The sequence below is a fragment of the Cupriavidus sp. CPT47-8839-RL05A genome, from assembly GCF_058792255.1.
On the sequence record NZ_JBYTEG010000019.1, the window covers coordinates 1 to 109,264 of the forward strand.

General features: G+C 65.4%; 119 protein-coding genes and 1 tRNA gene (1 of these 120 cut by a window edge). 27 read left to right on the plus strand and 93 right to left on the minus strand.

The genetic code is table 11. From position 1 onward, the window contains the following. Positions 1–165: 165 nt before the first annotated feature. A complete protein-coding gene (ettA, locus tag AC3WVS_RS22105; RefSeq protein ID WP_492320378.1) occupies positions 166–1,833 on the minus strand; it encodes an energy-dependent translational throttle protein EttA in 1,668 nt (555 codons plus the stop codon). 138 nt (positions 1,834–1,971) lie between these two features. On the opposite strand from ettA, the gene AC3WVS_RS22110 reads away from it, so the two are divergent. Both AC3WVS_RS22110 and AC3WVS_RS22115 read left to right on the plus strand, forming a co-directional pair. Next, positions 1,972–2,196 carry a hypothetical protein gene (locus tag AC3WVS_RS22110; protein WP_010812270.1) on the plus strand — a complete coding sequence of 75 codons (225 nt, stop codon included), beginning with the start codon at positions 1,972–1,974 and terminating at the stop codon, positions 2,194–2,196. Between the two features lie 49 nt (positions 2,197–2,245). Continuing rightward, positions 2,246–2,770: a YgjP-like metallopeptidase domain-containing protein gene (locus AC3WVS_RS22115; RefSeq protein ID WP_492320447.1), complete on the plus strand. Its 525-nt coding sequence runs from the start codon at positions 2,246–2,248 to the stop codon at positions 2,768–2,770. On the opposite strand, the gene AC3WVS_RS22120 is transcribed toward AC3WVS_RS22115, so the two are convergent. Beyond that, positions 2,752–3,651, minus strand: a complete 900-nt coding sequence (locus AC3WVS_RS22120) for an endo alpha-1,4 polygalactosaminidase (protein WP_492320379.1) — start codon at positions 3,649–3,651, stop codon at positions 2,752–2,754. The genes AC3WVS_RS22115 and AC3WVS_RS22120 overlap by 19 nt on opposite strands. Before the next feature lie 416 nt (positions 3,652–4,067). On the opposite strand from AC3WVS_RS22120, the gene AC3WVS_RS22125 reads away from it, so the two are divergent. From AC3WVS_RS22125 to AC3WVS_RS22140, 4 genes are all read left to right on the plus strand, one after another. Next, positions 4,068–4,970 (plus strand): amidohydrolase family protein, encoded by a 903-nt coding sequence (locus AC3WVS_RS22125; protein ID WP_492320380.1) that lies wholly within the window; start codon positions 4,068–4,070, stop codon positions 4,968–4,970. 47 nt (positions 4,971–5,017) lie between these two features. Beyond that, positions 5,018–5,932 (plus strand): amidohydrolase family protein, encoded by a 915-nt coding sequence (locus AC3WVS_RS22130; protein WP_153955447.1) that lies wholly within the window; start codon positions 5,018–5,020, stop codon positions 5,930–5,932. A gap of 116 nt (positions 5,933–6,048) precedes the next feature. Beyond that, a complete protein-coding gene (locus AC3WVS_RS22135; RefSeq protein WP_492320381.1) occupies positions 6,049–7,491 on the plus strand; it encodes a UbiD family decarboxylase in 1,443 nt (480 codons plus the stop codon). A 227-nt stretch (positions 7,492–7,718) separates the two neighbouring features. Continuing rightward, the gene (locus AC3WVS_RS22140) at positions 7,719–9,110 is read left to right on the plus strand and encodes a nucleobase:cation symporter-2 family protein (protein WP_492320382.1); all 1,392 of its coding nucleotides are present in this window, start codon (positions 7,719–7,721) and stop codon (positions 9,108–9,110) included. Between the two features lie 5 nt (positions 9,111–9,115). Here the strand turns inward: AC3WVS_RS22140 and AC3WVS_RS22145 are convergent, their stop codons facing one another. Beyond that, positions 9,116–10,039 carry a LysR family transcriptional regulator gene (locus AC3WVS_RS22145; protein ID WP_492320383.1) on the minus strand — a complete coding sequence of 308 codons (924 nt, stop codon included), beginning with the start codon at positions 10,037–10,039 and terminating at the stop codon, positions 9,116–9,118. Between the two features lie 192 nt (positions 10,040–10,231). Here AC3WVS_RS22145 and AC3WVS_RS22150 point away from each other — a divergent pair, with 192 nt between their 5' ends. The 5 genes from AC3WVS_RS22150 (at position 10,232) to AC3WVS_RS22170 (ending at position 15,640) form a co-directional block, all read left to right on the plus strand. Then, a complete protein-coding gene (locus AC3WVS_RS22150) occupies positions 10,232–11,104 on the plus strand; it encodes an FAD binding domain-containing protein (RefSeq protein WP_492320384.1) in 873 nt (290 codons plus the stop codon). Continuing rightward, on the plus strand, positions 11,092–11,598 hold the full coding sequence (locus tag AC3WVS_RS22155) for a (2Fe-2S)-binding protein (RefSeq protein WP_492320385.1): 507 nt from the start codon (positions 11,092–11,094) through the stop codon (positions 11,596–11,598). The genes AC3WVS_RS22150 and AC3WVS_RS22155 overlap by 13 nt, the downstream gene beginning before the upstream one ends. Further along, on the plus strand, positions 11,598–13,886 hold the full coding sequence (locus AC3WVS_RS22160; RefSeq protein ID WP_492320448.1) for a xanthine dehydrogenase family protein molybdopterin-binding subunit: 2,289 nt from the start codon (positions 11,598–11,600) through the stop codon (positions 13,884–13,886). The genes AC3WVS_RS22155 and AC3WVS_RS22160 overlap by 1 nt, the downstream gene beginning before the upstream one ends. Next, positions 13,883–14,479 (plus strand): UbiX family flavin prenyltransferase, encoded by a 597-nt coding sequence (locus AC3WVS_RS22165; protein WP_492320386.1) that lies wholly within the window; start codon positions 13,883–13,885, stop codon positions 14,477–14,479. Before AC3WVS_RS22160 ends, AC3WVS_RS22165 begins: the two co-directional genes overlap by 4 nt. A 72-nt stretch (positions 14,480–14,551) precedes the next feature. Next, on the plus strand, positions 14,552–15,640 hold the full coding sequence (locus tag AC3WVS_RS22170) for a CobW family GTP-binding protein (protein ID WP_492320387.1): 1,089 nt from the start codon (positions 14,552–14,554) through the stop codon (positions 15,638–15,640). Positions 15,641–15,673: 33 nt separating this feature from the next. Here AC3WVS_RS22170 and AC3WVS_RS22175 read toward each other — a convergent pair whose 3' ends face one another. Both AC3WVS_RS22175 and AC3WVS_RS22180 read right to left on the minus strand, forming a co-directional pair. Beyond that, a complete protein-coding gene (locus AC3WVS_RS22175; RefSeq protein ID WP_492320388.1) occupies positions 15,674–16,150 on the minus strand; it encodes a MaoC family dehydratase in 477 nt (158 codons plus the stop codon). Between the two features lie 54 nt (positions 16,151–16,204). After that, positions 16,205–17,188: a tripartite tricarboxylate transporter substrate binding protein gene (locus tag AC3WVS_RS22180; RefSeq protein ID WP_492320389.1), complete on the minus strand. Its 984-nt coding sequence runs from the start codon at positions 17,186–17,188 to the stop codon at positions 16,205–16,207. 157 nt (positions 17,189–17,345) lie between these two features. Here AC3WVS_RS22180 and AC3WVS_RS22185 point away from each other — a divergent pair, with 157 nt between their 5' ends. Beyond that, complete coding sequence (locus AC3WVS_RS22185) at positions 17,346–18,248, plus strand: LysR family transcriptional regulator (RefSeq protein WP_492320390.1); 903 nt, start codon at positions 17,346–17,348, stop codon at positions 18,246–18,248. A 129-nt stretch (positions 18,249–18,377) separates the two neighbouring features. Beyond that, positions 18,378–19,568, plus strand: a complete 1,191-nt coding sequence (locus AC3WVS_RS22190) for a CaiB/BaiF CoA transferase family protein (RefSeq protein ID WP_492320391.1) — start codon at positions 18,378–18,380, stop codon at positions 19,566–19,568. Between the two features lie 38 nt (positions 19,569–19,606). Here the strand turns inward: AC3WVS_RS22190 and AC3WVS_RS22195 are convergent, their stop codons facing one another. Beyond that, entirely contained in the window at positions 19,607–20,614 is a 1,008-nt protein-coding gene (locus AC3WVS_RS22195) for an AraC family transcriptional regulator (RefSeq protein WP_492320392.1), read from the minus strand. 384 nt (positions 20,615–20,998) lie between these two features. Here AC3WVS_RS22195 and AC3WVS_RS22200 point away from each other — a divergent pair, with 384 nt between their 5' ends. The 3 genes from AC3WVS_RS22200 (at position 20,999) to AC3WVS_RS22210 (ending at position 24,301) form a co-directional block, all read left to right on the plus strand. Next, positions 20,999–22,348, plus strand: coding sequence for a nucleobase:cation symporter-2 family protein (locus tag AC3WVS_RS22200; RefSeq protein WP_492320393.1), 1,350 nt, complete (start codon positions 20,999–21,001; stop codon positions 22,346–22,348). A gap of 3 nt (positions 22,349–22,351) precedes the next feature. After that, positions 22,352–23,758, plus strand: a complete 1,407-nt coding sequence (locus tag AC3WVS_RS22205; protein ID WP_492320394.1) for an amidohydrolase family protein — start codon at positions 22,352–22,354, stop codon at positions 23,756–23,758. A gap of 354 nt (positions 23,759–24,112) precedes the next feature. Continuing rightward, the gene (locus AC3WVS_RS22210) at positions 24,113–24,301 is read left to right on the plus strand and encodes a DUF1484 family protein (protein WP_316151686.1); all 189 of its coding nucleotides are present in this window, start codon (positions 24,113–24,115) and stop codon (positions 24,299–24,301) included. A gap of 391 nt (positions 24,302–24,692) precedes the next feature. On the opposite strand, the gene AC3WVS_RS22215 is transcribed toward AC3WVS_RS22210, so the two are convergent. From AC3WVS_RS22215 to AC3WVS_RS22245, 7 genes are all read right to left on the minus strand, one after another. Continuing rightward, entirely contained in the window at positions 24,693–25,115 is a 423-nt protein-coding gene (locus AC3WVS_RS22215) for a type II toxin-antitoxin system VapC family toxin (RefSeq protein WP_492320395.1), read from the minus strand. Further along, on the minus strand, positions 25,112–25,366 hold the full coding sequence (locus tag AC3WVS_RS22220; RefSeq protein ID WP_078198072.1) for a type II toxin-antitoxin system Phd/YefM family antitoxin: 255 nt from the start codon (positions 25,364–25,366) through the stop codon (positions 25,112–25,114). The genes AC3WVS_RS22215 and AC3WVS_RS22220 overlap by 4 nt, the downstream gene beginning before the upstream one ends. A 209-nt stretch (positions 25,367–25,575) precedes the next feature. Beyond that, entirely contained in the window at positions 25,576–26,034 is a 459-nt protein-coding gene (locus AC3WVS_RS22225) for a DUF2846 domain-containing protein (protein WP_010812293.1), read from the minus strand. Continuing rightward, complete coding sequence (locus AC3WVS_RS22230; RefSeq protein ID WP_492320396.1) at positions 26,031–26,438, minus strand: hypothetical protein; 408 nt, start codon at positions 26,436–26,438, stop codon at positions 26,031–26,033. Before AC3WVS_RS22230 ends, AC3WVS_RS22225 begins: the two co-directional genes overlap by 4 nt. A gap of 263 nt (positions 26,439–26,701) precedes the next feature. Continuing rightward, positions 26,702–27,706 carry a Bug family tripartite tricarboxylate transporter substrate binding protein gene (locus AC3WVS_RS22235; RefSeq protein WP_492320397.1) on the minus strand — a complete coding sequence of 335 codons (1,005 nt, stop codon included), beginning with the start codon at positions 27,704–27,706 and terminating at the stop codon, positions 26,702–26,704. A gap of 15 nt (positions 27,707–27,721) precedes the next feature. Then, on the minus strand, positions 27,722–29,143 hold the full coding sequence (locus AC3WVS_RS22240; protein WP_492320398.1) for an amidase family protein: 1,422 nt from the start codon (positions 29,141–29,143) through the stop codon (positions 27,722–27,724). Between the two features lie 105 nt (positions 29,144–29,248). Continuing rightward, on the minus strand, positions 29,249–29,983 hold the full coding sequence (locus AC3WVS_RS22245) for a FadR/GntR family transcriptional regulator (protein ID WP_316151692.1): 735 nt from the start codon (positions 29,981–29,983) through the stop codon (positions 29,249–29,251). A gap of 296 nt (positions 29,984–30,279) precedes the next feature. Here AC3WVS_RS22245 and AC3WVS_RS22250 point away from each other — a divergent pair, with 296 nt between their 5' ends. Beyond that, positions 30,280–30,603, plus strand: a complete 324-nt coding sequence (locus AC3WVS_RS22250) for a 2TM domain-containing protein (RefSeq protein WP_010812298.1) — start codon at positions 30,280–30,282, stop codon at positions 30,601–30,603. A 38-nt stretch (positions 30,604–30,641) separates the two neighbouring features. Here AC3WVS_RS22250 and AC3WVS_RS22255 read toward each other — a convergent pair whose 3' ends face one another. Together AC3WVS_RS22255 and AC3WVS_RS22260 are read right to left on the minus strand one after the other, a co-directional pair. Beyond that, positions 30,642–31,403 carry a LytR/AlgR family response regulator transcription factor gene (locus AC3WVS_RS22255; RefSeq protein WP_492320399.1) on the minus strand — a complete coding sequence of 254 codons (762 nt, stop codon included), beginning with the start codon at positions 31,401–31,403 and terminating at the stop codon, positions 30,642–30,644. Between the two features lie 13 nt (positions 31,404–31,416). Continuing rightward, complete coding sequence (locus AC3WVS_RS22260; protein WP_492320400.1) at positions 31,417–32,331, minus strand: sensor histidine kinase; 915 nt, start codon at positions 32,329–32,331, stop codon at positions 31,417–31,419. 316 nt (positions 32,332–32,647) lie between these two features. Here AC3WVS_RS22260 and AC3WVS_RS22265 point away from each other — a divergent pair, with 316 nt between their 5' ends. After that, positions 32,648–34,480 carry a DEAD/DEAH box helicase gene (locus tag AC3WVS_RS22265; protein ID WP_492320401.1) on the plus strand — a complete coding sequence of 611 codons (1,833 nt, stop codon included), beginning with the start codon at positions 32,648–32,650 and terminating at the stop codon, positions 34,478–34,480. Between the two features lie 20 nt (positions 34,481–34,500). Here the strand turns inward: AC3WVS_RS22265 and AC3WVS_RS22270 are convergent, their stop codons facing one another. The 7 genes from AC3WVS_RS22270 to petA form a co-directional block, all read right to left on the minus strand. Beyond that, a complete protein-coding gene (locus tag AC3WVS_RS22270) occupies positions 34,501–34,734 on the minus strand; it encodes a type II toxin-antitoxin system Phd/YefM family antitoxin (protein WP_492320402.1) in 234 nt (77 codons plus the stop codon). A 150-nt stretch (positions 34,735–34,884) separates the two neighbouring features. Beyond that, positions 34,885–34,960 (minus strand) — tRNA-Thr (locus AC3WVS_RS22275). Positions 34,961–35,012: 52 nt separating this feature from the next. Beyond that, positions 35,013–35,501, minus strand: a complete 489-nt coding sequence (locus AC3WVS_RS22280; RefSeq protein WP_492320403.1) for a ClpXP protease specificity-enhancing factor — start codon at positions 35,499–35,501, stop codon at positions 35,013–35,015. 57 nt (positions 35,502–35,558) lie between these two features. Beyond that, positions 35,559–36,170, minus strand: coding sequence for a glutathione S-transferase N-terminal domain-containing protein (locus AC3WVS_RS22285; protein WP_010812311.1), 612 nt, complete (start codon positions 36,168–36,170; stop codon positions 35,559–35,561). A gap of 220 nt (positions 36,171–36,390) precedes the next feature. Next, a complete protein-coding gene (locus tag AC3WVS_RS22290; protein WP_035826002.1) occupies positions 36,391–37,134 on the minus strand; it encodes a cytochrome c1 in 744 nt (247 codons plus the stop codon). Positions 37,135–37,170: 36 nt separating this feature from the next. Beyond that, positions 37,171–38,574 carry a cytochrome b gene (locus AC3WVS_RS22295; RefSeq protein WP_035826003.1) on the minus strand — a complete coding sequence of 468 codons (1,404 nt, stop codon included), beginning with the start codon at positions 38,572–38,574 and terminating at the stop codon, positions 37,171–37,173. A 2-nt stretch (positions 38,575–38,576) separates the two neighbouring features. Beyond that, on the minus strand, positions 38,577–39,194 hold the full coding sequence (gene petA, locus AC3WVS_RS22300) for a ubiquinol-cytochrome c reductase iron-sulfur subunit (protein WP_492320404.1): 618 nt from the start codon (positions 39,192–39,194) through the stop codon (positions 38,577–38,579). A gap of 214 nt (positions 39,195–39,408) precedes the next feature. Here petA and mscL point away from each other — a divergent pair, with 214 nt between their 5' ends. Further along, a complete protein-coding gene (mscL, locus tag AC3WVS_RS22305) occupies positions 39,409–39,834 on the plus strand; it encodes a large conductance mechanosensitive channel protein MscL (RefSeq protein WP_010812315.1) in 426 nt (141 codons plus the stop codon). Between the two features lie 72 nt (positions 39,835–39,906). Here mscL and AC3WVS_RS22310 read toward each other — a convergent pair whose 3' ends face one another. Next, positions 39,907–40,653, minus strand: coding sequence for a Nif3-like dinuclear metal center hexameric protein (locus AC3WVS_RS22310; RefSeq protein ID WP_013958190.1), 747 nt, complete (start codon positions 40,651–40,653; stop codon positions 39,907–39,909). Between the two features lie 20 nt (positions 40,654–40,673). On the opposite strand from AC3WVS_RS22310, the gene AC3WVS_RS22315 reads away from it, so the two are divergent. Continuing rightward, positions 40,674–41,867, plus strand: a complete 1,194-nt coding sequence (locus AC3WVS_RS22315) for a Do family serine endopeptidase (protein ID WP_492320405.1) — start codon at positions 40,674–40,676, stop codon at positions 41,865–41,867. Positions 41,868–42,320: 453 nt separating this feature from the next. Here the strand turns inward: AC3WVS_RS22315 and AC3WVS_RS22320 are convergent, their stop codons facing one another. The 27 genes from AC3WVS_RS22320 to AC3WVS_RS22450 form a co-directional block, all read right to left on the minus strand. Beyond that, entirely contained in the window at positions 42,321–43,421 is a 1,101-nt protein-coding gene (locus AC3WVS_RS22320; RefSeq protein WP_492320406.1) for a porin, read from the minus strand. A 242-nt stretch (positions 43,422–43,663) separates the two neighbouring features. Beyond that, positions 43,664–44,461, minus strand: coding sequence for a twin-arginine translocase subunit TatC (tatC, locus tag AC3WVS_RS22325; protein ID WP_035826013.1), 798 nt, complete (start codon positions 44,459–44,461; stop codon positions 43,664–43,666). A 140-nt stretch (positions 44,462–44,601) separates the two neighbouring features. Then, positions 44,602–45,114: a Sec-independent protein translocase protein TatB gene (gene tatB, locus AC3WVS_RS22330; RefSeq protein WP_492320407.1), complete on the minus strand. Its 513-nt coding sequence runs from the start codon at positions 45,112–45,114 to the stop codon at positions 44,602–44,604. 95 nt (positions 45,115–45,209) lie between these two features. Beyond that, positions 45,210–45,443 carry a Sec-independent protein translocase subunit TatA gene (tatA, locus tag AC3WVS_RS22335; RefSeq protein WP_010812321.1) on the minus strand — a complete coding sequence of 78 codons (234 nt, stop codon included), beginning with the start codon at positions 45,441–45,443 and terminating at the stop codon, positions 45,210–45,212. A 149-nt stretch (positions 45,444–45,592) separates the two neighbouring features. Then, entirely contained in the window at positions 45,593–45,949 is a 357-nt protein-coding gene (locus AC3WVS_RS22340; RefSeq protein WP_492320408.1) for a histidine triad nucleotide-binding protein, read from the minus strand. A 64-nt stretch (positions 45,950–46,013) separates the two neighbouring features. Further along, a complete protein-coding gene (locus AC3WVS_RS22345; protein ID WP_492320409.1) occupies positions 46,014–46,403 on the minus strand; it encodes a DUF4870 family protein in 390 nt (129 codons plus the stop codon). 60 nt (positions 46,404–46,463) lie between these two features. Continuing rightward, positions 46,464–46,835, minus strand: coding sequence for a phosphoribosyl-ATP diphosphatase (locus AC3WVS_RS22350; protein WP_018313910.1), 372 nt, complete (start codon positions 46,833–46,835; stop codon positions 46,464–46,466). Next, the gene (gene hisI / locus AC3WVS_RS22355) at positions 46,832–47,236 is read right to left on the minus strand and encodes a phosphoribosyl-AMP cyclohydrolase (protein WP_010812325.1); all 405 of its coding nucleotides are present in this window, start codon (positions 47,234–47,236) and stop codon (positions 46,832–46,834) included. Before hisI ends, AC3WVS_RS22350 begins: the two co-directional genes overlap by 4 nt. A gap of 2 nt (positions 47,237–47,238) precedes the next feature. Beyond that, positions 47,239–48,009, minus strand: a complete 771-nt coding sequence (gene hisF, locus AC3WVS_RS22360; RefSeq protein ID WP_492320410.1) for an imidazole glycerol phosphate synthase subunit HisF — start codon at positions 48,007–48,009, stop codon at positions 47,239–47,241. A gap of 60 nt (positions 48,010–48,069) precedes the next feature. Further along, on the minus strand, positions 48,070–48,816 hold the full coding sequence (gene hisA, locus AC3WVS_RS22365; RefSeq protein ID WP_427311601.1) for a 1-(5-phosphoribosyl)-5-[(5-phosphoribosylamino)methylideneamino]imidazole-4-carboxamide isomerase: 747 nt from the start codon (positions 48,814–48,816) through the stop codon (positions 48,070–48,072). 138 nt (positions 48,817–48,954) lie between these two features. Further along, on the minus strand, positions 48,955–49,608 hold the full coding sequence (gene hisH / locus AC3WVS_RS22370) for an imidazole glycerol phosphate synthase subunit HisH (protein WP_035813874.1): 654 nt from the start codon (positions 49,606–49,608) through the stop codon (positions 48,955–48,957). Continuing rightward, positions 49,605–50,228: a YchE family NAAT transporter gene (locus AC3WVS_RS22375; RefSeq protein ID WP_010812329.1), complete on the minus strand. Its 624-nt coding sequence runs from the start codon at positions 50,226–50,228 to the stop codon at positions 49,605–49,607. Before AC3WVS_RS22375 ends, hisH begins: the two co-directional genes overlap by 4 nt. Positions 50,229–50,320: 92 nt before the next feature. Then, the gene (gene hisB, locus AC3WVS_RS22380; RefSeq protein WP_013958203.1) at positions 50,321–50,908 is read right to left on the minus strand and encodes an imidazoleglycerol-phosphate dehydratase HisB; all 588 of its coding nucleotides are present in this window, start codon (positions 50,906–50,908) and stop codon (positions 50,321–50,323) included. Between the two features lie 4 nt (positions 50,909–50,912). After that, positions 50,913–52,013, minus strand: coding sequence for a histidinol-phosphate transaminase (hisC, locus tag AC3WVS_RS22385; RefSeq protein WP_492320411.1), 1,101 nt, complete (start codon positions 52,011–52,013; stop codon positions 50,913–50,915). Positions 52,014–52,060: 47 nt separating this feature from the next. Beyond that, the gene (hisD, locus tag AC3WVS_RS22390) at positions 52,061–53,401 is read right to left on the minus strand and encodes a histidinol dehydrogenase (RefSeq protein ID WP_035826019.1); all 1,341 of its coding nucleotides are present in this window, start codon (positions 53,399–53,401) and stop codon (positions 52,061–52,063) included. Positions 53,402–53,440: 39 nt separating this feature from the next. Then, positions 53,441–54,115, minus strand: a complete 675-nt coding sequence (gene hisG, locus AC3WVS_RS22395; protein ID WP_010812333.1) for an ATP phosphoribosyltransferase — start codon at positions 54,113–54,115, stop codon at positions 53,441–53,443. 9 nt (positions 54,116–54,124) lie between these two features. Continuing rightward, the gene (murA, locus tag AC3WVS_RS22400; RefSeq protein ID WP_011616142.1) at positions 54,125–55,375 is read right to left on the minus strand and encodes a UDP-N-acetylglucosamine 1-carboxyvinyltransferase; all 1,251 of its coding nucleotides are present in this window, start codon (positions 55,373–55,375) and stop codon (positions 54,125–54,127) included. 81 nt (positions 55,376–55,456) lie between these two features. Beyond that, positions 55,457–55,705, minus strand: coding sequence for a BolA family protein (locus AC3WVS_RS22405; protein WP_010812335.1), 249 nt, complete (start codon positions 55,703–55,705; stop codon positions 55,457–55,459). A gap of 40 nt (positions 55,706–55,745) precedes the next feature. After that, complete coding sequence (locus AC3WVS_RS22410; RefSeq protein ID WP_010812336.1) at positions 55,746–56,567, minus strand: ABC transporter permease; 822 nt, start codon at positions 56,565–56,567, stop codon at positions 55,746–55,748. Continuing rightward, entirely contained in the window at positions 56,564–57,514 is a 951-nt protein-coding gene (locus AC3WVS_RS22415; protein WP_010812337.1) for an ABC transporter ATP-binding protein, read from the minus strand. The genes AC3WVS_RS22410 and AC3WVS_RS22415 overlap by 4 nt, the downstream gene beginning before the upstream one ends. 251 nt (positions 57,515–57,765) lie before the next feature. Continuing rightward, on the minus strand, positions 57,766–58,098 hold the full coding sequence (locus tag AC3WVS_RS22420) for an STAS domain-containing protein (protein ID WP_492293462.1): 333 nt from the start codon (positions 58,096–58,098) through the stop codon (positions 57,766–57,768). A 114-nt stretch (positions 58,099–58,212) separates the two neighbouring features. Next, entirely contained in the window at positions 58,213–58,842 is a 630-nt protein-coding gene (locus AC3WVS_RS22425; RefSeq protein WP_492320412.1) for an MlaC/ttg2D family ABC transporter substrate-binding protein, read from the minus strand. A 212-nt stretch (positions 58,843–59,054) separates the two neighbouring features. Beyond that, positions 59,055–60,038: an MlaA family lipoprotein gene (locus tag AC3WVS_RS22430; protein WP_492320413.1), complete on the minus strand. Its 984-nt coding sequence runs from the start codon at positions 60,036–60,038 to the stop codon at positions 59,055–59,057. Next, complete coding sequence (mlaD, locus tag AC3WVS_RS22435; protein ID WP_492320414.1) at positions 60,035–60,547, minus strand: outer membrane lipid asymmetry maintenance protein MlaD; 513 nt, start codon at positions 60,545–60,547, stop codon at positions 60,035–60,037. Before mlaD ends, AC3WVS_RS22430 begins: the two co-directional genes overlap by 4 nt. A gap of 63 nt (positions 60,548–60,610) precedes the next feature. Beyond that, a complete protein-coding gene (gene mlaE / locus AC3WVS_RS22440; protein WP_492320415.1) occupies positions 60,611–61,390 on the minus strand; it encodes a lipid asymmetry maintenance ABC transporter permease subunit MlaE in 780 nt (259 codons plus the stop codon). Further along, a complete protein-coding gene (locus tag AC3WVS_RS22445; RefSeq protein ID WP_492320416.1) occupies positions 61,387–62,205 on the minus strand; it encodes an ABC transporter ATP-binding protein in 819 nt (272 codons plus the stop codon). Before AC3WVS_RS22445 ends, mlaE begins: the two co-directional genes overlap by 4 nt. Positions 62,206–62,348: 143 nt before the next feature. Continuing rightward, on the minus strand, positions 62,349–63,437 hold the full coding sequence (locus AC3WVS_RS22450) for a Bug family tripartite tricarboxylate transporter substrate binding protein (RefSeq protein WP_492320417.1): 1,089 nt from the start codon (positions 63,435–63,437) through the stop codon (positions 62,349–62,351). Positions 63,438–63,662: 225 nt separating this feature from the next. On the opposite strand from AC3WVS_RS22450, the gene AC3WVS_RS22455 reads away from it, so the two are divergent. Further along, the gene (locus tag AC3WVS_RS22455) at positions 63,663–64,202 is read left to right on the plus strand and encodes a GNAT family N-acetyltransferase (RefSeq protein ID WP_492320418.1); all 540 of its coding nucleotides are present in this window, start codon (positions 63,663–63,665) and stop codon (positions 64,200–64,202) included. 74 nt (positions 64,203–64,276) lie between these two features. Here the strand turns inward: AC3WVS_RS22455 and AC3WVS_RS22460 are convergent, their stop codons facing one another. From AC3WVS_RS22460 to pilM, 11 genes are all read right to left on the minus strand, one after another. Beyond that, positions 64,277–65,740: a glutamate synthase subunit beta gene (locus tag AC3WVS_RS22460; protein ID WP_492320419.1), complete on the minus strand. Its 1,464-nt coding sequence runs from the start codon at positions 65,738–65,740 to the stop codon at positions 64,277–64,279. 120 nt (positions 65,741–65,860) lie between these two features. Further along, on the minus strand, positions 65,861–70,666 hold the full coding sequence (locus AC3WVS_RS22465; protein ID WP_492320420.1) for a glutamate synthase-related protein: 4,806 nt from the start codon (positions 70,664–70,666) through the stop codon (positions 65,861–65,863). Between the two features lie 287 nt (positions 70,667–70,953). After that, entirely contained in the window at positions 70,954–71,679 is a 726-nt protein-coding gene (locus AC3WVS_RS22470; RefSeq protein WP_492320421.1) for a transposase, read from the minus strand. Positions 71,680–71,779: 100 nt separating this feature from the next. Then, entirely contained in the window at positions 71,780–72,916 is a 1,137-nt protein-coding gene (locus tag AC3WVS_RS22475) for a deoxyguanosinetriphosphate triphosphohydrolase (protein ID WP_010812349.1), read from the minus strand. 48 nt (positions 72,917–72,964) lie between these two features. Beyond that, on the minus strand, positions 72,965–74,071 hold the full coding sequence (gene aroB, locus AC3WVS_RS22480) for a 3-dehydroquinate synthase (protein ID WP_010812350.1): 1,107 nt from the start codon (positions 74,069–74,071) through the stop codon (positions 72,965–72,967). After that, a complete protein-coding gene (locus AC3WVS_RS22485) occupies positions 74,068–74,628 on the minus strand; it encodes a shikimate kinase (RefSeq protein ID WP_211982343.1) in 561 nt (186 codons plus the stop codon). Before AC3WVS_RS22485 ends, aroB begins: the two co-directional genes overlap by 4 nt. A gap of 345 nt (positions 74,629–74,973) precedes the next feature. After that, positions 74,974–77,100, minus strand: coding sequence for a type IV pilus secretin PilQ (locus tag AC3WVS_RS22490; RefSeq protein ID WP_492320422.1), 2,127 nt, complete (start codon positions 77,098–77,100; stop codon positions 74,974–74,976). Continuing rightward, positions 77,097–77,648, minus strand: a complete 552-nt coding sequence (locus AC3WVS_RS22495) for a pilus assembly protein PilP (protein ID WP_492320423.1) — start codon at positions 77,646–77,648, stop codon at positions 77,097–77,099. The genes AC3WVS_RS22490 and AC3WVS_RS22495 overlap by 4 nt, the downstream gene beginning before the upstream one ends. Next, positions 77,645–78,316 carry a type IV pilus inner membrane component PilO gene (locus AC3WVS_RS22500; protein WP_456806731.1) on the minus strand — a complete coding sequence of 224 codons (672 nt, stop codon included), beginning with the start codon at positions 78,314–78,316 and terminating at the stop codon, positions 77,645–77,647. The genes AC3WVS_RS22495 and AC3WVS_RS22500 overlap by 4 nt, the downstream gene beginning before the upstream one ends. 2 nt (positions 78,317–78,318) lie before the next feature. Further along, positions 78,319–78,978 (minus strand): PilN domain-containing protein, encoded by a 660-nt coding sequence (locus AC3WVS_RS22505; RefSeq protein WP_492320424.1) that lies wholly within the window; start codon positions 78,976–78,978, stop codon positions 78,319–78,321. 17 nt (positions 78,979–78,995) lie between these two features. After that, positions 78,996–80,066: a type IV pilus assembly protein PilM gene (gene pilM / locus AC3WVS_RS22510; protein ID WP_035820419.1), complete on the minus strand. Its 1,071-nt coding sequence runs from the start codon at positions 80,064–80,066 to the stop codon at positions 78,996–78,998. A 402-nt stretch (positions 80,067–80,468) separates the two neighbouring features. Here pilM and AC3WVS_RS22515 point away from each other — a divergent pair, with 402 nt between their 5' ends. After that, complete coding sequence (locus AC3WVS_RS22515) at positions 80,469–82,844, plus strand: penicillin-binding protein 1A (protein ID WP_492320425.1); 2,376 nt, start codon at positions 80,469–80,471, stop codon at positions 82,842–82,844. A 71-nt stretch (positions 82,845–82,915) separates the two neighbouring features. Here AC3WVS_RS22515 and cyaY read toward each other — a convergent pair whose 3' ends face one another. Beyond that, positions 82,916–83,251: an iron donor protein CyaY gene (cyaY, locus tag AC3WVS_RS22520; RefSeq protein ID WP_010812358.1), complete on the minus strand. Its 336-nt coding sequence runs from the start codon at positions 83,249–83,251 to the stop codon at positions 82,916–82,918. 144 nt (positions 83,252–83,395) lie between these two features. Here cyaY and AC3WVS_RS22525 point away from each other — a divergent pair, with 144 nt between their 5' ends. After that, the gene (locus AC3WVS_RS22525; protein WP_492320426.1) at positions 83,396–83,629 is read left to right on the plus strand and encodes a hypothetical protein; all 234 of its coding nucleotides are present in this window, start codon (positions 83,396–83,398) and stop codon (positions 83,627–83,629) included. A gap of 2 nt (positions 83,630–83,631) precedes the next feature. Further along, positions 83,632–84,891, plus strand: a complete 1,260-nt coding sequence (gene lysA, locus AC3WVS_RS22530) for a diaminopimelate decarboxylase (RefSeq protein ID WP_492320427.1) — start codon at positions 83,632–83,634, stop codon at positions 84,889–84,891. A 19-nt stretch (positions 84,892–84,910) separates the two neighbouring features. On the opposite strand, the gene msrQ is transcribed toward lysA, so the two are convergent. The 8 genes from msrQ to AC3WVS_RS22570 form a co-directional block, all read right to left on the minus strand. Continuing rightward, positions 84,911–85,612, minus strand: a complete 702-nt coding sequence (msrQ, locus tag AC3WVS_RS22535; RefSeq protein ID WP_492320428.1) for a protein-methionine-sulfoxide reductase heme-binding subunit MsrQ — start codon at positions 85,610–85,612, stop codon at positions 84,911–84,913. Next, positions 85,612–86,613, minus strand: a complete 1,002-nt coding sequence (gene msrP, locus AC3WVS_RS22540; protein ID WP_492320429.1) for a protein-methionine-sulfoxide reductase catalytic subunit MsrP — start codon at positions 86,611–86,613, stop codon at positions 85,612–85,614. The genes msrQ and msrP overlap by 1 nt, the downstream gene beginning before the upstream one ends. Positions 86,614–86,792: 179 nt before the next feature. Continuing rightward, complete coding sequence (locus tag AC3WVS_RS22545; protein WP_492320430.1) at positions 86,793–87,632, minus strand: anti-sigma factor family protein; 840 nt, start codon at positions 87,630–87,632, stop codon at positions 86,793–86,795. Beyond that, positions 87,629–88,165, minus strand: coding sequence for an RNA polymerase sigma factor (locus AC3WVS_RS22550; protein WP_492320431.1), 537 nt, complete (start codon positions 88,163–88,165; stop codon positions 87,629–87,631). Before AC3WVS_RS22550 ends, AC3WVS_RS22545 begins: the two co-directional genes overlap by 4 nt. A 27-nt stretch (positions 88,166–88,192) precedes the next feature. Continuing rightward, positions 88,193–88,633, minus strand: a complete 441-nt coding sequence (locus tag AC3WVS_RS22555) for a COG4315 family predicted lipoprotein (protein WP_011616154.1) — start codon at positions 88,631–88,633, stop codon at positions 88,193–88,195. Positions 88,634–88,791: 158 nt separating this feature from the next. After that, positions 88,792–89,958: a c-type cytochrome biogenesis protein CcsB gene (ccsB, locus tag AC3WVS_RS22560; protein WP_492320449.1), complete on the minus strand. Its 1,167-nt coding sequence runs from the start codon at positions 89,956–89,958 to the stop codon at positions 88,792–88,794. 49 nt (positions 89,959–90,007) lie between these two features. Next, positions 90,008–92,194 carry a cytochrome c biogenesis protein ResB gene (locus AC3WVS_RS22565; protein ID WP_492320432.1) on the minus strand — a complete coding sequence of 729 codons (2,187 nt, stop codon included), beginning with the start codon at positions 92,192–92,194 and terminating at the stop codon, positions 90,008–90,010. 186 nt (positions 92,195–92,380) lie between these two features. Then, positions 92,381–93,040: a c-type cytochrome gene (locus AC3WVS_RS22570; RefSeq protein ID WP_010812367.1), complete on the minus strand. Its 660-nt coding sequence runs from the start codon at positions 93,038–93,040 to the stop codon at positions 92,381–92,383. 497 nt (positions 93,041–93,537) lie between these two features. On the opposite strand from AC3WVS_RS22570, the gene yihA reads away from it, so the two are divergent. The 3 genes from yihA to AC3WVS_RS22585 all read left to right on the plus strand — a co-directional run bounded on the left by yihA (position 93,538) and on the right by AC3WVS_RS22585 (position 96,733). Beyond that, positions 93,538–94,239, plus strand: a complete 702-nt coding sequence (gene yihA / locus AC3WVS_RS22575) for a ribosome biogenesis GTP-binding protein YihA/YsxC (RefSeq protein WP_492294440.1) — start codon at positions 93,538–93,540, stop codon at positions 94,237–94,239. Between the two features lie 264 nt (positions 94,240–94,503). Next, positions 94,504–95,496 (plus strand): porphobilinogen synthase, encoded by a 993-nt coding sequence (gene hemB, locus AC3WVS_RS22580; RefSeq protein WP_492320433.1) that lies wholly within the window; start codon positions 94,504–94,506, stop codon positions 95,494–95,496. Between the two features lie 22 nt (positions 95,497–95,518). Beyond that, positions 95,519–96,733, plus strand: coding sequence for a magnesium transporter CorA family protein (locus AC3WVS_RS22585; RefSeq protein WP_492320434.1), 1,215 nt, complete (start codon positions 95,519–95,521; stop codon positions 96,731–96,733). 25 nt (positions 96,734–96,758) lie between these two features. Here AC3WVS_RS22585 and dsbD read toward each other — a convergent pair whose 3' ends face one another. From dsbD to rplP, 23 genes are all read right to left on the minus strand, one after another. After that, the gene (dsbD, locus tag AC3WVS_RS22590; RefSeq protein ID WP_492320435.1) at positions 96,759–98,657 is read right to left on the minus strand and encodes a protein-disulfide reductase DsbD; all 1,899 of its coding nucleotides are present in this window, start codon (positions 98,655–98,657) and stop codon (positions 96,759–96,761) included. A 71-nt stretch (positions 98,658–98,728) separates the two neighbouring features. Next, complete coding sequence (gene cutA / locus AC3WVS_RS22595; RefSeq protein ID WP_492320436.1) at positions 98,729–99,085, minus strand: divalent-cation tolerance protein CutA; 357 nt, start codon at positions 99,083–99,085, stop codon at positions 98,729–98,731. Between the two features lie 109 nt (positions 99,086–99,194). Further along, the gene (rplQ, locus tag AC3WVS_RS22600) at positions 99,195–99,590 is read right to left on the minus strand and encodes a 50S ribosomal protein L17 (protein ID WP_010812373.1); all 396 of its coding nucleotides are present in this window, start codon (positions 99,588–99,590) and stop codon (positions 99,195–99,197) included. A gap of 136 nt (positions 99,591–99,726) precedes the next feature. Beyond that, entirely contained in the window at positions 99,727–100,707 is a 981-nt protein-coding gene (locus AC3WVS_RS22605; RefSeq protein WP_010812374.1) for a DNA-directed RNA polymerase subunit alpha, read from the minus strand. Between the two features lie 167 nt (positions 100,708–100,874). After that, on the minus strand, positions 100,875–101,498 hold the full coding sequence (gene rpsD, locus AC3WVS_RS22610) for a 30S ribosomal protein S4 (RefSeq protein ID WP_013958240.1): 624 nt from the start codon (positions 101,496–101,498) through the stop codon (positions 100,875–100,877). A gap of 301 nt (positions 101,499–101,799) precedes the next feature. Next, positions 101,800–102,198 (minus strand): 30S ribosomal protein S11, encoded by a 399-nt coding sequence (gene rpsK / locus AC3WVS_RS22615; protein ID WP_010812376.1) that lies wholly within the window; start codon positions 102,196–102,198, stop codon positions 101,800–101,802. Between the two features lie 24 nt (positions 102,199–102,222). After that, the gene (gene rpsM / locus AC3WVS_RS22620; protein ID WP_010812377.1) at positions 102,223–102,588 is read right to left on the minus strand and encodes a 30S ribosomal protein S13; all 366 of its coding nucleotides are present in this window, start codon (positions 102,586–102,588) and stop codon (positions 102,223–102,225) included. A 19-nt stretch (positions 102,589–102,607) separates the two neighbouring features. Then, entirely contained in the window at positions 102,608–102,724 is a 117-nt protein-coding gene (gene rpmJ, locus AC3WVS_RS22625; protein WP_008642959.1) for a 50S ribosomal protein L36, read from the minus strand. A 30-nt stretch (positions 102,725–102,754) separates the two neighbouring features. Next, a complete protein-coding gene (gene infA, locus AC3WVS_RS22630) occupies positions 102,755–102,973 on the minus strand; it encodes a translation initiation factor IF-1 (RefSeq protein WP_010812378.1) in 219 nt (72 codons plus the stop codon). A gap of 23 nt (positions 102,974–102,996) precedes the next feature. Beyond that, positions 102,997–104,340 (minus strand): preprotein translocase subunit SecY, encoded by a 1,344-nt coding sequence (secY, locus tag AC3WVS_RS22635; protein ID WP_010812379.1) that lies wholly within the window; start codon positions 104,338–104,340, stop codon positions 102,997–102,999. Positions 104,341–104,383: 43 nt separating this feature from the next. Further along, positions 104,384–104,818, minus strand: coding sequence for a 50S ribosomal protein L15 (gene rplO / locus AC3WVS_RS22640; protein WP_010812380.1), 435 nt, complete (start codon positions 104,816–104,818; stop codon positions 104,384–104,386). 22 nt (positions 104,819–104,840) lie between these two features. Next, complete coding sequence (gene rpmD / locus AC3WVS_RS22645) at positions 104,841–105,023, minus strand: 50S ribosomal protein L30 (protein ID WP_010812381.1); 183 nt, start codon at positions 105,021–105,023, stop codon at positions 104,841–104,843. Positions 105,024–105,033: 10 nt separating this feature from the next. Next, a complete protein-coding gene (rpsE, locus tag AC3WVS_RS22650) occupies positions 105,034–105,552 on the minus strand; it encodes a 30S ribosomal protein S5 (RefSeq protein ID WP_006160449.1) in 519 nt (172 codons plus the stop codon). A gap of 21 nt (positions 105,553–105,573) precedes the next feature. Beyond that, the gene (gene rplR / locus AC3WVS_RS22655; RefSeq protein WP_010812382.1) at positions 105,574–105,930 is read right to left on the minus strand and encodes a 50S ribosomal protein L18; all 357 of its coding nucleotides are present in this window, start codon (positions 105,928–105,930) and stop codon (positions 105,574–105,576) included. Between the two features lie 11 nt (positions 105,931–105,941). Continuing rightward, positions 105,942–106,475: a 50S ribosomal protein L6 gene (gene rplF / locus AC3WVS_RS22660; protein ID WP_010812383.1), complete on the minus strand. Its 534-nt coding sequence runs from the start codon at positions 106,473–106,475 to the stop codon at positions 105,942–105,944. Between the two features lie 10 nt (positions 106,476–106,485). Continuing rightward, positions 106,486–106,881 (minus strand): 30S ribosomal protein S8, encoded by a 396-nt coding sequence (rpsH, locus tag AC3WVS_RS22665; protein ID WP_010812384.1) that lies wholly within the window; start codon positions 106,879–106,881, stop codon positions 106,486–106,488. Positions 106,882–106,908: 27 nt separating this feature from the next. Beyond that, positions 106,909–107,214, minus strand: coding sequence for a 30S ribosomal protein S14 (gene rpsN / locus AC3WVS_RS22670; RefSeq protein WP_010812385.1), 306 nt, complete (start codon positions 107,212–107,214; stop codon positions 106,909–106,911). Positions 107,215–107,223: 9 nt separating this feature from the next. Continuing rightward, positions 107,224–107,766, minus strand: a complete 543-nt coding sequence (gene rplE, locus AC3WVS_RS22675) for a 50S ribosomal protein L5 (RefSeq protein WP_010812386.1) — start codon at positions 107,764–107,766, stop codon at positions 107,224–107,226. Positions 107,767–107,791: 25 nt separating this feature from the next. Continuing rightward, complete coding sequence (gene rplX / locus AC3WVS_RS22680) at positions 107,792–108,100, minus strand: 50S ribosomal protein L24 (protein ID WP_010812387.1); 309 nt, start codon at positions 108,098–108,100, stop codon at positions 107,792–107,794. A gap of 9 nt (positions 108,101–108,109) precedes the next feature. Continuing rightward, positions 108,110–108,478, minus strand: a complete 369-nt coding sequence (rplN, locus tag AC3WVS_RS22685) for a 50S ribosomal protein L14 (RefSeq protein WP_010812388.1) — start codon at positions 108,476–108,478, stop codon at positions 108,110–108,112. A gap of 279 nt (positions 108,479–108,757) precedes the next feature. Next, the gene (gene rpsQ, locus AC3WVS_RS22690; protein WP_492320437.1) at positions 108,758–109,036 is read right to left on the minus strand and encodes a 30S ribosomal protein S17; all 279 of its coding nucleotides are present in this window, start codon (positions 109,034–109,036) and stop codon (positions 108,758–108,760) included. Continuing rightward, positions 109,033–109,227 (minus strand): 50S ribosomal protein L29, encoded by a 195-nt coding sequence (rpmC, locus tag AC3WVS_RS22695; RefSeq protein ID WP_010812390.1) that lies wholly within the window; start codon positions 109,225–109,227, stop codon positions 109,033–109,035. The genes rpsQ and rpmC overlap by 4 nt, the downstream gene beginning before the upstream one ends. 11 nt (positions 109,228–109,238) lie before the next feature. Then, positions 109,239–109,264 carry the end of a 50S ribosomal protein L16 gene (gene rplP, locus AC3WVS_RS22700; RefSeq protein ID WP_010812391.1) on the minus strand. Its footprint extends 391 nt past the window's final position, so only the last 26 of its 417 coding nucleotides appear in the window; its start codon lies off the right edge, out of view; its stop codon occupies positions 109,239–109,241.

Below are 109,264 nucleotides of genomic sequence, written 5' to 3' on the forward strand. Positions count from 1 at the left end.
GCAGCTTGAACTGCTCGGTGTACTTTGCCATGTAAAAACCCCAAAAAGTTGTCTCCAACTTCTGGGGGTCAGTTCAAAGCGGGAGAGGGAGCCAACCCGCTGCGTGTGAAGGTTGTCAGCAACGTGCAGGCGCGCAGGCCGGCACTCTATCGCAAACAGAGCCCATCACCGCACAATCGGCTTGTATCGAATCCGCTTGGGCTTGGCCCCTTCCTCACCCAGCCGCCGCTTCTTGTCCGCCTCGTACTCCTGGTAGTTCCCCGGGAAGAACTCCACATGCGAGTCGCCCTCGAACGCCAGGATGTGGGTAGCAATCCGGTCCAGGAACCAGCGATCGTGCGAGATCACCATCACGCAGCCCGCGAATTCCAGCAGCGCATCTTCCAGCGCCCGCAGCGTTTCCACGTCGAGGTCGTTGGACGGTTCGTCCAGCAGCAGCACGTTGCCGCCAGCGATCAGCGTCTTGGCCATGTGCAGGCGGCCGCGTTCGCCGCCCGACAGCGTGCCGACCTGCTTCTGCTGGTCGCCGCCCTTGAAGTTGAAGCGGCCGATATAGGCGCGCGACGGCGTTTCGTACCTGCCCACCGTCAGGATGTCGGAGCCGCCCGAGATCTCTTCGAACACGGTCTTGGTGCCATCGAGCGCATCGCGGCTCTGGTCGACGAACGCCATCTTCACGGTCGGCCCGATCCTGATCTCGCCGCTGTCGGGCTGTTCCTTGCCGGTCAGCATGCGGAAGAAGGTCGACTTGCCGGCGCCGTTCGGGCCGATGATGCCGACGATGGCGCCCGGCGGCACCTTGAAGCTGAGGTTGTCGATCAGCAGGCGGTCGCCGTAGCCCTTGCTCACGCCGTCGAACTCGATCACCTCGTTGCCCAGGCGCTCACCCACCGGGATGAAGATTTCCTGGGTTTCGTTGCGCTTCTGGTAGTCCTGGCTGTTCAGTTCGTCAAAGCGGGCCAGACGCGCCTTGGACTTGGCCTGGCGGCCCTTCGGGTTCTGGCGCACCCACTCCAGTTCCTTGTGCAGGGCCTTCTGGCGTGCCGATTCGCTGGCCTCTTCCTGCTTCAGGCGCGCTTCCTTCTGGTCCAGCCACGAGCTGTAGTTACCCTTCCAGGGGATGCCCTGGCCGCGGTCCAGTTCCAGGATCCACTCGGCGGCGTTGTCGAGGAAGTAGCGGTCGTGGGTCACGGCCACCACGGTGCCCGGGAAGCGCGTCAGGAACTGTTCCAGCCATTCCACCGATTCCGCATCCAGGTGGTTGGTCGGCTCGTCCAGCAGCAGCATGTCGGGGCGCGACAGCAGCAGGCGGCACAGCGCCACTCGGCGCTTTTCACCGCCGGACAGGTTGCCGATCGTTGCCTCCCACGGCGGCAGGCGCAGCGCGTCGGCGGCGATTTCCAGCTGCAGTTCGACATTGTTGCCGTCGCTGGCGGCCAGGATGGCTTCGTACTTGGCCTGGTCGGCGGCCAGCGCGTCAAAGTCGGCGTCCGGCTCGGCATAGGCCGCGTAGATCTCGTCGAGCTTCTTGCGCGCCTCGAACACGCCGCCCAGGGCCTCTTCCACCGACTCGCGCACGGTCTGCTCGGGATTGAGCTGCGGTTCCTGCGGCAGGTAGCCGATGTTCAGGTTGGGCATCGGCGTGGCTTCGCCCTCGATTTCCTTGTCGAGGCCGGCCATGATCTTGAGCAGCGTGGACTTGCCCGAGCCGTTCAGGCCCAGCACGCCGATCTTGGCGCCGGGAAAGAACGACAGCGAGATGTCCTTCAGGATGTGACGCTTGGGCGGGACGATCTTGCCCACGCGGTTCATGGTGAAAACGTACTGTGCCATGGGTGCGTGTTGGAGGGTTGTTCGGGAATGGCGGGAGTGTATCAGGCAGGCGCGGCGCGCTGAGGCGGTCCTGCTTGATTCCGCCCTGGCCGGTACAATGACAGGTTCGATTTTTCGCCGACTTCCCAAGCCATCGCCATGAGCAAACCCGCCCTGACCCTGAAGTTCAAGTGCAAGAAGTGCACCAAACCCGTCACGCTGTACCTGCAAAAGACGTCGGCCTGCTCGCACATCACCCCATACCAGGGCTTCTGCAAGTGCGGCGAGATGATGCGCCACGCCACCGGCGACAAGGATGCGGTCGAGTCCTTCGTCAACTCGCTGGACAACAGCTGGATGCACCACCATCACCACCACCACTGAGCAGGCCACTGCCGTGACTGAAACCTGGCGCCCCGCCGGCAAGGACCCGATGCGCTTTCTGGGCGGCTACCCGCCCGGCGTGCTGGACCAGGTGCGCGAGCTGATCGCCGCCGGCCGGCTCGGGGACCATATCGCCCGGCGCTACCCCGGGCGCCACACCGTGCAGACCGACCGCGCGCTGTACGAATACACCACGGACATCAAGCAGGAATACCTGCGCAGCGCGCCGCCGCTGCACAAGGTCGGCTTCGATGCGCGCCTCGATTCGGCCCAGCGTGCGCTGGGCCTGCACACTGCGATCTCGCGCGTGCAGGGCGGCAAGCTCAAGGCCAAGAAGGAAATCCGCGTGGCGTCGCTGTTCAAGGAAGCGCCGCCGGAATTCCTGCGCATGATCGTCGTGCACGAACTCGCCCACCTGAAAGAGAGCGATCACGACAAGGCCTTCTACCGGCTCTGTGAACACATGGAGCCGCGCTACCACCAGCTGGAATTCGATACCCGGCTCTACCTGGCCTGGCGGGAGCTGGAACGCGCTGCCCCCGCCGGCGCAGGCACTCAGGCGTCGCAGGCGTAGCGGAACGAGCCGTTCAGCGTCTTGGGCAGCACCAGCGTGCGCAGGTTGGCGGCCTGCGCCTTGGCGCACAGCCCGGCGCGCGTGGCCGCGTCCCTGTACTTGGTGGCGTACTCGATCTGGAACACCGGCTTGCCCTGCCCAGTGAACGCCGTATAGGCGCCGCACTCCCGGTACTGGAAGCACTGCTCGTTGATGGCGAAATCGAAGCTCGCCGCCAGGTCGGCCACCTGCTCCACATCGTTCTTCAGCCCCACCGCCAGCCCGCGCGCATGCGCCTCGGCCGCCAGGAAGCGGTTGTAGTCGAGCTGGGTCTCGGCCGTCAGCGGCAGGCCGGTGCTGTTGGTATAGCCATCGACATTGTCCGGATCGACCGCGTCGCAGCCCTTGCTGACCGCCAGGTCCATGCGCGCCTGCATGATGCGGCGCACGTTGGCCGAGCGCGTGTCCAGCCAGCGCTCGCCCGCCCAGCCTGACAGCGGCGCGCCCATGTCGGCGGCGGCAAACTGGTTGTAGTCGGGGCGCCAGTCCTCGGAGCTGCCCGCGGAGAAATAGCAGATCACGCGCCGGCCCTGGGCCTTGAGCGCGGCGATGGTGGCCTGCGGCGTATCGAACAGGTCGAAGTCGTAGGCGGTCACCGCATAGCTGGTGTTGAGCTTGCCGGTCAGCTGGATCTGCCAGGTGTCGGTGAGCGCCGGTGCCCAGCGCGTGGTGGCGCTGGTGGTGGTTGCCGTTACCCCGTATTTCGTTGTCGTGGCCGCCGTGGTCGTCGCAGTCGGCGACACCATTTCCGTCTGGCCCCCATCCCCGCCGCAGCCGCCCAGCGCCATTGACAGCGCAACAGACAGCATGGCCCCCGCCATCACCGCAAAGTTGCCGTGCATGTTTTCACCCCTTCCCCGTGATAAACCCCGTTCAAAGCAATCGGCCCGAGTTCTCCCTGCCCCGCGCCGGCGGGCCTGCCACCACGGTTCTTGCAATGTAGCGGATTCGTACCATGGTTGGAATGCACGTGCACCCGCTGTTCGTGCGGCGCAACACATGATGCGCTTGACGCAACGCTCGGGCGCTATGTATAAAGAGCGCGTGGGTAGAAGCGGTCGATTGGACAGCAGCGGTGCAATGCCGCGAGGTTCAACTGGAGATTGCTCACTGACGGAGTGTTTCGTCGGTGGCGCAGTGGTCCAACAGCTCCCCTGACAAAGACTCCCGATAGCAGCATGCAAGGCCGGCCCCGCGGCGTTGTTCGCGCACGCCCGCCGCATGCGTGTCCAACCTAGTCATTGTTAGGGGATCTCCCATGATCATCGACACCAGCTGTTATCCGACCAACCTGGTGGACCTGGCCTGGCGCCACGACGGCGACCCGTTCACCGGCGAGCGCCTGATCCAGATGATGGACGGCCCGTTCACCATCAACGGCAAGCCGCGCCGCATCGATAAAGCCTTTATCCAGCCCCCGCAGGGCAACACCATCTACACCTACACCGACGGCGTGAAGTCAGGCAGCGAGTCTATCGACGCGTACATGGCCTACACCGCGGAGATGGTGAATAAGTACCCGGAACGCTTTATCGGCTGCTTCGTCTACAACCCGCGCTGCGGCGTCGAGAACGGCGTCAATGCCATGGAGCACTACGTCAGGAAGCTGGGCTTCAAGATGGTCCAGTTCCAGGCCAACATGCATGCCTACCGCCCGGACCGTGCCCTCGACTGGCTGCGCCCGGCGCTGCAGAAGTGCGCCGAGCTGGGCGTGCTGGTCAAGCTGCATACCGGCGACGGCCCCTACAGCATCCCGACCGAATGGGTGCCGATGATGAAGGAGTTCCCGACGGTGAACTTCATCATGGCCCACTTCGGCGTGCAGACCGGCGGCGTGTATTGCTTCGAGCCGTTCCAGATGGCCATGGACATGCCCAACGTGTACTGCGAATCGGGCTGGTGCCTGCAGTCGCGCATCGTCGAGTTCGCCAAGGTGCTGCCCAAGCACAAGATCCTGTTCGGGTCCGACACCCCGCCCAACGAGCCCGGCATGTGGCTGCGCCTGCTGGAAGTGCTGTGCTTCGAGCCGCCCCAGGGCCTGAACCTGGATGAAGACACGCTGGAGGACTACCTCGGCAACAACGTCGCCCGGATGATCGGCCTGGAACCGACGCCGGTCCCGCGCACGCTCGAAGAAGCGAAAGCACGCCTGGCCGCGTAAGCGCACACAAGCCCGCGCCACCGACAACGGACTCCGGAGCACACAACATGATTATCGATACCCATCTGCACCCGACCAATCTCGTCGACGAGGCCTGGCGCCACACCGGCGAGCCCTTCAACGGCGAGCGCATGCTCAAGATGATGGACGGCCCCTACATGATCAACGGCAAGCCGCGCCGCATCGACATGGGCTTTATCCAGCCGCCGCCGGGCAACACCGGCTACCGCGACGGCAATCGCCGCGGGCGCGAAGGCATCCGCGACTACATGGCCTATATCGCGGAGCTCTGCCAGAAGTACCCCGACCGCTTTATCGGCAACTTCACCTTCAACCCGCGCTGGGGCCCGGAAGAAGGCGCGCAGGAGCTGGAATTCCACGTCAAGGAATACGGCTTCAAGATGCTCAAGCTGCATGCCAACATGCATGGCTACCGCCCCGATCGCGCGCTGGACTGGCTGCGCCCGGCGATGAAGGTCTGCGCCAAGTACAACGTGGTGGTGCTGATCCACACCGGCGACGGGCCGTACACGATCCCGACGATGTTCTACCCGATCATCCGCGAGTTCCCGATGGTCAATTTCATCATCGGCCACTTCGGCATCCAGACCGGCGGCAACTACTCGTTCGAGGCCTTCTGGATGGCGATGGACACGCCCAACGTGTATTGCGAATCGGGCTGGTGCTTCCAGTCGCGCATCGTCGAGTTCGCGCGCCAGCTGCCGCGCGACAAGATCGTGTTCGGCACCGACACCCCGCCCAACGAGCCCGGCATGTGGCTGCGCGAGCTGGAGATGCTGTGCGGCCCCGCGCCGCAGGGCATGGACCTGGACGAGGACGGGCTGGAGGACTACATGGGCAACAACATCGCCCGGCTGGTCGGCATCGAGACCACGGCGCCGCCCAAGACGCAGCAAGAGGCATTGGCGCGGCTGAAGGATACGTACGCCAGCACGCGCTGACACGTAGTCGCTAGCCGATAGCTGTTCGGCAGGCAGGCACGGCACGGCGGCCGGGACCATTCCCGGCCGCCGGGGCAGCCTTCGCCCTGGCCAACCCTGACCACAGGAGCCGATCCATGAACTCACCCTCAGCGCCCTTCGCCTCAGCGGCATCGGCGCGCAAGCCGTTTCACGACACCTCGCAGGACTTCCACCAGTTCCTGGCCGCCTACCGCGAGGCCTTTCCCGAAGACGTGCTGCATATCCGCGAGCCGGTCGGCGCCGACCAGGACCCGACCGCACTGGTGTGGGCGCTGGCCGCGCAGGGCCGCCATCCGGCCTTGCTGTTCGACCACGTCGAAGGGCTGGGCACGTCGCTGGCGACCAACCTCTTTGCCTCGCGCGAGCGCGTGGGGCGCATGCTGGGCGGCGTGGCGCCCGCCGGCATCCATGCCGAATACCAGGCCCGCAGCCGCCGCATGGTGGCGCCGCGCGTGCTGGACAGCGGCGCCGTCACCGGCCATGTCGAGACTGAACACATCGACCTGCGCACGATCCCGGCGATCAAGCACTTCGCCAGCGACCGCGGCCCCTACATCACCAACGCGATCCTGATCGCGGAAGATCCCGACACCGGTATCGGCAACGCCAGCTACCACCGCTCGATGCTGCACTCGCCCACCGAGATCGCCACCAGCCTCCATTCGCGCGGGCACCTGTGGCGCATGCAGCAGCGCGCCACCGAACTGGGCCGGCCCCTGCCGGTGGCCATGGTGATCGGCGCGCATCCGCTGTTCATGCTGGCCGGCGCCACGCGGCTGCCCTACGGCGTGGACGAGCGCCACGTTGCCGGCGGCCTGTTCGGCGCGCCGCTGGAAGCGGTACGCACACCGCGCCACGGCATCCTGGTGCCAGCGCATGCGGAGATCGTGCTTGAAGGCGTGATCGATCCCGAAGCGCGCGTCGACGAAGGCCCCTTCGGTGAATTCACCGGCTATTCGTCGGACCGTTCAACCAACAACCTGTTGCGCGTGGAAAGCGTGATGCGCCGCACCGATGCATGGCTGGTCGACGTGGTCGGCGGCAACTCGGCCGAACACCTGAACCTGGGCCGCATCCCGCGTGAATCGGAGATGGTCGAAAAGCTCAGGGAGCGCTTTCCCGGCGTCACCGCCGTGCACTACCCCAGCTCCGGTACGCACTTCCACGCCTACGTGGCGTTGCGCCAGAGCCGCCCAGGCGAGGCGCGCCAGGTGATGCTGGGCCTGCTCGGCTGGGATCCGTACCTGAAGACGGTGGTCGCGGTGGATGAGGACGTCGACATCACCCGCGATGAAGAAGTGCTGTGGGCGATGGCCACACACCTGCAACCGCACCTGGACGTGGTGGTGGTCGACGGCCTGCCTGGCAGCGCACTCGACCCCTCGGCCTCGGGTGTGGGCACCACGTCACGCATGGGGCTGGACGCCACGCGCGGACCTGCCTTCGACGGTATCCGCGCGCGCATCGACCCTGCCGCGATGGCGCGCGCGGCAGCACTGCTGAAGCGGCTGGAACGCGCGGGCTCCCACATGCCGTAAGGGATAACCCGCTGAAACTGGCGGATTCATCGTTTCACCCGATCGATAAATCCGCCCCAAACGTTGTACCTTCCCGCCGCCGCTGTCATGCTGACTTATAAGACAGGACAGGCGCGGGCTTCGCACGAGAGGATGGCAACTGACCATCCCGAAGAGGAAACGCCGGCGACCTTGGCGACACGTTAGCGCAATGCGCAACCGGCGTGATACCGACCAAAGGAGACAGCATGAACCCCACCCTGCCTACGCAAGGGAATGCCCCCGTGCATCCCGTCGACGAGGTCCTGCCCCCGCCCCGCCTGCTGGCCCTTGGCCTGCAGCACGTGCTGGTGATGTATGCCGGCGCCATTGCCGTGCCGATGATCATCGGCGGCGCCCTCAAGCTGCCCAAGGACCAGGTGGCCTTCCTGATCGCCGCGGACCTGTTCTGCTGCGGCCTGGTGACGATGATCCAGAGCATCGGCATCTGGAAGGTCGGCATCCGCCTGCCGGTGATGATGGGCGTCACCTTCACCGCCATCGCGCCGATCATCGCCACCGGCTCCAATCCGTCGCTGGGCCTGCCGGCCGTGTTCGGCGCGGTGATGGTGGCGGGCATCTTCACCTACATTGCCGCGCCCTATGTCGGCAAGATGGTGCGCTGGTTCCCGCCGGTAGTGACCGGCACGGTGGTGCTGGTGATCGGCGTCTCGCTGATGCGCGTCGGCATCAACTGGGCGGCGGGCGGCAACCCGACCATCAACACGGCGGCCGGCCCCGTGCCCAATCCCAACTTCGGCCTGCCGGTGAACATCGCCATCGCCACCGCGGTGCTGTGCACGGTGCTGGCGCTGGTGGCCTTTGCCAGGGGTTTCCTGTGCAACGTGGCGGTGCTGATCGGCATCGCGGTGGGCTTCGTGATCGCGCTGTCGCTGGGCAAGGTCAACTTCGACGGCCTGCACAACGCGCACTGGGTGGAGTTCATCACGCCCTTCCACTTCGGCTGGCCCACCTTCGATGCCATGACCGCGGTCACGCTGTGCGTGGTGATGATCGTGATCATGATCGAGGGCGTGGGCCAGTTCCTGGCGCTGGGCGAAATCGTGGGCCGCCCGGTGGGCAGCGACGACCTCGCGCGCGGCCTGCGTGCCGACGGCGTGGGCGCGCTGGTGGGAGCGGTGTTCAACACCTTCACCTACACCTCGTACGCGCAGAACGTGGGGCTGGTGCAGGTCACCGGCGTGCGCAGCCGCTGGGTCTGCGCCACCGCCGGCGGCATTCTGATCGTGCTGGGCTGCCTGCCCAAGCTCGCCTTCTTTGCCGCCTCGATCCCGCAATATGTGCTGGGCGGCGCGGCGCTGGTGATGTTCGGCATGGTGGCTGCCACGGGCGTGCGCATCCTCGGCCATGTGGACTTTGTCGAGAACAAGAAGAACGCCTATATCGTCGCCGTCAGCGTGGCGCTGGGCATGATCCCGCTGGTGTCGGACAAGTTCTTCGCGCAGATGCCGGAGCTGCTGGCCAAGTTCTGCCAGAACGGCATCCTGCTCGGCACGCTGACCGCGGTGCTGCTGAACCTGCTGTTCAACGCCCGCTCGCCGGTCCCCCAGGCCCACGGGCTGGCGAAGGAACCGGCATGAAGTAGTCAGCCTGCGTCGGCCAGCTTGGCGCGATAGCGCATCAGCAGATCGCGGAAAGCCTGGGCCGGCGGTGACAGCGACCGGTCCGCGTGCACCAGCAGCGAGATCTCGCGGTGGATCACCGGATCGGTCGGCATCACCGTGGCCAGCCCCAGCGCGGAAGTCAGCCGCGTGACCGCCGCGCTCATCACCGCGATGCCCAGCCCGGCATCCACCATGCCCACCATGGTCAGCGGCAGGAACACCTCGTGCACCCGCTGCAGCGAAATGCCGCGCGCGGCCAGCGCGGTATCCAGGCAGTCGCGGATCGGGTTGCCCTTGTGCGGCCCGATCACGGGCAGGCCCGCCACGTCTTCCCAGCGCAGCGTCTTGCGCCGGCGCAACGGATGATGCGCCGGCATCACGATCACGAAGGGATCGGACATCAGCCGCTGCGCGCTCAGGTCGGGCTGGCCCTCTGGGATGGTGCCGATGCCGAAATCCACCTCGCCCGAGCTGACCATCTTGGTCACCTCATGCTCGGACACGTCGTGCAGTTCCACCTTCACGCCGGGATGGCTCACGCAGAACTCGCGGATCACGCGCGGCAGCATCAGCGCCGCCTGGATCGACGACGCCGAGATCGACACGCGCCCGCGACCCAGCGTGCGCAGCTCGCTGGAGTTCTCGATCACGCTGTCGATATCGGCCACCGCCTTCTTCACCAGCGGCAACAGCTCCGCGCCCGCCTGTGTGATGTGCAGCTGGCGCGTGTGGCGGTCAAACAGCTTCAGGCCGAGGTTGCCTTCCAGCTCGTGGATCAGCGTGCTGACCGACGACTGCGACAGGTCCAGCTTCTCGGCCGCGCGGGTGAAGTGGCGCTCCTGCGCCACGGCGATGAACGCGCGCAGCTGGCGCAGCGACACGTTCATGTTGCTGATGTTGGGCACGTTGTCTACCTCCGGGATGTCGGGGTGCGCGCTTGTTTTGCCAGGTTGGCCGGCGCGTCTGATTCAGAGGGTAACACGATCAATTAATCCGTTTCCGGGCCTTTACCGATGAAGCCCATCCGCCCATGATGACTTCAACGGTGCGCGCCCCACACGACAGGCAGACGCCGATGGCACAGACCAGGAGGAGCAATGAGAGCGTTTGAATATTTCGAACCGGCAACGCTGGCGGAAGCCTCGGCCATGCTGCACCGGTGCGGCGGCAAGGCCAGCGTGCTGGCCGGCGGCACGGACCTGCTGGTCCAGATCAAGGAGTCCGTGCGCAAGCCCGAGCAGGTGATCAACATCAAGAAGATCCCGGGCATGGACGTGCTGACGTTCGACCCCGTCAACGGCCTGCGCATCGGCGCGCTGGTGACCACGCGCGCGGTGGAGACCTCGGGCTTCGTGCAGCGCCACTACGCCAGCCTGGCGAAAGCCGTGACGGACTTCGCCTCGATCCAGGTGCGCCATCGCGCCACCGTGGTGGGCAACGTCTGCCGCGCGTCACCGTCGGCCGATTCGATCGCGCCGCTGGTGGCGGACGGTGCTTCGGTGCACCTGTATGGCCTGTCCGGCTCGCGCGAGCTGCGCGTCGAGGACTTCGTCACCGGCGTCGGCAAGACCGCCATCGCGCCGGACGAGATCGTCACCCGCATCACCGTGCCGGCGCCGCGCGCCCACACCGGCAAGGTCTACCTCAAGCATGGCCGCCGCGTGCAGATGGAACTGGCCACCGTCGGCGTGGCGGTATCGCTGACAGTCGAGAACGGCCACTGCGCCGAGGTCGGCATTGTGCTGGCAGCGGTCGGCCCGACCCCGGTACGCGCCGTGCGTGCCGAGCAGGTGCTGCGCGGCCAGCGCGTGACGGACGCCCTGATCCTGCAGGCCGCGCACGCCGCCATGGGCGAAGCCCGCCCCATCAGCGACGTGCGCGCCAGCGAAGCCTACCGGCGGCAGATGGTCGGCGTGCTGACCCGCCGCGCCCTGGAACAAGCCCTGGAGGCCGCAACATGCGAAAAATGATCGAACTCGTCATCAACGGCGAGCCGCGCGAACTGGCGGTGGAGCCGCACGGCACGCTGCTCGACGCCCTGCGCAACGACGCCTGCCTGACCGGCACCAAGAAGGGCTGCGACGTGGGCGAATGCGGTTCATGCACCGTCATCATCGACGGCCAGCCGATGAATTCCTGCCTGGTGCTGGCGCCCGAAGCGCACGGCTGCCACATCACCACCATCGAAGGCGTGCAGCCCGCGCCCGACACCGTGCACCCGATCCAGGAGCAGTTCATGCAGTGCGGCGCCGCGCAGTGCGGCTTCTGCACGCCGGGCTTCGTGGTGATGGCCAAGGCGCTGCTGGACGAGAACCCGCGTCCCACGCGCGACGAAATCCGCTTTGCCATTGCTGGCAATATCTGCCGCTGCACCGGCTACACCAAGATCATCGAGGCCATCGAGAGGACCGCCGAGGCCATGGAATTCGCGGGCTGCAAGGCCCGCGCCAGCGAGGAGGCATGATGACCCACGCCGTGATCGGACACAGCGTCAAGCGCACCGACCTGCTCGACAAGGTCACCGGCAACGCCAGATACGTTGCCGACATGCCCTTCCCCGGCCTGCTGTTCGGCAAGATGAAGCGCTGCAACCTCGCGCACGCGAAAATCCGCCGCATCGACACCTCGCGTGCGCTGGCATTGCCAGGCGTCAAGGCCGTGCTGACCCATGAGAACGTGCCGCGCGTGCTGCACGCCGGCTCGCCCCACCCGCGCTCCGCCTCGGTGACCTGCGATCAGTACATCCTGGACGACAAGGTGCGCTACTGGGGCGAAGGCGTGGCCGCGGTGGCCGCCATCAGCGAAGAGATCGCGGAGCGCGCGGTCGAGCTGATCGAAGTCGAATACGAAACGCTGCCCGCCGTCTTCACCACCGAGGACGCCGAGCGCTCCGACGCCCCGCGCATCCACGACCGCGAACCCGGCGGCAACCTGGTGCTGCCGCCGGTGATCATCAAACGCGGCGACGTGGAAGCGGGCTTTGCCGAGGCGGACTTCATCCTCGAAGGCATCTACGAAGGCGGCCGTCCCACCCCCGCCTACATGGAGCCCAACGTCTGCACCACCAGCTGGGACGGCAACGGCAACCTGACGGTGTGGATCTCCACCCAGACCGCCTTCATGGTGCGCGGCATCATGGCCGAGGTGCTGGGCCTGCCGCTGCACAAGGTGCGCGTGCTGGTCGACCACATGGGCGGCGGCTTCGGCGCCAAGCAGGACCTGTTCCAGCAGGAGTTCCTGTGCGCGCTGCTGGCGCGCGAGACGCGCCGCCCGGTGCGCATGGAATACACGCGCGAGGAAACCTTCCTCGGCGGCCGCACGCGCCATCCGGCGAAGATCTGGCTCAAGCAAGGCTTCCGCAACGACGGCACCATCACCGCGCGCCAGGCCAAGGTGGTGTTCAACTCCGGCGCCTATGGCTCGCACGGCCCGGGCGTGACCAATGTCGGCACTGCCGCCATGGTCTCGCTGTACCGCTGCGACAACGTGCTGCTCGAAGGCCGCTGCGTCTACACCAACAGCCCCATCGCCGGCGCCTTCCGCGGCTATGGCGTGGTGCAGACCTATTACGCGCTCGACGTGCAGATGGACGAGGCCGCCGAGCACCTGGGCCTGGACCCCGCCGGGCTGAAGCTGAAGAACGCCGTGCGCGAAGGCGACATTGCGCCGTCCAACCATCCGCTGATCGGGCACGGCCTGGAGGCCTGCATCGAGAAGGGCATGGAACTGGTCGACTGGCCCGCGCTGCGCCGCCGCCCGCGCGACACCAGCGGCCCGATCCGCACCGGCTGGGGCCTGGGCTGCGAGATGCACGGCAGCAGCGCCTATCCCGGCATCAAGGAACAGGGCAACGCCATCATCAAGATGAATGAGGATGGCACCGTGGTGCTGCTGACCGGCGCGGCCGGGCTGGGTACCGGTGCGCATACCGCCCTCGCCCAGATCGTGGCAGAAGAACTGACCCTGCCGTTCGAAGCGGTGGCGGTCGTGCACGGCGATACCGACGTGGTGCCCTGGGACATCGGCGCCTTTGCCAGCCACACCACCTATATGGTCGGCAAGGCCGCGCAGATGGCGGCGGGCGAGATCAAGCGCCAGCTGTTCGATCGCGCGGCCAAGCTGATCGAATGCGAGCCCGAGGCCCTGACACTGACCGCCGGCGTGATCGCCGTGCGCGACCGCGACGGCCCGACCCTGACCGTGCGCGAGGCCGTGATGCCGCGCAAGGGCATCCCCGCCGCGCAGCTGGTGGGCACCGCCACCTATCACCCGACCAAGTCGTATTCATTCGCCGCGCATTTCGTCGAGGTGGCGGTCGATACCGAAACCGGCTTCATCACCGTGCAGCAGGTGGTGCCGGTTCATGACGTCGGCAAGGTGATCCACCCGGTGGCGGCCGCGGGGCAGATCGAAGGCGGCATCCAGCAAGGCATCGGCCATACGCTGTATGAGGACTACCAGATCGACATGCGCACCGGGCGCTCGCTCAACGCCAACTTCGTCGACTACAAGATGCCGCTGGCGATGGACATGCCGCCCATCCACACGGTGATCCTGGAGGCGGCGCCCGACCCCGGCGGCCCGTTCGGAGCCAAGGGCGTGGGCGAGGACCCGATCGTCGCGATCGGACCGGCGATTGCCAATGCAGTGTTCGATGCCATCGGCGTGCGCTTCCGGCACTACCCGATCAAGCCGGAGCAAGTGCTGCAGGCACTGGCGGAGAAGGCAGCGAAGGAAGGCGCCACCCCATGACCCGCAAGCAACGCCTGGTGGTGGCCATCACCGGCGCCAGCGGCGCGGTGTACGGCGTGCGCGTGCTGCAGGCACTGTCGGCGCTGGACGGCTGGGAGACCCACCTGGTCTGCTCGCCGTCCGGCCTGCTGACCGCGCACCATGAGCTGGGCCTGCAGCGCCCCCAGATCGAAGCCATGGCCGACGTGGTGCACAACGTGCGCGATATCGGCGCCACCATCGCCAGCGGCTCGTTCCGCTGCGACGGCATGGTGGTGGCGCCGTGCTCCATGCGCACGCTGGCCGCCATCGCCACCGGGCTTGCCGACAACCTCGTCACCCGCGCCGCCGACGTGATGCTCAAGGAGCGCCGCCGGCTGGTGCTGCTGGCGCGCGAGACGCCCTTCCACCTGGCGCACCTGCGCAACATGACCACGGTGACCGAGATGGGCGCCATCGTGCTGCCGCCGGTGCCGGCCTTCTACACACATCCGCAGTCAGTGGACGACATCGTCAACCACACCGTGGGGCGCGTGCTGGACCTGTTCGACGTGCCGCACGACGGGCTGGTGGAACGCTGGCAAGGCTTGCGCCCCAACGTGGCCACCGCCTGAAGAGAACACGAGAACTTTCGCCCCGCGATTGCGGGGAACGCAGTACCCAACTGGTACAAATCAGGAGACAACATGAACGCACCTGCCGTCGCACAACAGCCGCCCGTCCCGGTCACCATCCTTACCGGCTTCCTCGGCTCGGGCAAGACGACGCTGCTCAACCATATCCTGACGCAGAAGCACGGCCACCGCATCGCCGTGATCGAAAACGAGTTCGGCGAGGTCGATGTCGATTCCGACCTGGTGATGACCTCCGACGAGGAGATCTACCAGATGACCAACGGCTGCATCTGCTGCGTGGTCGATGTGCGCACCGACCTCGTGCGCATCCTGCAGAAGCTGCTGGAGCAGCCCGAGCGCTTCGACCATATTCTGGTCGAGACCAGCGGCCTGGCCGATCCCACGCCGGTGGCGGCCACCTTCTTCATGGACAATGAAGTCGCCAGGCAGGTCACGCTCGACGGCATCCTGACGCTGGTGGACGCGGTGCATATCGAAAGCCACCTCGATGACCCTCAGCTGACCGGCTTCGACAACCAGGCCGTCGACCAGATCGTGGCGGCCGACCGCGTGATCCTCAACAAGACCGACCTGGTGAACGCCGCGCAGCTCGACAGGCTGGAGGCACGCATCCACCGGCTGAACGAGGGCGCGCAGATCCTGCGCTCAAACTTTGCCCAGGTGGACCTGGGCAAGATCCTCGGCATCGGCGGCTTTACCACGGGCACGATCCAGGCGGACGCGCACGATGACCACCACGAACATGCGCACGACCACGACCATCACGACCACGTGTGCGACGAGCATTGCGACCACGTGCACGATGACGACGCGCATGGCCACCGCCACGATCCGTCGGTCACGTCCGTATCGCTGGTGTTCGACCAGCCGTTCGACCGCCAGCGCCTGGAGCACGGCCTGAAGGCACTGCTCGCGGCCCAAGGGGACGATGTGTTCCGGATGAAGGGGATCGTGGCCGTGGAGGGCGATGACCGCCGCTACGTGCTGCAAGCCGTGCACCGGCTGATGGATTTTCATCCCGCCGACGCCTGGGGGCCGGAAGCCGCGCAAAGCAAGTTCGTATTTATCGGCCGGCACCTCGACAAGCTGCGCTTGCAGACGCTGCTGAAGGTCTGCCTGCCCGTGGCTCAGGCAGCCTGACGGTCCTGACCGGCAGCGGAGGCTGACCTCCCGTCAGTCCCCGTTGCTGCCCGGCACGCGCTTGCGCAGCAAGTACCTTTGCGTCCCCTCCATGACGCAAACGTCGTTCTGGTTGCGCACCTCCGACCGCATCGCCAGCACGCCGGTCGTACGGCCGGGAACCAGCTCGGTGACGGTGAGGCGGCAGTACAACGTATCGCCGACGTAGACAGGCGCGAGGAAGCGGCTGCTCTGCTCGATGAAGCCCTTCAGGGACTCCTCGACCATATGGGGAAACAGGCCCGCCCCCGCGGCAGTCTGGATCACGACCTGGAATCCGTGCGCCAGCATGTGCGGCATGCCGTGAGCACGGCAGTACTCGACGTCGTAGTGAACCGGATGGTTGTCCCCGCTTGCCAGCTGGAACGCCGCGAACAGCGCGTCGGTCATGGTGCGGGACGGCAGGTTGAAGTGCTCTCCGAGTTCGAAATCCTCAAAGTAGCGCTGCGGACAAAGTTGATAGGCGTTCATGGCTTCTCCGTATGCCTGATGGTTGGTTCCGGCGCTGGCCTGCGCGGGTTTCGCTCAGTCGGCTTTCATATTCGTGGCGACGGCCACCCGCTTCCACTTCTCCAGTTCCGCGCGCAGGAATTTGTCGAGCCCCGCTGGTGTAGGCTGGGTCTCCAGCTGCAACCCGAGCTCGAAGGCCTTGCTTTGCAGGGCGGGATCGCTGAGTGCATCGCCAAGTGTCGAGACCAGCTTCTGGACAACTGTCGAAGGTGTTCGGGCTGGCACGAATACCGCATTCCAGGTGTATGCTTCATAGCCGGATACGGCTTCCGCAATCGCCGGCGTCTCCCTGGTCTGCGGCAGGCGTTTTTCCATCGACGTTCCCAGCAAGCGCACCGTTCCTGCCCGCACCTGCGCCAGCCCTGTCGGTGCGCTGTCGATCATGAATTCGACATGGCCACCGATAAGATCGGCCATGGCAGGCGCGCTCCCCCGATACGGGACATGGACCGCTTTCGTTCCTGCCGTGTAGTTCAGCAGTTCCCCGGCGAGATGCGGGGCACTGCCAACTCCCGCTGAGCCATAGTTGACCTGGCCGGGACGCGACTTCAGATAAGCGATGAATTCCGGCAGTGTTTTCGCCGGAACGCTCTTGTTCACGACCAGCACCAGCGGCGCACGAGCCGCCAGCCCGACTGGCGCAAAGTCCTCGATCGTGCGATACGGCAGGCCGGCGTGAATGCTTGGGTTCACGGCATGCGCTACAGTGGTCAGCAGCAACGTATAGCCGTCCGGTGCGGCTTTCGCCGCGAGCTCGGTGCCGACTATCGTGCCGGCCCCCGACTTGTTCTCGACAACCACCGAGGTGTTCAGCTTGCGGCTCCAGCTTGCAGCCAGCGATCGGGCGAAGGTGTCCGTCGGCCCGCCAGCGGCATACGGAACGATGAGTCGGACAGGCCGCACCGGGTAGTCGGTCTGCGCCACTGAAGGGGACGCACAGGCCAGGAGTGTCGCGGCGCTGCCCAACGCACTGGCGATCCTGCGGAAGAGTATGGTCATGTTGGTCTCCGATTCTTTTTCGCGCAGCACAGCGATAGCTGCGGTGACGAGCCGAAATATAGAATCGGACCCTACAAGGACACCAGTCGAAAGCTCCTGGGGTGTCGTTAGAATTTTTCTAAACACCCCCGGGAACTGTCGGGCAACGGAGACAAGCGTGCGTTTCGAACTCACCGATCTGCGAGTATTCCTCGCCATTGCGCAGGCCAAGAGTGTGACGGCAGGAGCGTCAGATATGCATTTGACGGCGCCTTCGGCCAGCTACCGCCTCAAGAACCTCGAACAGGCAATGGGCGTTCCGTTGTTCAACAGGACACAGAAGGGCATGGCCCTGACGCCGGCGGGCGATACGGTACTGCGCTACGCCGAGGCGATCATGGAGAACGTCGAACGCCTGCAGTCGGAGATGCGGCGCCATACCGACGGTATTGAAGGGCATATCCGCGTCTACGCGAACAGCAGCACCATGGCCAGCCTGCCCGCCGCGCTTAGCCGGTTCCTGGCGGCGTACCCGAATGTCAATGTCGACCTGGAGGAGCACCTCAGCGAGGACAGCGTGCGGGCAGTGATCGAAGACCGTGCGGACGTCGGACTGGTGGCCGGCGCGATCGACATGCGGGGCCTGGAATTCATTCGATATGGCGTCGATGAGCTGATGTTCGTGGTTCCGGCACGCCACCCGTCCGGGTTGCTCGACAAGATGTCCCTTGCACAGGCGTTGGTGTACGACCTGGTATCCGTCGGCAGCAAGAGCAGCAATTTCCTCTTCCTCAATGACATGGCAGCGCGTGCCGGCATCAAGCCACGCGTTCGCGTGCATGCACCCGACTTTGCCGCGGCCATGCGTTGCGTACAGGAAGGCGCCGGCATTTCGCTCGTGCCACGTTCGGTAGCGGGTCCCCTGATCGAGCAAGGGGTGGTGGAAGGGGTGGCCCTGGACGAGCCGTGGGCCCGGCGCGAGCAGCGGATCGTCGTGCGGAGCCAGAAGGCGCTCCCGGCCTATACGCGCGACTTTATCCGCTATGTCGCTGAATGGGGCGCACCGGACGCTGCACCGTAAGGCTAAGCATGCGGCCGGTTTCGAAGACTTCGAAGCCGCCTTAGGAATTCTCGACTGTTCGGGGGAAGAGGACCGTTCCTATACTTTGTCGTCCGGCCCATGTGCCGCCAGGTCTCTTCACTCCCCTCCATGAAACCCAGCCTACGCCCCCTTGATGGCATCACCGTTCTGGCGCTCGAGCACGCTGTAGCGGCGCCCTTTGCCAGCCGCCAGCTCGCCGATCTCGGCGCCCGCGTCATCAAGGTGGAACGCCCGGTCGTTGGCGATTTCGCCCGCGACTATGATCATTCCGTGCACGGCCAGTCGTCGTTCTTTGTCTGGGCAAATCGCGGCAAGGAAAGCCTTACACTGGATCTCAAGAAGCCCGAGGCCAAGACGATCGTGCACAAGCTGCTCGCCGAAACGGACGTATTCATCCAGAACCTGGCGCCAGGCGCCGCCCAACGCATGGGGCTGGACTTCGAGTCATTGCATGCCGACTATCCTGAGCTGATCGTTTGCGATATCTCGGGGTATGGCGACAGCGGGCCATACCGCAACAAGAAGGCCTATGACCTCTTGATCCAGGCCGCTGCAGGGCTGATTTCGGTAACCGGTACGGACCCTGCGCCGTCGCGCACCGGCATTTCCATCGCGGATATTGCCGCTGGCATGTACGCCTATACCGGCATCCTGTCCGCCTTGCTGCAGCGCGCACGGACTGGCGCCGGCCTCAGGGTTGAAGTCACCATGCTCGAGGCGTTGAGCGAATGGATGTCATATCCGCTGAACTTCGCTCACTATGGCGGCACGCCGCCCGCACGCAACGGTGTTGCGCATCCGGGTATCGCCCCCTATGGCCAGTACCAGACCGGCGATGGGGCCAGCGTCATCTTCGGGCTGCAGAATGAACGGGAATGGCAGCGCTTCTGCACCGAGGTGCTGGAGGACCCGGCCCTGGCGGCGGATGCCCGCTTCAACTCCAATCTCCAACGCGTCGCCAATCGCGCGGCGCTGGACCAGGAGATCGCCAGTCATCTCCGCTCCATGACCCGGGAGCAGCTGGTCAAGCGTCTCGATCGCGGGGGTATTGCCAACTCGCCCCTGAACGACATGCATGATGTGTGGCAGCACGCGCAATTTGCCGCACGCAATCGCTGGCGGGAAGTCCAGACGCCGGGTGGCGCCATCCAGGCACTCCTGCCGCCGGCAACGCTGTCGGGCGTACCGGCTGCCATGGGGAATGTGCCGGCAGTCGGCGAGCACTCTGCTTCTGTCCTGAAGTCGCTCGGCATGAACGAGGCAGAGATCGAAGCCCTGGCGGCCGCGGGCACGATCTGAGTGCTGAAGGTCCTGAGCAACAGGGGCCTGGCTCGCCGTCAGCCCCCCTGCTGCGCTGCCGCCCGCAAGGTCTGTGACGGCAGCTCGCCAAACTGGCGCCGGTACTCGCGCGAGAACAGGCTCAGGTGGGTAAAGCCGTGCCGCAGCGCAATCGCGCTGACCATCCCCTTCTCTTGCCGTGCCCGTTGCAGATCGGCGCGCGCCCCATGCAGGCGCAGCAGACGCAGGTACTCCATCGGCGTGGTGTTCTTGCTCTTGCGAAAACCCAGCTGCAAGGTGCGTGCCGATACGCCGCAATGCGCGGCGATCTGCTCCAGCGTCAGCGGCTGGTCAAGATTGGCGCGCAGGTGGGCGATGGCATTGCGCACATAGTCAGGCAGCACAGCCTCGAACCGGCGCGGCAGCATATTGCCATCCGCGGCAAAGCGGTCCAGCAGCAGTGTCGACAGCACGATGCGCTCAATGCTGCCATCCACCGCCGGCACGCCGCTGCCTTCGCGCCGCACCCGCGTTTCCGCGCGCAGGTAGCTCACCAGCGCCTGCCAGCGCGCGGCACGGCCATCGTCCGCCACCGGCTGCATGTCGAATTCAATCGGCACCGGCGGCTCGAAGCTGAACTGCTGGCGGAACGCCTCGTCGATCAGCTGCCGGCGGATCACCACGCTGAAGCGCTCGCAGCCCGGATCCAGCGACAACGTGGCCGGCACGGTGGGCGAAAACACAAAGGTCGCCCCCGGCGGCATCAGCATCGCACCGCGCGGGGTCTCCACGCGGCACGTACCCGCCAGCACGGTCTGGATCACGAACTCATCCTTGTTGGGCTGCGGCTCGATCTGCACTGCCTGGTTATAGGCAATGGTGACCAGCGTCAGCCGGCCGATGGTGCTGGTGTCGATACGGGCATCGAGCGCCGCATCGGCCTCGGTCGCGCGCAGCCGCGTAGGGCCGAACACGCGGCCGGACAGCGACTGGATGCGGTCGAGGTCACCGCCGCGGCTGACTGGCGAGCGGGAGGCTGCAGCTAACCATCCTGCGGTGGGTGACATGGCGTTGGAGAAAGAAGTGAACGGATCAACCGCGACCGACGCATCAACATCCGGCGGCGTTCTCCCCTCTCCCGCGCGCGGGAGAGGGGAGCAAACCAGCGGCCGTGGCAAGCGCATCCATCCTATGGCCACCCCCGCCCTCACGCAACCCAAGGGAAACCCCTGATGCCCCGGGCGCGCATTTTGCAAGCGCGATTGCGGCCCGGTGCCAGTGTCTTCGCAATAACGCTATGACGGCCTGCCACGCATCACTACTGTGCAAGGCATGCGTCGGCCATGCGCCGCGCATGGCACCGTGACGGACCGAGCCCGGCAACCAACAGACCGGGCCAGCCGCCGCCGGCATGGCGCACTTTCCCCCAGCACGCGGCAGGAGACAACATCATGCAAGCAGCGGTTCACCCCGTCGACCAGGTCCTGCCGGCACGCGCCATGACGACGCTCGGCTTCCAGCACATGCTGGTCAGTTATCTCGGTGCCATCGCGGTGCCGATGATCGTGGCCGGCGCGCTCAAGATGACGCCGGCGCAGACCACCATGCTGATCAGCACCGCGCTGTTCACCTCCGGCATCGCCACCCTGCTGCAGACCGTCGGCTTCTGGAAGTTCGGCGTGCGCCTGCCGCTGATGCAGGGCGTGGCGTTCAGCTCCGTGGGCCCCGTCATCGCCATCGGCACCGATCCGTCGCTGGGCTTCAACGGCGTCTGCGGCGCCATCATCGCCGCGGGCGTGATCGCGATGTTCCTTGCGCCGATCATTGGCAAGCTCAAGCGCTTCTTCCCGCCGGTTGTCAGCGGTTGCACCATCACCGCGGTGGGCCTGTCGCTGTTCCCGGTTTCGTTTCACTGGTTTGGAGGCGGAAGGGGCGCGTCGGATTTCGGCGCTCCCATCTTTTTCATCGTTGCCTTCGGCGTAGTGGCACTGATCCTGTTTATCAACCGGCACGGCGGCGAGCTGATCCGAAACCTGTCCGTGGTGATCGGCCTGCTGGTCGGCGGTGCGGCGGCGTGGATGCTGGGCATGGGCAGCTTCGATGAAGTCGCGCGCGCGCCGTGGTTCACCATGGTGACGCCGTTCGCCTTCGGCATGCCCACCTTCAACGTGGGCGCCATCACCACCATGGTGATCGTGATGGTGGTGCAGATGGTGGAATCGATGGGCCTGTTCATCGCCGTCGGCGATATCGTCAAGCGCCCCCTGACCGAGCGCGATGCCACCCGCGGCCTGCGTGCCAACGGCCTGGCCAGCGCCATCGGCGGCATGTTCGCGGCGTTCCCGTATATCGCCTTCATGGAGAACGTGGGCCTGGTCATCGTCACCGGCGTGCGCAGCCGCTGGGTAGTGGCCACCTGCGGCGCGATGCTGTGCGCCGTGGCGCTGGTGCCCAAGATCGGCGCGCTGTTTGCCTCGATCCCGGCCGCGGCGCTGGGCGGTGCAACCATGGTCATGTTCGGCGTAGTCGTGGCCGCCGGCATCAAGACGCTGGGAGAGGTCGAATACGACCGCAATCCCAACAACCTCTCCATCGTCTCCATCACGCTCGGCTGCGCGATGATGCCCGTGATGCTGCCCGGCATGCTGGAGAAGCTGCCCGGCTTCCTGCAGCCCTTTGTCCACAGCAGCGTGATCATCGCCTGCGTGGTCTCCGTGCTGCTCAACCTGATTCTCAACGGCGTGCCCGCCCGTGAAGCCGACGAGCTGCCCGCCAGTGCCGACAACGTCCAAGGGGTCTGAAACATGGTGCAGAACACCAACACCACCAGCGCCGCGCCCGCCGGCGACCTGCTGATCCGCAACGCCACCGCCGTGATGACCGGCCGCGCCGGCAATGCCGCGCGAGCGGGCGCCGCCGACATCCGCATCCGCGACGGCCGCATCGCCGAGATCGGTGCAGCCCTGCCGCGCCACGACGGCGAGGCTGTGCTGGACGCCACCGGTTGCGTGGTCTACCCGGGCTGGGTCAACACCCACCACCACCTGTTCCAGAACCTGCTCAAGGCCGTGCCCAGCGGCATGAACGTGGGGCTGGAACAATGGCTGGCCTCCGTCGCCTACCCGCGCCTGGCGCGCTTCACGCCGGAGATCTTCCGCACCGCCGTGCGGTTGGGCATGGCCGAACTGCTGCTGTCCGGCACCACCACCTGCGCCGATCACCACTACCTGTATCACCACGGCCATGGGGCGGAGACCGGCGACGTGCTGTTCGAGGTAGCGGAGGAGCTTGGCATGCGCCTGGTGCTGTGCCGCGGCGGCGCCATCCAGTCAGCCTCAGATCACCCCGGCATGCGCGCGACGGCACTGGTGCCGGAGACGCTGGACGAGATGCTTGCCGATATCGAACGGCTCAAGGCCCGCTACCACGATGCCTCAGCAGATGGCCTGCGCCGCGTGGTGGTCGCGCCGACTACGCCGACCTTCTCCCTGCCGCCCGCCCTGCTGCGCGAGCTGGCCGCCTTCGGTCGCGGCATGGACCTGCGGCTGCATTCGCACCTGTCCGAGACCGACAACTACGTGAAGTTCTGCCGAGAGAAGTACCAGTGCACGCCGGTGCAGTTCGTGGCCGACCACGGCTGGCTGGGGCCTGACGTCTGGTTCGCGCACCTGGTCACCGTGAATCCCGAAGAGATCCGCATGCTCGCCGTGACCAACACCGGCATGGCGCACTGCCCTGTCAGCAATGCGCGGCTCGGCAGCGGTATTGCGCCAGTGCGCGCGATCGCCGATGCGGGCGTGCCGATCTCACTGGGCGTGGATGGGGTGGCATCCAACGAGTCGGGCAGCATGGTGCATGAAGCCAACTTCGCGTGGCTGGTGCACCGGGCGCTGGGCGGGGCCGCGCAAACCCGCGTGGAAGAAGTCATCCATTGGGGCACCGCAGGCGGTGCGCAGGTGCTGGGGCTGCCGGGAATCGGCACGCTCGCGCCAGGGCAGTCTGCCGACCTGGCGATCTATGACGTCAGCGGGCTGCGGTTCCATGGCTTCCATGACATCGGCACGGCACCAGTGGCGGCAGGCGAGCCTACGCCGGTGCGGGATGTGCTGGTGCGCGGGCGTCAGGTAGTGCGCGATGGGATGATCGTCGGATTGGATCTGGAGAAGTTGCGCCGGGAGGCGCGGGAGGCATTGGCGACGCTGGTGGATTGAGGAGGGTGGTTTAGGCGTTTGGCTATTTGCGGGCGGGCGGGGGTCGGGCAGGATGCGGCGTCCGTGTGGGAATGCGAAGTGTCTTATCGAGTCGAGCGCCGCGACGCGAGAGACTGGGGCTGTCATCGAACAACGGTGACCGAGTGTGGAAACTCGAATGCCAAAGCCGGACCGGTCGTACTTGACGATCGGTCCCGCCCATACGAGCAAGCCATCCTGCTATGGCGGGCCGGGCGAGGTAGCCGCAAGGCTGACCGGCATTGGCTTTGGCACCGGTTTTCCACCCTCGTCGTCAGGCCCGCCGCCCTCCCCTAACGTCGTGCGGCGGACCTTCACTCAACGATAGGAGGTCCTATGTCGGAAATCGATCTATCCACGGCGCGGTACAGCCTTCAGTCAGTCTCGGCTGGTATGGATGGTGTGCTTACCCTGCTGGAACAGCAAAGTGTGCAATTCGAGGGCTGCTTTAGTGCATTTTGCTTGTTGGGGCTGGTGAAAGCGCAGCTGGAGAGTGTGTTGGCGGATGAGCTGCCTGCGTCTTAACGGGGATGGCTTCCCGGCAAAGGCGCTGACAGTGAAGTCGGGAAGCCTCTCCCACCCCTGGTGTCGGCTCGCAGCGTATGCACCAATCGCAGAGCGTGGGAGCGCGCCAACTCAGTACACTTCAACCCATAAAAATAGGCTCATGGCCGATTGGCGGGGGCTAGCGGTTTGTGGGATTGGGGTGTGGTTTTCGGGCTGCGGCACTGCGGTTGGGTGTCGTGCTACGCGCGGCGAAATCCGGGTGGGCGTCTAAGGTCGAGTCACAGGGCAGTGGCGAAGGCATTACGGCATAAGAAGCGATGCGCGCGAAAAGCGCCTTCACCGCCGGCTGCCGACTCAGGGGCGAGAACTTCTATAGTTTCGGCAACTGGGAAACGACGGCGAATTACGATCAGGCCTCCCAAGGGTTCAGGATGCTGACGCCAGTTGCCATGAAGTCGGCGACATTTCGTGTAACGACGGTCATACCGTGCACGATTGCTGTGGCGGCAATCAACGCATCCCGCTCCGATTGCCGGTCTGGTACGTGCAACCGAGCGCAACGCAGGGCCACGGCGGTATCAATGGGCAAAACGCGGCCTGCGAATTCGGGCAATACATGGTGGTCCAGCCACGCCCGCAGCAGCGCACCTTGGCGGGCATCCCGCCGCTCGATCTGCAAGACACCGGTTTCCAGTTCCATGATGGTGACCGCCGACACAAAGAGCCAAGCTGCATCAACGCTGGCAGACCACGCTGCAACGTTTGCATCAGCTTTACCGGCTCGGACCTTGCGCAGTTCGGAAACGACATTGGTATCGAGCACGAACATCATGTGAGATCAGCGGGCCGGAATTTGATGTTGGCACGTGGCGGATTGAACTCGATGTCCTCAACGCCGGGCATCGCGAGTGCGTCTGCAATGTTGCGGCGCTGCTGGGTGAGCCTCTGATATTCCTCGAAGCTCAACAGCACATGCGCCGGTTTGCCGCGGTCCGTAATGAAGACCGGACCGTCCTTCGTCGCCTTCTTGGCTCTTGTCACGTCCTGATTGAGTTCTCGGCTCGATAGGGTTGTGATCGTCATGATGGCACTCCCGCCCACTTCAATGTAGTTACGTTACTACAATGAAAAGGGCGACGCAACCCTGCTTTGCCAAAATCACGAGGAGGTGCCTTGCCTACGTTGATATGCCCGCGCTGAGCTGCAAGCCATGCGGAATTCCGATGGGTCAATTGACGACGCACCGGCGTCGTCAACGCGACTCAGCCCGCAACGCGGCTGAGTCAATCCACTTACTTCGCCGCAGTCTTCACCTGGTCCCCGGTGTAGCTCAGCGAAGCCAGTTCCTCCTTCGCCTTCTCCGGCGTTTCCAGCTCCAGCACCACGCGGCCCACCATCAGCCCCAGCGACGGGGAGCTGCGCACGTACTTGGTTTCGCCGGCATCCAGCACGAAGCTGAGCGTCTTCTCGGTTTCGGTCGAGGCCGCCGCGACATACTTGCCGGCCGTGCGGTCCACGAAGAAGAAACCGCCGGGCTTGGATTCGCCAACGACCTGGCTATTCAGGCGAATATCCGGCTGGATAGCCGCCCCGAACATCGACGCCGAACGCAGGAAATAAATCCGACCCTCGCCCGGCTTCAGCGTGGGCATCGAAGCCGCCATCTCGGCGTGCTTCACGCCCGAAGCGCATCCCGCCAGCAGCGATGACACCGCCAGTCCGGCGATCAGCATGCGCGCAACCCGTTTCATTCCGATTCTCCCAAGTTCAAAGGTACTGCTGTCGTTAGCGGGGAGTAGTTCTGCTCCCCAGGCAGATAGAAGCCCACCAGCGTCTTGTTGCGGACGACCAGGTAGGCCTCATGAACGTGGCGGCCCTCGATTGTGAGAATGGTGCCGACGGGGCGGTAGACATCGCCTTGCGGGAGGCGCCCGACCTGCGACCAGGTCGACTTGGCAGCGAGGTCTCGGGAATAGCCGGTGTCGAGCTTGACCTGCGCCGGCGCTAGAAGCTGGACGCGCTTGGCCGTGGCAGCTGGCTGCATGAGCTCCACTGTTGCCGGGGTGGTCGCGATCATCGGGGCGCAGGCGGAGAGTGCCAGGCTAACGCCTGTGGCGAGCCACAGGCGGCGGGCGCGGAAAGAGGAGGAGGTCATGGCTGGATACGCTCGGGTGTATGGCTCACAGCCTGAGCGGCTGCGCCCCACAGCAATTGCGCCAGTCGGCACGATGCGGCGCCATTGGCACTTTCCCTTGGCGCCGCCCAGGTTGTCTTCTGAGGCTAATTACGACACTGGGACAGACATGCTTAATACAAAGCGGCACCCTACAGGAGGAGGGTGCCGCAGGAATTCCCCAGCTAGCTGGCACAAATGGAAATCGTCTCCAGCCGAGTTTGGCTGCGGCTACGAAATTCCTCTCAATCCCCCTTGAAACCCGACGCCTTGATCACCGGCGTCCACCGTGCCGAAAGCGCGCTCGCATACCTGGCAACCTCATCAGAAGTGCCGCCCGGCAAGATGTCATAGCCAGCGCGCGCCAGCTTCTCGCGCACGTCCGGCATGGCCAGCACCTTGCGCACGGCCTGATACCACTGCGCGGTCACGTCGGGCGGCGTGTTGGCGCGGACATAAAGCAGGTAGCGCGACGAGGTCACAAGGTTGGGAAAGCCAGACTCCGCAAACGTAGGCACATCCGGCAAGGCATCGGCGCGCTTTTCCCCTGCCACGGCCAGCACGCGGAGCTTGCCGCCGCGATGCAGTTCGGTAAAAGTCGTGATGGCGTCCATGCCTGCCGCGATCTGGTTGCCCATCATTTCCGTTGCCATCGCCGCGCCACCGCGATACGGTACCAGCGTACTGCCGGCGCGGGACTGGCTGACGAACTCCACGGCAAGGAAATGCAGCAGCGTGCCAACCGTGCTGATGCCGATCGAATAGTCAGCCGGCTTGGCCCTGGCGGCCTTGACGAAGTCGGCCAGTGTCTTGATGGGTGAGCTGGCGCTGACTGCAATGCCGAACTGGACGCCCGTCACATCGGTGATCGCCGTGAAGTCGGTGGCGGGATTGAAACGCATATTGCTGTAGATCAGCGGCCCGATGAACATCGGATCGACGGGGGCCAGCAGCACGGTGGTGCCGTCGGCCGGGGCGTTCTTCAGCCCTTCGGCCGCCACGCGCGTCCCGGCACCGGGCCGGTTGTCGACGATGACGGTGCGGCCCATGGCGTCTTTCAGCTTCTCGGACAGCAGGCGGCCCATGTAGTCGGCCGGCCCGCCCGGCGGAAACGGCACGATGATGCGCGATACGGACTGCCCCCATGCGGCCCTGGAGAGCAGGCCACCGGTACACAGGGCGGCGGCGGTTCCGGCCAGCATGGCGCGGCGCGACAGCCGTGGGGCGTAAGCAGGTTTGCGTTCGTTCATGGGAAGCTCCTGGGTCTAGATGCCGGTTTGCACGTCGGTGTAAGGGGTAAAACGCGCCGCGTCTTCAATCGCCTGGCCGGCGCGCAGCAACAGGTCTTCGCGGAAGCGCCATGCCATCAGCTGCACGCCGACCGGAACGCCGCCGGCCATGCCCGTCGGCACGGACAGCCCCGGCATGCCGAGCATCGCTGTTGCCAGCATGGGGCTCTGTGCGTCCAGCAAGGCCCGGTTCTCTTCTGGCGTGCGGATATCCGCGTCTTGCACGCTCGGGCGCTGCCACGACACCGGCATCAGCACCAGCGGATAGGTTTGCATGAACACCGACCAGCTTCGTGCAATCGCCTGGCGCCGTGCCAGGGCATCCAGAAAACCATCGCGGTCGGTTTCCTGCATCCCGTCCAGCATGTTGCGCTGGCTTTGCCGCATGGCCTCGTCGCCATGCTGGTCAACGCCCGCGATGATGTTGCGGCGGCTGTCGTCGACCGTCAGCGTGCGCCACAGCGCTGCCGCTTCCATGAAATCAGGCAGGCTGGCTTCCTCGACGGCGTAGCCCGCTTGCTGCAGCCATTGCGCGGCACTGTCCAGCGCTGCGCTGACCGCGGGATCGACGGGAATGCCCGGACAACGCCGGAACAGCGCCACGCGGATCGGTCCCGGCGGCAGCGGCAGTTCCAGCGGCACCGGCACCCAGGCTGGGTCGCGCCCGTCATAACGGGCCATGGTGTGGTAGCCGAGCCGCAGGTCGGCAATGCTGCGCGCAAGCGGCCCTTGCACGGACATGAGTTGTGGCGTGATGCTGCGCTCGGCAGTGGCCGACGGGTTGTACGCGGGCACCCGCCCCGTCGTCGGCCGCAAGCCGGCGACACCGCAGGCATAGGCCGGATAGCGAATGGAGCCGCCGATGTCATTGCCATGCGCCAGCGCCCCCATGCCGGAAGCGACCGCGGACGCGGCACCGCCGCTGGAGCCGCCGGGGGTGATATCCGCATCCCACGGGTTCAGCGTGCGCCCGTGCAGGCCGTTGTCGGTAAACCAGCGCGAGGAATAGGTAGCCGTATTGCTGCGCCCGACGATGATGGCCCCGGCACTGCGCAGGTGCGCGACCACGGGAGCATCCTCACGCGCGATGTTGTGCTTCAGCGGAATCACGCCGTTGGTGGTGGCATGGCCTGCCTGGTCGACATTGATCTTGATCGTGACCGGCACGCCATGGAGCGGCCCCAGTTCTGCGCCCTCAGCGACCTGGCGGTCCGCGGCATCCGCGCTGGCCAGCGCCTCTTCTGCCAGCACCTCCGGCAACGCATTCAGGCGAGGGTTAAGGGCATCGATGCGAGCCAGCACGCTGGCCGTGACCTCGCGGCAGGAAATCTCGCGCCGCCGCACGGCATCGGCAATATCGACAGCGCTCCAGCGCCAAAGCAATTCAGCAGGTTTCACGTCAAGGCTCCCAGGATTCAGGCAATAGGAATCCCACCCGCCGTGTCGGATGCCACGATGGCGGTTGGGTGTGCAGAAAAAGGGGGACGCTAGCGCGTCAGGGGATCAGTCGACCGGGCTCATCAGCAAGCTCCCGCGGTCCACCCGGGACTCGGCTTCCAGGGCCAAGGATTCGGCATGCTCCATGTGCTCCTGCATCAGGGCACGCGCACGCTCCGGGTCGCGCGACCGGAAGGCTTCGATCAGCGCGTTGTGGCTGTGGAAGATCTCTTCATCAAAGTCGTCGAAATCATCCTGCGCATTACGCACCACGATGACGCGGCGGATGATGTCGTTGAGCAGGCGGCAGAACAACGCCAGCATCGGGCTGCTGCAGGCATCGGCCAGGCGGTCGTGGAACAGCAGGTCGGCTTCGCGCCGCTCGTTCCAGTCCGTGCTGCCGCCGTGTTCCGGGTGGCTCAGCCCGACCAGCGCTTCGAGATCGGCGATGTCGGCATCGGTCAGGCGCAAGGCGGCGTTGGCTGCCAGCTCCGGCTCAACCGCGCGGCGCAGGGCGTAAAGCGTGACGATGTCGACCGACTGGAAGTACAGGAAGTTGGACACTGCCTCCAGGCATCGCTCATAAGGCGGCTGCGTCAGCGTGGCACCGCCGTTCGGCCCCGTGCTGACCTTGACCAGCCCCTGCGCCTGCAGCGAGGCAAGCGCCTCACGCACCGTCCCGCGTGCGACGCCCATCTGTTCGATCAACGCTGCTTCCTGCGGCAGCTTGTCTCCGACCTTCTGGTGCGTCTGCACGATCCAGCGCTTGATATCGTTGACCACCTGGTCCGAACGCTTCACGCGTCTGCTGCCCTCTATCTGCGGGGTCGGCTTGGAATCCATCGCTTCGTATTTATGATCATAATTACTATGATTATGGTGAAGGACTGGGCTTTTCCTATGCGGGTATTCCCGGCGAGACGGGTCAAGAGCAGCAAGAAGTCGGGGGGCATGGAGGGGTCGGACCCGCCGACATTCGCGCTGTCCGCGCGCCCACCGGCGAACGAAATCCGTCGATTCGGCCCATGGGCCTGGAGCGGCGCTTGGCGATGGCCTATACCTGACGCAAGCCAACCATCTTGATCACGAGGTATCCCATGCACCACGCCTTCCCTCCCAACGACGACCCCAACGCCATGGCCTACTGGCGCGCGCGCCGCATGGTGCACGCCCTGCGCGGCTGGTACATCCACCTGCTGGTCTACGCTGTCGTCAATGGCTGGCTGTGGTTCCGCTTCTTCTACTTTCCGTCGCCGCGGTGGTCGCATTACGCCGCCACCGGCTGGCCATGGCCGCTGACCACGACCCTGGCCTGGGGCCTGGCGCTGACCGTGCATGGGTTGCTGGTATGGATGCGGCTGTCGCGCCGCGGGCGTGACTGGGAACAGCGCAAGATCCAGGAATTCATGGATCGCAAGTGAATCCCTCGGCCGGCGGCGCAGTGGCGCCGCCGACCGCCTTACATCTGCCGGAAGCGGTGCATGTACGCGCGCGATACCGGCAGTTCGGCTTCGCTGTCGCGCATCCGGACAAAGAGCCGCCCTGCCTCATCGCGGCGCGTTCCGGCCACGTATTCCATGTTGACGATGGACGAGCGGTGGATCTGCCAGAACACCTCGGGATCGAGGCCGGCAATCAGCTCCGCCAGCGGCGTGCGGATCAGGTGCTCGCCATCGCGGGTATGCACGACCACGTACTTGTCGTCGCTCTGGAAGTACATCACTTCCTGGATCGGCACGTGGCTGGTGGTATTGCCGCGGCTGGCGCGTACCCAGCGCAGCTGGCCGCCGCTTTCCGCGCGCGGCTGGGCGCGTGTGAGCTGGCTCAGTAGCTGGGCCAGTTCCGGCAAGGGTGCCGCTTCCTGCAACGCCTTGCGCAGCCGCTCGATGGTGCGGCCGAGCCGTTCCTCGCTGACCGGCTTGACCAGGTAATCGACGGCCGCGCGCTCGAACGCATCGAGCGCGAATTCGTCATACGCCGTGACGAACACCAGCCGCGTATCGGTTTCAATCCCTTGCGCCACCTCCAGGCCGGACAGGCCGGGCATCTTGATGTCGAGGAAGGCTACGCTCGGCGACAACCGTGCGATGGCGTCGGCGGCTTCGATGCCGTTGGTCGCCTCGGCAACGATCTGCAGCTCCGGCCAAAGGCGTTGCAACTTGCCGCGCAGATATGCGCGCAGGTGCTCTTCGTCGTCGGCAATCAGGGCGGTGGGCGTCATGGGCGTCTCCGTTTCAGGATGTACGCGGCAGCGGGATTTCGATCAGCACGGCAGTGCCGGGCGAGCGTTCTTCAATGCGTACGTGGGCGTCACCGTCATACAGCACAGCCAGCCGTTCACGCAGGTTAGAAAGCCCGACCCCGGCGCCGGCCGAGGGGCGAAAGCCCATGCCATCGTCCTCGATGGTCGCCAGCATGCGCGGGCCGCGCCGCTCCAGCCGGACCAGCAGCCGCCCGCCTTCGATCTTTGGCTCCAGCCCATGCTTGATCGCATTCTCGACCACGGGCTGCAGCAGCATCGGCGCCAGCGGCATCGATTCGAGTTCGGGGTCGACATCGACCGAGTAATGCAGCCGGTCCCCCATGCGGATCCGGATCAGCGCCAGATAGTCACGCAGCAGCTTGGCCTCCTGCGCCACCGTGCCTTGCGTGGCGCGGCTGGCTGCAAGCGATGCGCGCAGGTAGGCGATGAAATGCTCCAGCATCAGCGTGGCCTTCTGCGGCGCGGGCTCGATCAGGCTGACCACGTTGGCCAGGGTGTTGAACAGGAAGTGCGGTTCGATCTGGGCCTGCAGCAGGCGCATGCGGGCTTCGACCAGCTGCTTCTCCGTCGACAGCGTGCGCACCTGTTCCTGCGCCATGTATTGCGCGATCTTGCGCTCTTCCCACTGCCGCCCGAGCAGGCCGACGCGACTCCACGTCATCACGCCGTGTATCGCCAGGCCGATACCCCAGCCCATGAGCGGCCCACCGGACCACGGCCGATGCGGCGATCCCACCAGATGGAAGCCGATCAGCAATGCATTGACCGCCACGTAGACCATGGCGTGCATGTAGAAGAAGCGCAGCGCGCGCACGCGGCGGCGGGCGTCTTCGTAGGCGCGCTGCTCGGGGGCGGATCGCCAGATGCGGGAGTCTGGGGAGTGCACGGGCGGGTGGCTGGGGGCGGAGATAGCGGGAGGTTACCACTGCGATCCGGGCTCTGATATGGGGGTGGCGGGAATCGACGGATCGGCGGCGCGGATCGCCGGAAAGCCGGCGCAGACCGCTTGACAGCCCCCGGAGCCGCCGGCTCGCCAGTGTCGCCAACCGGCAAATCACCAAAACTACCGAAATAGCCACCGTTACCGTTTTGTGCCTACAATTGCCGCATAACAAACCTGCCTGACCGCCGTCGCACCGGGTCCGCGACACCTACCGTGGTCAGCGCAGTTCCTGAACGGGCAATAAGAAGAGCAACAACGCATGGCCACGCTGATTCCCGCGCTGGGTTCGGTCACTTCGCGCATGACCAGTGGAGAGAGACGCTTCGCCGAGCGTCTGGAGACAAAGCTGGAGGACGACTACCTGTGTTGGTATGACGTCGCCATCGGAGAGAAAACCAGGCATCCGGATTTCATCGTCTTCCATCCCAGCCGGGGTCTGCTGGTGTTGGAGGTGAAAGACTGGAGGCTGGATACCATCCGGGAAGTCGACCAGCGCGATGTCACGCTGCTGACGGATCGCGGGCTGGTGCGGGAGATGAATCCCCTCGAGCAAGCCCGCCAGTACATGTTCTATGTCACCAACCTGCTGCAGCGCGATCCGCAGTTGGTCTGGCCTAGCGGCTCGTTGAAAGGCAAACCCTTCTTTCCCTACGGCTGCGGCGTCGTCCTGTCCAACATCACGCGTGCCCAGTTCGACAAGACCAACCTCGGTGACGTCCTGCCCCCGCACCTGGTGATCTGCCAGGACGAGATGTATGAGGCGGTCGACGCGGAACGCTTCCAGCAGCGCCTGTGGGAGATGTTCCCGGTCAAGTTCACCTTCAAGCTTTCCCTGCCGCAAATCGAGCGGATTCGCTGGCACCTGTTCCCGCAGATCCGCATGCCGGAGCAACGCGCGCTCTTTCCGGAGGATGCCGCGGAGCCGCTGAATATGCCTGACATCCTTCGCGTCATGGATCTCCAGCAGGAGCAGTTGGCACGCAGCCTCGGCGAAGGCCACCGGGTCATTCATGGCGTCGCCGGCTCTGGCAAGACGATGATCCTCGGCTACCGGGCTGAGCATCTTGCAAAGATCGTCACACGGCCAGTCCTCGTGCTTTGCTACAACAAGACCCTCGCCGCCAAGCTGGCGGCGACGATGATCGAGAAAGGCATCGAAGAGAAGGTCCACGTCCACAACTTCCATGCGTGGTGCTCGCGCCAACTAGAGACTTACAACATTGACAGGCCGAAGGGGCGCCCCAGCGATGCGCTCTTTGAGGAAATGGTAAATCGCGTCATCCAGGGCGTGGACCGGAAAGCGATCCCGGCCGGCCAGTACGACGCCGTGCTGATCGATGAGGGGCATGACTTCCGGCCGGAGTGGTTCAAGCTGGTCGTGCAGATGGTGAATCCGGAGAGCAATTCCCTATTGGTGCTCTACGACGATGCGCAGTCCATTTATGGCGGCGCTAGGAAGCGCGGGATGACCTTTGCCAGCGTGGGCATCCAGGCCCGGGGCCGTACGACCATCCTCAAGCTTAACTACCGCAATACGCAGGAGATACTGGCCGTCGCGCGCAGCTTTGCGGATGAGTTGCTGCGGCCGACCGAGGCAGCCGAAGACGAAGCGCCTACCGTGCAACCTGTCGGTGCCGGGCGCCGCGGCAACAAACCGCTGCTGATCGAATTGCCAAACGTAGAGGCGGAAGCTGAGCGCATTGCGCAGATCCTGACTGACGAGAATCGGGCTGGTACGCCCTGGTCAGAAATGGCGGTGCTCTATCGCCATTGGGACACGGTCGGACACGTCACCAGCGCGCTCACGCGCAAGGGCATTCCGTTCGAATGTCCCCAAATCACCAAGCGATTTACACCCGGCGCGGACAGCGTCAAGGTGATCACCATGCATAGCAGCAAAGGATTGGAGTTTCCGCTGGTATGCATTCCGGCCACGGGGATGCCGCATAAGCATGATGAGGCGGATGAAGACGAAGCGCGGCTGATGTATGTGGCGATGACGCGGGCTACGCGGCAGTTGGTGATGACGTTTGGGGACGGGTCGAGGTTTGCTGGAAAGCTGGGTGCTGCGCTCGGTGCAGTAAGGGAATAAGGCACGCTTATCCAGCACGATCACCGCTCGGCCTCCCACTCAACGTCCACTGGCTCCGTCGGCGCGTCGTAGCGCACCACGGTGCCGCGTAATACCTGAAGGGGGTCACGCTCCAGCCCGCGATAGGGACGCACCTCGAGTGTGGGCTTGCCGTGGTCCGTGACAATGACCGGCTCGCCCGAGGCTTCGATCTGGCGGAAATACTCGAGGGCGCACGCCTTGAACTCGGTCTTGGAAATCAGGCTGCCAGCCATGGATTGCCTTCTAGTCATTGCTACTAGTCAGAAATCTACGCCACAACGACTAGATGAATAAGTCATTTTTTTCGGCATTGATGCGGCTGTGCGCCCTTGCCACAAAAACAAAACGGGCTACGCAATCTTGCGTAGCCCGTTTTCAAATTCTGGTGCCGGCTGCAGGACTCGAACCCGCCACCTGATGATTACAAATCAACTGCTCTACCTGATGAGCTAAGCCGGCATGTCTGGTGCAGACCGCGATTCTACTGCATTGCGGTCCGCTTTGGGATGGCTTACTTCACCACTTTCAGTGCGGGCTTCTTGCTGCCGATGCGGGGCACCGGGGGCGGCGTGTCGTCGTCGCCGGGGCCAGTGTCGGTGGTAGTTGCCGAGGTCTCGGCTTCCACCGGGGCCAGCTTGGGCGGCGGGTTGTTTTCACGCTCGGTGGCGGCCTGGGTTTCCGGCAGGCTGCGTTCGACCGGGAAGGCCATGCCTTGCCCGTTTTCACGGGCGTAGATGGCCAGCACGTTCTCGACAGGGACGTCGATCTTGCGCGAGACGCCGCCAAAGCGTGCACTGAAGGTGATCCACTCGTTGCCCATGTCCAGGCCGCTGGTGGCGTCGAAGCTGACGTTGAGCACGATCTCGTTGTTCTTGACGAACTCGCGCGGCACGCTGGTGTTGGCGTCGACGAAGACGGCGATGTACGGCGTGAAGCCGTTGTCCGTGCACCATTCATAGATGGCGCGGATCAGGTAGGGCTTGGTGGAGGTTTCAGACATTGTGCTTCCAATGGCGCCGTGGTGGCCCGAGGGCGGATGCCTTCGGGCCGGTGCCGGTTAGCGGCGCATCACCTTTTCGGACGGGGTGAGCGCTTCGATGTACGCGGGACGACTGAAAATGCGTTCAGCATACTTCAGCAGCGGTGCGGCGTTCTTCGACAGCTCAATGCCGTAGTGGTCCAGGCGCCACAACAGCGGCGCGATGGCGACGTCGAGCATCGAGAACTCTTCGCCCAGCATGTACTTGTTCTTGACGAAGATCGGCGCAAGCTGCGTCAGGCGGTCGCGGATCGCGGCGCGGGCGCGTTCGTGGTTCTTCTCCGCGGCCTTGCCCTTTTCGTTCTCCAGCGTGTAGACGTGGGTGAACAGTTCCTTTTCGAAGTTGAACAGGAACAGGCGGGCGCGGGCACGCTGCACCGGGTCAGCCGGCATCAGCTGCGGGTGCGGGAAGCGCTCGTCGATGTATTCGTTGATGATGTTCGACTCATACAGGATGAGGTCGCGCTCGACCAGGATGGGCACCTGGCCGTACGGGTTCATCACCGAAATATCTTCGGGCTTGTTGAACAGGTCGACGTCGCGGATTTCAAAATCCATGCCCTTTTCAAACAGGACAAGGCGGCAACGTTGGGAAAACGGGCAAGTCGTACCCGAATACAACACCATCATGGTTGGATTCCTTGGGCTTAGCCGAAGCAGGGTCGGACAGTAAGGTCTGTCATTCTGCCAAAGTCGACCATCAGAAAGCAAATTTGTGGAAAATGGCGCACTTTATTGGCGCGCTTCGGCAGGTTTTCCAAGAGAAAAGGCCAGGGGCGGTGCTGCTTTCGCAGCGGCCACCCCTGGCCTTTGCCTTGTCCGGGCCCGGATTCGGGCCCCTGGCATGCCTTTACTTCACGTCCTTCCAGTACGCGGCGTTGAGGCGCCAGGCAAAGACGGTGAACACGCCCAGGAACAGCAGCACCCAGACGCCCAGGCGCTTGCGGTGGTTCTGCGCGGGCTCGGCCATCCAGTCCAGAAAGCCGACCAGGTCAGCGCTGGCCTGGTCGTACTCGACCTTGCTCAGCTTGCCCGGGCTCAGTTGCTCGAAGCCGGCAAATTTGTGCACCTTTTCGCCGTGCTCTTCCACTTCCGTGAACTTGGCGGCGCGCTGGCCCTGCAGTTCCCACAGCACGTGCGGCATGCCGACGCTCGGGAACACCAGGTTGTTCCAGCCGGTGGCGCGGCTGTCGTCACGGTAGAACGTGCGCAGGTAGGTGTAGAGCCAGTCGTCGCCGCGGGCGCGGGCGATCACCGACAGGTCCGGCGGCTGCGCACCGAAGAAGGCCTTGGCTTCCTTCGGCTGCATGGCGATGGTCATGGTCTCGCCGACCTTGTCCGCGCTGAACAGCAGGTTCTCGCGGATCTGGTCGTCGGTCAGGCCGATGTCCTTGAGCCGGTTGTAACGCATCATCGATGCGCCGTGGCAGTTCAGGCAGTAGTTGACGAACAGCTTGGCGCCGCGCTGCAGCGACGACAGGTCAGCAGTGTTCACCGGTGCCGGCTCAAGGGGGAAGCCCCCCTCGGATGCCATGGCAGGCGCGCCGGCAAAGCAGGCGCCGGCCAGCGCGAGGATCGAAAGCAGCTTTTTCATCTTGTGTCCTTGTGCTCTTGTCGGGGTTCGCTTCGCTCAGTGCGGGTGGAACGTGACACGCTCCGGGACCGGCTTGAACTCGCCGACACGGCTCCACAGCGGCATGGTCAGGAAGAAGGCGAAGTACAGCAGCGTACCGAGCTGCGACACCTTCTCACCGACCGGCGACGGCGGTTGCACGCCAAGATAGCCGAGCACCAGGAACACCACCACGAAGACGGTCAGGATGGTCTTGTGGAAGGCAGGACGATAGCGGATGGACTTGACCGGCGAGTGGTCCAGCCACGGCAGGAAGAACAGAATCACCACCGAGCCGCCCATCACCAGCACGCCCCAGAACTTGGCGTCGATGAAGTAGAAGCCCACGGCCAGGATCACCGCGACGGCGACGGCGCCGATCTTCACGCGCGCATCCTTGCTGCGCAGGAACACCATGCCGAGCAGCAGCGCGAAGAACACCCACAGGATCGGCAGGAAGTTCGACGTGGTGGCACGCAGCATCGAGTAGAACGGCGTGAAGTACCACACCGGCGCGATATGCGGCGGGGTCTTCAGCGGGTCAGCCGGGAAGAAGTTGTTGTGCTCCAGGAAGTAGCCGCCCACTTCCGGGAAAAAGAAGATCACGGCCGAGAACAGGAGCAGGAAGCCGGCAACGCCCAGCGTGTCGTGCACCGAGTAGTACGGGTGGAACGGGATGCCGTCCAGCGGGATACCGTTTTCGTCCTTCTTGGCCTTGATCTCGACGCCGTCCGGGTTGTTCGAACCCACTTCGTGCAGCGCGATGATGTGGGCAATGACCAGCGCCAGCAGCACCAGCGGCACGGCGATGACGTGGAACGAGAAGAAGCGGTTCAGCGTTGCATCGCTCACCACGTAGTCACCGCGGATGAACAGCGACAGGTCCTGGCCGATCACGGGAATCGCCGAGAACAGGTTCACGATCACCTGGGCGCCCCAGTACGACATCTGGCCCCATGGCAACAGGTAGCCCATGAAGGCTTCCGCCATCAGGCACAGGAAGATCAGGCAGCCGAAGATCCAGACCAGCTCGCGCGGCTTGCGGTACGAACCGTACAGCAGGCCCCGGAACATATGCAGGTAGACCACCACGAAGAAGGCCGAGGCGCCGGTCGAGTGCATGTAGCGCACCAGCCAGCCCCAGGGGACTTCGCGCATGATGTATTCCACGCTGGCGAAGGCCACGGGAATGCCGGCGGCGTTCAGCGTGGCGTCCGGCTTGTAGTTCATCACCAGGAAGATGCCGGTGACGATCTGGATCACCAGCACCAGCAGCGCCAGCGAACCGAAGAAGTACCAGAAGTTGAAGTTCTTCGGCGCGTAGTACTTGGAGAGGTGGTCTTCCCACAGTTGGGTTGCGGGGAAGCGGGCGTCGATCCAGCCCAGCAGGCCGGTCGTCTTGACTTGTTTTTCGGCCGCCATGATCAGGCTTCTCCTTTCTCGTCCTTGCCGATCACGATCTTGCTGTCGGTCAGGAACTGGTAGGGGGGAACATCGAGATTCTGCGGAGCCGGCTTGTTCTTGAAGACGCGCCCGGCGAGGTCGAAGGTCGACCCGTGGCAGGGGCAAAGGAAACCGGGATCGGAGCCGAGCTGGGAATTGGCACCGGCGGCGAAGGGGCCCGACGGCGAGCAGCCCAGGTGGGAACAGATACCCACCACGACCAGGACGTCCTTGTGGTCTGCGCGCGAACGGGTTTCGTTCTTGCAGTACTCAGGCGTCTGCATGGTGAATGCCACATCGGAATTGGGATCGGCCACCTCGCCGTCCGTCTTCTTCAGCGACGCCAGTTGTTCGTCCGTGCGCCGCATGATCCAGACCGGCTTGCCGCGCCATTCGACAGTCATCATCTCGCCTGGCTTCAGCGCGCCAATATCCGCCTCGACTGGAGCACCCGCGGCTTTGGCCTTCTCCGATGGTGCAAAAGTACTGACGAAAGGAACCGCTACCGCTACGCCTCCGACGCCGCCAGCGACGGATGTCGCGATCAACCAATTGCGGCGACCCTTATCCACGCTCTTCACGTCTTGCTGGTCACTCATTCCAAACCCCAGGGGAAGTCAATTTAGATTTTGCGTCAACCATAAAGTGTACCTTAGACACCAGCGCACTAGATAGGCAGAAAATGCCACGGCCATGCGCGATTATCGGACGTGCAACCCGGAAAGCGGCTTCGGTGCTTGCTTTCCGGTGAGTGATGCGGCAGGCTTCGAGCTTGAAACCGTTCATCGCTAGCGACAAGAAGGAGAACCCCCCATGGGCATGATCTCGGAATTCAGAACCTTCGCCGTACGCGGCAACGTCATCGACCTCGCGGTCGGTGTGATCATCGGCGCGGCTTTCGGCAAGATCGTGGATTCAGTGGTCAACGACCTGATCATGCCGTTGGTAGGCCGCGTGATCGGCAAGCTGGACTTCTCCAGCATGTTCATCGTGCTGGCGGATCCCCCACCCGGAACACCCACTACGCTCGATGCCTTGAAGAAGGCCGGCGTGCCCGTGTTTGCCTACGGCAATTTCCTGACCATCGTTGTCAACTTTCTGATCCTGGCCTTCATCATCTTCCTGATGGTGCGTGCCTTTAACAGGATGCGCGCCGCGGAACCGGAAGCAGCGCCCGCCGCACCGCCCGAGGAAGTCGTGCTGCTGCGTGAAATCCGGGACAGCCTGAAGACCCGCTGATTGGTGCGCCGTCTGCGCGCCGACCCCGGAAGATAAAACGGCCCCGATGGGGCCGTTTTGTTTTTCGTCAGATCAGACGGGATTAGGAATATCGATAAACGTATGGCGCAGGCCAAAGCGTTCGGCCACATGCTCGCCCAGCGAGCGGATGCCGTAGCGCTCGGTGGCGTGATGGCCGGCGGCAAGGTAAGCCACGCCGCTTTCGCGCGCCAGGTGCGTGGTCTGCTCCGAGACTTCGCCGCTCAGGTAGGCATCGACACCCGCGGCCACCGCGGCATCGAAATAACCTTGCGCCCCACCCGTGCACCAGCCGACGGTGCGGATCATCTGGTCCGGCTCACCGATGGCCAGCGGCTCGCGCCCCAGCACGCCACCAACATGCGCGGCCAGCGCAGAGAGCGGCATCGGCGCAGGCAGCGTGCCGGTCCAGCCGAGCTGGTCGTCGCTGAAGCGGCCGGTCGGGGTGAAGCCGAGCTGCAGGCCGAGCTGGGCGTTGTTGCCGAACTCCGGGTGGTTATCCAGGGGCAGGTGGAAGGCGAACAGGTTGACGTCCGCGCCAAGCAGGCGCTTCAGACGCGCGTGCTTCTGCCCGACCACGCGAGCATCTTCGTTTTTCCAGAAGTAGCCGTGATGGACGAGGATGGCGTCGGCCCCCGCTTCGATCGCGGCATCGACCAATGCCAGGCTTGCAGTCACTCCTGTCACGACGTGTGTGACCTCTGAGCGACCTTGCACTTGCAGCCCGTTGGGACAATAGTCCTTGTAGCGGGAAACTTCCAACAGGTCATTCAAGTACAATTCAAGCTCTTTTGTTTTCATTTTCTGCTCAAAACTCCAATATGTTGCGGCGCTTTTGGCTGTTCTTTGCCCAGGCTGTCACCGTCGTGCTGGCGGTCTGGTTCGTCGTGGCAACGCTCAAGCCTGATTGGCTGCAGAGGGGGCGCGTCGCGGTCCAGTCCGGTTCGCCCATCGTGGCGCTCAAGGAAGTCGTGCCCAACGTGTCCGGTCCTGCGGCCGAAGGGTCTTACAGCGAAGCCGCCCAGATGGCCATGCCGGCCGTCGTCAATATCTTTACCAGCAAGAACGGCAACAAGCGCTCGCCCAACCCGCAGGCCGAGGATCCGTGGTTCCGCTTCTTCTTTGGCGACCGCCTGCCTGAGCGGCAGGAGCCGGTCTCCAGCCTGGGGTCCGGCGTCATTGTCAGCGCCGAGGGTTACATTCTAACCAACCACCACGTGGTCGACGGCGCCGATGAAATCGAGATCGCGCTGACCGACGGCCGCAAAGCCAACGCCAAGGTGGTAGGCTCCGACCCGGAAACCGACCTGGCCGTGCTGAAAGTGACGCTCAAGGACCTGCCCGCGATCACGCTGGGCCGGCTCGAGAACGTAAAGGTAGGCGACGTGGTGCTGGCCATCGGCAACCCGTTCGGCGTCGGCCAGACGGTGACGATGGGCATTGTGTCGGCGCTGGGCCGCAGCCACCTGGGCATCAATACCTTCGAGAACTTCATCCAGACCGACGCGGCCATCAACCCGGGCAACTCCGGCGGCGCGCTGGTGGATGCGCAGGGCAACCTGCTGGGCATCAACACGGCGATCTACTCGCGTTCGGGCGGCTCGCTGGGGATCGGCTTTGCGATTCCGGTGTCGACCGCCAAGCAGGTGATGGAATCGATCATTTCCACCGGCAGCGTGACGCGTGGCTGGATCGGGGTCGAGCCGCAGGACATGACGCCCGAGATCGCCGAATCGTTCGGCCTCGATGCCAAGGAAGGCGCACTGATCGCCGCGGTGGTCCAGGGTGGGCCGGCCGACAAGGCGGGCGTGAAGCCCGGCGATGTGCTGACCAAGGTGGATGGCTTGTCGATCACGGACACGACCGCGCTGCTCAACGCGATTGCCCAGCTCAAGCCGGGCGTGGACATCAAGATGACCGTGATCCGCCGCGGCAAGCCAACGGACCTGACGGTGACCATCGGCAAACGGCCTCCGCCGCCGCGCCGCTCGCTGCCGTTTGAAGAGGAAGAGTGAGGCCGGGCACGACGACACGGCCCTGAAGAAGAAGCCCCGCCTTGGATGGCGGGGTTTTTTTATGCCTGGCGCAGTTGCTGCCCTTGGCATCGAGGCAACGATCACGGAATGCCGCGCCGCGCTGCCGGATCGCGGCGGTGGAACCAGGAGTCGTCACTGGTAGGCGCAACTCACGCCCGGGGGCGTGATCGACGTGCATACCGGTCACGATCGGCACGAGCAACGCCGCGCCCGATCCACATCGCCGCGAAGCAGAATGCCGGCACACCGCGCTGCGCCCACGCCACCCGTTCTCCGGCCGGCTATCCAGGCACGGCATGGCTGACACAGCACAATAGCAGCGCAACAGCCTGTACCAGCACTTGGTGCCGCACAAGACAAAAGGCCGGCATCCTTACGGATGCCGGCCTTTTGGTTCAAGCCAATCCTAAGCGAGCTTACGCCCGCGTCAGATTAGAACTTGTGGCGCAGACCAACCACAGCACCGAACTGATCCTTGTTCGCCTGAACGTTGGTGGTGGTGGCGGTGTTGAAACCGTTCACGCCCAGGGCCGAGCCCTTGTCGTTCAGGGTGTACGACAGCGAGGTGTACACGTCGGTACGCTTCGACAGCGCGTAGTCGGCCGTGATCACGAACTGCCACGGATCCGCTTCGCTCTTGCGGAAGTCTTGGTAGTAAGCAGCGCCCGACAGCGAGAACGCCGGGGTCAGCTGGTAACCCAGACCCAGCCAGTACAGGTTCGAAGCCGTCGACGTGGTCAGGATACCGTTGTCAACCGTCGTGCCGCCAGGCAGCGCAGCGCCGTCGAAGGCCTTGGCCCAGCGATAGCCGGCATAGACCTTGGCCGGACCGAAGGCGTAGTTGGCGCCAACGGTAGCGCGGCGAGTGCGCTGGCCGCTTTGGTCAACGCCACCAGCCGACACGGTGCCGTGGATTTCGTCATAAGCAGCACCAACTGCGAACGGGCCAGCTGCGTAGCTCACCAGGGCGCCGTATTGTTGGCCGCGGCGGAATGCGCCGGCGACTTCCTGGCCGTTGTTGTTGAAGCTGTAGAAGGCCGAAGCGGTCAGGCCACCGAACTTGCCGATGTACTTGACGGTGTTATCAGCGCGCGCAGCGAATTGAGCGTCTTGCGACAGGATGCCGTAGCGCGACGAAATGGCCATCGGGTCGAACTGCAGACCGAAGTCATAGAACGACGTTTGCTGACGGCCCAGCAGCAGCGAGCCGAATTGGCTTTGCAGACCGACGTAGGCTTGACGACCGAACAGACGACCACCTTGAGCCGACGTGCCGTTGTCCAGGTCGAAACCGCTTTCCAGCACGAACACGCCCTTCAGGCCGCCGCCCAGGTCTTCCACGCCACGCAGGCCCCAGCGCGAACCGGACTGGTTACCCGACGACATGCGGAACAGGTCGTCGCCAGCGGCGTTGGCGTTGTTGACGTACTCGAGGCCGACGTCAGCCACGCCGTACAGGGTCACGCTCGATTGGGCATACGCGCCACCAGCGGCCAGAGCGGCGACGGCAGCAGCAAACAGTTTCATCTTCATATCGACACTTTCCTTGTCAACTGATTGGGAAATCTTGGTTGCCCAAGTACTTGGGCGACGCATTTACATTCACGTCTGCTGCGTATTATGTGCCAGCCCCCCCGGCCGTCAGAAGGCTTTTTCGGCGTAAACCATGCTTACTGGCGGTTTTTGTTGTGGGGGAGCAACAGGAATGGATGGGGAAATCCCCGTTTTGGTGCAAAACGGGGCTAGGCAGGCCTGAAAGGCCTACCTCAGCCGAATTAGTCGGGCTGCGTTTCCCCTGAAGCAGCCGCTTCAGGGGACGGACGGCCGACAAAACGCGCCAGCAGCAGTCCCAGTTCATAAAGCGCCACCAGCGGCACGGCCAGCAGCAGCTGCGACAGCACATCGGGAGGGGTCACGATGGCCGCGATGATGAAGGCCCCCACGATCACATAGGGGCGGATCTGCTTGAGCTTTTCCAGCTCCACCACGCCAAAGCGCACCAGCACGATCACCACCACCGGCACCTCGAAGGTGATGCCGAAGGCCAGGAAAGTGGTCATGGCAAAGCTGAGGTATTTGTCGATGTCAGTCGACATCTCCGCCCCCAGCGGGGCGTTGTAGTGCGCCATGAAATGGAACACCGTGGGGAACACCAGGAAATACGCGAACGCCACGCCGCACAGGAACAGGAAATAGCTGCTCGATACCAGCGGCAGGATCAGGCGCTTCTCATGCTGGTACAGGCCGGGCGCGACAAACTGCCAGACCTGGTACAGCACCCACGGCAGCGCGATCAGGAAGGCCACCAGCAAGGTGACTTTCATCGGCACGAAGAACGAGCCGGTGACATCGGTCACGATCATCTTGCCGCCCTTGGGCAGCGACTCCATCAGCGGCGCGGCAAACAGGTTGAAAATCACCGGGGCCCAGTAGACCAGGCTGACGAAGACCAGGATGATGCCGGCCACCGCCTTGACCAGGCGTTGGCGCAGTTCGACCAGGTGGGAAATAAAGGTTTCCTGCTGCGACTCGTCTTGCGGGTCTTGGGGATCTGGGGACCGGGTGTCGCTCATGGCGTGAACCGCTCAGCCGCGGGGGCTGGCAAGGTGGATCGATGGGGCCGCAACGCGGCGGCGCGCGAATGCAACCAGGACTGCGGCCACGACGGCAGCGGCCGGAACGACGGCCGGCAAGGTGTTGCCGCGGCGCATGCTCACTCGAAGAAGGATCGGGATGGCCGGGTGACCGGCCGGTGGCGCTTGACGCGCGCCGCGCCCGACTGCACCCAGACGCGGACATTGTGCTGGCGCTTGAACCAGAGCGGGCGGGCGCCCTGCTTGACGCGCCAGCTCTTGCGCCCGTTGTGCGCCTTGTGGGCCGCATCCCAGCTTGGCACGAAGCCGCCACCGGCGTCGGCGCTACTGCCGCCGCTGGTTCCCTCGGCACCGCCCAGGGCTTCGTTCAGCGCCTGGGTCTGCTCGCTGACTTCCTTGTGAATGGTGCGCTCGACATCGCGCGCGGCGTCCTCGAATTCCGTGCGCATCTTGCGCAGTTCTTCCAGTTCAACCTCGCGGCTGACTTCGGCCTTGACGTCGTTGATGTAGCGCTGCGCCCGGCCGACCAGCGCGCCCACAGTGCGCGCAACCTTGGGCAGCCGTTCGGGACCGATCACGATCAGTGCCACGGCGCCGATCAGCGCCAGCTTGGAAATGCCGAGATCAATCATGCGGACACATCATGCGGACAACATGCGGAAAAGCGCAGGCGCGGGACGACACGCAGGCAGCGAGGTTTGCGTAGAAGGGATGACACACCGCCGGATTACTGCTGGCGGGTCTTTTCCTTGGCTTCGACGTCGATGGTGGTGGAGTCGCGCAGTTCCTTGGACTGGGCGGGATCGGCGGCAGCCTTGCCCTCGCCGTCCTTCATGCCATCCTTGAAGCCCTTGACCGCGCCGCCCAGGTCCTGGCCGATATTGCGCAGTTTCTTGGTGCCGAACACGAGCATGACGATCACCAGCACGATCAGCCAGTGCCAAATGCTAAACGAACCCATTTCTTGCTCCTGATGAAGCCGCGGGCGTAATCAGATATGCCCGGACCCGTTGTTCCGTCCCGTTATGGCCGCGCCGGGCGACGGTTGCCGGCGCAGCTTCTGCCCCGAGGCGTTAACGCCGCGGGCGCTCCCATGCCAAGGCTGCCCGGTCAGGGCAGCGGTCCTTTCCACTCGTGGCGCGGCCCACCCAGCACATGCAGGTGCAGGTGGTAGACCTCTTGCCCACCGTCCGGGCCGGTATTGATCACCGTCCGGAAACCGTTGGCACAGCCTGCCGCGCGCGCCAGTTCAGGCACCTTCAGCATCATTCTAGCAAGCACCGCCCCTTCGCCGGCGCCGCAATCGGCCAGCGAGTCGACATGCAACCTGGGAACGACCAGAAAGTGTACCGGGGCCTTGGGATGGATATCGTGGAAGGCCACCATGTCGTCGTCTTCGTAGACCTTGCGCGACGGTAGCTGGCCGGCCACGATCTTGCAGAAGATGCAATTATCCTGAGCGTTCATGAAGATTTCATTGCGACGGCCGCGGCACCCGCTGTCAGCTTCGTGCGCCCCGGCCTGCCCGGCATCAGAACTGCTGATCCGGGTACATCGGCTTGCTGTCATTCAGGTACAGCCAGCCCTTGACGATACGATACAGCATCCACAGCGACAGCACGCCCCAGACGGCAAAGGCCAGCGGCATCAGCACGACTGTCGCGAACAGCACCCCGCCAAGCACGCCCCACACTACTGACCACCAGAACGAACGGATCTGCCAGGCGAAGTGCGAGGCATACAGCGAGCCGCGAGCGTCGTCGCGCTTGACGTAGTTGATCACGATTGCAATCAGCGCGGTGATGCCGCCGGTCAGCCAGAAGATCGCATACAGGGCATACAGGATGTGCAGCAGCTTGCGCAGGCTGCTCAACTGTTCGCCGCTGGGGGTGGTGACTTGCCCGGTGTAGTCGTTCGCCATAATCGCCCTTTTATTAAGAGCCTGCCTTGGGCAGGCGGAAGACCAGCCTGCGCGGGCCACCTAGTCCTTGCGCCGGGCCTTTTCCTCGAGGCCGGACAGCCCTTCGCGCCGCGCGAGCTCGTTGACCACATCCGCAGGGGTCAGGCCGAAGTTGGCCAGCAATACCATGCTGTGGAACCACAGGTCGGCCACTTCGTAGACCACCTTGCCGGCCTCGGCGCCAGTCTGCCCGGCGGCGCGCGCGTCCTTGGCGGCCATCACGGTCTCGGTGGCTTCCTCGCCGATCTTCTTCAGGATGGCGTCGTCGCCCTTGCTGAACAGGCGCGCCACATAGGACTTGTCAGGGTCGCCGCCGTTGGCGGGCTTGCGCGATTCCAGCACTTCGGCCAGGCGCGCCAGGACATCGTTGCTGCTGAGTTGGGTGTCGCTCATGGCTTGGTGTAGATCTGGGCAGGGTCCTTCAGCACCGGCTCGACCGTCTGCCAGTCGCCGGCCTCCACATCACCCTCGAACTTCTGGAAGAAGCAGGAATGGCGCCCGGTATGGCAGGCGATATTGTCGATCTGGGTCACCTTTAGCAGGACCACGTCTTCATCGCAGTCCAGGCGGATCTCATGCACCTTCTGCACGTGGCCGGACTCTTCGCCCTTGTGCCACAGGCGCTTGCGCGAGCGCGACCAGAACACGGCCTCGCCCAGCTCCACGGTGCGCTGCAGCGCGTCGCGGTTCATGAACGCGAACATCAGCACGTCGTTCGAGCCGACTTCCTGCACGATCACCGGCACCAGGCCGTTATCGTCCCATTTGACCTTGTTGAGCCACTTCTTTGCCATGATCAGATCCGCACGGGAATGCCCTCGCGGGCCATGAATGCCTTGGCTTCGCCCACGGTGTGTTGCCCGTAGTGGAAGATGCTGGCGGCCAGCACCGCGTCGGCGCGGCCCTGGGTGATGCCGTCGGCCAGGTCCTGCAGGCCGCCGACGCCGCCCGAGGCGATCACCGGCACAGGTACCGCGTCGCTGACGGCGCGGGTCAGTTCCAGGTCGAAACCGCTCTTGGTGCCGTCGCGGTCCATGCTGGTCAGCAGGATCTCGCCGGCGCCGCGCGCGGCCATCTCTCGCGCCCATTCGACGGCGTCCAGCCCGGTGGCCTTGCGCCCGCCATGGGTGAAGACTTCCCAGCGCGGCGCTTCGCCCGGGGCGGAGCTGCGCTTGGCGTCGATCGCCACCACGATGCACTGCGAGCCGTACCTGGCGGTGGCGTCCGAGACCAGTTGCGGATTGGCGATGGCCGACGAGTTGACGCTGATCTTGTCCGCGCCGGCATTGAGCAGGCGCCGCACGTCTTCGACCGTGCGCACGCCGCCGCCCACCGTCAGCGGGATAAAGACCTGCGAAGCCACAGCCTCGATGATGTGCAGCATCAGGTCACGCCCGTCGCTGGTCGCGGTGATGTCCAGGAATGTGATTTCATCGGCGCCCTGCTCATCATAGCGGCGCGCGATTTCCACGGGATCGCCCGCGTCGCGCAGCTCGACAAAGTTGACGCCCTTGACCACCCGCCCGTTGGTCACGTCCAGGCAGGGGATGATACGTTTGGCTAGCATGAGATTCCTTGTCCGCCGCCAGCTCCAGTCTGGCGGCGGCTGCGCCCGCGGCGCGTTGCCTTATTGCCCGTCGCGCAGCTTGTCCGCCAGCGCCTGCGCGGCGGCAAAGTTGAGATCCCCGGAGTAGATCGCGCGGCCGCAAATGACGCCTTCGACACCTTCGCCCTCGACCGCGCAGAGGTTGTCGATGTCGGCCAGGTTGGACAGCCCGCCGCTGGCGATCACCGGGATCGACATCGATTGCGCCAGCTTGACGGTGGCATCGATATTGATCCCCTGCAGCATGCCGTCGCGGCCAATATCGGTGTAGATGATCGCCTCGACGCCGTAGTCTTCATACTTGCGTGCCAGGTCCGCCACCTCGTGGCCGGTCAGCTTGCTCCAGCCGTCGGTCGCCACCTTGCCGTCCTTGGCATCCAGGCCGACGATGATATGGCCGCCGAAGGCCGAGCAGGCGTCCTTCAGGAAGCCGGGGTTTTTCACCGCGGCGGTGCCGATGATGACGTACGACAGCCCGTCATCCAGCCAGCGTTCGATGGTGTTCAGGTCGCGGATGCCGCCCCCCAGCTGCACCGGGATCTCGTCGCCGACCTCGGCGATGATGGCCTTGATGGCCTCCTCGTTGCGGGGCTTGCCCACGAACGCGCCATTCAGGTCCACCAGGTGCAGGCGGCGGGCGCCCTGCTCCACCCAGTGGCGTGCCATGGCGGCGGGATCTTCGGAAAAGACGGTGGCCTGGTCCATGTCGCCTTGTTTGAGGCGTACACACTGACCGTCCTTCAGGTCGATGGCCGGAATGAGCAACATATGCGTGACGAGCGTGGTTGAGTGATAGAGATTGAGCGAGACCGGCGCTGCCGGTCAGGTCGGGTCGATAGTCGATCGGAAACAGGTCGGGTGACGGGTCGAGTTAGCGGTCGATGATCGGTAAAAAAACGAATCGGGTCAGGGATTCCAGTGGACGAAGTTCCGGTACAGCTGCAGGCCCAGGGCCGCGCTCTTCTCGGGGTGGAACTGCGTCGCGAAAATATTATCGCGCGCTACCGCGCTGGTAAATACGACTCCGTATTCCGTTTCACCGGCAACATGGGCCGGGTCCTGCGCCTGCACATAGTAACTGTGGACGAAATAGAACCAGCTGTCGTCCGGGATACCGTCCCACAGCGGGTGAGGCCTGGCCTGGCGCACCCGGTTCCAACCCATCTGCGGCACCTTGTAGCGCGAGCCGTCGGGCTGCGTCATGCCGTCCAGCGCAAAGCGCACCACCTGGCCGGGCATCAGGCCCAGCGCCGGCGTACGGTCCGCGCCGGCCCGGCTTTCGGTGCTGAACTCGAACAGCATCTGCTCGCCCACGCACACACCCAGCATCGGCTTGCTGGCGGCGGCCTGCACCACCGCCTCCTGCAGCCCGGACGCGCCCAGCGCCGACATGCAGTCGGGCATCGCGCCCTGGCCGGGCAGCACCACGCGGTCGGCCGAGCGGATGCCTTCGGGGGCATCCACCACACGCACGTCCGCTTCCGGCGCCGCGGCACGCAGCGCCTGCGCCACCGAGCGCAGGTTGCCCATGCCGTAATCCACAATTGCTATGGTAGTCATGATTTCAAAACAGGCAACAATGTCTTCAGCCCGTCCACAATGAATTCCACGGCCAGCGCCGACAGGATCAGCCCCATCAGGCGCGTGCCGATATTGATGCCGGTGCGGCCGATGACCCGGGCGATCGGGTCGGCCGCGCGGAACACCAGGTACACCACCGCACCGATCACCACGCCAAGGCCGACCAGGATCAGCAACTGGTACCAGTGCTGGGTCTTGCCGGCATAGACGATCACCGTGCTGATCGAGCCCGGCCCGGTCAGCAGCGGCAGCGCCAGCGGCACCACCGCGATGCTGGACTTTACCTCGGCCTCGTCCTCTTCTTCCGGCGTGGCCTTGGTGCGGCTGGTCTGCGCGTTCAGCATGTTCATGGCCATCATGATCATGATGAGCCCGCCACCCACCTGCAGCGACGCCACCGAGATATTGAAGAACTCGATGATCTGCTGCCCCAGCAAGGCCGACACCGCCACCACGATCGCCACCGAAACCGATGCGATCTTGATGGTACGCAGCTTTTCCGCTTCCGTCTGCAGGCTGGTCAGGCTGATGAAGAACGGGATCGCCCCGATCGGGTTGATCAGCGCCAGCAGCGAAATAAACGACTTGAGCGTATCCATCGGTTGCGGGTCGCCAGCATCGCTGGCCAGGTTCAGGCTTGGAAGGTCAGCGGGCGCCGCAACCAGCCGGCACGCCTACCGTGGTGGAAAGGTCAGAGCGTACCCTTGGTCGACGGGATCGTGTTCGCCGCGCGCGGGTCCAGCTCCACCGCCATGCGCAGTGCCCGGCCAAAGGCCTTGAACACGGTTTCGCACTGATGGTGGGCATTGATGCCGCGCAGGTTGTCGATATGCAGGGTCACGCCCGCATGGTTGACGAAGCCGCGGAAGAATTCGATGGTCAGGTCCACGTCGAAGCTGCCCACGCGCGCACGCGTGAACGGCACGTGGAATTCCAGGCCGGGGCGGCCGGAGAAATCGATCACCACGCGCGACAGGCATTCGTCCAGCGGCACGTAGCTGTGGCCGTAGCGGGTGATGCCTTTCTTGTCGCCGATGGCCTTTGCCACCGCCTGGCCGAGCGTGATGCCCACGTCTTCCACCGTATGGTGGTCGTCGATATGCGTGTCGCCGGTGGCTTCGACCTCCAGGTCGAACATGCCATGCCGGGCGATCTGGTCCAGCATGTGGTCAAGGAACGGCACGCCGGACGCCAGTTTCTGGCGGCCGCTGCCGTCGAGATTCAGGGAAACGCGAATTTGCGTTTCCGAAGTATTGCGGGTGACCTCTGCAACACGCATGGTGTTAATCCTGCAGCGACGCTGCGAATGCCTCAAGGAACTGCGCGTTTTCTTCGGGGGTGCTGACCGTGACGCGCAGACAATTGGCCAGCAACGGGTGCATTTTACTCACGTTCTTGATCAATACCTTGCGGGCCAGCAGCCGGTCGAACGTCTGTGCGGCATCCGGCACGCGCGCGAGCAGGAAATTGGCGGCGCTGGGGAACACCGTCACGCCCGCATGCGCGGCCATGCCTTCGGCCACGCAGGTGCGTTCGTCGCGCAGCTGGGCGGCCTGTTCGTCCAGCACCGACACGTGCTCCAGCGCGAACAGCGCGGCGGCTTCGGTCAGCACGTTGACGTTGTACGGCGGGCGCACCTTGTCCAGCTGCGACAGCCATTCGGGCGCGCCGGCCAGGTAGCCCAGGCGGATGCCGGCCAGGCCCAGCTTGGACACGGTGCGCATCACCAGCAGGTTGCCGAATTCCGTCAGGCGCGGCATCCAGCTGTGCTGCGCGAACGGCTGGTAGGCCTCGTCGACCACCACCAGGCTGTTGCAGACCTCGCCCTGGGCGGCGCGGACGATGCCCTCCATGTCGGCGGCATCGAACAGGTTGCCGGTGGGGTTGTTCGGGTACGCCAGGTAGATGATGGCGGGCTGGTGCTCGGCCATCGCCGCCAGCATGGCGGCGCGGTCGAGCGTGAAGTCCGCGCGCAGCGGCACGCCGACGAACTGCAGGCCGGCGAACTGCGCCGACATTGCGTACATGACGAAGCCCGGCACCGGCGCCATCACCTTGGCGCCGGGCCTGGCCGCGGCCAGCGCCAGCATGCTGATGATCTCGTCGGAGCCGTTGCCAAGCAGCACGTCCATGCCGGCGGGCACCTGCATCACAGTCTTCAGCTTGGCGCGCAGCGCTTCGCTGCTGGGCACGGGGTAGCGGTTCAGCGCGACCTCGCCCAGGCGCTCGGCCAGTTCGCGGCGCAGATCGGGAGGCAGCCGGTACGGGTTCTCCATCGCGTCGAGCTTGACCAGACCGTGCGAATCCGGCACGTGGTAGGCGCCCATGGCGCGCACGTCGTCACGGATGATGCGTTCGATCAGGGAGGGCTCTACGGCTGACATGGGAACTCCAAAGTTGGCTGCGTTATCAGGCAGCGTGGGTCAGTAGATCAACTGCGTTTGGTGAACCGATATTCCGCGCTGCGGGCGTGGGCCTGCAGGCCTTCGCCATAGGCCAGCTCGGCGGCGATCTGGCCGAGCATCTGCGCCCCGCCCTCGCTCACTTCGATCAGGCTCGAACGCTTCTGGAAGTCATAGACGCCCAGCGGCGAAGAGAAGCGCGCGGTGCGCGAGGTCGGCAGCACGTGGTTCGGGCCTGCGCAGTAATCGCCGAGCGACTCGCTGGTATAGGGGCCCAGGAAGATGGCGCCGGCGTGGCGGATCTTCTCGCTCCACTGGCGCGGGTTCTCGGCGGAGATCTCCAGGTGCTCGGGCGCGATCGCGTTGGCGATCTCGCAGGCCTCTTCCATGTCGCGAACCTTGATCAGCGCGCCACGGCCGGAGATCGAGGCGGCAATCACCTCGCGCCGCGGCATGGTGCCGAGCTGGCGCTGGATGCTGGCTTCGACGCGGGCGATATAGCCGGCGTCCGGGCACAGCAGGATCGACTGCGCCAGTTCGTCGTGCTCGGCCTGCGAGAACAGGTCCATCGCCACCCAGTCGGGGTCGGTGGTGCCGTCGCAGATCACCAGGATCTCGGACGGGCCGGCAATCATGTCGATGCCGACGGTGCCGAATACGCGCCGCTTGGCCGCGGCCACATAAGCATTGCCCGGGCCGACGATCTTGTCGACCTGCGGCAGCGTCGCCGTGCCGTAGGCCAGCGCGCCAATCGCCTGGGCACCGCCGATGGTGAACACGCGGTCCACGCCGGCGATCTGCGCGGCGGCCAGCACCAGCTCATTGCGCACGCCGCCCGGCGTGGGCACGACCATGATGATTTCCTTCACGCCCGCCACGCGCGCCGGGATTGCGTTCATCAGCACCGACGACGGATACGCGGCCTTGCCGCCCGGCACATAGATGCCGACGCGGTCCAGCGGCGTCACCTTCTGGCCGAGCATGGTGCCGTCGGCCTCGGTGTATTCCCAGCTGTGGCTGCCGCATTCGATCTTCTGCTTCTCGTGGTAGGCGCGCACGCGCGCGGCGGCGGCCTCCAGCGCGGCGCGGCGCTTGGGCTCGAGGTCTTCGAGCGCGGCTTCGAGCTGCTGCTGCGACACCTCCAGCGCGCCCATCGACGACGCTTCCACGCGGTCGAAGCGCTTGGTGTATTCCAGCACCGCGGCATCCCCGCGCGCCTTCACGTCAGCCAGGATCTGCGCCGCGGCGCGATCGATGGCCTCGTCCTCGCCAGCCTCGAAGGCCAGCACCTGGCGCAGCGCCTCGGCAAAGCCAGGCTTGCTGGAATCGAGCCGGCGGATCGGCAGGTTTTCCATTTCGGTTGCGTTCATGACTACTTTCCTCTCAGTCGGCGCGGGCCTGGTGTGGCCTTACGCCAGCGCCGCCGAAGCCCGTTCGAATGCGTCGAGAATCGGCGCAAGCCGCTCGCGCTTGAGTTTGAGCGCGGCCTGGTTCACCACCAGCCGCGACGAGATCTGCACGATCTCTTCGACTTCAACCAGGTTGTTGGCGCGCAGCGTGCTGCCAGTGCTGACCAGGTCGACGATGGCGTCGGACAGGCCCACCAGCGGGCCCAGCTCCATCGAACCGTACAGCTTGATCAGGTCGACGTGAACGCCCTTTTTCGCAAAATGCTCGCGCGCGGTCTGCACATACTTGGTGGCCACGGCCAGGCGCGCGCCCTGGCGCACCGCGTTGGCATAGTCAAACCCGGCCGGCACCGCCACCGACATGCGGCAGCGCGCGATGTTCAGGTCGATCGGCGCGTACAGGCCGGCCATGCCGCTTTCCATCAGCACGTCCTTGCCGGCCACGCCGAAATCGGCGGCGCCATACTGGACGTAGGTCGGCACGTCCGAGGCGCGCACGATCACCACGCGCACGGCCGGATCGGAGGTCGGCAGGATCAGCTTGCGCGAGGTCTCGGGGTCCTCGGTGACGCGGATGCCGGCGGCTTCCAAGAGCGGCAGCGTCTCGGTGAAGATGCGGCCCTTGGACAGCGCCAGCGTCAGCTGGTTGGGCGATGCGTTGAAAGTGGGGCTCATCGGACTTCCTCAGGCAATGCGGCGGATCTTCGCGCCCACTGCCGACAGCTTGTCTTCCATGCGGTCGTAGCCGCGGTCCAGGTGGTAGATGCGGTCGATCACGGTCTCGCCATCGGCCACCAGGCCGGCGATCACCAGGCTGGCCGAGGCGCGCAGGTCGGTCGCCATCACGTTGGCGCCCGACAGGCGCGGCACGCCGTTGACCACCGCGGTATTGCCTTCGACCGCGATGTCGGCGCCCAGGCGGTTCAGTTCCTGCACGTGCATGAAGCGGTTTTCGAAGATGGTCTCGGTCACGCGCGCGGTGCCTTCGGCCACGGCATTGAGCGCCATGAACTGGGCCTGCATGTCGGTCGGGAAGGCCGGGTATTCCGAGGTGCGGAAACTCACGGCCTTCGCGCGTTGGGGCATGGCCAGGCGGATCCAGTCGGCGCCGGTCTCGAGCTTTGCGCCGGCTTCGCGCAGCTTGTCGAGCACGGTGTCGAGGATGTCCGGCTGCACGCCGCGCAGCACCAGGTCGCCCAGCGTCGCGGCGGCGGCGCACAGGAAGGTACCGGCCTCGATGCGGTCGGCGATCACGCTGTGGCTGGCGCCATGCAGGCGCTCCACGCCCTGCACTACCAGACGGTCGGTGCCGATGCCTTCGATCTTCGCGCCCATCTTGACCAGCAGTTGGGCCAGGTCGGTCACCTCGGGCTCGCGCGCGGCGTTTTCCAGCACGGTCTCGCCTTCGGCCAGCGTGGCGGCCATCAGCAGGTTCTCGGTGCCGGTCACGGTGATCATGTCGGTGACCACGCGCGCGCCCTTCAGGCGCTTGGCCCGCGCATGGATAAAGCCGTGTTCGATGGTGATCTCGGCGCCCATCGCCTGCAGGCCCTTGATGTGCTGGTCGACCGGGCGCGCGCCGATGCCGCAGCCGCCGGGCAGCGACACGCGGGCCTCGCCGAAGCGGGCCACCAGCGGGCCCAGCACCAGGATCGAGGCGCGCATGGTCTTGACCAGCTCGTACGGGGCCTCGAGCACGTTGACGTCGGCGCCGTTCAGGGTCACGCGGGCGCCATCCAGCTCGGCCTGCATGCCCATCTGGCGCAGCAGCTTGAGGGTGGTGCGCACGTCCTGCAGGTTAGGCACGTTGTCCAGCGAAACGGTATCCGCCGTCAGCAGGCCCGCGCACAGGATCGGCAGGGCTGCGTTCTTGGCGCCCGACACGCGGATTTCGCCCTTCAGCGGGCCATTGCCGTGGATCTGGAATTTGTCCATGTTCTGTCGTCTGGAGCCGGGCACGCGCCCGGCGTCATGGTTCTGGGGCCGCGCGGGTGGCGCGGCGCATATTGGCGGGGCTTACTTGCCTTCGCCCGCCTGCCACTCGGCAGGCGTCAGCGTCTTCATCGACAGCGCGTGGATCTCGGCACGCATGCGGTCGCCCAGCGCGGCATAGACGCGCTGGTGGCGCTGGATCAGCCGCTTGCCTTCAAATTCGGCGCTGACGATGGTGGCAAAGAAGTGCTGGCCATCGCCCTCGACTTGCAGATGTTCGCAGGGCAGTCCTTGGGCAATGTAATCCCTGACTTGTTCCGGTGTAGGCAGCATGGGGTTCTCTTCAGCGTGATTCAGTATGGCCGGCCACAGTTCAGTGGCGCAGCTTGTATCCGGACTTCAGCAAGCGCAGCGCCAGCGCGGCCAGCACCACGAACGCCGATCCGACCACCGCCAGGCTGAACAGCGGCGACACGTCCGAGACGCCGAAGAAGCCATAGCGGAAACCGTCGATCATGTAGAAGAACGGATTGGCATGGGACACCGCCTGCCAGAAGGCGGGCAGCGAATGGATCGAATAGAACACGCCGGACAGGAAGGTCGCCGGCATGATCAGGAAGTTCTGGAACGCGGCCAGCTGGTCGAATTTCTCGGCCCAGATGCCGGCGATCAGGCCCAGCGTGCCTAGGATGCCCGCACCCAGCAGCGCAAAGACGAGGATCCAGCCCACATTGGCAAAATGCAGGTTGGCAAACCACGCCGTCACCAGCAGCACGCCCAGGCCCACGGTCAGCCCGCGGATCACCGAGGCCACCACATAGGCGCCGAACATTTCCCAGTGCGACAAGGGCGGCAGCAGCACGAACACCAGGTTGCCGGTGATCTTGGACTGGATCAGCGATGACGAGCTGTTGGCAAACGCGTTCTGCAGCACGCTCATCATCACCAGGCCGGGCACCAGGAAGGCGGTGTAGCTGATCTGGTCATAGACCTTGACCCGGTCTTCCAGCACATGGCCGAAGATCAGCAGGTACAGCACCGCGGTCAGCACCGGCGCGGCCACGGTCTGGAAGCTCACCTTCCAGAAACGCAGCACTTCCTTGTACAGCAGGGTGCGGAAACCCACCAGGCCGCCCACGGCCATCGGCCCGAGGCCGGTGTCGTCCAGGACCTCGATATCGCCAGGCTGCTTCATGCCACGGCCTCCATCGCCGGATCGGGCAGCGCACCGGGCATATGCCCCTCGCGGCGCATGATCTGCACAAATACGTCCTCGAGGTCGGCCTTGTTGATTTCCATGTTTTCGATGTCACAGCCCGCTTCGCGGCAGGCGGCCAGGATCGGTTCAACCGCCTGGTAGCCCGACAATCGCAGGCGCACCGCGCGCTCGCCGGGGTTGGCCGGCATGCGCAGCGGCTCCAGCGCCGGCGGCAGGACGCCGCGCGCAAAGGTCAGCACCAGCTGCAGGCCGGCAAACTGCGTCAGCAGGTTGCTGGTGCGGTCCAGCGTCACCACCTCGCCGAACTTGAGCATGGCAATGCGGTCGCACAGGGCCTCGGCCTCTTCCAGGTAGTGCGTGGTCAGGATGATGGTGTGCCCTTCCCGGTTCAGGCGCGAGATGAATTTCCACAGCGTCTGGCGCAGTTCCACATCCACACCGGCGGTGGGCTCGTCCAGCACGATCACCGGCGGGCGGTGCACCAGCGCCTGCGCCACCAGCACGCGCCGCTTCATGCCGCCCGAGAGCTGGCGCATATTGGCGTCGGCTTTCCCGGTCAGGTCCAGGTTGGCCATGATCTCGTCGATCCAGTCGTCGTTGCGGGTCAGGCCAAAGTAGCCCGACTGCAGCCGCAGCGTCTCGCGCACCGTGAAGAACGGATCGAACACCAGCTCCTGCGGCACCACGCCCAGCATACGCCGGGCCATCCGGTAGTCGGCAACGACATCGTGGCCAAGCACACTGACGCGGCCGGAATCGGCGCGGTTCAGGCCGGCGAGGATCGAGATCAGCGTGGTCTTGCCGGCGCCGTTGGGCCCGAGCAGGCCGAAGAATTCGCCGCGTTCGACGGTGAAGCTAACGCCCTTGAGCGCCTGCAGGTTGCGGTAGCGCTTGCGAACGTCGTGGATTTCAATGGCTTTCATGGCCGATTGTTTGTGGCGGGTTCGGCATTTTTGGGGCCGGCCGCCGGGAATTGGGGAGCAACTGCGTGCCCGGACTTCCTGGCCCGGCATGGCATGAACCGGTAGCAGGCGGGGGGATGGGCGAACAACCCGGAATTATAGGGGATGCGGGGATGGTCCCGCTTGATCCGCCCCCAGGGGCTCGGCGACCGCGCAGGGCCGTCGCCGCGGCATCGCGGGCGGCCGCCGTGCTGGCGACCGGCGATGCCGGATCAATGTCGGTGGTGGTGCCCCTGCGCTGCGGCCGCGGGGGCCAGGCCCAGCAGACCGTCCACGCCGTACAGGCTGGCCAGTTGCGACAGCTGCGGCGGCACGCCGCGCAGCGACAGCGCCTGGTTGCGCGCGGCGGCGGCGCGGTTCCATGCCAGCAGCACGGCGACCGCGGAGGAATCCACCTGCGCCAGGCCGGTGCAGTCGACCTGCACCTCGCCCTGCGCCAGGCGCGCCAGCCCGTCACGCAGCACGGCGGCGGCGTTCTGGTTGGTCAGCGAGGTACCTAGCGAGAGCATGGATGCGTGGCCTGGGGATCGGTAGCTTGAATACAGTGGCAAAAACGACGACTCCCGCACGTCGGGCGGGAGTCTGTGCCGCGAGCGGCCATTGTAGAGCAGATCGGTGCGCCGTGCTGCATTGCAGCGGCGCACCGTTGGGCAGGCGCCTCAGCTCTTGGCGCTGGCCAGCTGGCGGTTGCGGTCCTGCAGCGTCTTGATCACGCCCTCGACGCCCTGCTGGCCGACGATGGTATTGAAGCTGCCCTTGTAGGCTTCGGTCAGCCAGGCGCCCAGCACGTTGATGTCATAGACCTTCCAGCCCTGGGCGGTCTTTTCCAGGCGGTAGTCCATCTGGATCGGCTCGCCCTTGTTGACGACCTGGGTGCGGATGGTGGCATCGGTATCGTCAGCCGTGCCGCGGTACGGGCGGTACTGCACGGTCTGGTCGCGGATCTGGGCAATGGCGCCGGCATAGGTGCGGATCAGCAGGGTCTTGAATTCCTCGGTGATCTGCTTCTGCTGCTCGGGCGTGGCCTTGGACCAGTTGCGGCCCATGGCGATCTGCGTGGTCTTCTGGAAGTTGGCGTTGGGGATGATCTTCTGTTCGACCAGCGCGGTGATCTTGGCGATATTGCCGGCCTGCATGTCCTTGTCGGCCCTGACGGTGGTCATCACGTCGTTGACCACGGCCTTGACCAGCCCGTCCGGGGTGGCCGCGTCCTGGGCCGCCACCTGGGCATGCGCCGTGCCTGCGAAGGCAACTACCGTAAGGAAGGGGACCAACAGTCGCTTTATCATGGATTTTCCTTCTTTATCAAAGACGTTCTTCGCCGAGGGCGAACTGGCCAGGCGCCAGGCTGGCGCGCGGCCTTGCGGAGATTGGAACATAAGCGCGGGGCGGTGGTTGCACCAGCAAGCGCCTTTCCCGCTACTTACAAACAAATTGTTTCAGCCCTCACAGGGCATTCACAGCCTGGCGCGGACCCTGGAGCCGCCCGCGCCGCGCAGGGTCAGCGGATACGCACCCCCGGCATGATCCGCTGCATCGGATCCATGGGCGGTATCGGCAAGCTCTGGCTCTCAGGCTGCAGGTCGCCCGAGGGCGTCTGCGCAGGCTGCGCCGGGGTGGCGGCCGGGGCCGAGGCGTCGGCCGGCGGCGCGGCGGGCGCCTGTGCTGCAGGCTGCGACGGCGCAGCCGGCGTGGCGGGCGTCGCGGGCGTTTCACCTTCGGTCCCGGCAGGGGCTTCAGGGCGCGCCGCCGGGGTCTCCGGGGCGCTGTCTGCATCTTCGTCGCCGTCAGGCGGGTTGCCGTCGTAGACCAGGTACTGGCGCCGCTGCAGGTAGGAATCGCGCAGGAACGAGTACTTGTCCAGCGCCGCCTGCTCCAGCAGGTTGCTGGCGCCGAGCAGCTGCGCCCGGCCGGCAACGATGCGCACGCCGGTCAGCGAATTGCGCAGCGATACCGGATAGAGATAGGCCGACGGGTCGAAACTGCGGTCCACCAGCATGCCGCCGGTGTCGCGCACGGTGCTCGGCCCGAACAGCGGCAGCACCAGGTACGGCCCGGGCGGCACGCCCCACACGCCCAGCGTCTGGCCGAAGTCTTCCTTGTACTTGGGCAGGCCGGCCGGGGTGGCGATGTCGATCAGGCCGCCGATCCCCAGCACGGTGTTCATGGCCACCCGCATGGTGTCCTCGGCGGCGCGGGTGGGCTTGCCCTGCAGCAGGTTGTTCGCCGCCGAGTAGACATCGCTCACGTTGGAGAAGAAGTTCTCCACCGCGCGCTGCACCGGCGTGGGCATGTAGTCGGCATAGACCTGGGCCACCGGCCGCAGGATGCCCTTGTCGAAGTCTTCGTTGATCTTCGAGATTTCGCGATTGAACGGCTCAAGCGGGTCTTTCGGATTGGCGGTGGGGCCCGTGGCGCAACCGGCGAGCACGGCCGCGGCAGCGACTGCGGCCAGGCCCTTGCAGAACGATGGCGCAACGCTCATTTGAGGTCCCCTGCCGGCGCCGGCGCGCTGGCACCGGCCGGCGCACCGCCGCCGGCATCTGCCGCCTTGTTGTACAGGAACTGTCCGATCAGGTTTTCCAGCACCACGGCCGACTGCGTCATGGTGATGCGCGCGCCTTCGGCCAGCATGGCGGCGTCGCCGCCGGCTTCAAGGCCGATGTACTGCTCGCCGAGCAATCCGGATGTCAGGATCTTGGCCGAGGTGTCCTTGGGGAACTGGTAGCGCTTCTCCAGGCTCATCTCGACGGTGGCCTGGTAGGTCTTGTCGTCGAAGCGGATCGCCGCCACGCGGCCGACCACCACGCCCGCGCTCTTGACCGGCGCGCGCGGCTTGAGCCCGCCGATGTTGTCAAAGCGCGCCTGCACGCTGTAGGTGTCCTGGAAGGAAAAGGCGCTCATGTTCCCCGCCTTGAGGGCCAGGAACAGCACGGCGACGAACCCCGCCGCCACGAACAGCCCCACCCAGAAATCGAGTGCGTTCTTTTTCATTGGAATCTCTTTCTTCAACCCCGTAGTGTTCTTGTCGCTGTCTTGTCGTTGGTGTGGCCCGCGTCAGTTGCTGAACATTAGCGCGGTCAGCAGGAAATCCAGCCCCAGCACGGCCAGCGACGCAATCACCACGGTGCGGGTGGTCGCGCGCGAGACGCCTTCCGGCGTGGGCTTGGCCTCGAAGCCCTGGTACAGGGCAATAAACGTCACGGCAATGCCAAAGATAAAGCTCTTGATCACGCCATTGAGCACGTCGGCGCGCACATCGACGCCGCCCTGCATCTGCGACCAGAAGGCGCCGGCGTCAACGCCGATCAACTGCACGCCCACCACGTAGCCGCCCAGGATGCCGACCGCGCTGAAGATCGCCGCCAGCACCGGCATGGCGATCACGCCTGCCCAGAAGCGCGGCGCGATCACGCGCTGCAGCGGGTTCACCGCCATCATTTCCATGGCCGTCAGCTGCTCGCCCGCCTTCATCAGGCCGATCTCGGCAGTCAGCGAGGTGCCGGCGCGGCCGGCGAACAGCAGCGCGGTCACCACCGGGCCCAGCTCGCGCACCAGCGACAACGCCACCAGCAGCCCAAGCGCCTGCTCGGACCCGTAGCGGTTCAGCGTGTAGTAGCCCTGCAGGCCAAGCACGAAGCCGACGAACAGGCCCGACACCGCGATGATCACCAGCGACAGGTTGCCGACAAAGAAGACCTGGTCGGTCACCAGGCGGAAGCGGCGCAGCAGCGTCGGCGACAGGCCCAGCAGCGTCAGGAACATGCGCGTGGCGCGGCCCAGCCCCGACACGCTGCGGCGCACGGCCGCGCCGATGGTGGTAAAGAAGTCCGTCACCGCGCTCCTCCGGCGAAATCCTCGGCCAGCGAAGGTCCGGCGTAGTGGAACGGCACCGGGCCGTCGGCCTCGGCATGGACGAACTGGTGCACGAACGGGTCGGTGGAGGCACGCAGCGCCTCGGGCTCGCCCTGCGCGACGATGCGGCCGTCGGCAATGAAATAGACGTAGTCGGCGATCTGGAAGGTCTCGTGCACGTCGTGCGAGACGATGATCGTGGTGGCGCCCAGCGCGTCGTTCAGGCTGCGGATCAGGCGCGCGGTCAGTCCGAGCGAGATCGGGTCCAGCCCGGCAAAGGGCTCGTCATACATCAGCAGCGCCGGGTCCAGCGCAATCGCGCGCGCCAGCGCCACGCGCCGCGCCATGCCGCCCGAGATCTGCGCCGGCATCAGGTCGCGCGCGCCGCGCAGGCCGACCGCGTTGAGCTTCATCAGCACCAGATCGCGGATCATCGAGTCGGGCAGGTCGGTGTGCTCGCGCAGCGGGAACGCCACATTGTCGAACACCGACAGATCGGTAAACAGTGCGCCGAACTGGAACAGCATGCCCATCTGGCGGCGCACCGTGTACAGGCCGCGGGTATCCAGCGTGTGGATATCGGTGCCGGCAAAGCTGACCGTGCCTGCCTGCGGACGGACCTGGCCGCCGATCAGCCGCAGCACCGTGGTCTTGCCGCAACCCGAGCCGCCCATCACCGCAATCACCTTGCCACGCGGGAATTGCATGGTCAGGCCGGACAGGATCGGCTTGCCGTGGTCCGCATAGGCGAAGTCCACCGCAGTCAGTTCGACGAGGTTTTGAGCAGAATCGGTCACGTTGGCACCGGTCAGGACAGTCGCGCATTATAAGGTGTACTACCTAGCCCTGCTGGCGCCCGTGTGCCCCGCGCCACATGCCCCCGTCGGGGGAGCCTCCCAGACTTGCCCTAGCCCCCCAAACCTGCCCATCCCTTTGCTGCTCAAGGCTCCTGTATCGGCGAGACGTCCTTCAGGATCACCTGCCATTGGATAGATTCCGAGCGGATCGCGGTGGCAAACGCCTCCGGCGAATCGCGCAGCGGCGTGACCCCCGCCGCCTGCAGGCGCGAACGCACCTCGCGCTCGGACATGACCGCGTCGAGCTCGACCGCCAGCCTGGCGACGATCGCGCGCGGGGTCTTGGCCGGCGCCATCACGCCAAACCAGGCGGCCGCGGCATAGCCTTCCAGCCCCGACTCCTGCAACGTCGGCACCAGCGGCGCCAGCGGCGAGCGGGCCACGCCCGTCACCCCGAGCAGGCGCAGCCCGCCGCTCCTGACCTGGCCCTGGACCGCGGCAAACGAACAGAAACAGGCACTGACGCGGCCGGCCAGCATCTCCTGGACCACGGCGGCCTCACCCTTGGCGGTGACCAGCGGCACGCCGCTGCGGATGCCGCGCACGGCGTACTCGGCGTACAGGTGGGAGGGGCTGCCCGGCTGGCCGTAGCCATAGCTGTAGGAGCCCGGGTTCGACCTGACCGCGGTCATCCATTGCTCCGGCGTGCGCATGGGCAGCCGGGCATCGATCACCAGGAACAGCGGCGTGGTGGCCACGCGCGCAACCGGCGTGAAATCGCGCACGACGTCGTACGGCACCGGCTCCAGTCCGGGCTGGATCAGCATATTGGCCTGGTGCAACAACAGGGTGTGGCCATCGGAGCTGGCCTTGGCGACCACGTCGCCGGCGATGGTGCCGGCGGCGCCAGGTCGGTTGTCGACCTCCACCGGCACGCCCAGCCGCACGGAGAGGCGCTCGGCCAGCATGCGCGCCACCGCATCGGCAACGCCGCCGGCCGGGAATGGCACGATCAGGCGCATCGGGCGGTCGGGGAACGACATGCTGCGGGCGAGCTGCTGGGTCCCCGCATGCGCCGGCATGGCTGGCACCGCAAGCGCCAGCGTGGCACACCCCAGGGCATACAGGCACAGGAAAGACCGGAGCCAGCGCCGGACTGCGCCCAGTGGGGGGCGCGGCGCGAACTTCGCTTTACCTCGCCAAAGCCGCGACAAATTGCGCACTTCGGGCATCAATTTCCTCCGGCCGGTCCCCTGAGGAGGCGGCAAGCTGGTTCTGGGGAAAAAGGATTTGCGAGGCAGTTTCCGTTAGTTGTTTTTTGAAAATTGTAAGGACATTGCTCAGGGCACCACAGGCACGTAAACCATAGCCGGGAGAACCCTGAAGGCCCCGCCAGGCCTTGCCAAACGCGCCATGGCGGGCATGGATGCACGGACCTCGCCGGCTATAATCGGCCGATGACGATTTTCACCGTGCGGCCGATGGTCACAGCCGACCTGCCGGCCGTGCTGGCGGTACAAGCCAGCTGCTATACCGAAGTCCTGCTGGAGAGCCAGGCCGCGCTGGCAAGCCGGCTGGCGCTGTCCCCCGCCACCTGCTGGGTCGCGGACGATCCCGGACATCCCGGCGCGCTCGCCGCCTACCTCTTTACCCACGCCTGGCCCGAAGCCACCCTGCCGCCGCTGGACGGCCTGCTCGACCATGGCTGGCGCCATGGCGCCGGGCCGGACGCCCTCACCTGGTTCGTGCACGACATGGCGGTGGCGCCCGCCGGACGCGGCGCGGGCCTGGCGCCGCGCCTGTACGCCGCGGCACAGGCGGCCGCGCGCGCGGCGGGGCTGCGGCGTTCGCGGCTGATCGCGGTGCAGTCGGCCGCGCCTTGGTGGCGCAGGCTCGGGTACGCCCCGGTGGCGGCCCACACGGCCGCCGCCCATGCGGACAAGCTGGCCAGCTACGGCGCCAGTGCGGTGCTGATGGAGCGCACGCTGGCCGACTGAGCTGCGCCGGCGCCAGCACGGCAAAAAGCCCGCCGGCTTGCGCCAGGCGGGCTTTTTGTTCCTGCCGGGGTGAATCAGCGCGGCAGTTCGGTGTGGCCCATCAGGAAGGCATCGACCGAACGCGCGGCCTGACGGCCTTCGCGGATCGCCCACACCACCAGCGACTGGCCACGGCGCACGTCGCCGGCGGCGAACACCTTGGGCACGTTGGTGTGGTAAGCACGCTCGCCCTCGGTCGAGGCCTTGGCGTTCTTGCGCGCATCGGTATCCACGCCAAACGCTTCCAGCATCGAACCCACCGGGTTGGTGAAGCCCATCGCCAGCAGCACCAGGTCGGCCGGCAGGATGAACTCGCTGCCTTCGACCTCCTGCATGCGGCCATCCTTCCATTCGACGCGGCAGGCCTTCAGTGCGGTGACCTTGCCGTTTTCGCCGATGAATTCCTTGGTGGCGACCGACCAGTCGCGCTCGCAGCCTTCATCGTGCGACGACGAGGTGCGCAGCTTGATCGGCCAGTACGGCCACACCAGCGGCTTGTCCTCTTCTTCCGGCGGCTGCGGCAGCAGTTCAAACTGCGTCACCGAGGTGGCGCCATGGCGGTTGGATGTACCCACGCAGTCGGAGCCGGTATCGCCGCCACCGATCACGATCACGTTCTTGTCCTCGGCGCGGATCTCGTTTTCGCCGTCGCCGGCCACTTCCTTGTTCTGCGGGATCAGGAATTCCAGCGCGAAGTGGATGCCGGCCAGGTCGCGGCCCGGCACCGGCAGGTCGCGCGGCACTTCCGAGCCGCCAGCCAGCACCACGGCGTCGAACTGGTCCATCAGGGCCTGGGCCGAGATGGTTTCACGGGCGTAGTTCTTGATGCCGGCCGGCAGTTCGCCGTCGGTCACCATCACGCCCGGACGGAAGGTCACGCCTTCGGCCTGCATCTGCTCGATGCGGCGGTCGATCAGCGTCTTCTCCATCTTGAAGTCGGGGATGCCGTAGCGCAGCAGGCCGCCGATGCGGTCGTTCTTCTCGAACACGGTCACGTCATGGCCGGCGCGTGCCAGCTGCTGCGCGACAGCCATGCCGGCGGGGCCGGAGCCGACCACGGCCACGGTCTTGCCGGTCTTGTGGCGCGGCAGCTGCGGCCTGACCCAGCCCTCTTCCCAGGCCTTGTCGATGATGGCGTGCTCGATCGACTTGATGCCAACCGGCAGTTCATTGATGCCCAGCGTGCAGGCGGCCTCGCATGGTGCGGGGCAGATGCGGCCGGTGAACTCGGGGAAGTTGTTGGTCTGGTGCAGCACCTCGATCGCCGACTTCCAGTCCTGGCGGTACACCAGGTCGTTGAAGTCGGGAATGATGTTGTTGACCGGGCAGCCGTTGTTGCAGAACGGGATGCCGCAGTCCATGCAGCGCGCACCCTGGATCTTCGCTTCGCTGTCGGACAGCGCGAACACGAATTCCTTGTAGTGCTTCACGCGCTTGACTACCGGTTCGTAGCCTTCGTTCTGGCGCGGAAATTCGAGAAAGCCAGTCGCCTTACCCATGTTGCGTCCTTGGTCATGCTGCGCGGGACCGGCGGCGTCGCCAGCCCTGCGGTGGGGTCAGAATCTTGTCAGGGCCGCGGCGGCTGCCGCGGCCCCTCTGCGTGGTTGCGTTGCGCTCGCTCAGGCCGCGATGGCTTCGCGGTCGCTGTCGCGGGCGGCCTGTTCCTTGGCGTACATCTCGCCCAGCGCGCGCTTGTACTCGGTCGGGAAAACCTTGACGAACTTGCGGCGTGCCGTGTTCCAGTCGGCCAGCAGCGCCTTGGCGCGCTCGGAACCGGTGTAGCGGAAATGCTGCTCGATCAGGTTGCGCAGGATGACTTCATCCAGCACGCGCTTGCCGTCGACCTTGTGCCACGAAGCCTCGGGCTGGCCCTTCTCCTGGTCGGCCGAGGCCAGCACCGCTTCCAGCGCCACCATCGAGGTGTTGCAGCGCTTGTCGAACAGGCCGTCCTCGTCGTAGACGTAGGCCACGCCGCCCGACATGCCGGCCGCGAAGTTGCGTCCGGTGCCGCCCAGCACCACCACCGTGCCGCCAGTCATGTACTCGCAACCGTGGTCGCCGGTACCTTCCACCACTGCCACCGCACCCGAGTTGCGCACCGCGAAGCGCTCGCCGGCCACGCCGTTGAAGAACGCTTCACCGGCGATGGCACCGTACAGCACGGTGTTGCCGACGATGATGTTGCGGGTCGGGTCGCCGCGGAACTCATGCGGAGCGCGCACGATCACGCGGCCGCCCGACAGGCCCTTGCCGACATAGTCGTTGCCGTCGCCCACCAGGTCCAGCGTGATGCCGTGCGCCAGGAACGCGCCGAACGACTGGCCGGCGGTGCCTTGCAGCTGGATGTGGATGGTGTCGTCCGGCAGGCCTTCGTGGCCATGCTGGCGCGCCACCACGCCCGACAGCATCGCGCCGACGGTACGGTTGACGTTCTTCACCGGCTGGATGAACGAGACCCGCTCGCCCTTCTCGATCGCCGGGCGGGCCTTGGCGATCAGCACGTGGTCCAGCGCCTTGCCGGCCTCGGCCGACAGGCCGTGGTCCTGCACGTCGGTGTGGTACAGCGGCACGTCCGCGCCCAGCGACACCTGGTGGAAGATGCGGCCGAAGTCCAGGCCGCGCGCCTTCCAGTGCTCGATGCCGGGCTTGGTGTCGAGCAGGTCGGCGCGGCCGACCAGCTCGTCGAACTTGCGGATGCCCAGCTGGGCCATGATCTCGCGGGCCTCTTCTGCCACGAAGAAGAAGAAGTTGACCACGTGTTCCGGCTTGCCCTGGAACTTCTTGCGCAGCTGCGGATCCTGCGTGGCCACGCCCACCGGGCAGGTGTTCAGGTGGCACTTGCGCATCATGATGCAGCCCTCGGCCACCAGCGGCGCCGTGGCGAAGCCGAATTCGTCGGCCCCCAGCAGCGCGCCGATGACGACGTCGCGGCCGGTCTTCATCTGGCCGTCGGCCTGCACGCGGATGCGGTTGCGCAGACCGTTGAGCAGCAGGGTCTGCTGCGTTTCGGCCAGGCCCAGCTCCCACGGCGTGCCGGCGTGCTTGATCGACGACCACGGCGAAGCGCCGGTGCCGCCATCATGGCCGGCGATCACGACGTGGTCGGCCTTGGCCTTGGCCACGCCCGCGGCCACCGTGCCGACGCCGACTTCGGACACCAGCTTGACCGAGATGTCCGACACTGGGTTGACATTCTTCAGGTCGTGGATCAGCTGTGCCAGATCCTCGATCGAATAGATGTCATGGTGCGGGGGCGGCGAGATCAGGCCCACGCCCGGCACCGAGTAACGCAGCTTGCCGATGTAGTCCGAGACCTTGTGGCCGGGCAGCTGGCCGCCTTCGCCGGGCTTGGCGCCCTGCGCCATCTTGATCTGGATCTGGTCGGCCGAAGCCAGGTATTCGGCGGTCACGCCGAAACGGCCCGACGCCACCTGCTTGATCTTCGAGCGCAGCGAATCGCCTTCCTGCAGCTCCAGGTCGCGTTCGATCACGTTGTCGCCCAGCAGGCCCTTGAGGGTATCGCCCTGCTTGATGGGGATGCCGCGCAGCTCGTTGCGGTAGCGCTTCTCGTCCTCGCCGCCTTCGCCGGTGTTGGACTTGCCGCCGATGCGGTTCATCGCCAGCGCCAGCGTGGTGTGGGCTTCGGTCGAGATCGAGCCGAGCGACATCGCACCGGTGGCGAAGCGCTTGACGATCTCCTTGGCCGACTCCACCTCTTCCAGCGGAATCGCCTTGGCCGGATCGACCTTGAACTCGAACAGGCCACGCAGCGTCATGTGGCGCTTGCTCTGGTCGTTGATGATGTTGGCGTATTCCTTGTACGTCTGGTAGGCGCCCTTGCCGTCGTCGGCGCGCACCGAGTGCTGCAGCTTGGCGACCGAGTCCGGGGTCCACATATGCTCTTCGCCGCGGATGCGGAAGGCGTATTCGCCGCCGGCGTCGAGCATGCTTTCCAGCACCGGGTTGTCGCCAAAGGCGTCGCGGTGCAGGCGCAGGGCTTCCTCGGCCACCTCGAAGATGCCGATGCCCTCGACGTTCGACGGGGTGCCATGGAAGTACTTCTGCACCAGTTCGCGCGACAGGCCGATGGCTTCGAAGATCTGCGCGCCGGTGTACGACATGTAGGTGGAGATGCCCATCTTGGACATCACCTTGAACAGGCCCTTGCCGATCGCCTTGACGAAGTTCTTGACGGCCTTCTCGGGCGACAGGTCGCCGGACAGGCCCTGGGCCATTTCGGCCAGCGTTTCCATCGCCAGGTACGGATGCACGGCTTCGGCGCCATAGCCGGCCAGCAGCGCGAAGTGGTGCACTTCACGGGCGGTGCCGGTCTCGACCACCAGGCCGGTGGACGTGCGCAGGCCCTTCTCCACCAGATGGTGGTGGATGGCGGACGTGGCCAGCAGCGCGGGAATCGCGACATGCTCGGCATCCACGCGGCGGTCCGACACGATCAGGATGTTGAAGCCCGAACGCACCGCATCCACGGCTTCGGCGCACAGCGAGGCCAGGCGCGCTTCGATGCCTTCCTTGCCCCAGGCCTTCGGGTAGCAGATGTTCAGCTCGTACGAACGGAACTTGCCGCCGGTGTAGTGCTCGATGTTGCGGATCTTGGCGATGTCCTTGAAGTCCAGCACCGGCTGGGACACTTCGAGGCGCATCGGCGGGTTGATGTTGTTCAGCTCCAGCAGGTTCGGCTTCGGGCCGATGAACGACACCAGCGACATCACCATGTTCTCGCGGATCGGGTCGATCGGCGGGTTGGTGACCTGGGCAAACAGCTGCTTGAAGTAGTGGTACAGCGTCTTGTTCTTGGACGACAGGATGGCCAGCGGCGAGTCGTTGCCCATCGAGCCGGTGGCTTCCTCGCCGGCCAGCGCCATCGGCGCCATCAGGAACTTGACGTCTTCCTGGGTGTAGCCGAAGGCCTGCTGGCGGTCCAGCAGCTTGGCCACGGGCTTCTTCTCGGCGGCAACGTCTTCCGGCTTGGCGTCGAGCTCGTCCAGCTTGATGCGCACGGCGTCGATCCAGCTCTTGTACGGCTTGGCGTTGGCCAGGTTGTCCTTGAGTTCCTTGTCGTCGATGATGCGGCCCTGCTCCATGTCGATCAGGAACATCTTGCCCGGCTGCAGGCGCCACTTCTCAACGATGCGCGACTCGAGGAACGGCAGCACGCCGGCTTCCGAAGCCAGCACCACGATGTCGTCCTCGGTCACGTAGAAACGTGCCGGGCGCAGGCCGTTGCGGTCCAGCGTGGCGCCGATCTGGCGGCCATCGGTGAAGCAGATCGCGGCCGGGCCGTCCCACGGCTCCATCATGGCGGCGTGGTACTCGTAGAAGGCGCGGCGGTTGTCGTCCATCAGCGTGTGCTGTTCCCAGGCTTCCGGGATCATCATCATCATCGCGTGGACGAGCGGGTAGCCGGCCATCGTCAGCAGTTCGAGGCAGTTGTCGAACGATGCGGTGTCGGACTGGCCCGGGTAGATCAGCGGCCACAGCTTGGGCAGGTCGTCGCCGAGCACCGGCGACGAGATCGCGCCGGTGCGCGCGTTGATCCAGTTGACGTTGCCCTTGACCGTGTTGATTTCGCCGTTGTGGGCGACCATGCGGTACGGGTGGGCCAGTTCCCAGGCCGGGAAGGTGTTGGTCGAGAAGCGCTGGTGCACCAGGGCCAGGGCCGAGACGGCGCGCTGGTCCAGCAGGTCCAGGTAGTACTCGCCAACCTGGTTGGCCAGCAGCAGGCCCTTGTACACCACGGTGCGGGCCGACATCGACGGCACGAAGTATTCCTTGCCGTGCTTGAGCCTGAGCGCCTGGATGGCGTGGCTGGCGGTCTTTCGGATGACGTAGAGCTTACGTTCCAGCGCGTCCGTGGTCATGATGTCGCGGCCGCGCCCGATGAAGATCTGGCGGATCACCGGCTCGGTGGTGCGCACCGTCGGCGACATCGGCATCTTGGCGTCGACCGGCACGTCGCGCCAGCCCAGCACGACCTGGCCTTCCAGGCGGACCGTGCGCTCCAGTTCCTGCTCGCAGGCCAGGCGCGAGGCGTGTTCCTTCGGCAGGAAGATCATGCCCACGCCGTATTCGCCGGCGGGCGGCAGGCTCACGCCCTGCGCGGCCATTTCCTCGCGGTAGAACTGGTCCGGGATCTGGATCAGGATGCCGGCACCGTCGCCCATCAGCGCATCGGCGCCGACCGCACCCCGGTGGTCCAGGTTCTCCAGGATCTTCAGGCCCTGCGAGATGATCTCGTGGGACTTCTTGCCCTTGATATGCGCGACCATGCCGACGCCGCAGGCGTCATGCTCGTTGCTGGGATCGTACATGCCCTGCGCTTGCGGGCGCAGGTCAATGGCGTGGGAAGACTCGCTGGTCTGCGCTTGTGCCTGAGCTTGGGCCGAAAGATTTTTCGTTTGGTCCACGGGCTGAATTCCGGTGAAGGCTGCGCGAACTGGCTGGGCGTACCGGAACGGGACCGCGCGCTTTCTCGTTTTCTTTATTCCTCCACCCAAACCGGAAACCGGCGGGACGGAAAATGGGGACGAAGCTGTCAGCGGGCCGCAGCGGCGTACACGAGCGTGACGCGCCGCACAATGACTGTGGGTGGAGCAACTATATGGGAATCGCGTTCGCCTCGCAAAATTTTTAAATGGGGTCGGATCACATTAAGTTACGCACCGTTTCGGTGATCCATTTAAATGGGGACATATTAATTATGCGACGGCTCTGGCACATCCACCGGTGCCGTTTGCACCTTTTTGGGGCGCCCTTTCGGCAGCGGTTGCACGCGCCGGGTTGCGTGCCGCTCCAATTGGGCCAGGAACGCTTCGTCGCCAAGCGGCCAGCCGCTGTGGGCATGGGCGCGCAGGGTCTCCAGGGTCTTGCCCGACAGGCCCTCGGCGCTCAGCATCCGGTAGTTCGACTGGCGCTCGAACGGCGTATTGCCCAGCTCCCAGTACGCGGAGTGGTCGCTCACAAACGGGCTGGCCTCGATGCCGGCGTGATGGTGGTAGCTGCTCCAGCGGTCGCCCTCGGGCGCGCTCACCTCGCCCGCGCGCAGCGCGTTGCCCTCGACATAGAGCATCGCCGGCAGCATCCACCGGGCCGGGTCGAACACCGCGGAACGGAAGCGCCCTTCCCACAGCGTGCCGGTGCGGCTGGCCACCCGGTTGAAGTAGCGCGCATAGCGCCGCCCCACCGCCTGCATGGTCAGGCTCAGCGAGTCTGACTCCTTGGGCGTGGCCACCAGGTGAACGTGGTTGGGCCGCAGCGCGTAGGCGTGGATGGCAAGGTCATGCTCGCGCGCGGCCATGCGCAGGCAGTCGAGGTAGTGCAGGTAGTCGTCCGGCCCCAGGAATACGGGCTGGCGGTTGTTGCCGCGCTGCAACACCAGGGCGGGCAGACCGGCGGGGGAAAAGCGGGGAAGGCGTGCCATGACAGTCATGCGAGCATAGATGCCCGCATCATAGCCTGATCCGTCCCCACTTATGCGGCAGGCTGGCGCGCCGATTGGACGGCCAGCCGGAACGCGGCCGTCAGTTGCCTTCGCTGACCGCGAAGATGCGGCGGTGCTCGCGGATCGCGTAGCGGTCGGTCATGCCCGCGATGTAGTGGGCAATCAGACGCGACTGGTCGCCGCCATGGCTGGCCTGGTACTGCGGCGGCAGCAGGCGCGGGTCGGACATGAAGGCCTGGAACAGGTCGCCGACAATGCGCTGCGCCTTGGCCGACATACGCATCACCAGGTAGTGCCGGTACAGGTGCCGGAACAGGAAGCGCTTGAGTTCGGCTGCTTCTTCATGCATCTGCGGGCTGAAGCCGACCAGCGGGCCGGCGGCGCGCACCGCGTCGATATTGCGCGGGTTGGCCGCGGCGATATTGCTGCTGGTGGTCTCGATCAGGTCGACGATCAGCGTATTGATCATGCGCCGGACCGTCTCGTTGATGGCGCGCCGGCCGTTGACGCCAGGGAAGACTTCGGCCACCTCGGCGCGGTGGCGGGCCCACATCGGCACCTCGTCGAGCTGCTCCAGCGTCAGCAGCCCCGAGCGCAAGCCGTCGTCGATATCGTGGTTGTTGTAGGCGATCTCGTCGGCGAGGTTGGCCAGCTGCGCCTCCAGCGACGGCTGCGTGCCCTCCAGGAAGCGCCGGCCCAGCTCACCCAGCGCCGAGGCATTGACCCGCGAGCAATGCTTGAGGATGCCCTCGCGCGTCTCGAAGGTCAGGTTCAGCCCGTTGAAGCCGCCGTAGCGCTCTTCCAGCTCGTCCACCACCAGCAGGCTCTGCAGGTTGTGCTCGAAGCCGCCGTGGTTCTTCATGCAGGTATTGAGCGCATCCTGCCCGGCGTGGCCAAAGGGGGTGTGCCCCAGGTCGTGCGCCAGCGAGATCGCCTCGACCAGGTCTTCATTGAGGCGCAGGTTGCGCGCGATCGAGCGGGCGATCTGCGCCACCTCCAGGCTGTGGGTCAGCCGGGTGCGGAACAGGTCCCCTTCATGGTTGACGAAGACCTGGGTCTTGTACTCGAGCCGCCGGAACGCCGTGCTGTGGATGACCCGGTCGCGGTCGCGCTGGAATTCGCTGCGCGACAGCGATGCGGGTTCTGCATGCACCCGCCCGCGCGTCTGCGCAGAGCGGGCGGCGTAAGGGGCGAGATGGCTTTCAAAGTCGGTCATGCGGCGCGTCCGGTGGCTGGGGCGGGGTGGCGAGGCATAACCGATCGGTCAGGCGACCGGGGCCTCGGTGGGTGGTTTGAGCACGGCGTGCGCGAGCGTGGCGCGCAGGTCAGCGTCCGGCACGGTGGTGATGAACGCTTCGCCGAGCTGCTTCAGCAGGATGAACTTGATGCTGCCCGCCTCGGCCTTCTTGTCGACCTTCATCAGTTCGATATAGCGGTCGGCACCGAGTTCCGGCGCCACCACGGGCAGGTTGGCGGCCTGCGTCAGCTCACGGATGCGGGCGCGGGTCTCGGTGTCGATAAAGCCCAGCCGGTGCGACAGGTCGGCGGCCATCACCATGCCGCAGCCGACGGCCTCGCCGTGCAGCCAGGCGCCGTAGCCCATGCCGGCCTCGATCGCATGGCCGAAGGTGTGGCCGAAATTGAGGATGGCGCGCAGGCCGCCCTCGCGCTCGTCCTGGGCCACCACGCCGGCCTTGATCTCGCAGGAGCGCTGCACGGCGAGCGCCATCAGGTCCGGGTCGCAGGCATTCAGCGGCTTGATATTGCGCTCGATCCAGCCGAAGTACTCGGCATCGGCGATGGCGCCGTGCTTGATGACCTCGGCCATGCCGGCGGCCAGTTCGCGCGCGGGCAGCGTGCGCAGCGTGTCGATGTCGGCAATCACCGCGTTGGGCTGGTGGAACGCGCCGATCATGTTCTTGCCGAGCGGGTGGTTGATGCCGGTCTTGCCGCCCACCGACGAATCCACCTGCGCCAGCAGCGTGGTCGGCATCTGGATGAAGGGCACGCCGCGCATGTAGCAGGCCGCGGCAAACCCGGTCATGTCGCCCACCACGCCGCCGCCCAGCGCGACCAGCGTGGTCTTGCGGTCGGCGCCGGCCTGCAGCAGCGCGTCGAAGATCCGGTTCAGCGTTTCCCAGTGCTTGAAGGCTTCGCCGTCGGGCAGCGTGACGGTGCGCACGGTCTTGCCGAGCGCGGCCAGGGCCGCCTCCACCCGCGCCGCGTAGAGCGGGCCGACGGTTTCGTTGGTGACGATGACGGCGTGCTGGCCGCGTACATGCGGGCGCAGCAGTTCGGCGTTGTCCAGCAGGCCGGTACCGATATGGATGGGGTAGCTGCGCTCGCCCAGGTCGACTTCAAGCGTAATCATGGATTGGGGTCCTGCGCCGGCGGCTCCGACGCTTCCGGCGGCGCGGAGGCCGGCTGCGGGGGATCGATCGGGAAACCGGCCATTTCAAGTTGCATCAACACCATATTAGCAAGCTGCGCCACCGAAGGCTTGCCGGTTTCGATGATGAAGTCGGCAACCTCGCGGTAGAGCGGGTCGCGCTCGGCATAGAGCGCCTCGAGCTTGCCCTTGGGGTCCTCGGTCTGCAGCAGCGGCCGGTTGCGGTCGTGGCGGGTGCGCAGCCACAGGTCGTGAGGGCTGGCGCGCAGGTACACGACCGTGCCGCGGGCCTTCAGCACCTCGCGGTTCTCGGCGCGCAGCACGGCGCCACCGCCGGTGGCCAGCACAATGCCCTGGCGCGCGGCCAGCTCGCGGATCATCGCGGCCTCGCGGTCGCGGAAGCCGGCTTCGCCCTCGACCTCGAAGATCACCGGGATGCGCACGCCGCAGTGCGCCTCCAGTTCATGGTCGGAATCGAAGAACGGATAGTGCAGGCGCCGCGCCACCGTGCGGCCCACGGTGGTCTTGCCGGCGCCCATCAGGCCGACGAAAAAGAGGTTGGGTCGATCGGATTCCGGTCGCTCGGAGTCAGATCGATCGGCATCGCGCCGATCCTGGGCCTGGCGCTGTGCCGCCGGGCCTGTCGCTGAGGCTGTCACTGGACTGTCGTTCGGGAGCGCGGCATGCGGGCCGTCCTCCCCGGTTGGGAACTGCATCATCTTCTTATGTTGTGGCGCGGCCGGCAAGTGGCGAATGCGGCATGGCCCACATGGCTGGCCCGTCCCGGGGCCGTCTCCGCCCCCCGCGGCGCGCAAAAAAAAGGCCGCATCCCTCGATGCGGCCTGCCAGTCTACTGTATCCGGCGTCCTCCGGACGCCATGTCCCTACCGGAGCGACACGCTCTCGTTCAGGATGCGCGGGGTCAGGAACACCAGCAGCTCGGTGCGGTTGCGCACCTTGGCGTTGTTCTTGAACAGGTAGCCCAGCACCGGGATATCACCCAGCAGCGGCACCTTGTCGGTTTCGTTGGACTCGGTCTGGGTGTAGATGCCGCCGATCACCACCGTGCCGCCGTTCTCCACCAGCACCTGGGTCTGCACGTGCTTGGTGTCGATGGCAAAGCCGGAAGTGGTCTGGATGCCGACGCTGTCCTTGTTCACGTCCACATCAAGCAGCACATTGCCTTCGGGCGTGATCTGGGGCGTCACTTCCAGCTTCAGGTTGGCCTTGCGGAATTGCACCGAGGTCGCACCGCTGGAGGTCGCCGCCTGGTACGGCAGCTCGGTACCCTGCTCGATCAGCGCCTTGATGTTGTTGGCCGTGACCACGCGCGGGCTGGAGATGATCTTGCCCTTGCCATCCGCTTCCAGCGCCGACAACTCCAGTGCCAGGAATTTGGTGGCGGCGCTGTTGAACAGGCTGACCGCGACATTGGCCGGGTTGGTGCCGTTGATGGCACCGGCGGGCAGGCTCAGGAACGGGCCGTTGTCGGAGGTGGCCCCGGGCAGCACGTTGTTGTACGTGTTGCCGACGCGGGCATTGTTGTACTGCCCGGCAAAGCCCAGCTTCACACCCAGGTTGCGGCTGAAGGAGTCGGTGGCCTCGACGATGCGCGCCTCGATGATCACCTGGCGCACCGGGATGTCGATCTTGCCGATGAAGTTCTGCACCTCTTCCAGCTTGCTGGCGATATCCGAGACGAAGAGCTGGTTGGTGCGCGCATCGGCCGTCAACGAACCGCGCCTGGACAGCATGCGCGTGCTGGCGCCCGCCGCCCCGGCGGTACTGACGGCGGCCACGGCACCGCCGCCCGCCCCCGTGCCCAGCAGCATCTTGCGCACGTCTTCGGCACGCTGGTAATTGAGCTGGAAGACCTGGCTGCGGATCGGCTCCAGGTCATTGATCTGCTGCTGCGACTCCAGTTCCAGCTTCTCCTTGGTCTGCAGCTCCGCCTTGGGCGCCACCCACAGCACATTGCCGTTGCGGCGCGAGGCCAGGCCCTTGGCATCCATCACGATCTGCAGCGCCTGGTCCCACGGCACATCCTTCAGGCGCAGGGTCAGGTTGCCCTGCACGCTTTCGCTGGTGATGATGTTCAGGTTGGTGAAATCGGCAAACACCTGCAGCAGCGAGCGGATGTCGATGTTCTGGAAGTTCAGCGACAGGCGCTCGCCGCGGTAGCCTGGGCCACTGATCAGCTTGGTCGGGTCTTCCTTGACCGGGCGCACCTCGACCACGAACTGGGTATCGGTCTGGTACGAGCTGTATTCCCAGTTGCCGCGCGGCTCGATCGTCAGGCGCGCGTTGCCGTTGGTGTCCGAGGCCTGCATGCCCTGCACCGGCGTGCCGAAGTCGCTGACGTCGAAACGCCGCCGCAGGTTGTCAGGCAGCGTGGTGCCGAGGAAATCGACCACGATATTCTTGCCCTGCTGCGCGATGTTGATGCCCGAATCGCGCGAGGACAGGTCCACCACCACGCGCCCGGCGCCATCGGCACCGCGGCGGAAGTCGACATTGCGCACCGACGGCCGCGCCGCCGCGGCTGTGGACGTCGCCGTCGCAGCCGGCGCAAACGTGGGCGCAGCGTTCTTGACCGCCGGCGCCACATTATCCAGCGCCACCACGAAATAGTTGCCGCGCTGGTCGGTGCGATAGGTGGCGTTGCGCGTGAGGTCGAGGATCACGCGGGTACGGTCGCCGATCTGCACCACGTTGGCTGACTTGACCAGCTTGCCGCCGTAGTCGTACTGCGCGCGCCGGTTGGCAAAGCCGGTATCGAAGAAATCGATCGCGAGCCGTGCCGGGTTCTGCGTGGTGAAGTCCGCCGGCTTCTGCGCCAGCGGCCGTTCGAGCTCGATCGTGAACACGGTCTGCTCCCCGACCATGCTGACGTCAACCGACTTGATGCGGTTGCTTTGTGCCAGCGCGGCCGGCGCGGCAATCACCAGCAACAGCGCCATTGCCATTCTTGCGGCGCCCGCGAGCGCACGGTACCAGCGCGCGAGGGTCATGCCGCCACCTCCAGCTTCAGGCTGGTCATTTTCTCTTTCCACTCTGATACCCCCTCCCGGACCAATTCGCGCAGCACGATCTCCTGATCGGTGATGCGGACCACCCGGCCATAGCTCTGGCCGAGATACTGACCCACCTTGATATGGTGGATCTTGTTATCAACCCGCACGATGCCGAAGGTCTCCCCGTGCTTCTTCATCATCCCGAGCATCTTGAAGTTCTCGAGCGGGTAGTCCTCCAGCGGCTCGCGGCGCCGCCCGGCTTCGGGCGAATCCGCCAGCGTCTTGTTCAGCTCGCCGATCTTGGCCTGCGCGAAGGGCTCGGGCGCCTTGGCTGCGGCGTACTCGCGCGGCACATAGGGCCGGGCGTCGGGCAGCGGCTCGGGCGGCTTGGCGCGCGCGCTGCGTGTGGCATCCATCCACTGGCGCAAGGCGTCTTCATCGCTGGCGCCGCAGGCGCCGAGCAGGCCGACGGCCAGCGCCGCCGCCGCGAACGTGCGTGGCGCCGTGATCCACGCGAGGCTGCGGGTACGGGCGGTGCGCCTCATTTGGCACCTCCTGCCTTGGCTGCCGCAGCGGCTGCCGCGGCCTTGCGCTGCGCGGCCTGCTCGTCCGGGTCGAGCGCGCGGTAGGCCATCGCCACCGCCTCCATCGACATCCCGCCTTCCTTGGTATTGGCCAGCTGCAGGTTCTGCATCGACACGATCCGCGACAGGGCCGCAACGTCGGCATTGAACTGCGCCACCTCGTGGTAGCGCCCGGTCACGCGCAGGTTCACCGGGATCTCGGCGAAGTAGGGCTTGATCACCGCCCCCTGCGGCTTGAACAGCTCGAACTGCAGCCCGCGTGCGACACCGGCGTGGTTGACGTCGGCCAGCAGTGCATCCATCTCGGCCTTGTTGGGCAGCTGCCGCTCCAGCAGCGCCACGCGCTGCTCCACCTGCTTCTTCTGCTCGCGCAGTGCGTCCAGGTTGGCCACCTGCGCCACCTTGGACTGGTACGCCTGCTTCAGGCTTTCCTGCTCCTGGCGCTGGCGGTCGAGTTCGTCGAACTTGGCGCTCCAGTAGAACTGCCAGCCCAGCAGCAGCACCACGGCCGCGGCCAGCACCGCGAACAGCACGCGCGGCGCGGCCGGCCACGTCTCCGGTTCGTTCAGGTTGAGCCCGCGGAACTGGCCGGTCAGGTCGGCCAGGTTGATTTCAGTATTGAGCGCCATGGTCAGGCCTTTCCGGCTGCGGGTGCGGGAACTGGGGCGGCTGCGGGTGCGGACGCGCCCGGCACGGCCTTCTTGCCGTCGGCCGCCGCTTCCGGCGCGCGGTACGCGAAACGCATCGAGAAGTCGAACAACCGGCGCTGCTCGCGCAGGTTGTTGGTCATGGTGACAGCCTTGGATTCGACCAGCTCGGCCTTGTCCAGCCAGGCCACCCCGCCCAGGTTGCGCAGCAGCTCGGAAATGCGCTCGTTGGACTGCGCCACGCCCGCGATGGTGAAGGCCTCGCCGGTCTGCTTCAGGCTGGTCAGGTAGACGCCCTCCGGCACCTGCCGCACCAGTTCCTCAAGCAGCTGCACCGGGCGGTTGCGCTCGGTCTGCAGGCTTTCAACCGCCTTCTGGCGCTGCAGCAGCGCGTCGATGTCCTTCTTCAGGCTGTTGACCTCGCGGATCTGCCCGTCCAGCCTGGCGTTCTCAGTGCTCAATACCTGGTTGAGCGCGACCACCGAAGCGATGCGCCCGTCGATATAGAAGCCGCCCAGCAGCACCACGGCAGCGCCAGCCACCGCGGCACCGGCCAGCATCGTATAGACCTTCTTGCGGCGTGCTGCCTTGCGGGCTTCGTGGTAAGGCAGCAGGTTGACCGAAGGCAGTGTGTTCGTAGACATCTGATGCCTCCGGTGCGTTATTGCAGGCCGCGCAGGGCCAGGCCGGCACTGACGATGTACGCCGGCAAGTCGCGCTGCAGGTAGCGCTCGTTGACCTTGGCGTTGGTCGCCATGTTGGCGAACGGGTTCGCCAGCGTGGTGGTGATCTTGGTCTGGTGCTGGATTGCCGATTGCACGCCGAGCAGCGACGCATGTCCGCCCGAGAGCAGGATCTCGTCGACCCGGCCCAGGCTGGAACTGGCGATGAAGTTGCCGACCGCGGACTGCACTTCCATCGCCAGTGCATCCAGCGACGGCTTGAGCAACTGCGCGCGCCAGGCTTCAGGCAGCGTGTTCTTGCGCTTCTTGATCTCGGCCTTGAGCGCGTCGAGGGTGAACATGCGCGCCGCACTCTGCGTGAGCTGGTCGCCGTAGCTGTTCAGCGGCTGCTCGTAGAGTTCCTTCCAGCCCTGGTAGAAGATCGCCTTGGAACGGCTGCCGCCCAGGTGGATCACCGCCACCACCGGCAGCGCGCGCGCATCGGCCTCGGGCATCTCGTGCGGCACGCCCAGCATCTGCACGATCGAGCGCTGCACCGCGTATTCCTCGACATCCATGACCTGGGGCTTGAGCCCGGCCATCTCGGCCGCGGTCACGCGCTCCTGCACGCGGTCGCTGTTGGCCGCCGTGACGCGCACGCCGATGCCGCCCTCGGTCTCGCTGGGGCCGATCACGGCGAAGTCGAAGTTGACCGCCTGCGACGGCGGATAAAGCCGGTGCGCCTCGGACTCGACCTGGGAATACAGCTCGTCTTCGGACAGGTTGTCCGGCAGGCTGACCGTCTGTGACTCCGTCAGCATGGACGGCACGCCCAGCACCACGTCCTTCGAACGGATGCCGGCCTTGCCCAGCGCGCGTTTGAGCGCGATCCCGACGGCCTCGATATTGATGACGTTGCCATCGGCAACGGCGTTGCGGTCCAGCAGTTCGCTGGCGCATTTTTCCAGCCGATAGTCTTGCCTGCTGCCCCCTACGGACAGCTCGACTACCTTGACACTGGACGACCCGATATCCACGCCGACCGTAGTCCGGCGTAGAAGCCCCGACAAAATGCCCCGACGCAAGGTGACCCCCTGACTTTTGAACTCGCCCCTGGCTTGAACGCTCTAATCGGGCGAGCCTTGTTTCTTGAATGAAACCTTTGCTCTTTTATGTTGGTCGATTCTCACAAAATCCAGCATCGGTGGCAATGTGCCGAACTGGCGCCGAGTTCTTTTTGAGAAGCCCCTCACCAATCCGTTGCCAAAACCCCACGGTCGTCGGGTTCCCTTCCGTGCCCGCTTGTGCGCCTGCCCGTACCCCTCTAGCTGCACACAACATCGCCGTGCATGCACGCATTCGCCACATTACATCTTGTAACAGCGCGATAGCGGCGCCCGCACCACTGTACGCCCGGGCGGGCCGATGCCGGAAGATATAATCCCGGGCACCCCTGACTAGGTATTTCCCTTATGGCCACCGCACAACACAAGCCGTCCCACCCTGCCCGCCGTCCGATCTGGACGCGGCTCATGTTCTGGGCGGTCGGACTGGTTGTCGCCGGTGCCGTCGTGATTGCGCTGCTGCTCGGCTACGCGCTGCTGGTGGCCGCGCCCAACCTGCCTTCGCTGGACACCATCACCGACTACCGGCCCAAGATCCCGCTTCGCATCTACACCGCGGACAATGTGCTGATCGGCGAATTCGGCGAAGAGCGGCGCAACTTCGTGCCCATCGCCGAGATTCCGGACGTGATGAAAAAAGCGGTCCTGGCGATCGAGGACGACCGCTTCTACGAGCACGGCGGCGTCGACTTCGTCGGCGTGCTGCGCGCCGGGCTGGCCAACCTGCGCGGCGGGCTGTCGCAGGGCGCCTCCACCATCACCATGCAGGTGGCGCGCAACTTCTTCCTGTCCAGCGAGAAGACCTACACGCGCAAGATCTACGAGATGCTGCTGGCGTACAAGATCGAGGCCAACCTGAACAAGGACCAGATCCTCGAGCTGTACATGAACCAGATCTACCTGGGGCAGCGCGCCTACGGCTTCGACAGCGCCGCGCGCGTGTACTTCGGCAAGTCGGTGCGCGAAGTGACGCCGGCCGAGGCCGCCATGCTGGCCGGCCTGCCCAAGGCGCCGTCGGCGTACAACCCGGTGGTCAACCCGCGCCGCGCCAAGGTGCGCCAGGAGTACATCCTGCAGCGCATGCGCGACCTGGGCTATATCACGCCCGACCAGTACGAGCAGGCCGTGCATGCCGAGCTGAAGGTGCGCACCGAGGGCAACGAGTTCTCGACCCACGCCGAATACGTCGCCGAGATCGTGCGCCAGCTGATGTACGCGCAGTACCGCGAAGAAACCTACACGCGCGGCCTGACGGTCTACACCACGCTGACCAAGCCGGACCAGGACGCCGCCTATGAGTCGGTGCGCACCGGCATCATGAACTACGAGCGCAAGCACGGCTACCGCGGCCCCGAGGCCTTTATCGACCTGCCTTCCGAGCCGGCCGAGCGCGAGCAGGCCATCGACGATGCGCTGGTCGAGCACCCCGGCAGCGGCGACCTGCGCTCGGCCGTGGTCACCAGCGTGTCGGCCAAGCAGGTGAAGGCGACGCTGCTGTCCGGCGAAGTGGCAACCATCGAGGGCTCGGCGCTGCGCTTTATCGCGCCGTCGCTGTCGTCCAACGCGCAACCCAAGATGAAGATGCGCCCCGGCGCGGTCATCCGCGTGACCCAGGACGAGAAAGGCAACTGGTCGGTGACCCAGCTGCCGGAAGTGGCCGCGGCGTTCGTGTCGATCAACCCGCAGGACGGAGAGATCCGTTCGATGGTGGGCGGCTTCGACTTCAACCGCAACAAGTTCAACCACGTGACCCAGGCCTGGCGCCAGCCGGGTTCCAGCTTCAAGCCGTTCATCTACTCGGCCGCGCTGGAAAAGGGCTTCTCGCCGGCCACGGTGATCAACGACGCACCGCTGACGATCGGCCCCGATACCGGCGGCCAGGTGTGGGAACCGAAGAACTATGACGGCCGCTTCGAGGGCCCGATGACCATGCGCCGCGCGCTGGCCAAGTCCAAGAACCTGGTCTCGGTGCGGATCCTGCGCGCGATCGGCACGCAGTACGCGCAGGACTACATCACGCGCTTCGGCTTCGAGGCCGACAAGCACCCGGCCTACCTGCCGATGGCGCTGGGCTCGGGCGCCGTGACGCCGCTGCAGATGGCGGGCGCGTACTCGGTGTTCGCCAACGGCGGCTACCGCATCAACCCGTACCTGATCCAGAAGGTGGTGGACGCGCGCGGCAACGTGATCTCCGAAACCCAGCCGCAGCGCGCCGGCACCGACGCCGTGCGCGTGCTTGACGCACGCACCGCCTTTCTCGCCGACACCATGCTGCGCGACGTGGTGCGCATAGGCACCGCCAACAGCGCCAAGCAGCGCCTGGGCCGCAACGACCTGGCGGGCAAGACCGGCACCACCAACGACGCGGTCGATGCCTGGTTTGCCGGCTACACGCCCAACCTGGTGGCAATCGCCTGGATGGGATACGACCAGCCCAAGAGCCTGGGCGTGCGCGAAACCGGTGGCGGCCTGGCGCTGCCGATCTGGGTGGGCTACATGAGCAAGGCGCTCAAGGGCGTGCCGGAGTCGCCGGAGCGCCCTGCGCCGGAAGGCGTGCTGATGGTGGGCGGCGACTGGACCTTCGAAGAGAATGCCGGCGGCGCCGGGGTGGCTTCGGTGGGCCTGGGCGATCCGTGGCCGGGCAAGCCGGAGGAGTCGACCAACGCGCCGGCCGACACCGAGACCGAGAAGAAGAAGATCCTGGAGATGTTCGGCGGCGCCTGATCACGGCCGCCAGACAGCGGAAAGCCGGCCCACGAGGCCGGCTTTTCTTTTGCCGCGAGGCAGGCTTTGCGTCAGCCCAGCGTGAGGGCCGCGCCGGCCTGCTCGCTGACGTAGCCCGACAGCGCCGCGTACAGCTCGCCGCCGTTGCGGGTGTCGATCCAGCGCTCGCCGTCGCGGCGGAAGTGGAAGCCGCCGGCGCGCGCGGCCACCCACAGTTCCTGCATCGGCGCCTGGCTGTTGATGATGATCTTGGTGCCGTTCTCGAACTCCAGCTCCATCACGTTGCCGGTGCGGCTGATCTCAATATCGGCGTCGGCCGCGTCGGCGGCCGCCTCGACCGTGGCTTCGATGCGGTCCAGCTCCTGCGTGGCCAGGGCCAGGAACTCGCTTTCGCTCAAGGGGGGCATGCTAAACTCCGAGACCGCCGTTGCCGCCGCTGCCCGGACCGGGCGTACGTGGCGCGAACGGCTTTTTTGTTAAGAATCCTTCGGATGCCCGGCCGTTGCGCGCGGGCCATCCAACGCCTTGCCAACAGCCTAAAGGACGACCCGATGCTGCGTCGTGTTGCGATTGTATCGGCGTTTGCCGCCGCCCTTGCGATGCCCCTACTGGGCGGATGCGGCATCCGCGGGCCGCTGACCATGCCCAAAGTGCCGCCCGAGCCGACCCCGCCGACCGTGACGGATCCGGGCCTGGGCCGCGCCGATGCCATGCCGGCCCCGCCCGCCACCCCTGCCCCCGCCGCGCAGCCGGCCTCGTCCCCTGCCGCCTCCACCACCCGATAACCATGACCGCATTTTTCCATCGCCAGGACGGCGCGCTTGCCGTCGAGCAGGTGCCGCTGGCGCGCATCGCTGCTGAATTCGGCACGCCGACCTATGTGTACTCGCGCGCGGCGCTGACCGCTGCCTACCAGGCCTACGCCGCCGCCTGCCAGGGCCGCAAGGCGCAGGTCCAGTACGCCATGAAGGCAAACTCCAACCTGGCGGTGCTGCAGGTGCTTGCCAAGCTCGGTGCCGGCTTCGACATCGTCTCGGGCGGCGAACTCAAGCGCGTGCTGGCCGCCGGCGGCGACCCGCGCAAGGTGGTGTTCTCGGGCGTGGGCAAGAGCGCGGCGGAAATGGAACTGGCGCTGGCACATGACGTGCGTTGCTTCAATGTCGAGTCGATCCCCGAGCTGGACCGCCTCAACGAAGTGGCCGGCCGCGTGGGCAAGCGTGCGCGCGTGTCGCTGCGCATCAACCCGGACGTCGACGCCAAGACGCACCCGTATATCTCCACCGGCCTGAAGGGCAACAAGTTCGGCATCGCCTTCGAGGACGTGCTGCCGACCTACCGCGCCGCGGCCGCGCTGCCGCACCTGGAAGTGACCGGCATCGACTGCCATATCGGATCGCAGATCACCGAGGTCGAGCCCTATCTGGAAGCGCTGGACAAGGTGCTGGACGTGGTCGAGGCGCTCGAGCGCGACGGCATCCGCCTGGAGCATATCGACGTGGGCGGCGGCCTGGGCATCACCTACACCGACGAAACCCCGCCGGACATCACCGGCTTTGCCACCACGCTGCTGGAACGCGTGGCCGCGCGCGGCCACGGCCACCGCGAGGTGCTGTTCGAGCCGGGCCGCTCGCTGGTGGGCAACGCCGGCGTGCTGCTGACGCAGGTGGAGTTCCTCAAGCCCGGCGCGGCCAAGAACTTCTGCATCGTCGATGCCGCCATGAACGACCTGGCTCGCCCGGCCATGTACGAGGCCTACCACCGCATCGAGCCGGTGGTGCTGCGCGACGCGCAAGCGGTGACCTACGACATCGTCGGCCCGGTGTGCGAATCCGGTGACTGGCTCGGCCGCGACCGCGCGCTGGCAGTGCAGCCGGGCGACCTGCTGGCAGTGATGTCGGCCGGCGCCTACGGCTTCACCATGAGCTCCAACTACAACACCCGCCCGCGCGCCGCCGAAGTGATGGTCGATGGCGCCAGGGTGCACCTGGTGCGCGAGCGCGAACTGGTCGAGGACTTGTTCCGCGACGAACGCCTGCTGCAGGATTAAATCCCAAAGCCCGGCCCGCCTACGTGGCGGGCTGGCGCACCCCCTCGGCGGGCTTGCGCAGCCGCCACCACAGCCGCATCCCCAGCAGCATGAACACCACCGCCGCGTAGATCGACACTTCGCCAAAGTCGTTCTTGCCCGCCTTGTGCCACCAGTAGTGCAGGATGGCCAGCACCGCGATCGCATAGACCAGCTTGTGCAGCGCCTGCCAGCGCTTGCCGCCCAGCCAGCGCACCATACCGTTGGTCGAGGTCAGCGCCAGCGGGACCATCAGCATGAAGGCGGTGAACCCGACCGTGATGAAGGGCCGCTTGTACACGTCCTTGATCATGTAGGCGAGGTCAAATCCGCGGTCCACGCCGATCCACAGCAGGAAGTGCTGCAGGCCGTAGAAGAACGCGAACAGGCCCAGCATGCGCCGCAGCTTGATCAGCCAGTTCCAGCCGGTGAGGCGGCGTAGCGGGGTGATGGTCAGCGTCAGGCACAGCATCACCAGCGTCCAGGTGCCGGTGGAGCGCGTCACGAATTCAAGCGGATTGGCGCCGAACTGCTCCGTGGCCCCCAGGTACAGCAGCCGTACGAACGGCAGCAGCGCCAGCAGCCAGACCGCAAGCTTGAGCGCGCGCACGCGCTGCGGCGACAGCGTGGCCAGGCCGGCCGGCTTGCGCGCCGCCACGGCGGCGGCGCTGGTGGAAGAGGTAGCCATGCGCTCGCCTTGCATCAGAAAAACTTCTTCAGGTCCATGCCCTGGTACAGCGACGCCACCTGCTGGCCGTAGCCATTGAACGGCAGGGTCTTGCGCTTGGGTGCGAACAACGCGCCAAAGCCGCTGCCGCGCTCCTCGCCGATGCGGCGCTCGGTAGCCTGGCTCCAGCGCGGATGGTCCACGTCCGGGTTCACGTTCGAATAGAAGCCGTATTCCTGCGGCGCGGCCCGGTTCCAGCTGGTGGGCGGCTGCTTGTCGACAAAGCGGATCTTCACGATCGACTTGGCGCTCTTGAAGCCGTACTTCCACGGCACCACCATGCGCACCGGCGCGCCGTTCTGGTTGGGCAGGACCTCGCCGTACAGGCCGAAAGTCAGCAGCGCGAGCGGGTGCATGGCCTCGTCCATGCGCAGGCCCTCGCTGTACGGCCAGTCGAGCACGCCGCTGCTGACGCCGGGCATCTGCTTCTTGTCGGCCAGCGTGATGAACTGGATGTACCTGGCACCAGGCTGCGGCTCGACGCGCCGGATCAGCTCGGCCAGCGGGTAGCCGATCCACGGGATCACCATCGACCAACCCTCCACGCAGCGCAGGCGGTAGACGCGCTCTTCCATTGCCGCCAGCTTCATCAGCTCGTCCAGGTCATAGACCTTGGGCTTCTTCACCAGCCCCTCCACCGACACCTGCCATGGGCGCGGGCGCAGCGTGCCGGCGTTGCGCGCCGGGTCGGACTTGTCGGTGCCGAATTCGTAGAAGTTGTTGTAGGTGGTGACGTCCTCGAAGGGCGTGCGCTTGTCGGTGATGACATAGGCGTTGTTGGGCGTGGCAGCCAGCTTCTGGCCGTGCTGCCCCTGCGCCAGGGCCTGGCGCGCGAACCACGGCGCCAGCGTGCTGCCGGCGGCGCCGGCCGCGGCCAGCGCCAGCACGCGGCGGCGCGCTTCGAAGACGTGACGGGGCGTGATCTCGCCGGCGGCGATATCGCCGCCGCGCAACCATTTGGGGGTAGGGATCAGCATGGTTTTCCTCGTTGCCTGGCCGTGCCGGCGCCGGTCGCGCCCACACGCTTGCAGGATTGGACTCTGGCCTTGGTCGGAGAGTGCGGGCCAGTCCTGACAGTTTTTTGTGCCTGCGTCGGAATGCCGCGGATCATGAGGTGCCAGGCACACGCAATGTGCCGCCGGCACCTCGCGCGCGGCTATCCGCCCTGGTACTGCTGGTACACCACCTGCGCCACCGTGAGCAGCCGCGCCCGTTCCAGCGGGCCCGCCAGCGCAAAGCCCAGGTCGCGGTCGATCCAGTAGAAGGCCATCATCGGGTCGCGGCCGGCGGCTGGCCGCCTGGAGCCTGCGCCTGGCATGCGCTCGACGCGGAAGCCCGTATCGGGCGTGCCCTGTGCCATGCGCCGCAGCTGCAGCGACAGGCGCGTACCGTCGTCCGCTTCATACATCAGGATGGCCGACGGGCCGCCTTCGGCCACGCCCAGGCGGCCGCCGATCAAGTGGAAGCCCTGCGCGCGCAGGTCCGGCACCTGCAGCGCCGTGCCCAGGCGCTTGGACAGCCATGCGATCAGGTGGGCCTCTTCCGTCGCCGCGACTTCAACCGGGTGGCGCATTTCCGGAGCGTAGACCGCGTGCGTCGCCAGCGCCTCGCGCGCAAAGCGCTGACCGGGCGCCAGCACCAGCGTGCTGCTGCCAAGGCGGTCATGCGCCAGCCAGCCGAGAGCGCCGCCCACCGCCAGCAGCGCCACCGACGCGCAGGTGGCCGCCAGCGCCATGGCCCAGCGCGGCTTGGTTCGCGCGGCATTGCGCTTGCGATCTCCGTGCAGCCCCGGCGGCAAGGCCGCGAGCGGTACGGGTTCGTTCAGTACGGGATCCAGCGCCCCGTGCAGGGCATCGGCCTGCCGGCGCCAGACTGCGACCTGTGCCGCCGCCTCCGGGTGCTGCGCCAGGTACGCCTCCACGGCGGCGCGCCGCGCGCCGGAAAGCTGGCCATCGGCGTAGGCATGTAGATCGGCTTCGTGGATGGCGGACATCATTTCACCCGCTGCAGGGGGCTGGCGGCGGCAGGCCGGGCCGGGCCGGCGCCGTCGAGCAGCCGCCGCATCTGCTCGCGCGCCCGCGCCAGGCGCGACATCACCGTGCCCTGCGGAATATCGAGCACGCGCGCGGCCTCGGCGTACGTCAGTTGTTCCAGGCTGACCAGCAGCAGCACCGCGCGCTGCGCCTCCGGCAGTTGCGCCAGCGCCTGCACCAGGTCGCGGCGCAGGCCGGGGTCGTCAGCGGGGGCGCTGACCTCGGGCAGCGTCTCGGTGGTGACCACCAGTTCCTTCCTGCGCACGGTATTCAGGCGCAGGCGGTGCATCAGGGTCAGCAGCCACGGCAGCAGGCCATCGGCGCCGTCGCCCCACCAGGCGCCGGGGCGCAGGCGGAAGCGCCAGCGGTAGCGCAGCGCGCGCTCGAGCGTGTCCTGCACCAGGTCGTCGGCCAGCGCCGCGTCGCCGGTGAGGCCGCGCGCATGGCGCCGCAGCCGCGGCGCCAGCGCGACGAGCTGGCCGTCAAACCCTTCCATGCCGTGGCTGCGGTGGCTGCCGAAGCGTCAGGGCTTGGCCACGTGCCAGACGTTGTTGAGGTTGTCGCCGGTGCGGTCGCCCGGCTTGGCGTCCTTGGCAAAGCGGTACAGCGGCATGCCGCGGTACGCCCACTGCTTGCCGCCGTCATCGCGCGTGATGATGGTGTACTGGCCCGACGCATTGCTGCCAGGCGCGGCCATCAGCGGCGGCCAGTTGGTGGCGCACGGGCCATTGCAGGCGCTCTTGCCGCTGCCGGCGGTGTCGCGGTCGAAGGTGTACAGCGTCAGGCCCTGCGGATCGGTCAGCACGCCACTGGTCACCTTCACCGTGGGCGGCAAGTTGCCGGCGCCGCCGCCACCGCCCAGGCCCATGCCGGAACAACCGGCGAGCAGGACAGCCGCACAGCCGAGCGCGAGCGCGGCGGGACGAACGAGGGATGCTGCAGTGGTAAGACGCACACGTGCCATGATCTTGTTCTCCATACAAACCGGTACCGCCAGCCGGCACCGCTCCTCAAGTAAACACCGGATGTGACGCCTTTATTCCATGGGCATCCAGAAAAATTGAAAAAAGACGAAAAAAAACCTGCCCGGAGGCAGGTTTTGCATTGCAGCATGGCGCCGCGTCACAGTTCGCCGTAGCTGTGGAGGCCCGACAGGAACATGTTGACGCCCAGGAACGCAAAGGTCGTCACCAGCAGGCCGACCAGCGCCCACCAGGCCGCCACCGTGCCGCGCAGGCCCTTCATCAGCCGCATGTGCAGCCACGCCGCGTAGTTCAGCCAGACGATCAGCGCCCAGGTTTCCTTCGGGTCCCAGCTCCAGTAGCCGCCCCAGGCCTCGGCCGCCCACAGCGCGCCCAGGATGGTGGCGATGGTGAAGAAGGCAAAGCCGACTGCGATGGCCTTGTACATCACATCATCGAGCAGCTCCAGCGATGGCAGGCGTTCAGCCAGGATGCCGCGCTGCTTGAGCAGGTAGGCCACCGAGACCATCGCCGCCAGCGCAAAGGTGCCGTAGCCGATAAAGTTGGCCGGCACGTGGATCTTCATCCACCAGCTTTGCAGCGCCGGCACCAGCGGCTGGATCTCCTGCGCATTGCGGCTGACCGTGTACCACAGCAGGAAGCCCACCGCGGCCGACACCACCAGCATCACGAACGGGCCCAGCGCGCGCGTGGCGTAGCGGCCTTCGTAGTAGAGGTAGAACAGCGAAGTGATCAGCGTGAACAGCACGAACACTTCATACAGGTTGGAAATGGGGATGTGGCCGATGTCCGTGCCGATCAGGTAGGACTCGTACCAGCGCACCAGCAGGCCGGTGAAGCCCAGCACCACCGCGCCCCAGCACAGCTTGCTGCCGATGCTGTAGCCCGTGTTCGAGCGCGCCGCCAGCCCGAGCCAGTAGAACAGCGTGGACAGGAACACCAGCGCGCTCATCCACAGGATGGCCGACTGGCTTGACAGGAAATACTTCAGGAAGAAGGCCTGGTCCGCGCGCGCCAGCTGCCCCTGGTAGAGCTGGATCGCGAACAGCGACAGCGCGGTGAGCGCCAGCATCAGCGGGCGCACCGCCTTCCAGTGCCAGCCGAGCAGTGCGAACGCAGGCACGGCGCCGATCAGCACGGCCTTGTCGTAGCCGTCCATCCACTGCCCGTATTGCGACAGCGCCACGCCGGCGCCAACTGCCAGCGCCAGCGCAAAGAGCCAGTCCACCCAGGTCAGGCGGCGCAGGAAGGAAGGTTCGAGATAGGCCTCGTCAGCGCCGGTGTCGGCGCGCGTGGTGCCGCGCATGGCGGGACCGGCCTGGTTCACATTTGAGGACATAGCGTACCTGCTCAATTCAGTGGGGGGTGCCGGCGGGCTCGGGCGCCTCGCTGCGGCCCCCTGCGGCGCGGCCGATATCGTCGCGCAGCGCCGTGAATTCCTTTTCGAAATCCATCGTGCGGCGCTGGGTCGACATCGCCATCAGCACATGGCTGCCAGGCTCGGTGTCGCCCTCTGCGGGCTTGTCTTTCACCCAGATCCAGACCCGGCGCTCACGGATATAGAACATCGCGAACACGCCCAGCACCAGCAGCAGACAGCCAAGATACACGATGTTCTTGCCCGGCGCACGGGTCAGCTGGAACACGCTGGCCTTGATCTCCTTGAAGTCGTCGAGCTGCAGGAACACCGGCGCGCCGTAGAAGAAACTGTCCGACAGCGCGTTGATGGCCTGCTGCAGGAAGGTGCCGCTCTGGGCGCTGTTGGCTACCACCGGCAGCTTGTCCTGGGCGCGCGCCAGCTGCCACAGCTCCCACATCGACCCGTTCAGGATCTTCAGGAGCACGTCGGCGGCCTTCTGCTGCTCGGCCGGGGGCACGGATTTCTCCAGGAACGCGGCGATCGCGGTGAAGCCGCCCGGGGGCGAATCCGGCGTAGGCCGCGTGGCGCCTGCGAACAGGTCGAGCGCACGCAGCGAGCTTTCGGCCAGCTGGCGGCGCAGGTCGGCCTTGTCATCGCCCGGCATCGAGGCCAGCGCAAAGCGGCGCGCGGCCTCGCCGCGCAGCGCGCGGTCCTGCAGCGCGGCGCGCAGGCGCATCCAGTCGGCCACGCTGCCCTGGTCGTCGGCGGGGATGCGCAGATAGCGGAATTGTTCGCTGGGCGATTCGCGCATGCCGGCCAGGAACACCGACTGGCCGTCCATCTGCACCGGCACCATGTAGTTGTTGAACTCGCGCGCCTGGCCGGTGCGGTCGCGCAGCTTGTATTGCACCGACGGGCCGACATTGCGCAGCGTCTTGGCGCGGTCGGTGCTGGCGGCGGCGCCCAGGTGCTTTTCCAGGGTCTCGTTGAACGATTTGCGCGCCACGCCACGCGCGTCGGGCTTGCCCGAGGCATCGGTGACGTTCTCGATATTCATCAGCCGGAAGTCGCTGAACTCGACCGTCAGGCCATCGCTGTCGGCGCTGGTGCCGGTGCCCGCCAGCGGCTTGTTGCCGCCCACCGCGCCATCGATGGTGAAGGTGGCGTGGCCGCTGCCCTGCATCGGGTAGCCGACGAATTTCAGGCGCGAGCCGCCGTCCTCGAAGCTGGACTGGTAGATGGCGATGCCGTCGACGATCAGGGGCTCGTTCACCTTGATGGTGGCCTCGGTCTGCTTGCCGGTCGCGCGGTCGGTCACGATCACATCCGAGGCAAACAGCTTGGGCATGCCGGTCTCGTAGAAATCGACCTTGAACTTCTTGAGTGTGATCGCGAACGGCAGGTCCTGCACCAGCGCGCCGTCCGAAATGTTCAGGATCGCGGTGGAGACGGTCGAGCCCTCGGGCACGTAGGCGTTGCCGCGAAAGCCCGGGTTGCTCGCCGACAGCCGGTGCTGCGGCGGGATCTCGCTGATGACCGCGTTGCCGCTGATCGGGGTCTTGCCGCCCAGCCACATCTGCGCGCGGATCAGCAGGTCGCCGTCCAGCAGGCCGCCGATGCAGATCACCACGATGGCGGTGTGCGCCAGGATATAGCCGGCCTTGTTGGCCGCGCCAGCCTTGGCCGCCAGCAGCGTGGCGCCGTCATGCTCGACCGCCTTGAGGCGGTAGCCGCGGTTGCGCAGCAGCGCCGACAGGCGGCTCACCGCCTCGGTGCGCGGGCGCGCGCCGTCGAATTCGCCGCGGTGATGGAAGGCGCGCAGGCTGCGCTCGCGCACATGGTCCTTCCACGAGCGCATGTCCGCCACCATCCTGGGCGCATTGCGGATCAGGCAAAGGCTGGTCGACACCACCAGGAAGGCCAGGATCAGCAGGAACCACCAGGAACCGTAGACCTTCTGCAGCGACAGCGTGTGGAACACATCGGCCCAGAACGGCCCGAACTGGTTGACGTAGTTGGGATACGGCTCGTTCTGCTTGAGCACGGTGCCGATCACGCTGGCGATGGAGATCACCGTCAGCAGCGCGATCGCGAAGCGCATCGAGGACAACAATTCGACCGCGTCGCGCAGCACGCGGTGAGAGGTCTTCAGGTGCAGCCCTGAAGTGGAAGCGGTCGACATGTGCAGGGAAACCTAAAACAACGTGCGGCTGGAAATGAAAAAAGGGCGGACCTGCTTTGGCAAGCAGGCCACCCTTTTCGATTGTGACAGGCGCGTTCGGTTGCATGCCGCGGCCCCCCGCCGGAACGGGGGACCGCCAAACCAACGCGCCGGCGCCTGGCGGGCGCCAGCGGAGTCGCGGAATCGTTATCGAACGCCGGCGACGTAATCCGCCACCGCCTTGATCTCGGCATCCGACATCTTGGCGGCGATGGTTGTCATGACCGGGTTGTTCTTGCGGGTGCCCTGGCGGAATGCCACCAGTTGTGCCTCGGTATAGTCCGCCCACTGGCCGCCGATGCGCGGGTACTGGGCGGGGATGCCGGCGGCAGTAGGACCGTGGCAGGCGGCGCAGGCGGGCACGCCCTTGGCTGCGATGCCGCCGCGGTAGATCTTCTGGCCGGCTTCGATGGTGTCCTTGTTCTTGGCGGTGGCCGGCTTGAGCGACTGCTTGGCCAGGTAGGCGCCGACGTTGCGCATTTCCTCGTCGGTCAGTACCGATGCCATCGGCACCATGATCGCGTTGTTGCGTGCCTTGGACTTGAAGTCGGCCAGCTGCTTGTGGACGTACTCGGGATGCTGGGCGGCCAGCTTCGGGTTGGCGGCGGCAGCGCTGTTGCCGGCGGCGCCGTGGCAGCTCAGGCAGGCGGGCACATTGCGGTCGGGGGCACCTTGCGTGTACAGCGTTTCACCCTTGGCCGGGTCAGCCTTTGCGGCGGCCTGCTCTGCGGCAGATGCCATTCCGGAAAGGGCGGCGGCAGGAACGGCCAAAGCCAGGACACCCAGAATCTTCGCAATGCGGTTCATTCGCACACCTTCTCTGAATTGTTTTGGATACCGTGATGCGTGCCGCCCCGGCGCTTTGCCGGCGGTGAGGACGCACCGGTGCAAAGGCTGGTATCGTGGCCACCCGCGCGCGGCTGACCGATCCGCAAAGCGCTGGCCGTGGCGGCAGACCCCGCCAGCCCGCTCCCGCCGCCGCACCCTCCGGTGCAACGCGCAATGCGGGGCAAAGGCCCTGCCCACGATGGAACGACACACTAGGCTTCCCGCCCGGACGACGGCAGTCGAGGCACGCGGCCATGGATGCCACGCGTCACCCGTTCAGGAGACCGTAAACCGGCGTATTGTACAATAAGTTATGTGCCGGATTGATGCCTTGCGCCTTGTCATGCCCCTTTCGGGCTGCGCCAGATCAACCCCGGCGGGCGGCCCAGGCCGCCAGCCATCCCACCCTGGCGAGACCCCGGCCCCGGCATGCGCAATGCGCACAGCCTCCGCGGCCCGCCCCACCGCTCTAGCGCATGTCCCTTCTTCACCAGGCCCGCTTCTTCATCACCGTGAACCACCTGCGCGACCTGCCCGCCACGGCCGTGCCGGAGGTGGCGTTCGCCGGCCGCTCCAACGCCGGCAAGTCCACGGCCATCAACATCCTGTGCAACCAGAAGCGGCTGGCGTTCTCGTCGCGCACCCCCGGGCGCACGCAGCACATCAACTATTTCTCGGTGGCGCCGGTCAAGGCGCCCGACCCGCTCGCCTTCCTGGTCGACCTGCCCGGCTACGGCTATGCCGAGGTCTCGGGCTCGGCCAAGTACCACTGGCAGGGACTGCTGAGCGACTATGTGCAGACGCGCCAGCAACTGTCCGGCCTGATCCTGATGATGGACGCGCGCCGTCCGTTCACGGATCTCGATTGCCAGATGGTGGAGTGGTTCCTGCCGACGGGGCGCCCCATCCACGTGCTGCTGACCAAGGCCGACAAGCTGACCAACAGCGACAACGCCAAGGCGCTGCGCGAGACCCGCAAGATGCTGCAGGGCTACGCCGAGCAGATGGAAACACCGGTGCCGATGACGGCACAGCTCTTCTCCAGCCTGAAGCGCCGCGGCATCGAAGAGGCGCAGGGCGTGATCGCCGGCTGGCTCAACCTGCCGGAAGCGCAGAAGGCCGAAGCCCGGTCCGCAGCGGAGAAGAGCGAGCCGCCTGCTGCCGATCCCGCAGTGTAATCACCAGGTCAGCACGCAAAAAAAAGCCCCGCTGCAAGCAACGGGGACAAACTTTCCCGCCGCTGGGGCGGGTACCCGCTCAGGGAGGAGTAGCGGGAGACACCGCGCCACGCAGGGCGCAACGCAAAGTGTCCGCGAGTATGATAGCGGGCACGCTCAAAAGTTTAGTTTTTCTTCGGCCAGCGGCTTTGGACCGCGCTTTGCCGCGCGCGCCGTGCTTGCCGGCCCGCTTTCCTGTCCAGCCCTACAGTCAAGAAGCCCGCCATGTCCACCTTCCCCGAATACCGCCCGCGCCGCATGCGCCGCGATGATTTCTCCCGCCGCATGATGCGCGAGCATCGCCTGTCGCCGGACAACCTGATCTACCCCGTCTTCATCCTCGACGGCCAGAACCAGCGCCAGGCGGTGGGGTCGATGCCGGGCGTCGAGCGCGTGTCGGTCGACCTGCTGATGCCGGTGGCCGAAGACTGCGTCAAGCTGGGCATCCCGGTGATCGCGCTGTTCCCGGTGATCGACCCGTCGCTGAAGACGCCGGACGGCATCGAGGCCACCAACCCCGAGGGCCTGGTGCCGCGTGCCGTGCGCGCGCTCAAGGACCGCTTCCCCGAGCTCGGCGTGCTCTGCGACGTGGCGCTCGACCCGTACACCAGCCACGGCCAGGACGGCGTGCTGGACGACAACGGCTATGTCATCAACGATGTGACCGTCGAGATCCTGGTGCGCCAGGCACTGGCACAGGCCGAAGCCGGTGTCGACATCGTGGCCCCGTCCGACATGATGGATGGCCGCATCGGCGCGGTGCGCACTGCGCTGGAAGACAACGGCCATATCCATACGCGCATCATGGCGTACTCGGCCAAGTATGCGTCGGCGTTCTACGGCCCCTTCCGCGACGCGGTGGGCTCGGCCGCCAACCTGGGCAAGGGCAACAAGATGACCTACCAGATGGATCCGGCCAATACCGACGAAGCCCTGCGCGAAGTGGCACAGGACATCCTGGAAGGCGCCGACATGGTGATGGTCAAGCCCGGCATGCCGTACCTGGACATCGTGCGCCGCGTGAAGGACGAGTTCCGCTTCCCCACCTACGTCTACCAGGTCAGCGGCGAGTACGCGATGCTCAAGGCCGCCGCGCAGAACGGCTGGCTGGACCACGACAAGGTGATGATGGAATCGCTGCTGGCCTTCCGCCGCGCCGGCGCCGACGGCATCCTAACCTATTTCGCGCGCGACGCCGCGCGGCTGCTGACGGCCTGAGCGGCCAACCGACAGAGCGCCTATGGAACTGCTAGGCTTCTCGGCCAGCCAGGTACACCCGCTCGCCTCGCTCACCGACGCGGGCAACTTCCTCGGCGGCAATGCCGCGTCGCTGTTCGTCTGGGCGGATTTCTCCACCGAGGAAGTCACCGCCGCGCCGGATGCCTGGCGCGAGAGCGTGCGCCAGCTTGCCGGCGCGCCGATCCTGGACCTGCACCTGGCCGACGCCACCAATGCCGCGCATCCGTCGTATTTCGACACGACCAATGCGTACGACATGGTGATCTTCCGCAAGCTCACCTTCGAGACCAGCCGCGCCATCGCCGAGGCCGAGCCGCAGGACCCTGCGGCCGGCACGGCGAAGCCGTCCGCTGCCGAGTCCGCCGCCCGCCAGAAGCGCTATCCGCCCGGCTTCCTCCCGGCACTGGCCAAGATCGACACCCAGCCGGTCACGTTTTTCGTGTTCGACACGGTGCTGGTCACGGTGCGCTCGGGGCAATCGCGCACCGTTGACCAGGTGCGCCAGCGCCTGGTCGAGCTATGCCAGGCACCACGCCCGCAGGCCACGCCCGTGCGCGGCAATGGCCAGCCGCTGCTGCACGGCGTGCGCCCGCCCAGCCGGCCCGAGGACCTGATGCTGCGCCTGCTCAATGCGATGGTCGACCGTTACCTGGAACTGCGCGCGCCGCTGACGCGCCAGCTCGACCGCTGGCAGCGCGCGCTGCTCAATTCGCGCCGCAGCTTCTCAAGCTGGGAGGGACTGCTGGATGCCCGCATCCAGCTGCGCAAGCTGGAGCACCTGAGCGAAGAGCAACGCGACGCGCTGCAGGAATTCCGCGACAGCCTGCTCGACAACCGCTACAGCAGCGACCAGCCCGGCGGCCCGGCCAATGCGCCGGGGCGTGACGAGGTGCTGCTGGTGCGCATCAACGACGTGATGGAGCATATCCAGCGCGTGCTGGCGCACGCGCGCCGGCTGGAGGATTCGATCGAGTCGGCGGTGCAGATCCACTTCTCCGCCGTGGCGCACCGGACCAACCGCACCATGCGCGCGCTGACGCTGATCACGGCGCTGTTCATGCCGCTGACACTGATCACCGGTGTCTTCGGTATGAACTTCGACCGCATGCCCTGGCTGCGCGAGCCGCACGGGTTCTGGTGGTCGATCGGCCTGATGGGCGCCGTGGCGCTGGGGCTGGCCGCGCTGTGGGCGCTGGGGCGGCGGCTGGAACGGTAGCCGCAGCGCAGCACCAAGGTACGCCTCAGGTGCTGGTACGCGTGCCGAAGGCCCGCTCCAGGCTTTCCAGGAAGCGGTTGGCCGACTGGTAGCCGATCACGCGCACCGGGCGCTCGCGCCCGTCAGGCCCGAACAGGATGATGCCGGGCGGCCCGAACAGGCCGAAGCGCTTGAGCAGCGCCTTGTCGTCGGCATTGTTGGCGGTCACGTCCGCTTGCAGCAGCACGATCTCGGACAGCCGCGCGCGCACGCGCGGATCGACGAAGGTCATGCGCTCCATTTCCTTGCAGCTGACGCACCAGTCGGCGTAGAAATCCAGCAGCACCGGCTTGCCTGCGGCGGCGGCCTGCGCCACGCGGGCATCGAGCTCGGCCACGCTGCGCACGCGCTCGAAGCGCACCGCCTGCGCGCCGGCAGCGCCTTCTGCGCCACCGCGTCCCACGCTCAGGTGCGACAGCGGCTGCAGCGGATCGCGCCCGCCCGAGGCCACGCCGATCAGCACGATGGCCGCTGCGATCGCGAACAGCACGCCCACGCCCTTGCCCACCCGCGCCAGGTTGCGCGGATCCGGGCCCAGGCCGTCAAAGGCGCCCAGGAACACCGCCGCCACCAGCAGCAGCGCCGCCAGCGCCAGCATCGAGGCCCAGGCCGGCAGCACCGGCCCCAGCATCCACAGCGCCACGCCCAGCAGCAGGAAGCCGAAGAAGCGCTTGGTGACCTCCATCCAGCGCCCGGCCCGCGGCAGCAGGTTGCCCGCGCCCACGCCCACCAGCACCAGCGGCACGCCCATGCCGAGCGCCATGGCGAACAGCGCCGCGCCGCCGATCACGGCATCGCGGGATTGCGCGATATAGGCCAGCGCCCCGGCCAGCGGCGCAGTGACGCAGGGCCCGACGATCAGCGCCGAAATCGCGCCCATCGCCGCCGCACCCGCCACCTGGCCGCCCTGGCGGCGGTTCGACGATTCGGTCAGGCGGGTCTGCCAGCGCTGCGGCAGTTGCAGCTCGTACAGCCCGAACATCGACAGCGCCAGCGCCACCATCAGCGCCGCGAACAGGCCCAGCACCCACGGTGTCTGCAGCGCGGCCGACAGGCCCTCGCCCAGCAGCCCGGCAGCCACGCCGACCGCGGTGTACACCACCGCCATGCCCAGCACGTAGGCCAGCGACACCACCAGCGCACGGCCGCGCGTGACATGCTCGCCTACGACGATCGAGGACAGGATCGGCACCATCGGCAGCACGCACGGGGTGAACGTCAGCAGCAGGCCCAGCCCGAAGAACAGCGCGGCGATCAGGGCCAAGTTGCGGCTCGCCAGCGCGCCGGCGATGCGGTCGCTGTCGTCGGCGCGCAGCACCGCGGGAGCGGCTGGCGCAGGGGCAGGCACGGCCGCCGGCGCATCCGAGCGCCCGCGCTTGCCGAACAGGTCGGCAAGCCCGCTGCCGCCGACCTTGTACACGCTCTCCATCGGCGGATAGCACAGGCCCTTGTCGGCGCAGCCCTGCGAGGTGACCGTCAGCGACCACTTGCCGTCGGCCGGCGCCGCCTCCACCGGCACGCGGATGACCACGCTGTCGCGGTAGGTCTCCATCTCCTTGCCGAAGGTCTCGTCGAACTTGACCTTGCCGGGCGGATACGCCGGCGTTCCCAGTTTCACGTCGGCGGGTTGCGCGGCAAAGGCGAAGCGCTCGCGGTACATGTAGTAGCCGGGGGCAACCTCGAAGCGCACCTCGACCGTCTTGTCGTCAAGCTGGCTCGCGGCGAAGCGGAAGGCCTGCTCCGGCGGCAGGAAGTCGTCTTCGGTGGCGGCATGCACGCCGCCCGCCAGGCACACCCAGGCCAATGCCGCCAGCAGCGCTGCGGCAATATGCCGCGCCCAGTCCTGCCCGAGCGCGCGCTCCGGAAGTGCCAAACCAATGGTCATCTCGCTGTTTCCTGTCTGTCTTGAACTGGGGGGCCGGCGTACCTGCTGCTGCGCTGCGGGCGCGGTTGCCCCTACTTTGCCGGCGCTGAGGCGGTCTCGGTCTCGCTACGGACCCAGGCCAGGTACGGCGCGTAACCAGCCGTCACCGGCCACGCTATGAGTTCCGGCACGTCGTAGGGGTGATGTTGCCGGATCACGGCCTCCAGCGCAGCGTAACGTGCACGCGTGGTCTTGATCAGCAGCGGCCACTCCTGCGCGCGCTCCAGCTTGCCCTGCCACCAGTACTCGGACTCGACCGGCGCCAGGCGGTTCACGCAGGCGGCGGCGCGCGCCTGCAGCACTACCTGCGACAGGTGCGCGGCAGTCTCGGCATCGGGGGCATTGGTGATCACGACGATCACCTCGGCCGGGTCGGTATGACTTTGCATCGACACTCTCCTTGCGGCGTCCCAAAAACAAAAGAGCCAGGCGGATGCCTGGCTCGATTGTAAAGCGGTGTGCCCGGACCCGTCGCAGCGACGGGTCGGGAAACCAACCTTATTCCGCGGCTTCTTCAGCCGGGGCTTCGGTGATTTCCGGACGATCCACCAGTTCGACCAGCGCCATCGGCGCATTGTCGCCCTGACGGAAACCGAACTTCAGGATGCGGGTGTAGCCGCCCGGACGGGTGGCGTAGCGCGGGCCCAGTTCGGTGAACAGCTTGGTGACCATGTCGCGGTCGCGCAGGCGGGCGAAAGCCAGGCGGCGGTTGGCAACGGTGTCCTTCTTGGCCAGCGTGATCAGCGGCTCGACAACCTTGCGCAGTTCCTTGGCCTTGGGCACGGTGGTCTTGATCAGCTCGTGCTGGAACAGCGAGTTGGACATGTTGCGCAGCATCGCGAGACGGTGCGACGAGGTGCGGTTCAGTTTCCGCAGACCATGACGGTGACGCATGATGATTCCTTTCAGTTAAGTGTTTGACCAGCTCTTCTATCGTCCGATGCGGCTGGACGCGGGCCGGTAGTCATACGAGCCCTGGCACGAAGCCAGGGCGGTTACCGCGGTGCGGGACCAATGCCCCGCGCCACAATTACTTCTCCAGACCTGCGGGCGGCCAGTTCTCGAGCTTCATGCCGAGGGTCAGGCCACGCGAGGCGAGGACTTCCTTGATCTCGTTGAGCGACTTGCGACCCAGGTTAGGAGTCTTGAGCAGTTCGTTCTCGGTACGCTGGATCAGGTCGCCGATGTAGTAGATGTTCTCGGCCTTCAGGCAGTTGGCCGAACGCACCGTCAGTTCCAGGTCGTCGACCGGGCGCAGCAGGATCGGGTCGATCTGCGGCGTACGGCTCGATGCAGCTTCGGCTGCCGACTCGGTGCCTTCCAGCGCTGCGAACACGGACAGCTGGTCGACCAGGATACGGGCCGACTGGCGGATCGCTTCCTCGGGCGAGATCACGCCGTCGGTTTCGATGTTCATCACCAGCTTGTCCAGGTCGGTACGCTGTTCCACGCGAGCGGATTCAACCGCGTACGAGACGCGGCGCACCGGCGAGAACGAGGCGTCCAGCACGATGCGGCCGATGACCTTGCCCGACTCGTCGCCGAACTTGCGCACGTTGCCCGGCACATAGCCGCGGCCTTGCTCGACCTTGATCTGCATGTCCAGCTTGCCGCCGGCCGACAGATGGGCGATCACGTGGTTCGGGTTGATGATCTCGACGTCGTGCGGCAGCTCGATATCGGCAGCCGTGACCACACCTTCGCCATCCTTGCGCAGCGACACCGTGACTTCGTCGCGGTTGTGCAGCTTGAACACCACGCCCTTCAGATTGAGCAGCAGGTTGACGACGTCTTCCTGCACGCCGTCGATGGTGGAATACTCGTGGACCACCCCAGCGATCGTGACTTCGGTCGGTGCATAACCGACCATCGACGACAGCAGCACGCGACGCAGGGCGTTACCGAGCGTATGGCCGTAGCCGCGCTCGAACGGCTCCATCACGACTTTGGCGTGATGGTCGCCCAGAGGCTCGACGGCGATGATTTTTGGCTTGAGGAGTGCTGTTTGCATTAGGTTGTCCTTTTCAATACCCTCGGCTCGTTACACCGATAAGGCTGACGTTTGGAACCTGAAAATCCCATCGCGAGATGGGCGAAGCCCGACCGCGCGTACAGCGCGTCGGGCTGGAAGGGAAGCTTTGCGGCGAACGCAAGCTCTGGGCCGTTCCGCTCGCGTGATTAACGCGAGTACAGTTCGACGATCAGGCTTTCGTTGATGTCGCCCGAGATATCGGCGCGATCCGGCACTTGCTTGAAGGTGCCTTCGAACTTCTTCGAATCCACGGCCACCCAGGTCGGGAAGCCCGACTGCTCGGCCAGCGACAGCGATTCAGCGATACGGACTTGCTTCTTCGACTGTTCGCGGATGGTGACGACGTCGCCAGACTTGATCTGGGCCGACGGCACGTTCAGGGTCTGACCGTTCACCAGAATCGCCTTGTGCGACACCAGCTGGCGCGCTTCAGCGCGGGTCGAGCCAAAGCCCATGCGGTACACGACGTTGTCCAGGCGCGATTCCAGCAGTTGCAGCAGGTTTTCGCCGGTGTTGCCCTTGCGGCGGTCGGCTTCGGCGAAGTAGCGGCGGAACTGGCGCTCGAGCACACCGTAGATGCGCTTGACCTTCTGCTTTTCACGCAGCTGGTTGCCATAGTCGGAGGTGCGTGCACCCGAGGTGCGGCCGTGCTGGCCCGGCTTGCTGTCCAGCTTGCACTTGTCGGCGAGCGAGCGACGGGCGCTCTTCAGGAACAGGTCGGTGCCTTCACGGCGGGAAAGTTTGGCCTTCGGGCCGGTATAACGTGCCACGTTGTCTTCCTTTGATCGATCGCGACGCCTTCAAGACGCGCCGCGAGTCCGTCAACGCAGTACCTCCGCAGTGCATTTCTGCACCCGGGAGACCGTGACGGACGGTGGGCTTATTAAGCGCGTCCCGTTGCCGGTACGACGCTGCAAGCATTTACGGTGCGCCGGCATGGGAATGTGCCGTAAGAGACATTCCCTCGACGCAAAACGAAAACCTGCCGCATTAAAATGCAGCAGGTCAACGCGCGATATTACCATATCCGAAACCGGCAGGTAAACCCACCGGGCCCGGACACACCAACGCTCAGATGCGGCGGCGCTTCGGCGGACGGCAGCCGTTGTGCGGAATCGGCGTGACGTCTTCGATGATCGCGATCTTGATGCCCAGCGCGTTCAGCGCGCGGACAGCCGATTCACGACCCGGGCCGGGGCCCTTGATGCGCACTTCCAGGTTCTTGATGCCCTGGTCTTGCGCCACGCGGCCGGCGTTCTCGGCAGCAACCTGGGCAGCGAACGGGGTCGACTTGCGCGAACCCTTGAAGCCCTGGCCACCGGCGGTCGCCCACGACAGGGCGTTGCCCTGGCGGTCGGTGATCGTGATGATGGTGTTGTTGAACGAGGCGTGGACGTGCGCAATGCCGTCGGCAACGTTCTTCTTGACCTTTTTACGCGCGCGAGCGGCGTTATTCGGACCTTTTGCCATTAGTTTCTTCCTCTGCCTTCGGCTTTACTTCTTCAGAGCCACGCCGGCCTTGCGCGGACCCTTGCGGGTGCGGGCATTGGTCCGGGTACGCTGACCGCGCATGGGCAGGCCCTTGCGGTGACGCATGCCACGATAGCAACCAAGGTCCATCAGACGCTTGATGTTCATCGTGGTTTCACGACGCAGGTCACCCTCGACCGTGACCTTGCCCACTTCGTCACGAAGCTTTTCCAGGTCGGCGTCGGTCAGATCCTTGACCTTCTTGTCAAACGGTACACCGGTGGCCTCGCAAATCTTGCGAGCGCGCGAGCGGCCGACACCATAAATGGCCGTCAGGCCGATTTCGGTGTGCTTGTGGTTCGGGATGTTAACCCCTGCGATACGTGCCATTCGTCAATCCTCTTTCCGATTAGCCTTGGCGTTGCTTGTGGCGGGGATCCGACGAGCAGATCACGCGCACGACACCGTTGCGCTTGATGATTTTGCAGTTGCGGCAAATGCGCTTAACAGAAGCCAGCACTTTCATAATTTTCCTCTTCCTTCAATTCCTGTTCGCTCACTTCGTCCGGAAGACGATTCGTGCGCGCGACAGATCATATGGGGTCAGCTCGACCGTCACCTTGTCACCCGGAAGAATCCGGATGTAGTTCATTCGCATCTTGCCGGAGATATGGCCCAGTACTACATGGCCATTTTCCAACTTGACCCGGAACGTCGCATTGGGAAGGTTTTCCAGGACCTCCCCCTGCATCTGGATGACGTCGTCTTTTGCCATACCTAGCCTGTACCGATCCGAAGTCAGCGCAAGGTCAGATTACCCTTGAAATTCGCCTTCTTCAGCAGCGACTCATATTGCTGCGACATCACGTAAGACTGAACCTGAGCCATGAAGTCCATCGTGACGACCACGATGATCAGCAGCGAGGTTCCGCCAAAGTAGAACGGAACGTTCCACCGCAGCACCAGGAATTCCGGCAACAGGCAGACCAGTGTGATATAGACCGCACCAGCCAGCGTCAGGCGCACCAGAATCTTGTCGATATAGCGCGTCGTCTGCTCGCCCGGACGAATGCCCGGAATGAAGGCACCGCTTTTCTTCAGGTTGTCTGCCACTTCACGGCTGTTGTACACCAGGGCCGTGTAGAAGAAGCAGAAAAATACAATCGCAGCAGCGTACAGCAGGATGTAGACCGGCTGGCCCGGCGACAGCGTGGCAGCCAGGTCCTTGATGAACCCGCCAACCGAACCCGTCGCGTCGGACGTGAACCAGCCCGCGATCGTCGCCGGGAACAGGATGATCGACGATGCGAAGATCGGCGGAATCACCCCTGCCATGTTCAGCTTCAGCGGCAGGTGCGACGACTGGCCGCCGTACACCTTGTTGCCGACCTGACGCTTGGCATAGTTCACCAGGATCTTGCGCTGGCCCCGCTCGACGAACACCACGGCGAAGGTCACACCGATCACGATCGCCACGATGAAGATCGCCGCGATGATGCTCATGGAACCCGTGCGGACCAGTTCGAACAGTCCGCCGATCGCGTTGGGCAGGCCCGCCGCGATACCGCCGAAGATGATGATCGAGATGCCGTTGCCCAGACCACGCTCGGTGATCTGCTCACCCAGCCACATCAGGAACATCGTGCCGGTCACCAGCGTAATCACTGCCGTGGCCCGGAACATCAGGCCCGGATCCAGCACCAGCCCAGGCTGCGACTCCAGCGCCACCGCAATCGACAACGCCTGGAACGTGGCCAGGACCACGGTGCCGTAGCGCGTGTACTGCGTGATCTTGCGTTGCCCTGCCTGCCCTTCCTTCTTCAGCGCCTCCAGCTGCGGCAGCACGATCGTCAGCAACTGCATGATGATCGACGCCGAGATGTACGGCATGATGCCGAGCGCGAAGACGGTAAAGCGCGACAGCGCCCCGCCCGAGAACAGGTTGAACATCCCGAGGATGCCACCCGACTGACTCTGGAAAAGCTTCGCAAGCTGCTCCGGATCGATACCGGGCACCGGAATATGAGCGCCGATGCGGTACACGATCAGGGCCAGCACCAGGAACATCAGCCGGCGCTTGAGGTCGCCGTACTTCGCCGTGTTCCTGGCTTGCGCGCTTGCATTGGGTTTCGCCGTGGCCAAACGATGCTCCGACTATAACTGCCTATGCTGCGATAAATGCCTGTCAGGCTGCGATCTGGCCGCCGGCGGCTTCGATCGCGGCCTTGGCGCCAGCGGTGGCGCCCAGACCCTTGATCGTCACCTTGCGGGTCAGTTCGCCAGCCTTAATGACCTTGGCGCTCTTGACCAGCTCGCCCACCAGGCCAGCTTGCTTCAGGACCAGCAGGTCGACTTCGGCCGCTTCCAGGCGCTCGATGTCACGCAGCGTGACTTCGGCGTTGAACGCCTTGGTCAGCGAGGTGAAGCCGCGCTTGGGCAGGCGACGATACAGCGGCATCTGACCGCCTTCGAAGCCCACCTTGTGGAAGCCGCCCGAACGCGACTTCTGACCCTTGTGGCCGCGACCGGCAGTCTTGCCCAGGCCGGAGCCGATACCGCGGCCGACGCGACGCTTGGCGTGCTTCGAACCGGCGGCCGGTTTCAGGTTGTTCAGTTGCATCTTGCTCTCCGAGTTCCCGGTATCAGGCCAGAACCTTGACCAGGTACGAGACCTTGTTGATCATGCCGCGCACAGCGGGCGTGTCCTGCAGCTCCGACACCGAGTTGATGCGGCGCAGGCCCAGGCCACGAACAGTGGCGCGATGATCCTCGCGCGTGCCGATCAGGCTGCGCACGAGTTGCACTTTTACGGTTTTCTGCGACATTGCGTTCACCTTAACCCAGGATGTCTTCGACCGACTTGCCACGCTTGGCGGCGATTTCGCCCGGCGTGCTCATCTTCTGAAGGCCGTCCAGCGTGGCGCGAACCATGTTGTACGGGTTGGTGGAGCCGTGCGACTTGGTCACCACGTTGGTGACGCCCATCACTTCGAAGATCGCGCGCATCGGGCCGCCGGCGATCACGCCGGTACCTTCCTTGGCGGGCATCATCAGCACCTTGGCGGCGCCGTGCTTGCCAACGACTTCGTGTTGCAGCGTGCCGTTCTTCAGCGAGACCTTGACCATCTTGCGACGGGCTTCGTCCATTGCCTTCTGAACAGCAACCGGCACTTCCTTGGCCTTGCCCTTGCCCATGCCGATGCGGCCATCGCCGTCACCAACCACGGTCAGCGCAGCGAAACCGAGAATCCGGCCACCCTTCACCACCTTGGTGACGCGGTTGACCGAGATCATCTTCTCGCGGAGGCCGTCGTCGCGTTCGTCCTGTTGGACTTTTGCTTGCATCTTTGCCATGACGTATCTCTCTCTATGCGCTTAGAACTTCAGGCCGGCTTCGCGAGCGGCGTCTGCCAGGGCCTTGACGCGGCCATGGAAACGGAAGCCGGCGCGATCGAACGCGACAGTTTCCACGCCGGCAGCCTTCGCCTTCTCGGCGATGCGCTTGCCAACCACGGTGGCGGCAGCGGCGGTAGCGCCCTTGCCATCCAGTTCCTTGCGCACTTCCACCTCGGCGGTCGACGCGGAAGCCAGCACCTTGGTGCCGCACTCCGAGAAAACCTGGGCGTAAATATGCGAATTCGTACGGAACACGGTCAGACGATTGACTTTCATCTCCGCGATCTTGGCGCGGGTCTGACGTGCACGGCGCAAACGAGCGTCTTTCTTGTTCATCATTGCACCCCTTACTTCTTCTTGGTTTCCTTCAGGATGACGCGCTCGTCCGAGTAACGCACACCCTTGCCCTTGTAGGGCTCAGGCGGGCGGTACGCGCGGACTTCCGCGGCAACCTGACCGACTTTCTGCTTGTCCGCACCCTTGATGATGATCTCGGTCTGCGTCGGCGTTTCCGCCTTCACGCCTTCCGGCATCTCATGGATCACGTCGTGCGAGAAACCAAGCTGGAGCTTCAGCGCAGCGCCTTGCAGCTGGGCACGATAGCCCACGCCGACGAGGTTCAGCTTGCGCTCGAAACCGGTGGTTACGCCCTTGACCATGTTGGCCACCAGAGCACGCATGGTGCCCTGCAGAGCATTTGCTTCACGCGATTCGTCAGCCGGGCTGAAGGTCAGCGTGTCGTTTTCGACATTGACCTTGACCAGGCTGTGAATCGGCTGCGACAGCGTACCGAGCGGGCCCTTTACGGAGAGCACGCCAGCCGCCACGTTCACTTCCGCGCCCTTGGGGAGCGCGATGGGAGCCTTACCTACACGGGACATGGTTCTCTCCTTAAGCGACGTAGCAGAGAACTTCGCCGCCCACGCCAGTGGCGCGAGCCTTGCGGTCGGTCATCAGACCCTGCGGGGTCGAAATGATCGCCACACCCAGGCCGTTCATCACTTGCGGGATGTCGCTGCGGCCCTTGTACACGCGCAGGCCGGGCTTCGAGACGCGCTCAATGCGCTCGATGACCGGACGGCCGGCGTAGTACTTGAGACCGATGCTCAGTTGTGCCTTGCCGCCATCTTCCTGGACGGCGTAGTCGTCGATGTAGCCTTCGTCCTTCAGGACCTTGGCGATTGCCACTTTCAGCTTCGACGACGGCATGACAACCGACGCTTTCTGCACGCCCTGGGCGTTGCGGATGCGCGTCAGCATATCGGCGATAGGATCGCTCATGCTCATACTGTTTCTCCTGTAGCCTGTGCGTAATTACCAGCTGGCTTTCGTCAGACCCGGGATTTCGCCCTTGAAGGCGATTTCGCGGATCTTGTTACGCGCCAGGCCAAACTTGCGGAAGGTACCGCGGGGACGACCGGTGATCGCGCAGCGGTTACGCTGGCGGGTCGGGTTCGCGTTGCGCGGGAGCTGTTGCAGCTCGAGACGCGCGCTGTAACGCTCTTCTTCCGACTTCTCTTGGTCGTCGATAATGGCCTTGAGGTTGGCGCGCTTGGCGGCATACTTCGCCACCAGCTTGGCGCGCTTCTTCTCACGTTCAATCAGAGCCAGTTTAGCCACGGTTACCCCTTAATTGCGGAACGGGAACTTGAACGCACCGAGGAGTGCCTTGGCTTCCTCGTCGTTCTTTGCCGTCGTCGTGATGCTGATGTTCAGACCACGCAGTGCGTCGATCTTGTCGTACTCGATTTCGGGGAAAATGATCTGCTCTTTCACACCGATGTTGTAGTTGCCACGACCGTCGAACGACCGGCCCGACACACCACGGAAGTCACGCACGCGCGGCAGGGCCACGGTAACGAAACGATCGAGGAATTCGAACATGCGCTCGCCGCGCAGGGTCACCATCGCACCGATGGGGTAGCCCTGACGGATCTTGAAGCCGGCGATAGCCTTCTTGGCCTTCGTCACGACCGGCTTCTGACCGGCGATCTTGGTCAGGTCGCCGACGGCGTTCTCAATGATCTTCTTGTCATTGATGGCTTCGCCAAGACCCATGTTCAGGGTGATCTTGGTGATGCGCGGCACTTCCATGACCGACTTGTAGCCGAACTGTTCGATCAGCTTCGGCACAACCTGTTCTTTGTAAAACTCTTGCAGACGTGCTGCCATGCTCAACTCCTATACGTGCCCAGAATCAAGCTGCCACGACGGCGCCGGTGGTCTTCAGCACGCGCACGCGCTTGCCGTCTTCCACCTTGATGCCGACGCGCGACGGCTTGCCATTGGCATCCACGAGCGCAACGTTGGAAATATGCAGGGGCATGACCTTGTCGACCACACCACCGGTAGTGCCCAGCATCGGGTTCGGGCGGGCATGCTTCTTGGCGATGTTCACGCCTTGCACCGCAACCTTGTCGCCCAGGACAGCTTGCACGGTACCGCGCTTGCCCTTGTCCTTGCCGGTCAGCACAATGACTTCGTCGCCTTTGCGAATCTTGTTCATGGCGGCTCCTTACAGCACTTCCGGAGCGAGCGACACGATCTTCATGAAGCGCTCGGTACGGAGTTCACGAGTCACCGGCCCGAAGATACGGGTGCCGATCGGCTCGAGCTTGTTGTTCAGCAGGACGGCGGCGTTGCCGTCGAACTTGATCAGCGAACCGTCAGCGCGGCGCACGCCCTTGGCGGTACGCACGACGACGGCGTTGTAGATGTCGCCCTTCTTCACGCGACCGCGCGGCGCTGCGTCCTTGACGGTCACCTTGATGATGTCGCCAACGCTTGCGTAGCGGCGCTTGGAGCCACCCAGCACCTTGATGCACAGCACTTCGCGCGCACCAGTGTTATCGGCTACTTCGAGCCGGCTTTCTGTCTGAATCATGGTGTTTGTCTTCCCAACTTAATCCGTCAGGTGCAAAAAGCGCCCATCGGTCAGTCTTGGTCCCGTCGGCTCCGGCATTGCGCCAGCTCCGTATGGGTTGATCAACTTTGAAGTCGGTAGGAACCAGGCGATCTCAACTATTTGTTGAGGGCGCTCGGTCCTGGCTCGCTTCACAGGCCCGCCCGGGTGGTAATGCAAAGGCGAACGCAACAAAGCGGAAGTCCAGGATTATAGCTACATAATCCTGGACTTGCAAGTCAAGCTAAGAACGTGTTGTTCTTAGATGACGCGTGCAGCCTCTACCAGCCGGGAAACCACCCAGGACTTGGTCCGCGACAGCGGACGGCCTTCCTGGATCTCGACCTTGTCGCCTTCCTTGTACTGGTTGGTTTCGTCGTGTGCGTGGTACTTCTTCGAACGCAGCACGTACTTGCCGTACAGAGGATGCTTGACGCGGTTTTCCACCAAGACCGTAACGGTCTTGTCCATCTTGTCGCTCACGACACGGCCGACCAGGGTACGGCGAAGCGACTTTTCCGTTTGTGCAGCTTCAGTCATTTCGCGTTTGCCTTTTGAGTCAGCACGGTTTGCACACGCGCGATGTCCTTGCGAACCTTCTTCAGCTGGCTGGTGTTCTGCAGCTGTTGGGTCGCCTTTTGCATGCGCAGGCTAAATTGGGCCTTCAGCAGCTCGGAGAGCTCCTGGTTCAGCCCGGCGGCGTCCTTGCCGCGAAGTTCGGATGCTTTCATCCCTGCTCTCCTTACGTCCCGACCTGGCGCACCACGA

Bases quoted from the DNA above. Each gene is read 5' to 3' on its own strand.
- ettA (WP_492320378.1), bottom strand. From the start codon at position 1,833: ATGGCACAGTACGTTTTCACCATGAACCGCGTGGGCAAGATCGTCCCG.
- AC3WVS_RS22110 (WP_010812270.1), top strand. From the start codon at position 1,972: ATGAGCAAACCCGCCCTGACCCTGAAGTTCAAGTGCAAGAAGTGCACC.
- AC3WVS_RS22115 (WP_492320447.1), top strand. From the start codon at position 2,246: ATGCGCTTTCTGGGCGGCTACCCGCCCGGCGTGCTGGACCAGGTGCGC.
- AC3WVS_RS22120 (WP_492320379.1), bottom strand. From the start codon at position 3,651: ATGCACGGCAACTTTGCGGTGATGGCGGGGGCCATGCTGTCTGTTGCG.
- AC3WVS_RS22125 (WP_492320380.1), top strand. From the start codon at position 4,068: ATGATCATCGACACCAGCTGTTATCCGACCAACCTGGTGGACCTGGCC.
- AC3WVS_RS22130 (WP_153955447.1), top strand. From the start codon at position 5,018: ATGATTATCGATACCCATCTGCACCCGACCAATCTCGTCGACGAGGCC.
- AC3WVS_RS22135 (WP_492320381.1), top strand. From the start codon at position 6,049: ATGAACTCACCCTCAGCGCCCTTCGCCTCAGCGGCATCGGCGCGCAAG.
- AC3WVS_RS22140 (WP_492320382.1), top strand. From the start codon at position 7,719: ATGAACCCCACCCTGCCTACGCAAGGGAATGCCCCCGTGCATCCCGTC.
- AC3WVS_RS22150 (WP_492320384.1), top strand. From the start codon at position 10,232: ATGAGAGCGTTTGAATATTTCGAACCGGCAACGCTGGCGGAAGCCTCG.
- AC3WVS_RS22155 (WP_492320385.1), top strand. From the start codon at position 11,092: ATGCGAAAAATGATCGAACTCGTCATCAACGGCGAGCCGCGCGAACTG.
- AC3WVS_RS22160 (WP_492320448.1), top strand. From the start codon at position 11,598: ATGACCCACGCCGTGATCGGACACAGCGTCAAGCGCACCGACCTGCTC.
- AC3WVS_RS22165 (WP_492320386.1), top strand. From the start codon at position 13,883: ATGACCCGCAAGCAACGCCTGGTGGTGGCCATCACCGGCGCCAGCGGC.
- AC3WVS_RS22170 (WP_492320387.1), top strand. From the start codon at position 14,552: ATGAACGCACCTGCCGTCGCACAACAGCCGCCCGTCCCGGTCACCATC.
- AC3WVS_RS22175 (WP_492320388.1), bottom strand. From the start codon at position 16,150: ATGAACGCCTATCAACTTTGTCCGCAGCGCTACTTTGAGGATTTCGAA.
- AC3WVS_RS22180 (WP_492320389.1), bottom strand. From the start codon at position 17,188: ATGACCATACTCTTCCGCAGGATCGCCAGTGCGTTGGGCAGCGCCGCG.
- AC3WVS_RS22190 (WP_492320391.1), top strand. From the start codon at position 18,378: ATGAAACCCAGCCTACGCCCCCTTGATGGCATCACCGTTCTGGCGCTC.
- AC3WVS_RS22195 (WP_492320392.1), bottom strand. From the start codon at position 20,614: ATGTCACCCACCGCAGGATGGTTAGCTGCAGCCTCCCGCTCGCCAGTC.
- AC3WVS_RS22200 (WP_492320393.1), top strand. From the start codon at position 20,999: ATGCAAGCAGCGGTTCACCCCGTCGACCAGGTCCTGCCGGCACGCGCC.
- AC3WVS_RS22205 (WP_492320394.1), top strand. From the start codon at position 22,352: ATGGTGCAGAACACCAACACCACCAGCGCCGCGCCCGCCGGCGACCTG.
- AC3WVS_RS22210 (WP_316151686.1), top strand. From the start codon at position 24,113: ATGTCGGAAATCGATCTATCCACGGCGCGGTACAGCCTTCAGTCAGTC.
- AC3WVS_RS22215 (WP_492320395.1), bottom strand. From the start codon at position 25,115: ATGATGTTCGTGCTCGATACCAATGTCGTTTCCGAACTGCGCAAGGTC.
- AC3WVS_RS22220 (WP_078198072.1), bottom strand. From the start codon at position 25,366: ATGACGATCACAACCCTATCGAGCCGAGAACTCAATCAGGACGTGACA.
- AC3WVS_RS22225 (WP_010812293.1), bottom strand. From the start codon at position 26,034: ATGAAACGGGTTGCGCGCATGCTGATCGCCGGACTGGCGGTGTCATCG.
- AC3WVS_RS22230 (WP_492320396.1), bottom strand. From the start codon at position 26,438: ATGACCTCCTCCTCTTTCCGCGCCCGCCGCCTGTGGCTCGCCACAGGC.
- AC3WVS_RS22235 (WP_492320397.1), bottom strand. From the start codon at position 27,706: ATGAACGAACGCAAACCTGCTTACGCCCCACGGCTGTCGCGCCGCGCC.
- AC3WVS_RS22250 (WP_010812298.1), top strand. From the start codon at position 30,280: ATGCACCACGCCTTCCCTCCCAACGACGACCCCAACGCCATGGCCTAC.
- AC3WVS_RS22255 (WP_492320399.1), bottom strand. From the start codon at position 31,403: ATGACGCCCACCGCCCTGATTGCCGACGACGAAGAGCACCTGCGCGCA.
- AC3WVS_RS22265 (WP_492320401.1), top strand. From the start codon at position 32,648: ATGGCCACGCTGATTCCCGCGCTGGGTTCGGTCACTTCGCGCATGACC.
- AC3WVS_RS22270 (WP_492320402.1), bottom strand. From the start codon at position 34,734: ATGGCTGGCAGCCTGATTTCCAAGACCGAGTTCAAGGCGTGCGCCCTC.
- AC3WVS_RS22280 (WP_492320403.1), bottom strand. From the start codon at position 35,501: ATGTCTGAAACCTCCACCAAGCCCTACCTGATCCGCGCCATCTATGAA.
- AC3WVS_RS22285 (WP_010812311.1), bottom strand. From the start codon at position 36,170: ATGATGGTGTTGTATTCGGGTACGACTTGCCCGTTTTCCCAACGTTGC.
- AC3WVS_RS22290 (WP_035826002.1), bottom strand. From the start codon at position 37,134: ATGAAAAAGCTGCTTTCGATCCTCGCGCTGGCCGGCGCCTGCTTTGCC.
- AC3WVS_RS22295 (WP_035826003.1), bottom strand. From the start codon at position 38,574: ATGGCGGCCGAAAAACAAGTCAAGACGACCGGCCTGCTGGGCTGGATC.
- petA (WP_492320404.1), bottom strand. From the start codon at position 39,194: ATGAGTGACCAGCAAGACGTGAAGAGCGTGGATAAGGGTCGCCGCAAT.
- mscL (WP_010812315.1), top strand. From the start codon at position 39,409: ATGGGCATGATCTCGGAATTCAGAACCTTCGCCGTACGCGGCAACGTC.
- AC3WVS_RS22310 (WP_013958190.1), bottom strand. From the start codon at position 40,653: ATGAAAACAAAAGAGCTTGAATTGTACTTGAATGACCTGTTGGAAGTT.
- AC3WVS_RS22315 (WP_492320405.1), top strand. From the start codon at position 40,674: ATGTTGCGGCGCTTTTGGCTGTTCTTTGCCCAGGCTGTCACCGTCGTG.
- AC3WVS_RS22320 (WP_492320406.1), bottom strand. From the start codon at position 43,421: ATGAAGATGAAACTGTTTGCTGCTGCCGTCGCCGCTCTGGCCGCTGGT.
- tatC (WP_035826013.1), bottom strand. From the start codon at position 44,461: ATGAGCGACACCCGGTCCCCAGATCCCCAAGACCCGCAAGACGAGTCG.
- tatB (WP_492320407.1), bottom strand. From the start codon at position 45,114: ATGATTGATCTCGGCATTTCCAAGCTGGCGCTGATCGGCGCCGTGGCA.
- tatA (WP_010812321.1), bottom strand. From the start codon at position 45,443: ATGGGTTCGTTTAGCATTTGGCACTGGCTGATCGTGCTGGTGATCGTC.
- AC3WVS_RS22340 (WP_492320408.1), bottom strand. From the start codon at position 45,949: ATGAACGCTCAGGATAATTGCATCTTCTGCAAGATCGTGGCCGGCCAG.
- AC3WVS_RS22345 (WP_492320409.1), bottom strand. From the start codon at position 46,403: ATGGCGAACGACTACACCGGGCAAGTCACCACCCCCAGCGGCGAACAG.
- AC3WVS_RS22350 (WP_018313910.1), bottom strand. From the start codon at position 46,835: ATGAGCGACACCCAACTCAGCAGCAACGATGTCCTGGCGCGCCTGGCC.
- hisI (WP_010812325.1), bottom strand. From the start codon at position 47,236: ATGGCAAAGAAGTGGCTCAACAAGGTCAAATGGGACGATAACGGCCTG.
- hisF (WP_492320410.1), bottom strand. From the start codon at position 48,009: ATGCTAGCCAAACGTATCATCCCCTGCCTGGACGTGACCAACGGGCGG.
- hisA (WP_427311601.1), bottom strand. From the start codon at position 48,816: ATGTTGCTCATTCCGGCCATCGACCTGAAGGACGGTCAGTGTGTACGC.
- hisH (WP_035813874.1), bottom strand. From the start codon at position 49,608: ATGACTACCATAGCAATTGTGGATTACGGCATGGGCAACCTGCGCTCG.
- AC3WVS_RS22375 (WP_010812329.1), bottom strand. From the start codon at position 50,228: ATGGATACGCTCAAGTCGTTTATTTCGCTGCTGGCGCTGATCAACCCG.
- hisB (WP_013958203.1), bottom strand. From the start codon at position 50,908: ATGCGTGTTGCAGAGGTCACCCGCAATACTTCGGAAACGCAAATTCGC.
- hisC (WP_492320411.1), bottom strand. From the start codon at position 52,013: ATGTCAGCCGTAGAGCCCTCCCTGATCGAACGCATCATCCGTGACGAC.
- hisD (WP_035826019.1), bottom strand. From the start codon at position 53,401: ATGAACGCAACCGAAATGGAAAACCTGCCGATCCGCCGGCTCGATTCC.
- hisG (WP_010812333.1), bottom strand. From the start codon at position 54,115: ATGAGCCCCACTTTCAACGCATCGCCCAACCAGCTGACGCTGGCGCTG.
- murA (WP_011616142.1), bottom strand. From the start codon at position 55,375: ATGGACAAATTCCAGATCCACGGCAATGGCCCGCTGAAGGGCGAAATC.
- AC3WVS_RS22405 (WP_010812335.1), bottom strand. From the start codon at position 55,705: ATGCTGCCTACACCGGAACAAGTCAGGGATTACATTGCCCAAGGACTG.
- AC3WVS_RS22410 (WP_010812336.1), bottom strand. From the start codon at position 56,567: ATGAAGCAGCCTGGCGATATCGAGGTCCTGGACGACACCGGCCTCGGG.
- AC3WVS_RS22415 (WP_010812337.1), bottom strand. From the start codon at position 57,514: ATGAAAGCCATTGAAATCCACGACGTTCGCAAGCGCTACCGCAACCTG.
- AC3WVS_RS22425 (WP_492320412.1), bottom strand. From the start codon at position 58,842: ATGATAAAGCGACTGTTGGTCCCCTTCCTTACGGTAGTTGCCTTCGCA.
- AC3WVS_RS22430 (WP_492320413.1), bottom strand. From the start codon at position 60,038: ATGAGCGTTGCGCCATCGTTCTGCAAGGGCCTGGCCGCAGTCGCTGCC.
- mlaD (WP_492320414.1), bottom strand. From the start codon at position 60,547: ATGAAAAAGAACGCACTCGATTTCTGGGTGGGGCTGTTCGTGGCGGCG.
- AC3WVS_RS22450 (WP_492320417.1), bottom strand. From the start codon at position 63,437: ATGCCCGAAGTGCGCAATTTGTCGCGGCTTTGGCGAGGTAAAGCGAAG.
- AC3WVS_RS22455 (WP_492320418.1), top strand. From the start codon at position 63,663: ATGACGATTTTCACCGTGCGGCCGATGGTCACAGCCGACCTGCCGGCC.
- AC3WVS_RS22460 (WP_492320419.1), bottom strand. From the start codon at position 65,740: ATGGGTAAGGCGACTGGCTTTCTCGAATTTCCGCGCCAGAACGAAGGC.
- AC3WVS_RS22470 (WP_492320421.1), bottom strand. From the start codon at position 71,679: ATGGCACGCCTTCCCCGCTTTTCCCCCGCCGGTCTGCCCGCCCTGGTG.
- AC3WVS_RS22475 (WP_010812349.1), bottom strand. From the start codon at position 72,916: ATGACCGACTTTGAAAGCCATCTCGCCCCTTACGCCGCCCGCTCTGCG.
- aroB (WP_010812350.1), bottom strand. From the start codon at position 74,071: ATGATTACGCTTGAAGTCGACCTGGGCGAGCGCAGCTACCCCATCCAT.
- AC3WVS_RS22485 (WP_211982343.1), bottom strand. From the start codon at position 74,628: ATGGGCGCCGGCAAGACCACCGTGGGCCGCACGGTGGCGCGGCGCCTG.
- AC3WVS_RS22490 (WP_492320422.1), bottom strand. From the start codon at position 77,100: ATGACCCTCGCGCGCTGGTACCGTGCGCTCGCGGGCGCCGCAAGAATG.
- AC3WVS_RS22495 (WP_492320423.1), bottom strand. From the start codon at position 77,648: ATGAGGCGCACCGCCCGTACCCGCAGCCTCGCGTGGATCACGGCGCCA.
- AC3WVS_RS22500 (WP_456806731.1), bottom strand. From the start codon at position 78,316: ATGGCGCTCAATACTGAAATCAACCTGGCCGACCTGACCGGCCAGTTC.
- AC3WVS_RS22505 (WP_492320424.1), bottom strand. From the start codon at position 78,978: ATGTCTACGAACACACTGCCTTCGGTCAACCTGCTGCCTTACCACGAA.
- AC3WVS_RS22515 (WP_492320425.1), top strand. From the start codon at position 80,469: ATGGCCACCGCACAACACAAGCCGTCCCACCCTGCCCGCCGTCCGATC.
- cyaY (WP_010812358.1), bottom strand. From the start codon at position 83,251: ATGCCCCCCTTGAGCGAAAGCGAGTTCCTGGCCCTGGCCACGCAGGAG.
- AC3WVS_RS22525 (WP_492320426.1), top strand. From the start codon at position 83,396: ATGCTGCGTCGTGTTGCGATTGTATCGGCGTTTGCCGCCGCCCTTGCG.
- lysA (WP_492320427.1), top strand. From the start codon at position 83,632: ATGACCGCATTTTTCCATCGCCAGGACGGCGCGCTTGCCGTCGAGCAG.
- msrQ (WP_492320428.1), bottom strand. From the start codon at position 85,612: ATGCAAGGCGAGCGCATGGCTACCTCTTCCACCAGCGCCGCCGCCGTG.
- msrP (WP_492320429.1), bottom strand. From the start codon at position 86,613: ATGCTGATCCCTACCCCCAAATGGTTGCGCGGCGGCGATATCGCCGCC.
- AC3WVS_RS22545 (WP_492320430.1), bottom strand. From the start codon at position 87,632: ATGATGTCCGCCATCCACGAAGCCGATCTACATGCCTACGCCGATGGC.
- AC3WVS_RS22550 (WP_492320431.1), bottom strand. From the start codon at position 88,165: ATGGAAGGGTTTGACGGCCAGCTCGTCGCGCTGGCGCCGCGGCTGCGG.
- AC3WVS_RS22555 (WP_011616154.1), bottom strand. From the start codon at position 88,633: ATGGCACGTGTGCGTCTTACCACTGCAGCATCCCTCGTTCGTCCCGCC.
- ccsB (WP_492320449.1), bottom strand. From the start codon at position 89,958: ATGCGCGGCACCACGCGCGCCGACACCGGCGCTGACGAGGCCTATCTC.
- AC3WVS_RS22565 (WP_492320432.1), bottom strand. From the start codon at position 92,194: ATGTCGACCGCTTCCACTTCAGGGCTGCACCTGAAGACCTCTCACCGC.
- AC3WVS_RS22570 (WP_010812367.1), bottom strand. From the start codon at position 93,040: ATGAACCGCATTGCGAAGATTCTGGGTGTCCTGGCTTTGGCCGTTCCT.
- yihA (WP_492294440.1), top strand. From the start codon at position 93,538: ATGTCCCTTCTTCACCAGGCCCGCTTCTTCATCACCGTGAACCACCTG.
- hemB (WP_492320433.1), top strand. From the start codon at position 94,504: ATGTCCACCTTCCCCGAATACCGCCCGCGCCGCATGCGCCGCGATGAT.
- AC3WVS_RS22585 (WP_492320434.1), top strand. From the start codon at position 95,519: ATGGAACTGCTAGGCTTCTCGGCCAGCCAGGTACACCCGCTCGCCTCG.
- dsbD (WP_492320435.1), bottom strand. From the start codon at position 98,657: ATGACCATTGGTTTGGCACTTCCGGAGCGCGCGCTCGGGCAGGACTGG.
- cutA (WP_492320436.1), bottom strand. From the start codon at position 99,085: ATGCAAAGTCATACCGACCCGGCCGAGGTGATCGTCGTGATCACCAAT.
- rplQ (WP_010812373.1), bottom strand. From the start codon at position 99,590: ATGCGTCACCGTCATGGTCTGCGGAAACTGAACCGCACCTCGTCGCAC.
- AC3WVS_RS22605 (WP_010812374.1), bottom strand. From the start codon at position 100,707: ATGCAAACAGCACTCCTCAAGCCAAAAATCATCGCCGTCGAGCCTCTG.
- rpsK (WP_010812376.1), bottom strand. From the start codon at position 102,198: ATGGCAAAAGGTCCGAATAACGCCGCTCGCGCGCGTAAAAAGGTCAAG.
- rpsM (WP_010812377.1), bottom strand. From the start codon at position 102,588: ATGGCACGTATCGCAGGGGTTAACATCCCGAACCACAAGCACACCGAA.
- rpmJ (WP_008642959.1), bottom strand. From the start codon at position 102,724: ATGAAAGTGCTGGCTTCTGTTAAGCGCATTTGCCGCAACTGCAAAATC.
- infA (WP_010812378.1), bottom strand. From the start codon at position 102,973: ATGGCAAAAGACGACGTCATCCAGATGCAGGGGGAGGTCCTGGAAAAC.
- rplO (WP_010812380.1), bottom strand. From the start codon at position 104,818: ATGCAACTGAACAACCTGAAACCGGCCGCCGGTTCGAAGCACGCCAAG.
- rpmD (WP_010812381.1), bottom strand. From the start codon at position 105,023: ATGTCGCAGAAAACCGTAAAAGTGCAACTCGTGCGCAGCCTGATCGGC.
- rpsE (WP_006160449.1), bottom strand. From the start codon at position 105,552: ATGGCAAAGATGCAAGCAAAAGTCCAACAGGACGAACGCGACGACGGC.
- rplR (WP_010812382.1), bottom strand. From the start codon at position 105,930: ATGAACAAGAAAGACGCTCGTTTGCGCCGTGCACGTCAGACCCGCGCC.
- rplF (WP_010812383.1), bottom strand. From the start codon at position 106,475: ATGTCCCGTGTAGGTAAGGCTCCCATCGCGCTCCCCAAGGGCGCGGAA.
- rpsH (WP_010812384.1), bottom strand. From the start codon at position 106,881: ATGAGCATGAGCGATCCTATCGCCGATATGCTGACGCGCATCCGCAAC.
- rplE (WP_010812386.1), bottom strand. From the start codon at position 107,766: ATGGCAGCACGTCTGCAAGAGTTTTACAAAGAACAGGTTGTGCCGAAG.
- rplX (WP_010812387.1), bottom strand. From the start codon at position 108,100: ATGAACAAGATTCGCAAAGGCGACGAAGTCATTGTGCTGACCGGCAAG.
- rplN (WP_010812388.1), bottom strand. From the start codon at position 108,478: ATGATTCAGACAGAAAGCCGGCTCGAAGTAGCCGATAACACTGGTGCG.
- rpsQ (WP_492320437.1), bottom strand. From the start codon at position 109,036: ATGACTGAAGCTGCACAAACGGAAAAGTCGCTTCGCCGTACCCTGGTC.
- rpmC (WP_010812390.1), bottom strand. From the start codon at position 109,227: ATGAAAGCATCCGAACTTCGCGGCAAGGACGCCGCCGGGCTGAACCAG.